This window comes from Arthrobacter sp. 49Tsu3.1M3 (genome assembly GCF_900168135.1).
Taxonomy (GTDB): domain Bacteria; phylum Actinomycetota; class Actinomycetes; order Actinomycetales; family Micrococcaceae; genus Arthrobacter.
Genome location: NZ_FUZD01000003.1, coordinates 1 through 115,343, shown reverse-complemented (window position 1 = coordinate 115,343; position 115,343 = coordinate 1). Strand labels below are relative to the sequence as shown.

Genomic DNA, 115,343 nt, shown 5'->3' with positions numbered 1-115,343 from the left:
GCCGGCCTAGCTGTGGCAGTGCGCGCCGGCGTCGCCATCGCCATGGCAACCAGAGGACTGTTGAGCGTTGGCCGGCACGTCCAGCACGGGGCTGCGGTCGAAGAAGCCCTCGGGCCGGAGCTTGAAGCCGACAGTGTCGACCGGCATGATGGGCCAGTCCTCCGGACGCGGGAAGTGGGTCAGGCCGAAGGTGTGCCACACCACGATGTCCTGGCCGTCGACGTCGCGGTCCTGGGCAATGTAGGCCGGCAGGCCCGCTCCCCCGGCGTGCTGGTTGATGAAGTCGCCCGTGGGGTACCGTTCCTCGTCCGCAAACCGGGTCACCCACAGGTCCTTCGTGGCAAAGGCGGCCCGCCGGGCAATGGAGGACTCCGGGTCCGCCAGGAGCGTGGGCTGGCCCTGGGCGTGGAGCTTGTATCCCACGGGTTCGCCGAGGCGGTTCCGTGACTGCGGGTTGGAGATGACCCAGGTCCGCCCGTTGCGGGCATCGGCCTCGCGCGCACCCTCGGATTCGCGGGCGATGAGCGTGCGCCGCCGGGAGAACGCGTTGCCGCGTTCGTTGCCCTCGCCCATTCCCTGGCGGACCACGTCCTCCTCTTCGACCCGGTTGGTGAGGCCGTCGACCGCCATGTCGAGGCGGGCGCTGAACAGGTGCTGGTGGTACGGGGCGCCCAGGCCCGGGGCCAGCTGGGAGATGTTGGCCGAGCCGCCTTCGGGGTAGGCGGAGGTGAAGACGACGCCGGTGGCTTTGGCCTCGAACTCGATGGTGCCGTCGAGGTAGAGGTACCAGTAGAAGCCGTAGTCGTAGTTGCCGATGGTGGTGAAGAAGGAGATCACCAGGCGGCGGTTGCGGCGGGTGTAGTTGATGCCCGTCCAGAGGTCGCTGTGCTTGGCCAGGATCCCCCAGTCCTCCTCGTGCATGCAGATGCCGTTGCGGATCTCGCGGGGGTTGCCGAAGGCGTCGCTGATGACGGGGCTGAGGTAGGTGATCTCGCCCAGGCAGTCGCAGCCGAGTTCCAGGGAGTTGGCGTACTGGCCCACGAGGTATTCGCCGGTGTCGAAGTAGTTCTGCCAGGACCGGATGGGCGACGGGTCCCCGTACGGGACCACCATTTCGGCGATGGATGCGCGGTTGATGACGGGACGCAGGCGGTCGCCGTCCTGGAAGGCGAGGTTGTGCAGCACCACCCCCTCGCGGACGTCGAAGCCGACGTCGAGGCTCCATTTTTCCCATTCGACGTGGTTGCCGCCGGTGACCGTGAAGCTGGGCCCGTCCGGCTGCGTGATGTTGATGGGCTTCTGCGTGGTGCGCAGCGGGCCGGTGAGCTCCGGATCGGTGTAGTTGCCGTGCTCCGCGGGAATCGGGACGGCGCCGGTGTCCAGCACCTGCGTCACTTCCTGGCTCACGACGTCGACATAGGCCACGAGCCCGTCCACCGGGTGCGCCCAGGCGCTGTCCTCGGGGAAGTCCTGCACGAAGGCCAGGCCACGCAGGATCCGGCGGCCCTTTTCCTCGGGGTACTCGAAGACGCCGGCGGACAGCGGGGCGACGCGGACCTTGCTGACGTCCAGGCCACGGCTGGCCAGGGCCTTGAGCCAGCGCTCGTCCGTGGCCAGGAGCTGTTCGACGACTTCGAATTCCTCTTCCAGGACCGGGAGCTCGCCGGTCGCCGCCGTGTCCAGCTCGACGACGGAGACCACCGTGCCGCTGGACGCCGAAACCGTCACATCGGCCGGGCGCCCTCCCGAGATGTCGTGGATGAAGACCCGGAATCGGCGGTCCTCACTTTCGGCCGGCGCGTTCCTTGCGGGATCCAGCAGACCGAGGTACGCGATGCGCCGGGTCTCGCCCAGCAGTCCCGCGGAACGCAGGATGCCCCGGACCGCGGTGATTTCGGCGCCCGTGGCCAGGCTGTACGGACTGTAAGGGCTGTATTGACTAAACGAGGTGCGGGTGTCAGTGTGTGCGGTCATCATGACGGCCTTCGTTCGGTGACCTCGGCGGGTCAGAACTTTTATTTTCTATAGTTGTAGAGAATACGGAAATGTAAGCTGTGCCACAAGAGTCCGAAGCAAGATATTTGGGGAGCTGTCCGGTGCCAAAGATTGTCGACCACGACCAGAGGCGGATTGAACTCGTCGACGCCACGTGGCGGATCATCGCCCGGCTCGGGATTGAAAGTGCCACCATGCGGGAAATTGCCCTTGAGGCAGGCTTCGCGAACGGCGCCCTCAAGCCCTACTTCCCCACCAAGGATGACCTGCTGACCTTCGCTTTCGGGCACGTCTTCAACCGCACCAACGAGCGCATCGCAGGAGTCACCGCCGGGCAGGCCGGACTGGCGGCCCTGCGGTCGTTTTGCGTCGAGGTGCTTCCGCTGGATGAGGAGCGGATCAACGAGGCCCGGATTGTCATCCCGTTCTGGCAGAAGGCCATCAATGACCCCGGCAAGGCCCGGATCCACCGGGATTCGATGGAACAGTGGCTTGCGACGATGCGGCAGTACCTTGCCGAGGCGCGGCAGGCCGGCGCCGTCACCACCGCCGTCGACGACGCCGCCCTGGCCGGGCAGCTGCTCAATCTCCTCCTCGGCGCGCAGATTACGGCGGCACTTGCCCCGGAAGGCCAGGTGGAACTCGGGCTGAACGGGCAGCTGGAGGGCTTCCTGACCCTGCTGGCCTGCTAGGCCCCAGACAATCTTTATTCGCCGAGCGTCGAAAAAAGATGACATCGGCGGGCCGCGCCGCTACCCTGAAAGGACTGTGTCCCATGACACATTCCAAGAATTACGACGGCGTCAGGATCCTCGATGACTGCAGTTGCAACCCGCCCAGTGGCCTCCCCCGCCGGACAGGATGTCCTCACCAGCACAGCAGAATCTTTCGACCACTGGAGGCACCTGGTCGCGGAGTCCTTCGTTCCCCTGGCCGCCTCGAGCGCCGATGCGGACAACTTCCGCGGCCGCATGCGGGCCCGCAGGCTGGACCGTGTGGCACTCGTCGAGGTCTCCTCCTCGAGCCATGAGGTCCACCGCACGCCGGCGCTGATCGCGCAGTCCAACCAGCGCTATTTCAAGCTCAATCTCCAGCTGCAGGGCACCGGGCTCCTCATCCAGGACAACCGCGAGGCAGTCCTGCATCCGGGCGATCTCTCCATCTATGACACCAGCCGACCTTACACGCTTGCCTTCGAGGGCGACGCCCGGCTCATGGTGATGATGTTTCCCTGGGACGCGCTGTCCCTGCCGCCGGACTGCATCGCGCAGCTTTCGGCCGTGCGGATGGCTTCTGGCGGCGGCCTCGCCGCGATCGTCGGTCCCTTCATCGCCCACCTCGCGGAGAACCTGGATGCACTCAGCGGCCCCAGCGGCTCCCGCCTCGCCACCAATGCCCTTGATCTCGTCTCCACGATGCTGCATTCGGAACTGGACATGTCCCCGGACCGCATGAGGCCCCAGGCCCTGTTGGCGGCATCCGTCCGCGAGTATATCGATGCCCACCTGGCCGATCCGCTGCTGTCGCCGGCGTCCATCGCGGCGGCCCATTTCATCTCCACTCGGCACCTGCACAACGTCTTCCATGAATCCGGGACCACCGTGGCGAGCTGGATCCGGACCCAGCGGCTGGAGGGTGCGCGCCGCGAACTGCGGGATCCGCTCCTGGCCGGAATGCCTGTGGGGGCCGTGGCCGCGCGCTGGGGCTTCCTGGATGCGGCCCATTTCAGCCGCTCCTTCCGTGATGCCTTCGGTGAGTCCCCCAGCGTCTGGCGGCGCGGCGCCTGAGCCTGGCCTTCACCCCCTGCTGAGAGCACCCGCCGTCGTCAGCACCTGCCGTCGTCGGCGCCCCGGAAACTACGGACGCAGAAGGGGCGGGGCCGGATCTGTCCGGCACCGCCCCTTCTTCTTCCAATGCTGACGCCCACCCCGGCCTCAGGCAGTGACCCCTGCGCGCGCGGCCCTGCGCTCCACGGCAATTTCCACCAGCACACCGGCGGTAAACACAATGGGTACGGTCAGCAGCAGGCCCACGGCCGTTTCGGCACTGCCGCCGATCAGAGCGGTGAAGTTGATGATGACGAGGGACAGGACCCAGCCAAGCAGCAAGGTGGCGAGCACCGGTGCCACCGTTGTCTGCCAGAGCTGGCCGGACACCCTTTCCCGCCGGAAGTACGCGACGACGGCCAGCGAGCAGAGCATGTACAGCACCAGGAGCGCGGCCACGGCCAGTCCGCTGAACCAGGAAAAGAGGGTGAGGACAGGATCCAGGGACAGCACCGCGAACGGCGCCACGAGCAGGAAGGCGACCACGGTCTGGATCCGCGCAGCGACGGCGGGCGCCTTATGCCGGTTGGTCCGGGCCACGCCGCGGGGCATCGACCCGCGCAGGGCCAGCGAATGGAGGTAGCGGTTGATGCCGTTGTGGAAGGCGATGATGCCGGCCAGCAGTGAGGTTACGAGCAGCATGCCGGTGACCGTTCCGGCCCACGGCCCGAACAGCTCCACCATCGGCGTCAGCACGAACGCGGTGGAATCGCCCGATTCGAGGGCCGCGCCCGCGGCGTCGATGACGTGCGAGGGACCGTAGTAGCTGACCAGCATCCAGGAAATGAAGGAGAAGAAGACCGCGATGACCCCTACCGAAAGGTACGTGGCCCGGGCGACGGTGCGGTGGGCGTCCTTGGCCTCGGCCGAGTAGATGGCCGTCGATTCGAAGCCGAACATGGAGGCGACGGCGAACATAATGGCAACGCCCGGGGCGCCTGCGCCGATCGCCGCGGGAGAGAAGGACGCCGCCAGGCTGATCCCCTCCGGCCCGCCGCCCCGCAACAGCACGGTGAACCCGAACATGAGCAGGATGGCGACCTCCAGGCCCACGAGCACCGCCAGGACCCGTGCCCCGAGTTCGATGTTGAGCGAGCCCAGCGCCTGCACGCCCGCCATGGTGACGACGGCCAGCAGCCACCAAGGGACCACGAGCCCGGCAGATCCGAGGAGGCCCGAGAACGCCGCGCCGTACAGCCCATACATCGCGGCCTGGACCGTGCTGTACGCGAGGAGCGCGAGCCACGCCGCTCCCGCGCCGACCTTGCGTCCGAAGGCGGCGGTGACATAGGCGTAGAAGGCGCCGTTGGCCTGGATCTTCCGGCTCATCGCGACGAAGCCGACGGCGAAGATCACGATCACAATGCCGACGACGAGGTACGCGCCGGGCGCGCCGGCGCCGTTGCCGAGGGCTGCGGCCAGCGGTGACGCCCCGACGATTCCGGTCAGCGGCGCCTGGGCTGACAAAACGAAGAAAAGAATGCCCATGACGCCGACGCTGCCGGCGCGCAGCGCGGTGGAGTGCTCCGTGCGGGGGCTGGATTCTGCGGTCCGGGAATCTGAATTTGAAATACTCATCGGATCCTTCTTAACGGTCATGAGTCTTGGAAACGGCGGTCTGGGAAATGGGGGGTGCGTTGCACCGTGAAATCCAGCATGGCAGGTGGCGCCCGTCACGCTTTTGTCGATTAGCGACCGGTTGTTGTTCCTGAGCGTAGTCAGCACCAGGCCCTGCGCCGCCGGCACGGCGGGGAGGACGCCGTCCCGTCCGTAGCCCTCAGGAAACCCTCCCGGTGTTCCGTTCGCTCCCGCACAACAGCTCTTCGCGGATAGACAAGCCCCTCGGCCCTCGCCGGAGCACGCTTGAAACAGCACCCCTTAGGCCGCACCGGCCGCGTTCTCTGACCTACTCGATGTGGAGTACCCCCATGGAAACCTACGATGCCCTTCTCGCCTCGATCACCCCGGTGTCCGGGGAAACCCGCACCATCTTTGACCCGGCCACGGGACAGCCGGTCGGCGAAGCACCGGTCCACACCGTCCAGGACCTAGAAGCCGCCATCGCCGCCGCAGCCGCCGCGCAGCCGGCCTGGGCTGCGCTGGGCCACGATGCCCGGTCCGCCGCGCTGCTCAAGGCCGCCGACGCCGTCGAACGCTCCGCCGAGGAACTCGCCCGCCTGCTCTCCCGCGAGCAGGGCAAACCGCTGAACGGGCCGAACGCCCGCTTTGAGGTCGGCGCCTGCGCCGCCTGGCTCCGCGTCGCCGCCGGGACGCCCCTGGACCCCGAAACCGTGGTGGACGACGGCGAAACCCGCGCCGAACTGCACTACCGGCCCATCGGCGTCGTCGGCGCGATCGGCCCCTGGAACTGGCCCATGATGATCACTGTCTGGCAGCTCGCCCCGGCCCTGCGCATGGGCAACGCCGTCGTCATCAAGCCGTCCGAATACACCCCGCTGTCCGTCCTTGCCCTCGTCGAAGTCCTCAACCAGGAACTCCCCGAAGGCCTCCTCACGGCGGTCTCCGGCGGCCGCGACGTCGGCGAGGCCCTGGCCGGACACCCCGCGATCGGCAAGATCATGTTCACCGGCTCCACCGCCACCGGCAAGGCCATCATCAAATCCTCCGCCGACACCGTCAAACGCCTCACCCTGGAGCTGGGCGGCAACGACGCCGGCATCGTCCTGCCCGACGCCGACCCGAAGGCGATCGCCGAGGGCTTGTTCTGGGGCGCCTTCATCAACACCGGCCAGACCTGCGCGGCGCTCAAGCGCCTCTACGTCCACGACGCGATCTACGATGCCGTCTGCGAGGAACTCGCCACCGTCGGCCGGGCCATGCCCATGGGCAACGGACTCGACGAGGCCAACGTGCTCGGCCCGCTGCAGAACCGCCAGCAGTTCGACATCGTCGCCAGGCTCGTCGAGGCAGCCCGCGACTCCGGCGCCAGGATTCTCCTCGGCGGCAACCCGGAGGCCGACCAGCCCGGGAACTTCTACCCCACCACCCTCGTCGCGGACATCGCCAACAGCAACCCGCTGGTCGCCGAGGAGCAGTTCGGCCCCGCCCTGCCGATCATCCGCTACGGCACCGTGGACGAGGCGGTCGCCATGGCCAACGCCGTGGACGTCGGACTCGGCGCCTCGGTCTGGTCCTCCGACCCCGCCGAAGCCCGCAAGGTGGCGGCCCGGCTCGAGGCCGGCACTGTCTGGATCAACAAGCACGGTGCTGTGGACCCCCGCATCCCGTTCGGCGGCGCGAAGCAGTCCGGCTACGGACTCGAATTCGGTGTCGAAGGCCTCAAGGCCCTCGGCGTTCCGCAGGTCATCAACGGCTGACGCTGCACTCAGCAGAAGCCATCAGTGCAGCGCCTGCGGCACGGGTTCGTGCCGCAGGTAGCTGCGCCGGAACCGGCCGCTGCCGGCGGTCAGGGCCCGCAACTCCACCGCGTACCGCAACAGTTCCTGGTCCGGAACCTCGGCGCTGATCTCGGTGCCGTCGGCGCCGGCGGAGGTGGTTCCGGTCAGGCGTGCCCGCCGGGAGGACAAGTCGCTCATCACGGCGCCCACGTGGTCCTCCGAAACGCTGATGGTCACGGACGAGACCGGCTCCAGGAACTGGATGCGGGTTGCCCCGGCCGCCTCCCGGAGGGCCAGCGCCCCGGCCGCCTGGAAGGCAGCATCGGAAGAATCCACGCTGTGCGTCTTGCCGCCGATCAGCGTGACCTTGATATCCACCACCGGGAACCCGGCCGAGACGCCTTTCTGCATCTGGGCCCGCACGCCCTTTTCCACCGAGGTAATGAACGGCCCGGGAATCACGCCACCGACGGTCTTGTCGACGAACTCGAACCCGGCGCCGCGGTCGAGTGGTTCCACCTCGATGTCGCACACCGCGTACTGGCCGTGGCCGCCGGATTGTTTGACGTAGCGCCCGTGCCCGGCGGCCGGCGCGGCGAACGTCTCCCGCAGCGGCGTGATGACCGGGACGCTCTGCAGGTTAACGCCCTGGTCCCGCAGCCTGCCCAGGACGACGTCGGCGTGCGCCTCGCCCATGCACCACAGGATCAGCTGGTGGGTTTCGGAGTTGCGTTCCACCCGCAGCGTCGGGTCCCCGGCCGTGACCTTCCCCAGGTTTCTGGCCAGGGCGTCCTCGTCGCCGTGCGTGGCGGCTTCGATGGCGACCGGCATGAGCGGGTCCGGCATGTCCCAGGTGGCCACCAGCAGCGGCAGCTCCTTGGCCGAAATCGTGTCGCCGGTCTCGGCGGTGCCCAGCTTGGTCAGCGCGCAGATATCCCCCGCGACGCAGAACGGCACTGGCCGCAGTCCTGATCCCAGCGGCGAGTACAGGTGGGTGACGCGCTCGTCGCTGTCGTGGTCTTCGTGGCCGCGGTCGGCCATTCCGCGGCCGCCCACATGGATGGCGGCGTCCTCCCGCACCACGCCGGAGAAGACGCGCACCAGGCAGACGCGGCCAAGGAACGGGTCGATCGTCGTTCGGACCACTTCGCCGAGCAGCGGACCGTCGGGGTCGCAGCCGAGCGCGCCGGCGGGCACCCCGTCGAGGTCGGTCGCTGCGGGGACGCCGCGCTCCGCCGGCGTCGGAAACGCACGCACCAGGACCTCGAGCAGTTCCGCCAGGCCGAGCCCGGACTCTGCCGACGCCGGCAGCACCGGGTGGAAGGACCCGCGGGCCACGGCCGTCTCCAGATCGGTGATCAGGACGTCGGGGGCGATTTCCTCGCCTCCGAGGTAGCGGTCCATGAGCGTCTCGTCTTCGCTCTCGGCAATGATCCCCTCGATCAGCGCGCCGCGTGCGGACTCCGCGGCGGCGAGTTCGACGCCGGTCGCGGCCCGCGTGGCCGGCGCCGGTTCCGCATCACTGTAGTCGGAGACCGTGCCGGTCAGCAGTCCCAGCACCCCGGTGACGGGACCGTCCGCGGGGACCGGCAGATAGAGCGGAAGGATGGAGTCGCCGAATGCCAGGCGGCAGCGGGCTACGGCGGCGTCGAAATCCGCGCGCGGATGGTCCAGGCGGCTGATGACCACGGCCCGCGGCATCCCGAGCCGCTGGCACTCGCTCCAAAGCGCCGTGGTCGCTGCGTCGACATCGTCGGTGGCCGAGACGACGAACAGCACCGCATCGGCCGCCCGGAGCCCTGCCCTCAGCTCGCCGATGAAATCCGTATAGCCCGGAGTGTCCAGCAGGTTGACCTTGATGTCCCCCACCATCACCGGCACCACCGCGAGCGCCACGGAGCGCTGCTGCGCGATGGCGGAAGGATCCGAGTCGCTCACCGTAGTGCCCTCGGCGATCGAGCCCTTCCTTGTGATGGCTCCGGTGGCGGCAAGCAGGGCCTCGGTGAGCATCGTTTTTCCGGAACCGGAATGCCCCACGAGTGCCACATTGCGGACCTTGTCCGGCTGTTCCGGCGGCGCGACGCCGTTGGCGTCTGCCCGCCGGAGGTCAGACGTACCCCGGACCGGTCCCCTTGACGGCGTTTTGGCGCCTTTCGACGGCATGAGAACCTCCCGGCGTCGCATCCACTCGTGCCCTGCAGGGCCTTGTGTTAAGGATTGGACACCCTGGGACGCCCGGACAGCAAGGTCTTTTTCAGGCCGTGGCCGGAGCAACCAGGGACCCGGAGGCTGCCCGGTTGCGGAGCCAACGGCCCAGGGCCTTGCCTTTGCCCTTCCACCAGCTGTCCTCGTCGCTGCCATGGTGCCACCGGAAGATCACGGCGACCATGACGAACACTCCGGCGGTGACCTCGGGCCAAGAGCCGGAGGCGGCATCGAGGAGCACGCTGAACGCCATGGCCAGGATGGAAGGCAGTGCAAGGGTCCGGAACCACGTGTTGGCGACGTACCGGCTGCGTGATCGCGGCACGGAGACGGCGCGGACGAAGTCGAAGCACAGGCAGACGACCACCAGAGCCTGCCCCAGGGACATCAGGATGTGCCCCGGCAGGGAGCCGGCAAACAGGACGGCCGCCTGGAGCCCCGGGCTCACGGCGCGCCCGTCAAAGCAGCTGGCCGTGAGGAATCGGCGGTGAACGGATCAAACTCGCTTGAATCATGCATGCGATGCCCCCCGGCGTCTACGCTGCTCGTGCGCTGGCTCGGCGCCCGGGCTTCCCGTGGGAGCTATGGGCGTGTCATGCCAGCCTTTTCTGACACTCCAATTCAACGCGCGGAATGGTCATGAAGTCACGCAAATGAGGTACCCGACTATCGGATGGTCGGGTACCTGATTGCGTTCCGGTGTACTCAGTTCGCTCCTGCCGCTACTTGCCCCGGCGAATTCGCGCCACAGCCTGGCGGCCGGCTGATCGAGCAAAAAGCAGACTACTTGCTCCACTGCTCCTGGCCGGACCCACTTGCCCGGCACCGGCCGGAGGCAGGTAGGTTCGCCCCATTAATTGCTCCCAGGTGCTTCCGGCCGGGTGTTTTTCGGCCGGATTCCAGAGGCTCTCCGCGCCGGAACACGAGTACTTTCCTCGCAGGCACGTAGTGCTGGAGCCAAAAGACGAGTACAACTACGCGTTGTTCCGTCCGCAGTTCGCCGCAACGATTGGGCCATCGATTCAGCGCGGCAACCGCAGGATTGGGGGAATGCGGCTCCGGCCTGATGACTCCTGTCCGGGTGCCACCCACACAAGGAGTCTCACAAATGCGCAAGCTCACCAAGAAGAGCAAGGTCATCGCCGTTGCGGCCTCAGTCGCCCTCGTGGCCGTCGGCGGCGGCACTGCCTACGCCTACTGGACCACCACCGGCGCCGGCACCGGCACCGCGGCCAACTCGGCCGGCGGCGGCACCGTGACCCTGCACGCCAGCTTCGCGGCCGGTCTGGCTCCGGGCAACTCGGTGCCTGTGACCTACACGGCGGACAACAGCACCAACACCGGCACCGTCGTCGGCGCTCTCTCCGCGACCGTGACCACGAGCGTGCCCGAATGCCTGCCGGCATGGTTCACGGTCAGCGCCAACACATCGAACACCCCCGTGGCAGCGAACAGCACGGGCACCCAGGTGGGGTCGGGAACATTGGAGTTCCTCAATAGCACCGCCAATCAGGATGCCTGCAAGTCGGCCGTCGTCACGGTCAGCGTCGGCAGCGTGTAGCTGGTGTCCCCGGGGGCCGGACGAACGGCCCCCGGGCGGCCTTCGGGCCACCGCGCAACAACGCATCAGCAACCGTCGACACCCACGATCCGAGCTAGGTTGCCGGGTCCAAGGAGGATAAGGAATGCAGCATCCACTGCGGTTCGTCCGGCTCGCCACAGAACATGCGGGCCTCGCCGGCCGCGTTCTCATCATTGGCCTGCTGGCCATTTTCCTGCCCGCGGGCACGCTCTACGCGGCGGGGCAGCAGTCTGCTCCGCAAAAGCCTGGAATCCTGGTGCAGATCACGCCGTCCAGCAGGAACGTGGACCAGGGACTGGCCACGAGCTACTCCGCTACCGTCAGTTCCACCGGCGGCTTTTCCGGCACGGTATTGCTGGCTGTCGCCGGCCTTCCGGCGGGGGCAGCGCCAGGATTCTCGCCGTCGTCCGTCAAGCTGACGGCCGGGAGCATCGCCCAGCTGAGCATGACCGTGTCGACGGCATCCAGCACTGCCGCCGGAGACTACGAGCTGACCCTGACAGGCCAGAGCGGGGCGGTCCAGTCGGCCGCCGTAAAGACCCAGTTGCGGGTCAAGGCACCCTTGCGCGTGTTCGGACTCTCGGGCGATGTGTCCGGCCTGCTCGCGCCAGGTACGAGCAGGTCCATGGATCTGGGATTCACCAACCCGGACAAGGGCATCGACGTCGGCAACCTGACGGTCTCGATCACGGGTGTGGTCCGCACGGCGAAGGCGATCGCGGCCAACCTGCCCTGCACGGCGCAGGACTATGCCGTGGTGCAATACAGCGGGACCTATCCCTTGACGGTTCCGTCCGGCAGCAGCTCGCTCTCTCACCTTGGTGTCCCGTCCGCCCAATGGCCCCGGATCGCCATGCTCGACACGCCTCGCCTGCAGGACGGCTGCAAGGGTGCAGTCCTCCAGTTGGCCTACTCGGGATCAGGGCAAGGAAACTGACATGCAATCCACACGATCCATGCTCCGCGGCACCAGAATCGCCGGCACCGCTTCCGCCGCAGCCGCCGCGCTCTGCCTGCTGGCCGGCGGGGGCACGGCCTACGCCTACTGGGCCACCGCCGGCGCAGGTTCCGGCGCCGCAGCCGCCGCCACGATGAACGCTGTCACCGTCGATGCGTTTGTAGCCGGCGACTCGAACCGGACCAGCCTGGTCCCGGGCGGCACTGCGGACGTCATCCTCCGGACCAGCAACCCTAACGCGTTCGCGGTTCAGCTGTACGCAGTGGTCTCTACCGGACCGGTCACGGCCGATGCCGCCCACGCCGGGTGCACCACCATGGGGGTGTCTTTCACGGCCCCTGCCGCACCGCTCGCACCCGCCATCATCATCCCGGCGAACTCTTCCCTGCTGGTGACCCTGCCGGGCGCGGCGAGCATGTCCACTGACTCACAGTCCGCCTGCCAGGGCGCTACCTTCAAGGTTCCCGTCACCGTGGAGGCCCGGCGATGAGCCGTCACAACACCCGCGAGGCACGCTCGCGAATCCGAAGCCGCATAGCCGTCATCGTTGCCGGCGCGGCCCTCCTCTCGTGGGCCGGTCCCGGGGCCAACGCCTTCTGGACTGCTGTCTCCAACGGTGGTGGCGCGGCCGCTGTCGCAGACGCCGTGGCCGCCGGCACAACACCGTCGACGTCGGTGTCTGCGGGAAATGTCACGCTGGCATGGACTGCCAGCACCACCCTGGCCGGCCGTCCCGTCACCGGTTACACGGTGGCTCGTTATTCCTCCGCCTCCGGAGGCACCAAAGTTCCCGCGGGGGGAACCTGCGCGGCCCAACCTATCGCCGGGCTGGGCTGCATTGACCAAGGGGTCCCGACCGGCACCTGGCACTACACGGTCACCCCGGTGCTCGGGCAGTGGCAGGGAGTTGAGAGCGTCCGGAGCGCCGGCGCCGCCGTTGACACCACACCGCCAGGCGCCCCCACAGTAGCGGCCCCGGCCTACCTCAACTCCACCACCGTCACCTCCGTGCCGGTCAGCGGCACCACCGAGGCAGGGGCATCCATCGCCCTGACTGTTACGGACGCGGGCGCTGCGCACACTGTCACCAAAACCGTGACCGCGAACGGCTCGGGAGCCTGGAACGCCGCCTTCGATCTGTCGTCCCTGAACGCCGGAACGGTCACCTACAGCGCCATCGCAACCGACACCGCGGGCAACAAGGGCACAGCGGCGGGCACGACGACCTCAACCAAGGACGTCACCGCCCCTGCGGTGACAGCGGTAGCGCTGTCCGGTGGCGGGGGCAACGGAAAAGATAACGGCAAGATCGAGCCCAAGGACAAGGTCACCCTCGCCTACTCCGAAGCCCTGGACGCCTCGACGATCTGCAGCAGCTGGGCTGCCGGTGCCAGCGGCACAGTGAACGGGAACAACCAGGTCACTGTCACCATCAGCTCCCGTAACGTCCTGACGGTCACAGTGGATAGCGCGGCCTGCCCGACGTGGAGAATCGGCACCGTCGGGCTAGGCATCGGCACCAACTACGGACCTGCGACGGGAACGGTCACGTACAAAGGCACGGGTGTTAACGCCTCCGCAGTCAGTTGGGATTCAACCACCAATAAGCTCACCGTCACACTGGGAGACGTGATCACCGGTAACCCATCCAACGGAACGGAACAGCCCGCGGCCCCGTCCTACACGCCGTCAGACGGGATCAAGGACATCGCTGGCAACTCCCTCGGCCTTACCACTTTCACCAGCACCAGCACTTCACGCTTCTAACGGCCCCCACGGCAGCCCCGCTGGACGCAACAACAGCTGTGCCCGGGACCAGTGGTCCCGGGCACAGCTGTTGTTGCTAGTCGATGAGTCCTAGCCCATGCCCCGCGGCCGCCACACCACCAGCGCCTGCGACCGCGCCTGCGGACGCTTGCCGCGGGCCAGGCTGACGACGTCGCCGGCAGTTCCTGCGGCGAAGATCCGCGAATCGGCCCCTTGGCGGCGCCGGACCAGTTCCTCAGTCAGTTCACCGACCCGGCGCTGCAGGGCGGCCACCTGGTTCTCCAGCTGCAGGATCCGCTTGATGCCCTCCAGCGAGACCCCCTCCTGGGAGAGCCGCTGGACCTCGCGGAGCATGTTCACATCCCGCTGCGAGTAACGCCGCGACTTGCCCGGGGCACGGCTGGGCGAGACGATGCCCAGCCGGTCGTACTGGCGCAGCGTCTGCGGGTGCATGTCCGCCAGTTCCGCGGCAACGGAGATGACGAAGATCGGCTGGTCGAAGTCGATGGCCATGGCTGGATCCCGTTCCTAGAGCCGGGCCTTGGCTGCCAGGCCCGCGCGGACGTCCTCATTGGCGGTGGCCGCGGCGAAGGCCTTCACGGCCTCCTCCGCTTCCTTGTTCAGCTTCCGCGGAACAGCGACGTCGATCGTCACCAGCAGATCGCCGGTGGCTTTGGCGTGCTTGACGCCGCGGCCTTTGACGCGCAGGGTCCTGCCCGAAGGCGTCCCTGCCGGAACCCTGACCTTGACCGTGTCGCCGTCGATCGTCGGAACCTCGATGTCTGCGCCCAGGGCCGCCTCCGGGAAGGAGACCGGGACGTGGATCCGGAGGTTGTCGCCGTCGCGGACGTAGAATTCGTGCGGCTTTACCGAGACGGTGACCATGAGGTCGCCGTTGCCGGCGGGGGCGTACTGCCCCTTGCCGCGGACGCGGACCTTTTGTCCGTCCTTGATGCCGGCCGGGATGCGGACGTCGATGACCTCACCGTCCGGTTCACGCAGGCCGATCGTGGTGCCGCGGATGGACCCGCCGAATGAGATCGAGGTGGACGCGGTGCGGTCCGAGCCCTTCTGCGGAGCCCGCTGGAAGGACTGGCCTCCGCCGCCGAATCCGCCGCCGCCGAAGAGATCTGCGAACTCGGGCGGAATGCCGCCGGCCGTGCTGTAGCCGCCGGAGTGGCGGCCCCCGCCGCCGGTAAAGAGCCCGCCGAAGAGGTCCTCGAAGCCCGCTCCGCCGCCGGCCCCGCCGCTGCCGCCGGGGGCAAAGCGTGCGCCGCCGCCCATGGCCCGGATCGCGTCGTACTGCTGGCGCTCATCGGGGTCCGAGAGCACGGAATAGGCCTCGGAGATGTCCTTGAACTTCTTCTCCGACGCGACGTTCCCCGCATTGGTGTCCGGGTGGTGCTGCCGGGCAAGTTTGCGGTAAGCCTTCTTGATGTCGGCGTCGGAAGCGTCCTTGGCGACACCAAGGATCTTGTAGAAGTCCTTGTCCACCCAGTCCTGGCTAGCCAATGGCGTTTCCTTTCAAAAGTCGTGCAGAGTGCGCTTCGCAGATGATGGGCCCCCAGCCCCTTCGCGTGGTGGCCTGGTCCTGACGGACCAGGCCACCACGCTCCGACAGGCCCGATGCCACTCCCGGGGCCCATCATCTGCTTCGCGCTGTTTCTCAACTCACTTTAGGCGAGCAACACGCTGGCGCGGAGGCCGGATAGGGGGCGGCGGTGTGGAGGGCACCGCGAAGCGGGCACCGCCCCCTATCCGGCGGAGCGCCAGAGGCAACCTACGCCGGTACCGCCACGATCACCTGGGCCGCGCGGAGGACGCGGTCGCCGGACTTGTAGCCCGAGCGCAGCACCTGGCTGACGGTGTCGATTTCGATATCCGTGCCGGGCTGCTGGATGAGGGCCTCGTGGATGGTCGGATCGAACTCCACGCCGGTCTCATCGATGCGGACCAGTCCGTACGTCTTCAGCGCAGCCTCCAGTTTGGCGGCGATCGCGGCGAAAGGGCCGTCCGCGAGGTCGCCGTGCTGGCGGGCGGCGTCGACGTCGTCCAGTACCGGCAGCAGCGCGTTCAGGACGCCGATGACGGCCATCTCGCCCGCCACGGCCCGGTCGCGCTCGACCCGCTTGCGGTAGTTGACGTACTCGGCCTGCAGGCGGCGGAGGTCATTCCTGAGCTCCTCCGCCTCGGCAGCGGGCGCGCCCTGGGCTACGGATTCCGCGGCGGGCACCTCAACACTGTTGAGGATGTCCTCCGCCTGGGACAGGGCGTCCCCGGAGTCTGCGGGGGCAGCTGCGTGCTCCTGGCCGGGGTGGCGGGCCTGGCCGGTCTTCGGATCAACCTTGCGGTTGTCGTGGATCACCGGCTTCTGCGGCTCGTTCTCCTGCTGTTCCGCGTCGCGCCGGCTCTCGGAAGAACCGTGCTCTTCTTCGTTACCGTGGTGCGGCATGATTACTTCTTCTCGTCTTCGTCAACGATTTCGGCGTCGACGATGTCCTCGTCGGAGCCCGCTGCCGGCTCGCCTGCGGGGGCGCCCTGCGCACCGGCGTGGCCGTCGGGGGAACCGGCCTGTGCGTAGATGGCTTCGCCGAGCTTGGTCTGGGAAGCCTGGAGCTTCTCGAACGCGGTCTTCACGGCGGCGTCATCGGTGCCTTCGAGGGCCTTCTTGAGGGCGTCGACGTCTGCCTTGACCTCGGTCTTGACCTCTTCGGGCAGCTTGTCGGCGTTGTCAGCGATCAGCTTGTCCACGGAGTAGGCGAGCTGCTCGGCCGTGTTGCGGGTGTCGGTTGCCTCGCGGCGGGCCTTGTCCTCGGCTGCGTGCTCTTCGGCGTCGTGGACCATGCGGTCGATGTCTTCCTTGGACAGCGCGGTGCCGCCGGTGATGGTCATGGACTGTTCCTTGCCGGTGCCCTTGTCCTTCGCCGAAACGTGCACGATGCCGTTGGCGTCGATGTCGAAGGTGACCTCGACCTGCGGAACGCCGCGGGGGGCCGGCGCGATGCCGGTCAGCTCGAACGTGCCCAGCGGCTTGTTGTCGCGGGTGAACTCACGCTCGCCCTGGAAGACCTGGATGGCCACGGACGGCTGGTTGTCATCCGCAGTCGTGAAGGTCTCGCTCCGCTTGGTCGGGATGGCGGTGTTGCGCTCGATCAGGTGCGTCATGATGCCGCCCTTGGTTTCGATGCCAAGCGACAACGGGGTGACGTCGATCAGCAGCACGTCCTTGCGCTCGCCCTTGAGGACACCGGCCTGCAGGGCTGCGCCGACGGCGACGACCTCATCGGGGTTGACGCCCTTGTTGGGCTCCTTGCCGCCGGCCAGTTCCTTGACGAGGTCGTAGACGGCCGGCATGCGGGTGGAGCCGCCGACGAGCACGATGTGGTCGATCTCGGAGAGCTTGATGCCGGCTTCCTTGATGACGTCCTGGAACGGCTTCTTGGTGCGGTCCAGCAGGTCCTTGGTGAGGTCCTGGAACTTGGCGCGGGTCAGCTGCTCGTCCAGGTGGACCGGGCCGTCGGGGGTGACGGACAGGTACTGGAGGGAAACGTTGGTGCTGGAGGAGGAAGAGAGTTCCTTCTTGGCCTGCTCCGCGGCTTCGCGGAGACGCTGCAGGGCGATCTTGTCCTTCGTGAGGTCGATGCCCTTGACCTTGAGCTGGTTCAGCAGGTACTCCACGACGCGCTGGTCCCAGTCGTCGCCGCCGAGGTGATTGTCACCGGCGGTGGCGCGGACCTGGATGGTGGAGAAGTTGTCCTCATCCTTGCCGACCTCCAGGAGGGAGACGTCAAAGGTTCCGCCGCCGAGGTCGAAGACCAGGATGAGCTCGTCTTCCTTGCCCTTGTCCAGGCCGTAGGCCAGGGCGGCCGCGGTGGGCTCGTTGACGATGCGCAGGACGTTCAGGCCTGCGATTTCGCCGGCCTCCTTGGTGGCCTGGCGCTGGGCGTCGTTGAAGTAGGCCGGCACGGTGACGACGGCGTCGGTGACCTTTTCACCGAGGTAGGACTCGGCGTCGTTCTTGAGCTTCATGAGGATACGGGCGGAAATTTCCTGCGCCGTGTACTTCTTGTCGTCAATGGCGACGGTCCAGTCAGTGCCCATGTGGCGCTTGACGGACGCGATGGTGCGGTCGATGTTGTTGACGGCCTGGCGCTTGGCGATCTCGCCGACCAGGACCTCGCCGGACTTGGAGAAGGCAACAACCGACGGCGTGGTGCGGCCACCCTCGGCGTTGGCAATGACGGTGGGCTCGCCACCTTCGAGAACGGAGACGACGGAGTTAGTGGTTCCGAGGTCAATACCTACTGCACGTGACATGGATTGTTTCCTTACTTCCTTGGAATCTTGCGGAGATGGCCGCGGACCCGCAGTGGCTCAAACCACAATGGCTCTCACCACAGTGGCTCTAACCGCATTGGGTCCGACCGTTATTGAGCGATCTACACTCAACTTTACCCAGAGGGGGACATAAGTCAATTCAAAGTTGAGTGAAGTCGACTCAACTTTGATTTCCCGGTCCGCCCGCGGCAGCTTCCCGCCGCCAAAATTCCCCGCAATCCTGCATTACCGGCGCGCCCCGGGCGGCGTTTCGCCCTGCGCGAACCTGCACCCGGGGCGCCGGGGCACAGCCCTGGGCGGGACTCTTTAGTTGTCGCCCTGAGCGGCGTCGCCGTCGGCAGGTTCTCCCGCTGCCGGCCGGGCGGATCCCTCGGGACGGGACGTGCCGGCGCTCCCGTAGTCGCCTTCGGGGTATTCACCTTCTTCGGCGACGCCGGCCGACTCACCGGCGACGCCGGCGGGCTCACCGGAGACCCCGCCCTCGCCGTAGTCGCCCTCGGGATAGTCGCCTTCCACGTCGCCGACGACGGCGGCTCCGGCCACGCCGGCCTCGCCGTAGTCTCCCGCCGCATACTCCCCCTCGACGGCGGTGGGCGGGACTTGGCCTGCCGTGCCGGCGGAGCCGTAGTCGCCCTCGACGTATTGCCCCTCGGGTGCCGCGGCCTCAGCCTCATCGTCCGCGGGAACGGCATCGACGTTCCGGGGCGCCGCTTTTCCGGGGACATTCTCTTCAGGCGTGTTCTCTGCAGGCCTGTTCTCTTCAGGCCTGGTCTCTTCAGACATGGATGGATCCTTCCTGGACGCATCTGGCGCGCCCGTGCGGGCGCAGGGGCAGTCTATCGATCGCCACGGCAGGGCAACAGGGGAACCTGGTTTACCGGGCAGCGCCGGCCGGAGGGAGCCCCGCGACGTCGGCAAGCACCGCGAGGTGGTGGCCGAAGAGCTCCTCCCGGGCAGTGAACGTGTCTGGGCCGTACTGGCCGAAAACCTCGAAGCTGACGGCGCCGAAGAGTGAGGTCCAGGCCAGTGCGCCGCGGGCCAGGAGGTCATCCGGCACCGCCAGGCCGAACTCGGCGCGGATTTTCGCCAGGTCCCCCGCCAGTCCGGCGGGCACGGCGGGACCCTGCCGGCCGGTCGTGGAGAGCCGTCCGGCCCGGAAGGCGCCGTCGAGGATGCGAACGAGGGCCGTAATCACCCTCGTCCCGGGACCGGTGGTCCGCTCCGCCGGGGCCCGGTAACCGGGCACCGGACTGCCAAAGAGCAGTGCGTAGCGCGATGGCTCGTGCAGCGCCCAGTCCCGCACCGCGCCGCCCAGCGCCGCGAAGCGCCCGTAGAAGTCATCCTCCGGCGCGGCCCCGACGGCGGCATCCACGGCATCGCCAAGTTCGTTGTACGCATCAATCAGCAGAAGGGTCAGCAGCTCCTCGCGGCTCTCCACGTAGCGGTAGACTGCCGAAGAAACGACCCCGAGATCACGGGCCACGGCACGGAGGGACAGCGCGGCGGCACCGTGCACCGCCAGATGCTCACGGCCCAGGCGGACAATATCGGCCACCGTCTGGGCGCGGGCACGCTCGCGCGGGGTGCGCAGCCGCACCGCCGCCGGGGCCGCACCGGCCGGGCCGGACTGGCTGGCTGCAACGCCGGCGTCTATCGCGGATTCAATCCTGGCGTCTGGCATGAGTCCAGCATTCCACATCCAAGAGCACTGTCAACAAATGTGAGCACCACTCTTGACTTGCCGGCCACCGCGTCGCATCCTAAATAGGAGAGCACTGCTCTCGTTATTTCAAAAGGAGATCGGAATGTCCCAACCTGCAGCCTCCGGGCACCAACCGTCCAGGCTCCATGTCGTCACAGGGGCCGGCCCGGTGGGCTGGACCGTCGCCGAACAGTTGGCAGCGGCGGGCCACCGGGTGCGCCTCCTGACGAGGTCCGGCAGCGGACCCGCACACCCGCTGGTGGAACGGCTGTCGCTCGACGTCTCCGAGCCCGCTCCGCTCGGCGAGGCCCTCCAGGGCGCCGCGGCCGTTTTTCACTGCATCCACGGCTCGCGGTACAACGCCGAGGTGTGGGCCAGGGAACTGCCGCCCGCCGAGCTGAATGTGCTCGCCGCGGCGGGTGCGGTGGGCGCCGTCGCGGTCTTTCCGGAAAGCCTGTACTCCTACAGCGCCCCGGACAACATCATGACCGAGGACAGCCCCCGGCAGGCGCAGGGCGGCAAGCGCGGAGTCCGGACCGCACTGCTCGCGGCCCGGGCGGCCTCCCCCACCGCCACCGTGAGCATGGTGGCCGGCGATTTCTTCGGGCCGCGGGTCCGCAACTCGCACGCCGGCGAGCGCATGGTCCGGCCCGTCGCGACCGGCAAGCCAATGCAGGTGATCGGGCGGGCGGACCAGCCGCATTCCTTCACGTACGTCCCGGACCTTGCGGCCGCCATGATTGCCGCGGCTGACAGGCCTCAGGTGTGGAACCGGGTATGGCACGCGCCCACCGGACCTGCACTGACCCAGCGCGAGATCGCGGGGGCATTCGCCAGGGCGGCCGGCGCCCGGGCACCGCGCGTCGCCGGTATTCCCGGGTGGGCAGTGAGGGCAATGGGGGTGTTTTCTCCGGATATGCGGGACCTGACCGAGACCCTGTACCAGTTCGAGCACCCCTTCGTCATGGATTCCACGGCGAGCCAGGCCGCCCTGGGGCTCACACCGACCCCGCTGCAGGAGGCAGCCGCCGCCACCGTCGCCTGGTGGCGGGACGGTGGGCGGTGACTGGGGGACGGTGACGGCGGCTGCGGTCTTCGGTTCCGCCTAGCGGACCCCGGCCGCCTCATTTTCAGCCGGGTCTGCCTTCGGATTTTCGGCAGACAGCGTGGCCCGGGCGCCGTCGCGGGCCGCGGCCCCGCTCCCGGGCCGGCCGAGCTTGCCGGGCCACCAAAGCCGCGGGCCGATGTCGTAGGCCAGCGCGGGCACCAGCAGGGAGCGGACCAGCACCGTGTCCAGCAGGACGCCGAACGCGACGATGAAGGCGAGCTGGACCAGGAACATGATCGGGATGACGCCGAGGGCCGCGAACGTGGCAGCCAGGACCACCCCGGCAGAGGTGATGACCCCGCCCGTCACTACGAGGCCGCGCAGGATGCCGGCCCGGGTGCCGTGCTTGAGGGATTCCTCCCGGACCCGGCTCATCAGGAAGATGTTGTAGTCGACGCCCAGTGCCACGAGGAAGACGAAGCCGAACAGGGGCACCGTCGCATCCGCGCCCGGGAAGCCGAAGACATTGTTGAACACGAAGGCGGAGACGCCCGTCGCGGCGGCGTAGGACAGGACCACGGAGGCGACGAGCAGGACCGGCGCGAGCACCGAGCGCAGCAGCAGCATGAGGATGACCAGGATGACGCCCAGGACCACCGGGATGATGGTGACGAGGTCGCGCTGGGCAGTGGTGTTGGTATCCAGCGCCGTGGCCGTCACACCGCCGACCAGCACACCGGCGTCAATCTTCTTCAGGTCCTGGCGAAGCGACACCACGGCGTTTTCGGCCTCGGCGGAGTCCGCGGCGTGGTTCAGCGTGGCGTTAATCAGGACCTTCCCGTCCCTGGTTGCCGGGGCAGCCGGGGCGCCCGGGGCAGCCGGGGCAGCCGGGGCACCCGGGGCAGCCGGGGCACCCGGGGCAGCCGGGGCACCCGTGATGACCGGGGCACCGCCTTCGGCCAGCAGATAGGCGTCCCCGACGCCGTCGCTGGTCTTTAGCTTCGCCAGCACGTCCTGGGCCTTTGCCTCGTCGGCCACGATCACCGCGGGGCTGCCGGACCCGGCGTCGAAGTGCCGGCCCAGGGCATCCTGCCCGTCGACGGCATTGGAGGCGGTGAGGATGACGTCGGTCTGGGCGACGCCGTTGGCTTTGAGCTGCAGGAGGCCGGTAGCGGCCACCAGGAGCAGCAGCACCGAGGCGACCCAGACCGTGCGCGGCCGGCGGGATACGAGCGAACCGGTGGCCCGCCAGAGTCCCTTCTGCCCCTCGAGGCCGGTGACCAGTTCGGGTTCCCGATCGGTTTCCGGGAGCAGTTTGGGCCGGAACGGCCAGAACGCGGCCCGGCCCAGCAGTGCCATCAGGGCCGGCAGCAGGGTCAGGGCGGCGAAGAGCGCGCAGAGGATGCCCGCCGCCGCCACCGGGCCGAGGGCCTTGTTGGAGTTGAGGTCGGAGAACAGCAGGCAGAGCAGAGCGATGATCACGGTGGCGCCGGAGGCCAGGATCGGTTCCCAGGCCGCCTTCCATGCGGTGACGGCGGCGGCCGTCCGGTTGGTGGTGTGGGTCAGGGCTTCGCGGAACCGGGCCACGTACAGCAGGGCGTAGTCGGTGGCTGCGCCGATCACCAGGATAGACAGGATGCCCTGGCTCTGGCCGTTCAACTGGATCCAGCCGGCCTTGGCCATGCCGAACACCAGCAGGATCGCGGCGCACAGCGCGAAGACCGAGGTGAACAGCACCATGACGGGCAGCAGCAGGGACCGGTAGACGATCAGCAGGATCAGGAACACGGCGCCCAGGGCCACGAGCAGCAGGATGCCGTCGATGCCGGCAAAGGCACTCACCAGGTCTGCAGTGAGTCCGGCCGGTCCGGTGACGAAGGTCTGCATTCCGGCCGGCGCGGATGCCTGGACCGCGTTGCGCAGTTCCTTGACGACCGTTTTCACTTCCGCCGAGGAATCAATGGGCACCACGAACTGGACTGCCTTGGCGTCTTCGGAGGGGATGGGACCGATCACCGTGCTCCCGGCCTGCAGGGCCTCCAGCTTGCCCTTGAGGGCCGCGGCCTCGCGGAGCTGGGCCGGGGTGAAGGCGGAGTCGCTCTCAACCACGATCACTGCCGGGATCTCCTTGGAGTCCCTGAACTTGGCCTGCCAGTCCGCGGCCTCGGTGGCCTCGGCCCCGGCGGGAAGGAACGATGCCTGGTCATTCGATGACACCTCGCTCAGGCGGCCGAATGTAGGGCCGCCGACGCCGGCGATCGCCAGCCAGGCCAGGACGAGCACTGCGGGGATCAGCCAACGCAGCCAGAACGGTACACGCGTCGCCGCGGACGAAGTGGTTTTCATGTTTCCTTCCAGGGTGCGCCTCGGAGTGGGACCAGAGATCAACTCCATAGTAGACTATCTCCATCATAGAGATAATTCAGTGAGCCGGGGCGCCGGAGGAGAATGAAGAGACAACCGGCGCCAGGCCGCTGCGCAGACCCTGCAGTAGACTCCCGAAGGCGCCGTCGACAGCGCCGGCCTGCCGCGGTCAGACCGCCGGGGCAGGATCAAGGGACGAAGGAGGTCCGCCGTGTCAGCCGAATACCCGGGCCTGTCCGAAGACGCCGGCCCGTCCGAAGACGCGGTCCCGCCCAGGAACACAGTCCCGCCCGAAGCCGCCGGTCCGCCGCCCCTCGTCCGGCTCCTGCAGGAATTCACCCTCGAAGCCAACCGCTATGTGGATTCCGCCGGCGGACGCAATGACATGCACCGCACGGACCTCAACGCCCTCGCCGTCATCATGCGGCACACGGCGCGGGACCAGATTGTCACTCCAGGGGTGCTGAGGAAAGAGCTGAACCTCAGCTCCCCGGCCACCACCGCACTGATCGACCGGCTCCACAGTTCCGGGCACGTGGTCCGTGAGCGCGAGGGCGCGGACCGCCGCCAGGTGCAGCTGCGCATGACGCCCAAGGCCTACCGGGACGGCGGCGCCATGTTCCTCCCGCTGGCCCGCCACATGGGCGCAGCCATGGCGAACTTCACGCCGGAGGAACTGGAGATCGTCACCCGGTTCATGAACTCCATGATCGACGCCACCGTCCGGGCCGGTGAGGAAGCGGCCCGCGGCCCCGGGCCGGAACAGCAGCCGGAACAGGAGCCGGGGCAGCACCCCGGCTGATTCGCAGCCCGGGCGTTAAGGGTGCGCGGCGGCCTGCGGCCGGCCACCAGGGAGCGCCTCCGCCAGTGCGGAAGGCGCCGTTTCCGGCGTCGTTTCCGGTTCTGGGGTCCCGCCAAAGCGCCTGCCGACGCCGACGGCGGCCGCAGCCAGGGCCAGCGGAACCCCCAGCGCCCAGCCGCTAAAGAGCAGGACGGCCACCATGACCCCGGCCGCCACGATCACGCCGTACCAGGCAACCGTCCGCGGCTGCAGCAGCCGGATGCCGGCCGCCAGCCCAAACGCGGTGACGGCCGTGAAACACGCCGAGGCGGCGCCGATCTGGAACTGCATGTCGGTGAGTCCGGCGACGGCCGCGGCGAAGGACAGCAAGGTCAGGACGGCCAGTGTTGCCAGGCTTCCGGCGGGCACCTGTCCGCGCCCGGCACCGCGTGCCAGGGCGGGCGGCAGCACGCCGTCGGTCGCCAGGGCGGCCCCGAGCCGGCTGGCCCCGGCCACGAAGGTGTTGATGGGGCCGAACGTCAAAACCGCCGCCGCAACCGCGGTGAGCGGGGCCGCCAATGAGCCCAACCCCTTCTCCAGCAACGCCGCGACGGGCACCGCCGTAGCGGGCAGCTCCGGGCCGAGGACGGCCACCGAGGCGGCGACAACGCCAATGTAGACCGCGCCCACCACTATCAGCGTGAGCCACGTGGCCCGCCGGAGATCGCGCCCGGGGTTCCGGAACTCTCCGGCCAGGTGCGAGACGGCTTCCCAACCGGCGAAGCAGAAGAACAGCAGGCTCGCGGCACCGCCGACCGCCCAGTAGCCGTGCGGGGCGAAGGGCTGGAAATTTTCCGCTTTGGCGTGCGGTGCCGCGAGCACGACCGCGAGCGCGAGCAGCGCCACGAGCAGCACCATGAGCGCCAGTTGCATGCGGCTGGAAACCCTGATGCCGACGGCGTTGCTCGCGAAGGCGGCCAGCAGGATCACCGCCGCCGCGAGGACTGCGGTGTCCCGGCCGCCGCCGACGGCGTGGGCGATGTAGTTGCCGCCGATCACGGCCGTGGCCGGGGCCCCGAAGGGGATCGAAAAGTAGAAGAGGTACCCGGCCACCACCGAGGCGCGGCGGCCGAAGGCACGCTTGACGAAGTGGGCGATCCCACCGGCGTCGGGCTGCTGCCGGCTCATTTCGGCGAAGCTGAAGGCAACCGGAATGCAGAACACCAGCAGGACGGCCCAGGCCAGGAGCGACGCCGGGCCGGCCTCCTTCGCGGCGATGGCGGGAAGCACCAGGACACCCGAGCCCAGGATCGCGCCGACATAGATTCCGGTGGCCCGGAACAGGCCCAGTCCGTTGCCGGCGGCGTCATTGCTGTTGTTGACTTTCACCCCTCCATTCATCCGTAGAATCGCCGGCGCCGGAAGCGGCAAAACTGACGGCCACCCGCGAAAAACTGCCTGCCGGAGCGCGCCTGCTGACCCGCAGTTGGGGATCCACCCTTTTCCGGGCGCGGGAGGGTAGCGTTCCTTTATGAGTGCGCAGCAGCCTGACGATGTGTACACGCACGGCCACCACGAGTCGGTGGTCCGTGCCCATGCCTCCCGCACGGCGGAAAACTCGGCAGCGTTCGTGCTGCCGCATCTCACGCCCGGGACCTCCGTCCTCGACGTCGGCTGCGGACCGGGAAGCATCACGTGCGACTTCGCGGAGCTGGTGGCGCCGGGCAGGGTCACGGGCCTGGACCGCTCCCCCGACATCATCGCCCAGGCCGCGGCCCTCGCCGTCGAGCGCGGCGTGGACAACGTCGGCTTTGCCGCCGGCAACATCTATGACCTCGACTTCCCGGACGAATCCTTCGACGTCGTCCACGCCCATCAGGTCCTCCAGCACCTCACCGATCCCGTTGCCGCGCTGCGGGAGATGCGGCGGGCGGCCAAGGCAGGCGGGATGGTGGCAGTGCGCGACGCCGACTTCCACGGCATGAGCTGGTACCCGGCCATCCCCGAGCTCGACGACTGGATGGAGCTCTACCAGCGGATCGCCCGACGCAATGGCGCCGAGCCCGACGCCGGCCGCCGGCTCGTGTCCTGGGCGCAGGCCGCCGGGTTCACGGACGTGGCGCCGTCCAGCAGCAACTGGCTCTACGCCACCGGGCAGCAGCGGCGCTGGCAGGCCAGGGTGTGGGGCGAGCGGGTGCTGCATTCATCCTTTGCCGACCAGGCGCTCGAGTACGGCCTGGCCAGCGAGGCGGACCTGGCCCGGATTTCCGCGGGCTGGCACCGGTGGGGCTCCACCGACGACGGCTGGTTCCTGATTCCCAACGGCGAGATCATCGCCCGGGCGTGAGCGGCGGCCGGCGGTCACAGCACCGGCACAGCCCGCCGAAAGTGCAGCCATAACTCCGCGCCTGAGGCTGGGTACAGGCCGAATCCTCGGCCGGCCCGGTAACCCGGGCCCCAGCAAAGGAGTTTCACCATGGCAAAGATCAACAAGACCACCGCGGGCATCATGCTCGCCGCGGTGATCGGCGGCGGCGCCATCGGCGCATCGGCCATCCCCGCGATGGCTGCCGATACCACCGGCAGCTCATCCTCGACCCAGGCCACCGACGGCTACGGCACCGGGGGCCAGCGCGGCCCGCACCAGGCCAACGGAAAGACGGAGGAGGTCCTCACCGGCGACACCGCCACGAAGGTCGAGGCGGCGGTAAAGGCCGCCCAGCCGGATGCGACGATCGAGCGGATGGAGACCGACGCCGACGGCGCCACCTATGAAGCCCACATCACGAAGGCGGACGGCACGCGCGCCACTGTCCTGCTGGATGCGAACTTCACGGTGACCGCAACCCAGGAAGGCCAGGGCGGCCCCGGTGGCGGCCATGGCGGCCCCGGGGACACCGCCACGGATGGCTACACGTCCAACGGCTAACCCTTAGCGGGTCTTGGGCGCGCCCCGGGCACGCCCAAGACCTGCGATCCTGGCGGCACGGCCGGCCTCCGGGGCGTGCGCCGTCGAGTTGCCGGCAGCCATTCCCTGCTTCCGGGTCTGCGGATAGGGTGCATTAGATATCTGCACTGGAGACCCACGGCAAGGAGAAACCCATGCGCAAATTGACGGCCGGCCTTTTCTGCTCTGTGGACGGCGTGGTTGAAGACCCGTTCAAGTGGCAATTCGACAGCTTCGACGAAGAACTCGGTGCCGGGATGGGCGAGATGATGGGCCGGATCGACACCGCGCTCCTTGGCCGCGTGGGCTACCAGCAATGGGCGGAATACTGGCCCAACGCCGAAAGCGACGCGGACTTTGCCGGATTCATCAATCCGCTGCCGAAATTTGTCGCGTCCCGGACCCTGACAGGCGAGCTGGAATGGCAAAATTCACGCCTGATCGAGGGCCCGCTGGAAGACTTCGTGGCGGCCCTGAAGAACAGCGACGGCGGCGAAATCGGGATCTTCAGCAGCATTTCGCTGGTCCACCAGTTGCTGTTCGCCGGGCTGCTCGACACCTTGATGCTGATCGTCCACCCCGTGATCGCCGGCAGCGGGCGGCGGCTGTTCAACGACGGCGACGCCCTCACCCGGCTGGAGCTGCAGTCGTCCCAGCAGACCAGCAAAGGCAACATGATTCTCAGCTACGGCCTCCGCCGCGACTGACTCCCGTCGGTTGTCCCGGCGTCCCGCCAGGACGGCCCCGGCCGGGGCCGTAAACTTACCTGGTGCAACCCTCCCTTTGGCTGGCCTTGGCCGGCGCCGGCGTCCTGATCAGCTTCACTCCCGGCGCGGGCGCCATCAACACCATGAGCAACTCCCTGAACTCGGGATTCCGCCGGTCCCTCTGGGGCATCCTGGGCCAGCAGGCCGCCCTCGTGGTGCACATCCTGATCGTGGCCCTCGGCGTCGGAGTGCTCGTGGCGAGCTCACCGGTTGCCTTCAACGTGATCCGCTACGCCGGCGCCGCCTACTTGGTCTATCTGGGCATCCGGCAGTTCCTGCACAAACCGGACCTGGACCAGGAGAAGGCCGCCGCCCTGCGCAACGAGCCGGGCCTGTCCATGTTCCGCCGTGGCCTCTGGGTCAATCTGCTCAACCCCAAGGCCGTGGTCTTCTTCCTGGCCTTCATGCCGCAGTTCATCCGGCCGGAGCAGCCGCTGCTGCCGCAGTACGTGGTCCTGGCCGCCACCGTGATCGTGATCGACGTCCTGGTCATGTGGTTCTTCTTCGCGGCTGCGGCCCGGTCCTTCCAGCGCTTCACCCACGACGCCCGCGGACAAAAGGTCCTAAACCGGACGTTCGGCGGGCTCTTCGTCGGCGTCGGCGTCCTCCTGGCCGCAATCCACTAAGCACCGCGTCCGCCGGCGCCCCGGCACCGGCGGAACGTTCAGCGGGCGGCGTCCGTCCGGGGGCACTTTGCGGGCAATATTCGACGCCGACACCTTTGTCGGCGGCGTGTCCGCGCCAAAGTGCCCCCGGACCGCAGCCGGGCCCCGGCCTCCTTGCGCTTCCTACGCTCGTGCCAAGAGCGTCCCCACTCCCCTGTCAGACGCGGCCAGGCGCCAGTTTCCGAAGGTCCGCTTTCCGGATCTTGCCGCTCGCGGTCCGGGGCATCTCGTCCACGAAGACGACGGATTTGGGGATCTTGTACCTCGCCAGCCGGCCCTCCAGGTGGGAGCGCAGCTGCTCTTCCGTGAGCCGGGCCCCCTTCCGCAGCAGCACCACGGCCCGCGGCACCTCGCCCCATTTCTCGTCCGGCACCCCGATCACCGCGACGCTTCCGACGGCGTCGAGTTCGGCGATCGCCTGCTCCACCTCGGCCGGGTAGATGTTCTCCCCGCCGGAGATGATCATGTCCTTGAGCCGGTCGGAAATGAACACGAAACCGTCCGGGTCTTTGTAGCCCATGTCGCCGGACTTGAACCAGCCGTCCCCTGTGTAGGAGTCCGCAGAGGCCTCGGGCCGGTTCCAGTACTGATGGATGACGTTGGGACCCTTGATCTGGATCTCCCCCACCGTTCCGGGCGCAGCGGGCCCGGACGCCGGCTCGAGGGGATCGGCCACCCGGACATCGGTGAAGAAATGCGGCAGTCCGGAGGACCCGGCCTTGTCCCTGGACCTCGCCGCCGGCAGCGTGGTGGCGCCCGGGGCCGTCTCGGTCATGCCGTAGCCGTTGGAGAAGCGCAGCCCCCTCCGCTCGTAGGCTTCCAGGACCCGCATCGGCACCGCGGACCCGCCGCAAGTCAGTTTGTTCAACGAGCTGAGGTCCGTGCCGTCCCAGTCCGGGTGCTCGCACAGCATCTGGTACGTCGTGGGCACCCCGCTGATGGTGGTTGCGTGGTGCTGCTGGATGAGTTCGAGCGTCCGGCCGGGATCGAACTTGGCCTCCAATATCACGGTGCCGCCTTTGAGGAGCGTGGGGAGGACGCCCATGCCCAGGGAGGCGACGTGGAACATCGGGGAGATCATGAGGGCCACGTCGGTGGAGGCAAAGTCGAAATCGACCAGCACGTTGATGCAGTTCCAGGTGATGTTGCCGTGGGTCAGGAGCGCGCCTTTGGGGTTTCCGGTGGTTCCAGAGGTGTAGAGGATCATGGCGCCGTCGTCCAGGCCCACGGGCTCGTCCGGCGCCAGTGCAGCACCGGAGGCGATGACGGCCTCATACGCCTCCGCAGCGGTTCCCCGGCCAGCGCCGCCTTCGGGCACTGTTTTGGCTGGCGCTGTCGACTCGTCGACGACGATCCGCGAACCCACAGCGGTCTCCACCGAGCCGCGTTCCGCGAGCACCGCGAGCGGCGCCGAGTGGACCAGTAAGACAGCGCCGCTGTCCCGGAGCTGGAACTGGATCTCGGGCGGCGCGAGCCGGGTGTTCAGCGGGACGAACACGGCACCGGCCAGGCCGGCGGCGAAGAGCGTCTCCAGGAAGGCGGGATCGTTTTCGCCGAGGTAGGCCACCCGGTCGCCCTTGGCCACCCCGCGGTCCCGGAAGGCGTTCGCGAGCCGGCTGGAACGGTCCGCGAGCTCGATGTAGCTGAGCTCCCTGTCCCCTGCGATGATTGCGGTCTTGGTGCCCGACTTGGGGCGGCGCCGTTGCAGCCACGAGCCGATGCCAAAATTCTCCACGGCAAATCCTTTCTAGTTAGACGGTAGTGCCTGCGGACCGGGTTAGGACCGGACAGCCTGCAGATCGTTGTTCTTGGGCTCGCGCGTCAGCAGGATGAAGACGATCGACACGACGGACATGATGGCCAGGTACCAGACCACGGCGGCGGTGTCCTGTCCGGAATCCTTGAAGATCTGCGCCACGATGCCCGGTGTGAATCCCGCGCCGAGGAGCGTGGCGAGCTGGTAGCCCAGCGACGCGCCGGTGTAGCGCGAGGTGGTGCCGAACTGCTCGGACACGAACGCCGCGAGCGGGCCGAACAGGGTGGAGTGGATCATGAGGCCCACGGCGAAGGCCACGAAGATCAGCCCGATGTTGTTGGAGGACAGGAGCTGGAACATCGGCGTGAGGTACAGGATGAAGAGCACCAGGCCGCCGATCATGACGGGCCGCCGTCCCAGCTTGTCGGAGAGCCGGCCGCCCATGATCACGAAGGCGATGGACACGAAGGAGGCGGCCGCGAAGGCGTAGAGAACGCCCTGCCGGTCCGCACCCTTGGACACGGCGTAGGTCACGGAGAACGTGGCCAGCACCACCTGGAGCGCAAACCCGGCCGCGCCGGCCAGCATGGTGAAGATCAGGGTCTTGGGCCGCCGCAGGACCTGCAGGAGGGGAATCTCGCGGCGCACCGGCACTCGGCCCTGCGCCGCCTGCCGCGGCTGGGTGTTGTCCCGTTCGGCCTGTTCCCGCTCGGCTTTCTCTTGTTCCAGTGCCGCCTTGAAGATGGGGCTTTCGGAGACCTTGAGCCGGACGAACATGCCGATGCCCAGCAGGACGAAGGACAGCAGGAAGGGCACGCGCCAGCCCCAGGCGAGGAACTGTTCGTTGGGCAGGGCCGCGAACGCGCCCATGACCAGGGTGCCCAGCACCGCGCCAGTGGGGGCGCCGGCGTTGACGAACGAGGCCGCGAAGCCGCGCTTGCCCGATTCCGAGTGTTCAAGCGCCATGAGGGCGGCGCCGCCCCACTCCCCTCCGACGGCAATGCCCTGGCAGACGCGAAGGATCACGAGCATCACGGCACCCCAGGCTCCGGCCACTGCGGCGCCTGGCACCAGCCCGATCAGGGTGGAGGCGATGCCCATGACCAGCATTGAGACAATCAGCATGTTCTTGCGTCCCAGCCGGTCGCCGAAGTGGCCGAAGATGATGCCGCCGAGGGGCCGCGCCACGTAGCCGGCGGCGAACGTCCCGTATGCGGCCACCACCCCCACCCATTCGTCCGCGCCGGAGAAGAACACCTTGGGAAAGACCACCGCGGCAGCTGTGGCGTAGAGCAGGAAGTCGTAGTACTCGATGGTGCTGCCGAGATAGCTGGAGGCAATGACGGTCCGTGCTTCACGGCGACGCGTACCCGCGTCCATGGCCTGCAACTGCGAAATCTGGGACATCGTTGTTCCTTATGGCAGAGGGGATGGTGAAGGGGGTGTGGCGGTTTACTTGTAGAACCGGGCGAGGAACTCGGCCACGACTGCCGGGCGTTCCTGGCCTTCGATCTCGATCGTGTTGGCCACCTTGATCTGGGCGCCGCCCTTGACCTCGGTGACTTCCGCGATGGTGGCCTGCATACGGATGCGCGAACCCACCTTGACGGGGGAGGTGAAGCGGACCTTGTCGAGGCCGTAGTTGACCTTGGTGGTGACGTCGTCGACGTCGAACAGCTCGCCCCAGAACGGGATGATGAGCGAGAGGGTGAGGAAGCCGTGGGCGATCGGGGCGCCGAAGGGGCCGTCCTTGGCCCGTTCCGGGTCCACGTGGATCCACTGGTCATCGCCGGTGGCGTCGGCGAATTTGTTGATCTGTTCCTGGGTGATTTCGCGGTAGTCGGTGACGCCGAGGTCGGTGCCGGCGAGGGTAAGTAGTTTGTCGAAGTCGACGACGAGGTTGGGCATCTTAGGCTCCTGGAGTGGTTGGGTTGGGTTGTACGACGACGGCGGCGCGCCGTAGTCAGTGGGTGAAGGCGCTGTGGCCGGTGAGGGCCCGGCCGACGATCAGGGCATTGATCTCGTGGGTGCCCTCGTAGGAATAGACGGCCTCGGCATCGGCATGGAACCGGGCGACGTCGGTCGCGAGCGTGATGCCGTTGCCGCCCACCACTTCCCGGGCCAGCGCCACAGTCTCGCGCATCAGCAGGGAGGTCTGCATCTTGGCCAGGGCCGAGTCCTGGTCCCGGTAGATGCCTTTCTCCTGCTGTTCGGTCAGCCGGACCAGCAGGGACAGCGCCGAGGTGACATTGCCGAGCATCCGGGCGAGCTTTTCCTGGACGAGCTGGAAGGACGCGAGCGGGCGGCCGAACTGCTGGCGCCCGGTGACATACTTCAACGCCGCCTCGAAGGCCCCGGCCTGGATGCCGGTGGCGATCCACGCGACGTCCGAGCGCATGGCCCGCAGCATCGCCGCCACGTCCCTGAACGAGTTCACGTTGTGGAGCCGCCTGGCCTCGGGGACGCGGACGCCGTCGAGGGTGATGTGGGCGTTCTGCATCATCCGCAGCGCGGTCTTGCCGCGGATCTTCTCCAGGGTCACTCCGGCCGCCTCGCGGTCCACGAGGAAGGCCTTGACCTGGCCGTCGGCGACGTCGCGGGCGAAGACGGCCAGGACGTCGGCCGTTGCCGCGCCGCCGATCCAGCGCTTGGCGCCGTCCAGGACCCAGGTGTCGCCGCCCGGGCCAGCCTCGCGCCCCTTTTCCCTGCGGGCAGTCGTGGCGAGTCCGCCGGCGATGTCGGAGCCGGATTCCGGCTCGGTCAGCGAGAAGACGCCCTTGAGCGAGAAGTCGATGACCTTGGGCATCCATTCGGCCTGCTGTTCCGCGGAGGCCCCGACCCGGATGGCGGTCCGGAACAGCCCGGCCTGGGCCGTGTACCAGGTGGCCAGCGAGGCGTCCGTGCGGGCGAGTTCGAAGATCCGGAAGCCCTGGTAGATGCCCCGGGCCGGTGTCCGACCCGCCCCCGGGGCGCCGGTCAGTTCCGACGGTTCCATGAGGTCCAGATCGACCAGCGGCCGGGCGAGCTGGTTCGGGAACTCGCCGCGCTCCCAGTAGTCGGCCAGGAGCGGGCGGGCCTGAGTGTCCAGGAACCCCCGCAGCCGCCCCAGCACCCTCCGCTCTGCGTCGGTGAGGAGGGACTCGGCGTCGTAGTAGTCGCAAAGGCCGTAGAGACGCTCCTGGGCCGTTTTCCGGGACGCGGTTTCAACGGGCATCTCAGCCACCGAGCCCGAGCAGGCGGACGGCGTTGCGCTTGAGGATCTTGGGGCGGACTTCGTCCTTCAGCGGCAGGTCCGCGAAGGCGCCCAACCATTTCTGCGGTGTGATGAGCGGGAAGTCGGTGCCGAACAGGACCTTGTCCTGCAGGACCGAGTTGGCCATCCGGACCAGGGACTCCGGGAAGTACTTCGGGGACCAGCCGGAGAGGTCGATGAAGACGTTGGCCTTGTGCGTGGCGATCGAGTTGGCCTCGTCCTGCCACGGCACCGAGGGGTGGGCCATGATGATTTGCAGCTCCGGGAAGTCCGCGGCCACGGCGTCGAGCAGGAGCGGGTTGGAGTAGGCCAGCTTGATGCCGTAGCCGCCGGGGAGCCCGGCCCCCATGCCGTTCTGTCCCGTGTGGAAGATGGCCGGCGAGCGCAGTTCCTGCAGGGTTTCCCAGAGCGGGTAGAACTGCTCGTTGGAGGGGTCGAAGCCCTGCAGGCTCGGGTGGAACTTGAATCCGCGCGCGCCGAGGTCGATCGCCTGGTGCTTGGCGCCGTGGATGGCCTCAGCGCCGGTACGGGGGTCCACGCTTCCGAAGGGAATCAGGACGTCGTTGTTCCGCGCCGCCCCGGCAATGAGGTCCGGGATGCTGTTGGGCTCGTGCTTGAGCTGGGTCCGGGCGTCGACGGTGAAGACGACGGCGGCCATGTTCAGTTCGCGGTAGACCTCGGCGATCCGGTCCAGTGACGGGGTCCGGTCCTCGGCCTTGAAGTACTTGGCGGAGGCCTCGGTCAGGGCCACCGGAAGGGACTCGTGGCCGTGACCGTCCACTTCGAGGTGGACGTGCATGTCGATCGCATCGAGTGAGGCGGCGTCGACGCCGAGTTCGTAGCGCTGGGCAGCCATCTCAGCGGACCTCGGCCGGTTCGGGCTGCAGTTCCGCCGGCAGCGGCAGGAAGTCCTCACCCACGCCTTGCAGCTTGTCCCCGAAGAGCGCGCCGAAGTTGTCCACAAGATCCTGGTAGCCCCAGCCGCCCTCGTGGTATTCGGTGGCGGCGGCGTCGGGGTGGGTCCAGAGTTGCAGCCGGTCACCGCCCGCTCCGATTGCCTGGCCGGTGACGCCTGCGGCAGCGTCGGAGGCCAGGAATGCCACCAGCCCGGCGACGTCGCCGGCCGTGCCAAAGCCGAGGTCGTGGCGGAAGAAGGCCGGCATCGTCTCGCCGCGCTCGTCGGCCTCGACGGCCTTCTGGAAGTACGGGACGGTCTTGGTCATGGCGGTGGCGGCCACGGGAATAACGGCATTCGCGGTGACGCCGGCTTTCTTCATTTCCAGCGCCCAGGTGCGCACCATGCCCACGATTCCGGCCTTCGCGGCGGCGTAGTTGGTCTGGCCGAAGTTGCCGCGCTGGCCCGTCGGGGAGCCGATGGTGATGATGCGGCCGGGAATGCCGTGCTCCTTGAAGTAGCCAAAAGCCGCCCGGGCGCAGGTGAAGGTGCCGCGCAGGTGGACGTTGATCACGGCGTCGAAGTCCTCGTCCGTCATCTTCAGCAGGCTCTTGTCCCGCAGGATGCCGGCGTTGGCAACCAAGATGTCCAGCCGGCCGAACTCCGTGACGGCTGCCTGCACAAGCTGCCGGGCGACGTCGGAACTGCCCACCGGTGCGACGACGGCGGCTGCGCGGCCCCCGTCGGACTGAATCGTCCGTACAGCGTCGGCGGCGACCTCGGCGTCCACGTCGTTGACGACGACGGCGGCGCCCTGACGGGCAAGTTCCCGGGCGTAGGCCAGACCGAGGCCCCGTCCGCTTCCGGTGACGATTGCTACTTTTCCTGACAGGCTCATTGCCGCTCCTTTGCTAGCTGCCTTGTACATCCGGCCCCGCGGCATGGGATGCTTTTCTGTATCCATGAAAATATGGATAGTTGAAAAAGTCAACGATTTATTTTTAGGACTATTGGAGTTGGCATGGCGACCGAAGTTGACGACGAGCCGGGCACCGAGCCGGCGGAGAAGCTCATGGCGGCAACCATCAGCCTGGACGCGGGCTTCCTGCTGGCCAAGCTGCATGCCGGCGGGTCGGTCCTGAACAATCGCGCCCTGGCCGCGTTCGATCTCAAGGAGCGCTCCTACTCGGTGCTGGCCCTGGCCAACAGCGGGCTGGAACCAACCCAGCGGGAGATGGCCGAGTTCCTTAGCCTGGACCCGAGCCAGATTGTCGCCCTGATCGACGAGCTGGAGAAGCGCGGGCTGGTGATCCGGGCGCCCGGGAAGCTGGACCGGCGTGCCAAGATTGTTTCCTCGACCCCGGAAGGGGAAGCCCTGTTCCGGCGGGCCGAGGCCGCGGCGCGGGACGCGGAATCCGCCGCCCTGGCCGGCCTCAGCGCCCCGGAGATCGCGACACTCAAGGGGTTGCTCCGCAAGGCGCTGTGGGGGCCGGCGGCCTGATGGCGGCCGCTCAAGCGCTGGAAGAATACCCTCGGGGCAGGAGGGAACCATGACAGTTCGCAGCGCCGGCCTTCTGCTGTACCGGCTAAGGAGCGCATCGCCGCCCGGCGGGGCGCGCGCATCCGGCAGCACGCCGCAGCTCGAGGTCTGGATAGCCCACATGGGCGGACCGTTCTGGGCCCGCAAGGACGCCCGCGGCTGGTCCATCCCCAAGGGTGAATACCTCGCCGACGAGGACCCGCTGGCGGCCGCGCACCGCGAGTTCGCGGAGGAAATCGGCACACCGGCTCCCGCCGCCGAGTACCACCTGCTCGGCGACTTCCGCCAGCCCTCCGGCAAGATCATCGCGGTCTTCACGGCGGAAGCGGACTTCCAGCCCGAACGCATCGTGAGCAACACCTTCGAGCTGGAGTGGCCGAGGGGATCCGGCACGATCGGCAGCTTCCCCGAGATCGACCGCGCGGAATGGAGCACCGAGCCAGCAGCCCGGTCCAGGCTGGTCAAGGGCCAGCTGCCGGTCCTCGACGCGCTGGTCAGGTACCTTGGGCTGGACCAAGCCGCACCCGGGCATGACAAGCAGTAAAAGTCAGTTGACATTTTTTGTAATACTTCGCGGGGGCCAGCTAGCCAAGCGGCCCGGGATCGTTCATGCTTAGCTATGACCTCAATGTCGAGCCAGTACCGGATCATCGCGGTCTGCACCGGGAACATCTGCCGGTCCCCGATGGCGGAACTTATGCTGGCGGAGGCATTCCGGGCCGAGCGCCTCACGGGGGCCGTGGTCGATTCCGCAGGCACCACCGCGTATGAGGCCGGCCGGCCCATCGATCCGCGGGCAGCGCGCAAACTCACGGCGCAGAACATCGCTTCGGACCGCCACGTGGCACGCGAATGGCGGCCCGAATGGTTCGCGAGCCGGGATCTGATCCTGGCCCTCGACGTCGACCACTACGGCTGGCTCCGGCAGGCAGCACCGGACCGGGACGCCCTGGCCAAGATCCGCATGCTCCGCAGCTTCGACCCCGCCGTGGCGGACAAGGACCCGCTGGAGCAGGGCATCGAGGACCCGTGGTACGGCGGCCACACCGACTTCGACACCACCTGGGACCTTATCCGGGCCTCCCTTCCGGGGATCGTGCAGCACGTACGCGCCGTGCTTGAGCGGCAGGACGGGCAACATCACGGCAGCGATCAACCCAACGCACAGCAGCCGGTACGCTCTATTTCATGAGCCCCGCACCCGTCATCATCGCAATCGACGGGCGCTCCGGCTCCGGCAAGACCACCCTGGCCATCGAACTGGCGGCGCGGCTCAGGGAGCACCACAAGGTCTCGCTCTTCCACCTCGAGGACATCTATCCCGGCTGGAACGGGCTGGCGGCGGGGATCGAACGCTACGTCACCACCGTGCTTTCGCCCTTGCGGCGCGGGGAGAACGCGGAATGGGTCAGCTGGGACTGGGAACGGCACTACGACGGCGAGGCCCGCACCACACGCCCGGCCGAAATCGTCCTGGTGGAGGGCGTCGGTGCCGCCGCGGCGGCCGCAGCGCCCCTGCTGGACGCCGTGATCTGGGCGGACTCCTCCGACGCGGACCGCCGGGCCCGGGCGCTGGCCCGGGACGGCGAGACCTACGAACCGTTTTGGGACCAGTGGGCTGCGCAGGAAGCGGAGTGGCTGGCGGCCGATGACGTCCCGGCCCGCGCGGATGTGCACGTGCTCAACCTGGCGGACGGCACCGCCCCGGACGACGTCCTGCAGGCCCTTCAGTACCTTCCCGCCGTCGCCCCCGCCCTGCTGCCCGAACTCGCCGCCCGGCGCGGGCTGCAGTTGCTGGCAGAACGGGTCGAGGCCCGGCCCGAGGCCGGGCAGCTGTTCGCGGCGCTCTTTGGCGGTTCACCCAACGCCGTGTGGCTCGACTCCTCCCTGGACCCGGCAGGATTGGCCCCGGAGGCCGCGGAGCGGAGCCGCTTCAGCATTTTGGCCGACGACGGCGGCCGCTTCGGCCAGGCCGTCCGGCACAGTTCCGGACGGACCCGCGTCAGCACGGGCCAGGCCACCGTGACCACCGATGGCCCGTTCTTCCGCTGGCTCGACGGCGTGTGGGGCCGCCGCGCGCTCCGCGCACCCGAGGCCTACCCGTGCGAGTTCACCCTGGGCTGGCTCGGCTACCTCGGCTACGAGCTCAAGCGCGAAACCGGCGGGAACGACGTCACCGCCGCCACCCCGGACGCCTGCCTGATCTTCGCCGGCCGCGCCGTGGTCCTTGACCATGCCGAAGGCGCAGCCTGGCTGCTGACCCTGGACGCACCCGACGCCGGGGACTGGCTTGAGACGGCACGCACGGCCGTCACCGCGGCCGCGTCGGCGCAAGTGGCCGAGCACGCTTCCCCGGCCCAGCGTCTCAGCGCCCCGCAACCCTCCGCCCCGCACTTCGCCGCCCGGGACGCGGAAGCCGGCTACAAGGCGAAGGTCACCGAGGCCCAGCGTGAGATCGCGGAAGGAAACACCTACGAGGTCTGCCTGACCACGGTGCTCACGGCGGCCTCGCCCGCGGGGCTTCTGGGCGTGGATCCGTGGCCGGCCTACCTGGCCCTGCGGCGCCGGAACCCGGCCCCGTTCGCCAGCTTCCTGCGGTTCGGCGGGCTCGCCGTGGCCAGCACGTCGCCGGAGCGGTTCCTGCAGATCGCCGCGGACGGCAGGATGCGGGCCGAGCCGATCAAGGGCACGCGCCGCCGTGACATAGACCCGGGGACGGATGCCGCCCTGCGCCAGGAACTGGAAACTTCGGCCAAGGACCGGGCGGAAAACATCATGATCGTGGATCTGTTGCGCAACGACTTGAGCCATTTCGCCGTCCCGGGTTCGGTGGCCGTCAGCCGGCTGTGCGCGATCGAGAGCTACGCCACCGTGCACCAAATGGTGAGCACCATCGATGCCCGGCTGCGGCCCGGGATGCCGCGGGCCGAGGCGGTCGCGGCCTGTTTCCCCGCCGGTTCGATGACCGGCGCCCCGAAGGTCAGCACCATGGCCATCCTGGACCGGCTGGAGGCCGCGCCGCGCGGCGTGTACTCCGGGGCGATCGGCTACTTCTCCCTGAACGGGGCCGCCGACCTCGCCGTGGCAATCCGGACCCTCGTGGTCAGCGCCCTTGGCGAGGGTGCCGCGGAACTGAGCCTCGGCGTCGGCGGCGCCGTCACCGCCGACTCGACCCCGCAGGAGGAGTACGAGGAAATCCGGACCAAAGCGTTCGGCGTCCTCTCGGCGCTCGGCGCCGAGTTTCCCACGGGCTGAGTCGGCTGTCCCGCCGTCCCGGCTACTGCAGGGTCGCCGTCAGCCGCGCGACGTTGTCCACGTATTTGACGCCCATCGGACGTTTCATCCAGTCCTCGAGCGTAAGTTCGCGCGAAATGCCCCGGTAGGTGTCCTCCACGGCGCTGATCCGCCGCACGATGTCCTCCCCCAGGAGCATCACCGAAACCTCCAGGTTCAGCGAGAAGGAGCGCATGTCCATGTTGCTGGAACCCAGCACGGCAACGTCGTCGTCGATCGTGAAGTGCTTGGCGTGCAGCACGAAGGGGGCCTTGTAGAGGTAGATCCGCACCCCGGCTTCCAGCAGAGCCTCATAGTAGGACTGCTGGGCGTGGTGGACCAGGAACTGGTCGCCCTTTTCCGAGACGAAGAGTTCGACGTCAACGCCGCGCTGCGCCGCCGTGGTCACCGCATACAGCAGCGAGTCATCCGGGACGAAGTACGGGCTGCAGATCGAGATCTTGCGCTGGGCCGAGTAAATCAGCGTGTTGAAGAGCCGCAGATTGTTTTCAGTGATGAAGCCGGGGCCACTCGGCACCACCTGGGCGGTGATGTTGCCGGCGTGCAGTTCGGGCCGGTGCGCGAGCTGTTCCTCAATGGATTCGTCGGTCTCGCTGAGCCAGTCGGTGGCGAAAACGACGTTGAGCGTGGTGACGATCGGTCCACGCAGGCAGGCCATCAGTTCGACCCATTCGCGGCCGATCTTGCGGTGCTTGGGGTTGTTGTAGGAGGGCTCGATCAGGTTCTGCGATCCGGTGAAGGCGATCTCGCCGTCGATCACCATGATCTTGCGGTGGTTGCGCAGGTCCGGCCGGCGCCACTGCCCCTGCAGCGGGTTGAGCGGCAGCATGGGCCGCCAGCGGATCTTGCTGGCCTTGAGCCGGGCGATCAGCTTGCGGTAGCCCTTGATGCGAAGCGTGCCAAGGTGATCGAACAGGACACGGACCTCGACCCCGCGTTCGGCGGCCTCTTCCAGCGCGGTCAGCAGATCGTCCGTGACGTGGTCCGAGCTCATGATGTAGAACTCGGCGTTGACGAAGGACTTTGCGCCGCGGACCGCCGCGGCCATCGCCTTGATCGAGTCGGGGTAGCCGGGCAGCAGCTCCACCTGGTTACCGTCCACCATCGGCAACGAGCCCAGCGTCTTGTTCAGTTCCGCGGCGGAAGCCACCCATTCGGGTCCGGCATAGCGGCTTTCCAGCATCGCCAGTTCCGAGGTCCCGGCGCGCACCCGGGTATTGACCGCGTCCTGCTGCGCGCGGCGCTTGCGGGAGAGCCGGAAGTTGCCGAACAGCAGGAACAGGAGCAGGCCGATGGTGGGCACGATGAAGATGCCCAGCAGCCACGCCATCGCGGTGGTGGGCCGCCGGTTTCCGGGGATGATGCCCAGTGCCAGCACTCGGATGGCGAAGTCGATCACGGTCAAAATCAGAATCGCCCAGGACGGTAAAGTCTCCGCCAGCGGAAATGGCCAAAACACAGGCGAACCCCTCAACGTACAAGCCACGCGGAACAGTTCCGAACGGGCAGTGACCAAATCCTATCCCGGGACCACCGAGACTAAGCTTTAGCCATGACCACTCCTGCCCCTGTTCCCGCGCCCGCGACCGTTCTGGTCTTCCTCGACCCGGCGTTCCACGGCGGCCGGGTTGCCGACGCGTCGCAGCCGCAGCTGATGGCCACGGACCTTGGCGCCACCCGCGGCGACGGTGTTTTCGAATCCCTGCTGGCCGTCGGCGGCAGGCCCCGCAAGATCCAGGCGCACCTGACCCGGCTGGCGGGCTCGGCCCGGCTGCTGGAGCTGGACATCCCCGCCGAGGACGCATGGCGGCGGGCGGTGGAAACCGCCATCCGCGAGTTCCGGGGGCAGGAACCCGCCGCGGCCGCAACGGGCGGCGCGGAGCAGGATGAGGTGGTGGTGAAGCTGATTGTCACCCGTGGGCCGGAGGGCGCGGCTGCCCCCACGTGCTGGGTCCAGGCCTCCGCCCCTGCGGCCGCGGGCCGGCGGCAGCGCGAGACCGGGATCGACGTGATCCTGCTCGACCGCGGCTACGACAGTGAAGTCGGCGAGCGCGCCCCGTGGCTCCTGCTCGGCGCCAAGACCCTTTCCTACGCCGTGAACATGGCAGCGCTGCGCTACGCCCACCGGCAGGGCGCCGACGACGTCATCTTCACGTCCGCCGACGGCCGGGTGCTGGAGGGTCCGACGTCGACCGTTCTGCTGGCGCACCTGGAAACCTCGGACGACGGCGCCGGCGGCGTCCGCACCATCCGGCGGCTCATCACGCCCCAGCTGGACAGCGGCATCCTGCCCGGCACGTCACAAGGCGCCCTTTTCACCGCCGCCAAGGCCGCCGGCTGGGAGCTGGGCTACGGCCCGCTGGAGCCGAAAGACCTGCTGGACGCCGACGCGGTCTGGCTGATCTCCAGCATCCGGCTTTTGGCCCCGGTGAACCACATCGACGGGCAGGAAATCGGCACCCCGGAACTGCGGCGCCAGCTGACGGCCGAACTCAACGCCCTCTTCGCGACCATCGAATAGTAACGCGGGCTCACCCCAGGGCGTCCGCGGGCACTGCCGGGCACCGGCGGAACGAGGCCGGGTTGAACGCCGGGAGCATGAACGTTGCCAGCACGGCGTCGAGCATTTCCGGGGCCCAGGTGCTGTTCTCCCCCAGGGTCGCGCAGACACCCAGCACCACGGGCGTTCCGTCGGTGCGGCGGCGGATCTGGACCTGGACCGGCCCGGTCAGCCCGAGCGTGCGGACGGCGGCCAGGCCCAGCTTGCGCACATCCCCGGCCTGGTTCGCCGGCACCCTGCGGCTGACCTCGTCGCTGCCGGCGCGCCCATACGGAGTCCTGGTCTTCTCCAGGACCACCGCCACCGGCGCCATCGCGTTGCGTGCCGGGGTGCCGAACACCAGGCACACGTAGTCGGCGCCCGGGATAAATTCCTGGACCAGTTGCCCCGCCGGCATGTTCTTCCAGCTAACGGAGTCGGTTCCGGCCAGCAGGTGGATACCGTGGGAGCCTTTGAAGACCCGCGGCTTGACCACCACGGGGCCGCTGAGGCCGGCGAGGGATGCCGGCGCGGCGGCGAGGTCGCCCGGAACCGCGAACCGGGGCACCGGGATGCCGGCTGCCTGCAGCGCCCAGGTGGTGAACAGGTGGTCGTTGGCGAGGGCCACCGCGGCGGGGTCGGCCACGATGATCCGCACGTCCTGGGCGAATCCGGCGCGGGCCGCGGCGAGGACCGGGAGTTCCACGGTGAGGGTCGGAATGATGACGTTGATGGCTTCGCGGTCCACCACCCGGCGCAGGTCCAGGATCATGTCCGGGTTCGTCGCCGGCAGGAGCCTGACCGCGGCGGCGGGAGCCTCCCCGCCCTGGCGGGTGTCGGCGCGGGTGTCGGCGCGGGCGTCGGAGCCGAGGTACGGGAGGCCCCGGGCTTCGAGCTGGGCCGCGACGGCCCGTCCGGCGGCGCTTGTAATCCCGGTAACGAGTATGCGCGGGCCCACGATTGCTCCATTCCGCCGTGACCGGCCGGACCGCGGCTGCGGCTCCGACCGTTCCAGCCACCGATTCTCAGACAGCCTGTTGATGGACAGACGAGTCGATTCACGGGCTGCTCGATTCACACAGTGCTCGAATCACCTGCCGTTGCGCCCGACCCGTCGGACCTAATCCCCCCAGTAGACGGCGAAACGTCCCGGCAGACACGAGTGGGCTGTACCCGAAACTGGAGCCCGCCACTACTCGCCCGGGCCGCGGCCCGGTTACGGAACATGACGACGGCGGCGGTGCGGGCCGGCGTCGCAGGTGTTACGTTTTTGGGGAGTAATGAGAACCGGTGCCAAGCCCTGACTGGCCGGTCGGCAACCCTCCCTTTCGCGGCGGGGTGCCTCAGGTGAATACTCGGCATATCGACCATTCGAGCTGCAAGCGTGAAAGAGGAGATCCGTCGTGCCCGACACGTCAATACCCACAACAGCCGCACCCGGCACCGCACCCGGCGGCGAGGAGAGGCTGGCCTACCGCCTGTTCACCGGCGCGGATGACCGCGCCTTCTGCGAGCGGGTGTCAGCCGCCCTGGCCGAAGGCTACGTGCTGCATGGAAGCCCCGCCGCCAGCTTCAACGGAAGCACCGTGATCGTGGCGCAGGCGCTGGTCCTGCCGGCCGCGATTGCCAGTGCGGACGCCGCCGTCGCCAATGCGGTTGATGAGCTCGACGCCGACGAGTTTGGCGCCGACGGGGCCTTCGCGGGCCACGCATGAGCTACGCCGGAGACCTCAGCCCGCAGGAGGCGTGGGCCAAGCTTGAGGCGGGAGCCATCCTGGTGGATGTCCGGACCGAGGGCGAATGGGCCCACATCGGCATCCCGGACACTGCGGCCGCGGGCGAAGGCGGCAACGATCCGCTCTTTATCCAGTGGAACCTTGCCGGCGGCACGCCGAACCCGCACTTCGTGGAACAGCTAAGGCAGCAGGCGCCGGCGGACACCGGCGTCGAACTGGTGTTCCTTTGCCGTTCCGGCGCCCGGTCGATCTCCGCCGCGACGGCCGCGACGGCCGCCGGCTACACCTCGTACAACGTCCTTGAGGGCTTCGAAGGCGAGACCGACCGCTTTGGCGAACGCACCGTCAATGGCTGGAAGAACCGCGGCCTGCCCACCAACCCCGGAAAGATCAAGTGACTTTCAATCCCGACGCCGCCGGCTGGGCGGCCGACACCCAGGCCGTCCGTGGCGGCCTTGACCGCACCGGCTTCCAGGAAACCACCGAGCCGATCTTCCTCAACTCAGGATTCGTCTACGAGTCCGCGGCGGCCGCCGAGCGCGCGTTCACCGGGGAGGACGAGCGCTTCGTCTACTCCCGCTACGGCAACCCCTCCGTCGCCACCTTCCAGGAGCGGCTCCGGCTGCTCGAGGGAACGGAGGCGTGTTTCGCGACCGCGTCCGGCATGTCCGCCGTGTTCACCGCCCTGGGCGCGCTGTTGGCGGCCGGCGACCGGGTGGTCGCGGCCCGCTCGCTGTTCGGCTCGTGCTTCGTGATCCTCAACGAGATCCTGCCGCGCTGGGGTGTCGAGACAGTCTTCGTGGACGGCCCGGACCTGGAACAGTGGCAATCGGCGCTGTCCGAGCCGACCACGGCGGTGTTCTTCGAGTCGCCGTCGAACCCCATGCAGGAAATCGTGGACATCGCCGCCGTGAGCAAACTGGCGCACGAAGCCGGCGCCACGGTGGTGGTAGACAACGTCTTCGCCACCCCGCTGCTCCAGCGCTGCGGCGACCTCGGCGCGGACGTGGTGGTCTACTCCGGCACCAAACACATCGACGGCCAGGGCCGCGTCCTGGGCGGGGCCATCCTGGGCACCAGGGAATTCATCGACGGGCCCGTCAAGCAGCTCATGCGGCACACCGGTCCGGCGCTTTCGGCGTTCAACGCCTGGGTGCTCACCAAGGGCCTGGAGACCATGGCGCTGCGCGTCAACCATTCCTCGGCCTCCGCGCTGCGGCTGGCCGAATGGCTCGAGGGGCAGCCTGCGGTCAGCTGGGTAAAGTACCCGCTGCTGCCGTCCCACCCCCAATACCCACTCGCAGTGCAGCAGATGAAGGCCGGCGGGACCGTGCTCACCCTGGAGCTGCAGCCCTCCCCCGGTCGCACGGCGAAGCAGGCCGCGTTCGCCCTCCTGGACGCGCTGCGGATCATCGACATCTCCAACAACCTGGGCGATGCCAAGACGCTCATCACGCACCCGGCCACCACCACGCACCGCGCGATGGGCCCGGAAGGCCGCGCGGCGATCGGGCTCAGCGACGGCGTGGTCAGGCTTTCGGTGGGCCTGGAGGACGTCGAGGACCTCATCCGCGACCTCGGCCAGGCGCTCAAGCAGGTCTAAGCGCTCAAGTAGGTCCAGGCGCTCAAGCAGGTCAGGCGCTCAAGCAGGCCCGGGGCCATGACCGCTCAGGTCCAGGCCGCTTTGAGCGCCCGCCAGGCGTCGTCGTCGAGCATGCTGGACGGTGTGACGGCGACGGCGGCCGCCCCGCCGGAGACGGACGCCTCCAGCCCGGCCGCCAGGTCCGCGGCGGAGATGCGCCCGTCCTTGGCCCACATCCCGACCGAGATGGCGAACTTCCCCGACCGCTTCGCCATGGCCGCGGCCAGTTCGGCGGAGTAGGACGGCGCGGCGTCGTTGAGCCCGAAGTAGTCCCACAAGACCAGCCGGTCCGCGGCCGCGGCGAGCAGCCCGTAGTCATGGCCGCTCTCGGGCCGGTCGCCGGCGGGATCGTGCCACGGCGCCCGGACGTCCATGTCGAGCGTGGCACCGTTGGCGTGCGCTGCCGCCGCCGCCTTGGCCACGGTGGCTGCCACCGCCTTCGACCGCCAGGCCCCTAGGCTCGGGTGTTCGACGTCGATGTCCCCGTTCGCGAGCCGCGGCCAGTCCGTCCGGCCGCTGGCCAGCATGTACGAGTCACGGTCGTCGCCGCCGTAGGTGTTGTTGTCGAACATCAGTTCCGTCAAGGCCACGGCGTCCGGCTGGTAGCGGCTGGTCACCTCGGCCACGAAGTCGACGAGCCGCTCCCCGACGGGTCCCGTGGTGAGTGCGCTGACGCTGGCGAAGTCCGTGGAGCGGGTGCCGTCGAAGTTGATGCCGGCCAGGCCCGGGTTGGTGCGGATCCAGCCGGGGATCAGCAGGTCGATGGTCAGTGTGATCCTGCGTTTCCTGCCATCACCGCCGGTCCCCAGAGCCTTGACCGCCTCGGCCACGTGGTCACGGCCCGGGACGGCCTCTACCTCGGGGTGGGCGCCCCAGGGGAACGCCGTCCAGTCCAGCCGCCCCACGCTGATGGTGACGCTGTTGGCGTTGACCTCATCGAGCCGTCTGGCCAGTTCCGGCAGCGTCGAGGCGGCGTCGACCACAGTTTCGTAGCCGACGCCGACTGTGCGCTCCGCGGCGGGCGCCGTGGGTCCCTGCGGCCCGCCGCATCCGGTGGCAGCAAGCGCCAGCACCGACAGGAGCGCAAGGGCAGGGAAGGCAGCCGGTCTGCGCCTCAAACGCTGGCCTCCGGGCGCACCGCCGGGGCGGTGACACTGACCACCCCGGTCCGCGTCAGCTTGTTCCAGTGCGCCTCCTTGCCGCGGACTTCCTGCACCAGCGCGGCCACCATGGTCAGGCTCGTAAACACGGAATAGAGCGGGATGAGCGGGAGCGCCCAGAGATGGCGCAGATCCTTCCACGCCCTGTTCATGGCCAGGGCAAACACCGTGAGCAGCAATGTGATGAACAGCCCCACCCAGCCAAGGATTGCCCAGACGTCCGCGCCGAACGGGCTGCGGCCCAGCGCCGTGAGGAAGACCAGATCCACGAGGACCAGAATCTGGAGCACCGGAAGCACCACCATGGTGATGGTGTTGAACAGCAGGTACGCGCCGAACTGTCCGTGCCGGAGGTTGCCGATCATGCGCTTGTGCACACCCATGGTCTGCAGCAGCCCGCGGGCCCAGCGGACGCGCTGGCGCCAGAGCGCCCTGACCGTTGACGGCGACTCGGCATAGACCAGCGCCCGCGGGGCGAAGACCACCCGGTAGCCTGCCTTGTGCACCCGCCAGGTGAGTTCCAGGTCCTCGCCTACCGTGTCTTCGCGGAACGGCCCGATCTCCTCCAGGATCCGGCGGGGGAACGCCCCAATGTTGCCGGAGACGATCGGGAGGCAGCCGATCATGGTCAGGGCGCGCCTGACCATCCCGGTGCCGACATGGCTGATGAAGGCCAGCATCCGGGTCTGGACCCGGTCCAGGTTTACCGGCCTGTCGTCGCCGCACACGGCCCCGGTGCGCTGGTCAGTGAAACCCTGGAGCATCCGCTTGACGGTGTTCTGGGAGAAAATCCCGTCAGCGTCGACAAACATGAGGACCTCGCCCGTGGCATGGCGGATGCCCAGGTTCAGGGCCGCCCCCTTGCCGGCATTGGCCTGGGTCAGGACCGTGATCCGGGGATCCGTCGCGGCGAGCGCGCGCATCAGCCCGGCCGTGTTGTCAGTGGAGCCGTCATCCACGAGCACCACCTCGTACCGGTCGTACAGGGTGAGCTGAATGGAGCGGACGCAGTTTTCGATGACGGTCGCCTCGTTGAAGGCCGGGACAATGATCGAGACGCTGGGCCGCTCATCCAGCAGGGTGGGCGTTGCGCGGCGGCGGCGGCGCCGCGCACGGAGTTCAAACCAGATGGACAGCGGCAGCACGAGCAGCTTCACGAGCCCGAACACCAGAATCGGCAGGCCGATGAGGAGCAGGAGGTACTCGGCGCCGGGGACGGCTGATGCGGAGGCGGAACTAAACCAGGACATGGGCGTACGCTCCTGTGCTGTGCCGGAAGGAGGCCGGGTTGAAGGAGGGAAGGGCAAACGACGCCAGCACGGCGTCGAGCAGTTCCGGGGCCTGCGCGCTGTTCGCGCCGAACCGTGCGTTCATTTCAAGGACCACCGGGGTCCCGTCGGCACGCCGGCGGACGTCGACGTCGACCGGGCCCGTGAGGCCCAGTGAGCGGACTGCCGCCATCGCCAGATTTCCGACGTCCATGGCCTCGCCGGCTTCGGCGCGGCGCGTGCTCACGGCGTTGCCCACGTTGCCCTGCGCCAGTTCGGTCTTCTCCACGACGACGACGAACGGGGCGGCCCCGTTGTGCGCCGGGGTGCCGAAAACCATCGGGCCGTATTCGGTGCCCGGGATGAACTCCTGGACAATCAGGCCTTCCGGCAGGCGGTGCCAGTCCACCTCCTCGCTGCCGTCGATGACCATCACGCCGCGGCCGCCGCGGGAGACCCGCGGTTTGAGAACTATGGGGCCGCCGAGCGCGGCCATGGCGGCGCCGGCATTCGCGAAGTCCCTGGGTACGCCGAATCTCGGCACGGCAACCCCGGCGGTCTGCAGCTGCCAGGCCGTGAAGAGCTTGTCGTTGGCGAGAGCCACCGGCCCGGGATCGCCGATGATGACCCGGACGTCGGTCCCGAAGGCGGCACGGTACCCCGCAAGCTGCGGGAGTTCCTCACTCACCGTGGGGATGACGAGGTTGATGCCCTCCTGGACGACGAGCCGGCGCAGGGCCGAGACCATGTCCGGGTCCGAGGCCGGCGGCACCGGGACGACGGTGAGGCCCGCCCCGGCGGGCAGTTCGCGGATGTCCGTGCCCAGGACGGGAACGCCACGGGACTTCAGCTGGGCCGCTACGGCGCGGCCCGCGGGGCCGCCGGCGCCGCTGACCAGCACGCGGGGCATCACAGCTTTTCCATTTCCGTGCTCAGGAGACGGACGGGTTCGTAGGCTTCGGCGACCCGGCGCCTCGCCTGCCCGCCGCGGAACGAGGCGATGCCGCGGACCCGCTCGGGTGTCATGTACGGCTTGGCGAGCTGGTCGCTGTGCATCCTCACGGCCTGGACCTTGGCGTCAAGGTAGTCGTCGATGTCAATGAAGACGCTCGGGCTGAAGTCCCGCGTTGCCGACGGGCTTTCGTAGCAGAGGATTGAGTGGTGCTGGCGGGCGGCCCGCAGCGTCGCCATGTGGACGGCCTGATGGTCCTGGTGCTGGTCGTGGTTGGAATGCGTGAGGATGATGTCGGGGTTGTAGCGGGCGATGGCGGCTTCAATGACACCCACCATTTCCTGGCTGTGCCGGACCAGGTCCGTGTCTGTGAAGTTGTAGTGGGTCATTCCGGTGAGGCCCATGAACGCCGCGCCGCGCCGCGCGTCAAGGGAGCGTGCCAGGGGATCCCCTCCACGGGTGCCATCGCTCATGACGAGCCCCTGCACCTCATGTCCGGAGTCTACGAACTTCGCCAGGGTACCGCCGCAAGCAAGTTCAAGATCGTCGGGGTGGGCGCCGATGGCCAGAACTCTGCGCGGCTGGCGGGCCGGGGCTCCCCCGGTGCGCGAGGCCGTCAAAGCAACGCCCAGGGACGCGAGCCCGCCAAGGGTGAGCGTGAGGTCGGCGGTCCGCCACAACTCGGGAGCATCGAGGAAAACGCTGGCCAGATTTGCCACCAGCAGCGTTGAGCCGGCAAGAAGACAAATTCTGCGGAGCAGTTCGGGACGGCGCAGGCGGCGGTGGAACCAGGACCGGCCAAGGGCGGCGGCGGCCACAAAAGTAATCAGGAAAACGATGAGCAAGACATAAATCGAGACCATGTGAATTCAATTCCTATGTTGAAGTTCGGCACCCCAGTGCCGGGCCGGATTAAGCGGTCTGATCTTCAGGGCCGGCCGCAAAAGCGAACCTGGCTTTGGGAAGTGAGAGGGGCCATTTTCTGAATCTGCCCGCGGCAGCCCTGACAGGGTGCCCGCATCGGCGAAAGGTGCAGCCGCTGCGGGCTGTGCGAGCAGTGCAGGACGTTGACCAGCGCATATGTGGCACAGCACAACCGCCCCCCGGCGTGTTACGTGACATTGTGAGACCTTCTGGAGACCTTCGGAAAACCTTGAACGTGCTCCTCCAGTAAAGGTGAGTGGCCTGTCAGGGCGCCCGAGTAGGCAATACCCGAACCTCAGTGAACTCAATTAATGGCGGTCACAGGTAGTACTCATATTTCTTGTTTTGACTACCCGGGCCAGGCTTTCGCGATGCGAGCGGGGGGCGTGCTGCCGTGCCCGGAACGGTTAACTGAAAAGGGCTGGGCTGCAATCATTAAACAACCGTGATTCCCTATCAGCATTCGGCAACAAATGCGGCGCCTCTTCGGCCTTTTTTCTTTGGCATCGCGCACCCGCAACTGTTGCGGGCTTCCGATCAGGCAGGGCGCAACCGGCCCAGGGCCGAACGACTGTCTGCCGGCCCCTCGCTGGCGGGCCCCTGGGTGGTCAGTTCGATGGCCCGCTCGACGACGGCGGGCAGGCCGCCGGCCCGGAACGGGCCGCGCTGCAGCTGGGAACCGGTGCCCTCGGCCAGAATCCGCTCGACGCCCTCGCGGGCCAGCTCCAGCTCGCCTTGTTCCTCAAGCACCGGGGCCACGAAGTCCACGAGCGCCCTGACCACGTCCGCGGCCGGGGCCGGGGTGAAGGTTCCGAAGTCCAGGAGTTCCCCGCGCAGTCCGCAATTGCTGGCCTGCCAGGCGGCCATCCGCAGCAGCAGTGTGGGCACCGGGGCGGGATCGACGCCGTCGTTCCATTCCCGCGCGGCCGACTCCACGAGGGCGCGCACCAGCACGGCAATCAGGGCAGCATCCTCGGCCCGCAGGCAGACATCCGCGACACGGATCTCCACGGTGGGATGCTGCCGGCACAGCCGCGCGTCGAAATACACCATCCCCTCATCCATCAGGACGCCGCTTTCGACCAGCCGGGTGACCACGCGGCGGTAGACGGGGAGGCTGCCGAAGATCATTGTGGGACCCGAGCCCGGCCAGCGGTTCCAGGCCTGCGTGCGGTAGCTTTCGAAACCGGTCTCGGCCCCGTTCCAGTAGGGGGAATTCGCGCTGAGTGCTATCAGCACGGCCAGCTTGTCGCGGATCCGGTCCATCACCGCCACGCCCTCCTCCGGGGACTCCACGAAGGTGTGGACGTGGAGGCCGCAGGTCAGCTGGTTCCGGACCGTGAGCCCGAAGCGCTGCTGCATGGTCATATAGCGCGGATTCGGCGTCAGGTGGGTGGCGGAACCTTGGGGCGACGTGGCCAGGGCCGCGACGCGCCCGCCGTGCGCCCGGGCGGCCTGGTCCGCGAGGGACCGGCCACGCCTGAGCTGCCGGAGCAGTTCCGTGTATTCCAGGCACGGATGCGTCTGGGTCTCGATCTGTTCGAGCTTGAGCTCGTAGCTGAAGTCGGCGCCTTCGTGGACCGGTTTCTGTGCCGGGAGAACCCGGGCGGCTTCCTGTTGCGGCGGCACCAGGCTCGGCAGCATGAGGTCAGCCAGGGCAAGCAGCATCCCCGATTCGGGGTCCACTATCAGCAGTTCTTCCTCCACGCCGAAGGTGCGCATGAATCTATTGTGCGTCAGGATCCGCCGAAACGCCCCACGCCAACGCGGGGTCACTTCGCGCCCGTGTCATCTCTTCGGATGGGCGCGGAGTGACCCCGTGTTGCTTGGATTCAGTCTTGGAAATACTCGATCTTCGCGCCGATGGTGTTCAGCCGCTCGGCGAGGTCCTCATAGCCGCGTTCGATGACATAGATGTTCCGCAGCTCCGAGACGCCACGGGCCGCCAGCATGGCCAGCAGCAGGCAGGCCGCGGGGCGGAGGGCAGGCGGGCAGCCCACCTCGGCCGCACGCCACTTGCTGGGCCCGTTGACGTAAATGCGGTGCGGATCGAGCAGTTGGACCTGGGCGCCGAGCTTGTTGAGCTCGGTCAGGTAGATGGCCCGGTTTTCGTAGACCCAGTCATGGATCATGGTCTGGCCGTGGGCGTTGGCGGCGATCACCGCGAAGAAGGGCAGGTTGTCGATGTTCAGCCCGGGGAAGGGCATGGGGTGGATCTTGTCCTCCGGCGCCCGCAGCTCCGACGGCTTGGTGGTGACGTCCACGAGGCGGGTGCGGCCGTTGCGGGCAAAGTACTCCCCGGAAACCTCGAGCCGCTGGCCCATCTGCTCGAGCGTGGCGAGTTCGATCTCCATGAACTCGATCGGGACGCGGCGGATGGTGACTTCCGAGTTCGTCACGATGCCGGCGGTGATGAGGCTCATCGCCTCGATGGGGTCCTCGGACGGGAAGTATTCGACGTCGGCGTCGATCGACGGGCGGCCGGTGATCTTCAGCGTGGTGGTGCCAACCCCGGCGATGTCCACGCCGAGCATCTGCAGGTAGAAGCACAGGTCCTGCACCATGTAGTTCGGGCTGGCGTTGCGGATGATGGTGGTGCCACGGCGGTGGGCTGCGGCCATGATGGCGTTCTCGGTGACGGTGTCACCGCGTTCGCTGAGCACGAAGGAGCGGTCGTGACCGTCCGACGGCGGCGCCTGCACCGCGTAGAACCCGGACTTCGCCTCCACGCTGAGGCCGAACTGGCGCAGTGCCTGCATGTGCGGCTGCACGGTGCGGGTGCCGAGGTCGCAGCCGCCGGCGTAGGGCAGCCGGTAGGTGTCGGCCTCGTCCAGCAGCGGGCCCAGGAGCATGATGACGCTGCGGGTCCGGCGGGCCGCCTCCACATCCATGGACGCCAGGTCCAGGACGGCGGGGCGGCGGATCTGGAGGTCGTTCGCGTTGAGCCAGGTGCACTCGACGCCGATGCTGGTCAGCACCTCCACGATCCGGTTGACTTCCTCGATCCGGGCAAGCCGGCGCAGCGTGGTGGTGCCGCGGTTGATGAGGCTGGCGCACAACAGCGCGACGCCGGCATTCTTGCTGCTGTTGACGTCCACCGCGCCGGCGAGGGTGCGGCCGCCCTCGACGCGCAGGTGCGTCATCTGGGGCCGGCCCACCTTGACGATGCTGTGCCCGACGATCGCCTCCAGGCGCTGGATCATCTTCAGGCTCAGGTTCTGCTTGCCCTGTTCCATCCGGGCGATGGCGCTCTGGCTGGTGCCCAGCTCGGCGGCGAGTTGCCCTTGGGTCCAGCCCTTGGCGCCGCGCGCCTCGCGGAGCAGGATGCCTACGTGTTCAGCAGTCGGTTGAGTCATGCTCCCGAAAATATCACGCATGATTTATAAACCACGGCAATTCCGGCCGGAATGGCGCCAATCTCACACGAATACCCACGCCATGCGATAAGCGGCAGGCCGCCGGACTTCCAGGGCCGCCCCGTGGGAGTTCCCGGGCTGCCCGGCCGGCGGCGCCGGTTTACTGGCGGGTGAGGAACACGAGGTTCCAGGTGCCCGCGCCGAGGGCCGCGGCGACGGCGGCAGCCGCGATGCCGAGCCCGCCCAGCAGCACCCAGGCGTCGAGTCCGCTGAACGTGGAGGGCCGGGCCCAGGTCCGGGCGGCACCGCCGAACCCGCGGGCCTCCATGGTCACCGCGAGCCGCGAGGCGCTTCGGATCGCCTGCACCAGCAGGCCGAAACTCTGGCCCAGCGTGGCCTTGACCCGCTGATAGGGGTTGCCGCTCGAGCCCACGCCGCGGGCCCGCCGGGCCATGCCGATGGTCCGCCATTGCTCGGCCATGATTCCGACGAGCCGCATGGCGGCCAGGGTGCCCAGGACGAAGCGGTGCGGCAGTTTTGCGTTCTGGGCCAGGGCGTCGGCCAGGTCCGTGGGGTCGGTGCAGCTCATCAGCAGCACCGCAGGCAATGCGATCGCGAGCCCGCGGAGCATGAAGCCGATCCCCAGCTGGAGCGAACCGGCGCTGATGGACCAGATTCCGGCATCGAGCAGGACCGGTCCGGAATCGGGCGCCAGGATGGCCGTGCTCCAGCCGCCCAGCGCCGCCGCGAGGATCAGCGGCCAGCCGCGCTGCCACAGCACGGCCGCAGTCAGGCCCGCCAGCGGCAGGAGGAGCACTTCGCAGGCGAGCGCCACCGACGCCGACACCCAGTCGATGGACAGCGCCAGGACCAGGGTGACCAGGGTGACCGCCGTGAACTTGGCGAGCGGGTTGGCTCGGGTCAGCAGCGCATGGTTGCCGCGCAGGCTCAGGGCGTCCCTCATGGCGAGGCACCTTCCGGCAGCTGAAGATCCGGGCCGGGAGCGTCCGCGGCGGCGGTTTCCCGTGGCCGGAGTTGGAGTTCGGTGCCACCGAGGACGGCGCTGAATTCGGCGTCGTGCGTCACGGACACGACGGCGGTGCCGGCGTCGAGGAGTTCGGAGAGGAACGAGGCGAGTTCGGCCCAGGTATTGGCATCCTGGCCGAAGGTGGGCTCGTCCAGAACCAGCACCTGGGGGTGCGCCGCCAGCACAGTGGCTACCGAAAGGCGCCGCTTCTCGCCGCCGGAGAGCGTGTAGGGGTTGGCGTCCACAAGCTCCGTCAGCCGCAGCCGCTCCAGCAGTTCGTCCACGCGGTCTTCGCCGTAGCCGAGGTGGCGCGGGCCGAACATGAGCTCGTCGAGGACCTTGCCGGTGACGAACTGGTGCTCGGGTTCCTGGAAGACGGTTCCGATCCTGGCGATCAGCTGCTGGGCCTTCCACCGGTAGGGATCGGGTCCGGCGCCCCTGCCTAACCGATCAGCGGAGCGACCAGTGGCGGGACTGCTCAGCGCCTCCGTGGCCGAGACCGTTCCCGCGACGGGCCGCAGGAGACCGGCCAGTGTCAGCGCCAGGGTGGACTTCCCCGTGCCGTTCTGTCCGGTGATGGTCAGCGCCTCGCCGGCGCGGACCCGGACCGAGACCCCGGACTGGACCGGACGCGGCGCGATGGTGCGGAAGCCGTCGCGCATCCCGGCCCGCCGCGGCCGCTCGCGGGACACGGCGAGCGCGTCGGCCGTGAGCAAAATCTGTCCCTCGCCCCGCGCCGGTGTCCGCATCCGCGTCGCGGGGACGTAGCCCGGCACCCAGACGCCCGCACCGATGAGCATGTCCCGCGCCTCGGCCAGGACCCGGTCCGGCGGTCCGTCGATCAAGACCGCCGAGTCCGTGGCGGACCCTGGCTGCAGCACCACGATCCTGTCCACCAGGTCTTTCCAAACTCCCACCCGGTGCTCCACGACCACCAGCGTGGCGCCCGTCTTGTCCAGGCAGCGTTCCACGGCGTCGCGGACCTCCAGGACGCCCGCGGGGTCGAGGTTGGCGGTCGGCTCGTCGAGCAGCAGCAGCCCTGGCCGCATGGCGAGGATCCCGGCGAGCGCCAGCCGTTGCTTTTGTCCGCCGGAGAGGGCCGCCGTCGGGTGGTCCAGCGGCAGCTGTCCCAGCCCGACGTCGTCGAGGGCCTCGCGCACGCGCGGCCAGATCTCCGCCGCCGGGACTGCGAGGTTCTCCGCCCCGAAGGCGACGTCGTCGCCGAGGCGGGAGAGCACCACCTGCGTTTCCGGGTCCTGCTGCACCAGCCCGGCGCGGCCGCGCTGCGCCCGGGGCGCGGCACCGTCGATCAGCAGGCTGCCGGTCTCGTCTGCATCTTCGGCGTTGCCGGCGTCGCCGGGGTCGCCGGGGTCGCCGGCCCCGCCGTCGCCCAGCACGCCGGCCAGGGCGTGGAGCAGCGTCGACTTGCCGGCGCCGGAGGGCCCCAGCAGGAGCACGCGCTCCCCCGGCCGGATGTCCAGGTCAAGGCCGCTGACCGCGGGCCGGGTCCGTCCGGCGTGCCGCCAGCCCCAGCCGCGGGCCGTGACGGCGGCCGGACGGACGCCCGGTGAAGATCTCATCGTTCTCTGCAGGATTCAGCGACGGGGCTCAGGAGAAGACGGGCTCCGTGGCGGCCTTGCGCGAGGCAAAGGAGCCCAGCACTCCGGTCTTCGCCAGGCCGCGGGTGGCGAGCCAGGCCAGTCCGCCGGCAATCACTGCGCCGGAGATCGTGGTGAAGACGATGTAGGCGAGCTTGTCGCCGGCTTCGTAGGCGATGTTCCAGCCCCACGGCAGGAAGGAATCGTTCAGGCCGCAGAAGAGGCCCGCGCCAACGCCGGCCAGCAAGGACACGGGCAGGTTGAACTTCTTGTAGAGGAACGCCGCGAAGACAAGTTCGGCGCCGAGGCCCTGCAGGATGCCGGAGATCAGCACCGTGGTGCCGTACTGCGAACCCATGATCAGCTCGCCGGTGGCAGCGACGGTTTCGCAGAAGAGCGCGGCGCCCGGCTTGCGGATGATGAGCATGCCCAGCACCGCCGGGATCATCCAGCCCCCGGCGTAGAGTCCGCTCAACGGCGGGTAGACCGCGTTGACCGGAGTCGAGATCAGGTTCGCGCCCTGGGACCAGGCCCAGAAGATGACGCCGCCGGCAACGGCGATCAACGCGGCCACCACAATGTCCACCACGCGCCAGCTGTAATTGCGCCGGGCGGCTGAACGGCTGGCCGAACCATGCTGTGCTGAAATATCTGTCATGTCGTCCTCCTGAGGAACAGGAGGGGAGGGTGCTCCGGCCGGTCTCGGCTTCCGCCGCCCTCCGCGCACCCTGAGAACTCGACTCCCTTGCGCCGGTACTAACCGGATCAGGTTCGAGGGTCTGCGGCTGTCCGCACTCTCAGCGCCCACCAAAGGTTTCCCCGGATTGTTCCGGCGATGCCCGACGGCGGCGCTCCCCTGTCGTGATTATTTTCGCCCTTGTGGGCTGGCTTAGTTTACACCCGGACGGCCGGGTTTTCAGTGCTGTGCCGTCACAATCGTGGACCGGACGGCGGCGGTCCCGGCGGCCGGGAAAACCCTCTTGGTAGAGTCGTCGTGCCGGACCCCCGGACCCGCCAGCGGGCGGCCTCGTCACCCACCGGAAAGCTGGAATATTTTGTCGCACACACCGGTCACCCAAGATCCCTCCGGGGAATACGATCCCGACTCGAGTGAGCCGCAGCCTCAGGGTTCCCTGGCGGCGCTCATCGGCCGCGTGCTGGCCGAGATGGAGGCGCTCCAGTTCGCGTCGTTCAGCAAGGATGACGCCCTGGACCTCGGGCTCCTCCTTGTCGAGCTGGGCAGGCAACGCTCGCTGCCCATCGCCGTCGACATCACCAAAGGCGAGCAGGTGCTCTTCCACGCCGCGCTGGACGGCGCCACACCGGACAATGAGCGCTGGATCAACGCCAAGAAGCGCACAGCCATGCGCTATGAGGTCCCGTCCCTGCTGGTGGGCCTCCGGGCCCGCGCTGCCGGCGGAAGGATCGAGGACAACGCCTGGTGGGATCAGTCGGAGTTCGCCGCCCACGGCGGGGCGTTCCCCATTTACGTGCGCGGCACGGGCGCCGTCGCCGTCGTCACCGTCTCCGGCCTGCCCCAGAAGGCGGATCACGAACTCGTGGTCGAGGCCCTGCGGATGGTCCTCACCCCGGAACGCTAGGCTAGGGGAAAACCGTTCCCGTCCCAAGGAGACCGAAGAATGAACATCCTCATCAAGCTGCTCGGCACCGGCGTCAGCCTCCTGGCAGGCTTTGCCGGCACCAAGCTGGTGGACACCATGTGGGAAAAGTCCACGGGCAACAAGCCCCCCAAGGGCCAGGAGGACGACGTTCCCACCACCCTGCGCTCGGCCCTGACGTTCGCCCTGATCTCCGCATCGGTCAGCGCCATCATCCAGGTGCTCGCCAACCGCGGCACCCAGCGCGCGATCACCCGCTTCGCCAAGACCCAGGACATCGTCTGACCGGAGCCGATTAGCCGCGGCGCATGCCGCGGCAGTCGAAGGCCGCGGCCGCGCCCGCCGATGTGCCGGCCGGGCCGGCCGGGCCGAGCACGGGGCTCAGCGGTCGTCGTCTTCCGTTCCCTGCGTGGCCGCCTGCCGGGCGGCCTTTTGGACTACCGCCTCGAGCTCGTCGGAGCTCAATAGCTCCGGGTGCAGGTGCTTGGTCCGGTAGCCGGCCCGGCCCACCATGTGGGCGGACACGGGGACGGTGAGCAGCTGGAAGAGCCAGGCCACCAGCAGGACGGGCCAGACCGACCAGGTGCGCATCTGCAGGCCGAGGGCCGCCAGCAGCAGGAACAGGCCGAGGACCTGCGGTTTAGTGGCCGCGTGCATCCTGCTCATGAGGTCCGGGAAGCGCAGCAGCCCGATGGCGGCCGCGAGGGACATCAGGGCTCCGGTCACCATGAACACGGCGGAGACGGCGTCGATCACTGTGTCAGGATTCACGGACGCCCTCCCGCCTGTCGGCCACGAACCGGGCCACGGTGACCGAGCCGACGAAGCCGATCAGGGAAATCGCCACGAGCAGCATCATGTTGTTCAGGTGCCGGTTGGCGGCCATGTCGATGCACAGGGCCGCGCCGAAGATGGCCAGCAGCACGTCGGCGGCCAGAACCCGGTCCAGCAGCGAGGGCCCCCGCGCGATCCGCACGATCGCCCCCGCGGCGGCCAGGGACAGTACGACGGCGGTCACCGTCAGGACGGTCTGCATCATGCGGAGGTCTCCTGTGTCAGGGCGGAAAGTTCGGCTTCGGTCCCCATGATCCGGATCAGCCCGGCCTCGGTGTCCCGGACCTCTTTGCGCAGCTTGGCCGCGTCCTCGGCATTGCGGACGTTGATGCCGTGGATGTAAAGCGTGGACGTCGACCTGTCCACCTCCACCACCAGGGACCCGGGAATCAGCGAGATCACGTGCCCGGTGGCCGTGACCAGGAGGTCCGAATGGCTTCGGAGCGGCACGGCCACGACCGCGCTGACCACGTTGGGGCCGCGAACCACGGCCAGGTACAGGACCTGGAAGCTGGCCGCGACGACTTTCCCGAGGAAGATGAGGGCGAACGGCACGGCGCGGAGCACGTTGAAGCGGCCGCCGAGTTCCACCGGGGGCAGATAGAAAATGCGCGCCACGAGCACCGCGATGAGGGCGCCGAAGAGGAGATTGCCCGGGCTGAAGTTCTGCCAGAGTGCGCCCCAGACAAAGACGAGCCATACCAGCAGGGGCAGTTCCTGGCGCAGCGAGATCCTCTTCCGGTTCATTTCCCGCCGCCCTCCCGGACCTGCACCGGATGGAACGCTGGGGGCACCGGCGGTACGGGCACGTCCTGGCCGAGCACGGCATGGATGTAGGGGGTCCGGTCCAGCATCTCCTCGGCGGACTGGTCGGCCACCCTGAACAGCGGCCCGGCAAAGACCGTCAGGGCCACGCCAAAGACCACCAGGCCCAGGGTGGAGCCCACCATGGTGCGGGGCAGCAGCGTCACATTTGTCTTGCCGGCCCGGTCACCCGTGGCGGAGTCGGCGGGCGCTGCCAGGAGCACCGGATCGGGGTGTTCGGCGTCCCCGGGCTTGCGCCAGAACGCCCGGTTCCAGACCCTCGCGATCGCCAGCAGGGTCAGCAGGCTCGTCAGCACGCCGCCGATCACCAGGGCGTAGGCCAGCGGCGTCCCCAGTTCCACGCCTGCCTGAAGCAGCCCCAGCTTGCCCAGGAAACCCGAGAACGGCGGGATTCCGGCGAGGTTCATGGCGGGAATGAAGAACAGGACCCCCAAGACCGGGGAGAGCTTGGCCAGTCCCGCCACGCGGTCCATGGACGAGCTGCCCCCACGGCGTTCAATCAGGCCGGTCACCAGGAACAGGCTGGTCTGGACAGTGATGTGGTGGGCCACGTAGAACACCGCGGCGCCCAGCCCGGCCACCGTGGACATGGCCAGGCCGAACACCATGTAGCCGATATGGCTGACCAGGGTGAAGGACAGGAGCCTCTTGATGTCACTTTGGGCCAGGGCGCCGAGGATGCCCACCACCATGGTCAGCAGCGCCGCGACCATGAGCGGGGCGTTGAGCGCATCCCCCGGGAAAAGCAGCGTTTCCGTGCGGACCATCGCATAGACGCCAACCTTGGTCAGCAGCCCGGCAAACACTGCGGTGACCGGTGCCGGGGCGGTGGGGTAGGAGTCAGGGAGCCAGAAGGACAGCGGGAAGACGGCGGCCTTGATGCCGAAGGCCACCAGCAGCATGACGTGCAGCAGCGTCCGGGTGCCCTGGTCGAGGTCGCCGAGTTTGATGGCGAGGTCCGCCATGTTGATGGTTCCGGTGGCGCCGTAGATCATGGCGATCGAGATCAGGAACAGCACCGAGGACACGACGGAGACCACCACGTAGGTCACGCCGGCCCGGATGCGTGGGCCCGTCCCGCCGAGGGTGATGAGCACGTAGCTGGCCGTCAGCAGGATCTCGAAGCCGACGTAGAGGTTGAAGAGGTCTCCGGTGAGGAAGGCGTTGGACACCCCGGCCACGAGGATCAGGTAGGTCGGGTGGAAGATCGAGACCGGTGCGTCGCGGTCGCCGTCGGCCATGCCCTGTCCCGTTGCGTAGATCAGCACCGCAAGGCTCACGGCCGAGGACACGACAAGCATGAGGGAGGAGAACTGGTCCACCACCAGCACGACGCCCCAGGGCGGCAGCCAGCCACCGATGTTCACCGCGGCCGTCCCGCCATCCCAGACGGAGGCCAGCAGCCAGCATTCCAGGAGCAGTGTCAGCGTCAGCACGGCGATGCTGACCGCGCGCTGCACCCGGGGGTGATGGATGAGAAGGAAGGTCAGGGCGGCGCCCAGGATGGGGAGTACGACGGCGAGCGGGGCAAGGCTGGTGACGTTCACTTTCCGCCTCCTTCCGGGCTGGGGTCAACGTTGAGGGAGCCGGGCTGTTCTTCGGACGCGGCCTTGTCGGCCCGCACGGGGCGGTCACCGGACATGACCGTGGCCAGCGGGAACTCCGAAGTCTCGACCGGGATCACGGAGTCGTCCTCGGCATCGAAGCTTGGCGTTTCCGCGACGCGGCGGTCCTCGGCGTCGTCCTGGATTTCATCCTGGCGGGCCAGGACCCAGGTGCGGTAGATGATGCCCAGCATGAACGCCGTGACGGCGAAGGAGATCACGATCGACGTCAGGATCAGCGCCTGCGGCAGGGGGTCGTTGTAGTCTCCCGCCGGGGTGGCCTTGTCGAAGAGCGGCGCCAGGCCGGCGTAGCCGCCGGTGGCGAGGATCAGCAGGTTCGTGGCGTTGGCCAGCAGCATGAGGCCCAGCAGGACCCGGGTGAGGCTGCGTTCGAGGAGCAGGTAGATGCCGCAGGCGTAGAGGGCGCCCATGACCGTCAGCAGGGTCAGGTTGACGCTCATGTTCTCCCCTTGGCAGTGGTTTCCGCGTCGGCGGACTCGTCGGCGGACCCGGCGGGGACTCCGCCCGGGAATCCTCCGTTGTCCTGGTCTTCGGCGGGCCCCTCTTCGGACGTCTCGGGTTGTTCTTCGAAGTGCTCGTCGATCTCCGCGCCGAGGCTGCGCAGCACGTCCAGGGCCAGTCCGACGACCACGACGTAGACACCGATGTCGAAGATGGTCGAGGTGACGAACTTGATGTCGCCGAAGACGGGCAGCCACAGTTCCACGATGGCGCTCTGGAACACTTCGCCGCCCAGCAGCAGCGGGGTCATTCCGGCGGCAGCCGCCGTGGCCAGTCCGATCCCCAGCAGGGTGCCGGCGCCGGCGGGTGTCGCTTCGCGGAGTTCGAAGCGGCCGCCGGCCAGGTAACGGATGGTCAGGGCGAGGCCGGCGGTGAGGCCGCCGGCGAAGCCGCCGCCGGGCAGGTTGTGGCCGGCGAGGAGCAGATAGATCGAGAACACGATCATCGAGTGGAAGATGAGGCGGGTGACCACCTCGAAAATGATCGAGCGGCGTTCGGGGGCTAACGTCCGGCCGGCCACGAGCCAGGCGTCGCGTGTGGCGGCGGCGAACCGCCGGTTCATTGCCAGGGCGGCGTCTTCCCGGGTGCTGCCCCTGGCCCCGGTCCGCCGGCCCACGGTCCCTTCCGCGACGCTCGCGGAGGTCCGGATGCGGTCGCCGCGGCCGCGGACGAAGATGAGGCTGGCCACGCCGGTGGCGGCCAGGGCCAGGACGGAGATCTCGCCAAAGGTGTCCCAGGCCCGGATGTCCACCAGGGTCACGTTGACGACGTTGAGGCCGCCACCGCCCTCGTAGGCCAGTTGCGGGAACTGCAGGGAGACCGGCGGCGCCACCCGGGCGCCGAGGGCGTGGATGGCCACGAAAATCATGGTGACGCCGAATGCCAGGCCGATCACCACGCGGATGACCCGGTACTTGCCGCCGGTGCGGTCCCGCAGCCCGGGCGGAAGGCTCCGCATGGCCAGCACGAACGCCACCAGGATCATGGTTTCGACCAGCATCTGGGTCAGGGCGAGGTCCGGGGCTCCCTGCAGGGCGAACATCATGGCAATCCCGTAGCCGGTGACGGACACCATCAGTACGGCCAGGAACCGTTTGTTGGCGCGCACCGCGGCCAGCGCCCCGATCACGATTCCGGCGCCCGCCACCAACTGCAGCGGCGAGCCGGGATCGATGACATAGAGGCCGGGCGGCAGCGGTTTGTTAGCCAGCAGCAGCGCCGTCAGCGGCAGGACGAAGGCCACTGTCAGGATGACGGACAGGTAGAAGAAGAGCGAACCTCGCTGGGTCCGGCCGGTGATCCATACCGCGGTGTCGTCCAGGGCGCCGATCGTTTGCTGGTAGGCGCGGTCGCTGTCGATCCAGCCCGGCACCAGCGCCTGCAGCCGGGCCACGGTATTGCGGCCGTAGAACATGACCAGGCCCAGGACGAACGTCACCGCCGTCAGGCCCAGGGCCGGGGTGATGCCGTGCCACAGCGCCAGGTGCCCGGGCGGGGCCTCGGAGCCGTGCACAAAAAGTTCCGCGTAGGGCTGGATCCAGGCGTCAACGGGGGCCGGCCACAGACCGTAAAGGATGGTGAGGAGGCTCAGGATCGCCGGTGCGGCGAGGAAGGCCGGTTTGACCGGCTTGAAGGCCGTGGGCTCAACGCCGGGCTTGAGGGCGAAGGCTCCCCACATGAACCGGGCGCTGTAGGCGAAGGTCAGGATGGAGCCCAGGACCACACCGGCCAGGAGCCAGGGCCCGGTCCCGGTCTCCGACTTGTACTGGAGGAAGGCCTCGAACACCGATTCCTTGGCGACGAAGCCGGCCAGCGGGGGCACGCCCGCCATCGAGGCCGCGCCGATCGCCGCCACGACCGCCAGTGCCCTGGCCGATCCGTAGACGCCGGAGAGCTCGCGGATGTCCCGGGTCCCGGACTGGTGGTCGATGATGCCCACCACTAGGAAGAGCGTGGCCTTGAACAGCCCGTGCGCCAGGAGCAGGGCTATTCCGGCGAGTGCCGCGTCGGGGGTGCCGAGGCCCACCACCATGGTCATGAAGCCCAGCTGGCTCACGGTGCCATAGGCGAGGATGAGCTTGATGTCTGTCTGCCGGAGGGCCCGGTAGCCGCCCACCAGCATGGTGGCCAGGCCCAGGCCGAGCACAATCGGCAGCCACGACGCGGTGTCCGCGAATCCGGGGGCCAGCCGGGCCACCAGGTAGATCCCGGCCTTCACCATGGCCGCGGCGTGCAGATAGGCGCTCACGGGGGTGGGGGCAGCCATTGCGCCGGGGAGCCAGAAGTGGAACGGCACCAGGGCGGATTTGGTGATCGCACCGACCAGGATGAGGACGACGGCGGCGTTCACGACCCCGCCTGCGGGGCCGGCGACCAGGGTGGGGGCCAGGTCCATGATGGCCTGGATCCGGTAGGTTCCGGCCGTCGAACCGAGCATGATGAGCCCCACGAGCATGGCCAGGCCGCCGGCGGTGGTCACCACGAGTGCCTGCAACGCCGAGCGCCGCGCGGACAGCCGGGTGCGGGCGTAGCCGATCAGCAGGTAGGACAGCACCGTGGTCAGTTCCCAGAAGATGAACAGCAGCAGAAGGTCATCAGCGGTAACGAGGCCGAACATCGCCCCGGCGAAGGCCAGGAGCTGGGCGCCGAAACCGCCGAGGTAGTCGTCCTTGTCCTTGAAGTAGCGGGCGCAGTAGAGAAGCACCAGCGCACCCACCCCCAGCACCAGCAGGGACATGACCCAGGCCAGGGCGTCCATCCGGAAGGCGAGGTCGAGCTGCAGCCCGGGAATCCAGGGGATGACTTCGGTAATCGCCCCGTCAGAACCTGAATAGACTGCGTCGTGCTGCAGCAGCAGCCAGATAAAGGAGGCCGCGGGGACCGCGGCCAGGGCGAAGAACGAATTCCTGCCAAACTTTCGGAACAGCAGCGGGGCCACAGCAGCCACCGCAAAGTGCACGGCAAGGACTGTGATCACTGGTATCTCCGCAACGTCAGAAAGTCGATTGTCAGCAAGTTGGAGCAGGCGGGTCATTTGTTAGGTTCGGTGCCGTCAGTTTACCAAGCGTGTACAAATTCTTTTGGCCGGGACACCGGCCGCTGAACAATTCAACGCAAATGTGAAGCCGGGGCTAAACCCTGCCTCGCAAAACCCCCTGCCGCTCCCCCTCGGAGGACGCCCGGGGCGGCTACGATTCTGGCTATGAACACTGCCGCCGCCCCAGAGGCCATGCGCCCCTCGGAACTGGAATCGGGAAGTCCCGTCCCGCACCGGGGCCGGATCCTCGCGTGGGCCTCGTGGGACTGGGGTTCGTCAGCCTTCAACGCCGTCATGACAACGTTCGTTTTCACCGTTTACCTGACCTCCAAGGCCTTCGGCGGGGAAGACAAGGCCTCGGCCGTCCTGGGCGCCGCGCTGGCCGTCGCCGGTGTGGCCGTGGCCCTCCTGGCCCCGGTCACCGGGCAGCGCTCGGACACGGGCGGCCGGCGGAAGCTGTGGCTGGGGGTCAACACGGCCGCCGTCGTCGTCCTGACCGGGCTGTGTTTCTTTGTCTTCCCGCGGCCGGACTACCTGGTCCTGGGCGTCACGCTCATAGCGCTGGGCAACGTCTTCTTCGAGTTTGCCGGGGTCAACTACAACGCCATGCTCACCCAGATCTCCACCCCGCGGAACATCGGCAAAGTGAGCGGCTTCGGCTGGGGCATGGGGTATCTCGGCGGCATCGTGGCGCTGCTGGTTGTGCTCCAGCTTTTTGTCCAGCCCAGCGTTAACTGGTTTGGCGCCTCCACCGCGGACAGCCTGAACATCCGGCTGGTGGCGGTGTTTTCGGCCCTGTGGTTCCTCGTTTTTGCCCTGCCCGTGCTGTTCACGGTCCCGGAGCTGCCGCGCTCGGACCGGGGCGCCAGCCTGGGGTTCCTCGCCTCCTACGGCCTGCTCGTCCGGCGCATCAAGGCGATCTACCGGACCAGCCCGCACACTATCTACTTCCTCCTCGCAAGCGCCATCTTCCGGGACGGGCTGGCAGCTGTCTTCACCTTCGGCGGGGTGATCGCGGCCGGCACCTTTGGCTTCGAGCTCAAGGACGTCATCTTCTTCGCGATCTTCGGAAATGTCGTGGCGGCCGCCGGCGCCATCCTCGGCGGCTTCCTGGATGACAGGATCGGGCCGAAGACCGTGATAATCGCGTCCCTCGCCGGCCTGCTCGTCGCGGGTACCGCGATCCTGGTCCTCGGCAACGGCAATTACGGGGTCTTTGGCATGGCCTGGGCCGGGACCACCACGTTCTGGGTCTTCGGCCTGCTGTTGTGCCTCTTCGTGGGGCCGGCCCAGTCCTCCTCCCGCGCCTACCTCGCCAGGCTTGCCCCGCACGGCGAATCCGGAGAGCTCTTCGGCCTCTACGCCACGACGGGCCGGGCCGTAAGCTTCCTCGCCCCCGCGCTCTTCACGCTGTGCATCACCGTCGCCGCACCCTTCGTAGCGGAGGGCGAGGCCCAGCGCTGGGGCATCCTCGGCATCATGGTGGTGCTGCTCGTGGGCCTGCTCGTGCTCCTGCCGGTCAAGGCCCCCGACCAGACCGAAATCGCGGTGGTCCCCGAGGCCTGAGGCGGCCGAATCACCGGTTCGCGCACTAGGCTGAGGGTATGAACGTGGATGAGACGGACCTCCCCGGCCTCGGCCGGCGCAAGGACTTCATGACTGCCTCCGGACGCCGGATCGGCGTTGTCGAATACCGCGAGGGCCAGACGGAACTCATCGTCTCGACCTGGGACGATCCTGACACCTGCCAGGCTTCTGTCCCGCTGACAGCGGATGAGGCCGCCGCCCTCGGCAACCTCCTAGGCGGCCAGCGCATCGCCATGCAGCTCTCGGAAGCCCACCGGGAAATCCCGGGTATTGTCACGCGCCAGTTTTCGATCAGCGCTGAGTCACCCTTCCAGAACCAGCCGATGGGGAAGGCGTGCATCCGGACCCGCAGCGGGGTCTCGATCGTGGCCATCATGCGCGAAGGCGAGGTCCTGCCCTCCCCTGGACCCGACGTCGTCCTCCACCCCGGTGACCTCCTCGTTGCGGTGGGCACGCAAGAAGGCCTGGACACAGCGGCCGGCATCCTGCGCAACGGATAAGCCGCATGGATCCGCTTGCGCTGACCCTGATCGAGCTGGGGGCCGTGGTCTTCTGCCTCGGCCTGCTGGCCAGACTGGCCGGGCGGATCGGCATGTCCCCCATCCCGCTCTATCTGGTGGGCGGGCTGTTTTTCGGGGCCGGGGGCTTGGTCAAGCTCGAAGGCATGCACGAGTTCGCGCACCTTTCCGGCGAGATCGGCGTAATTCTTCTGCTGCTTATGCTTGGGCTGGAATATACGGCGTCCGAGCTCGTCACCGGCCTGCGGCGGTCCTGGCAGGCCGGCGTCCTGGACCTGCTGCTCAATTTCCTGCCCGGTGCCGGGCTCGCGGTGATGCTCGGATGGGGCGTCGTGGGGGCCATGGTCATGGGCGGCGTCACCTACATTTCGTCCTCCGGGATCGCCGCCAAGGTCATCACGGATCTTGGCCGGATCGGCAACCGGGAAACTCCGGTGGTGCTGTCCATCCTGGTGTTCGAGGACCTCGCCATGGCCGTATACCTGCCGGTCCTGACCGCCACGCTGGCCGGCGTCAGCATCCTGCTGGGGCTGCAGACGGTGGGGATCTCCCTGGCCGTCGTCAGCCTGGTCCTGGTGGTGGCCCTGCGGCACGGACACCACGTGTCCAAGGCCGTGCACAGCGAAAACTCCGAGGTTTTCCTGCTCAACCTGCTGGGCGCGGCACTTCTGGTCGCGGGGCTCGCGGCCGCCATGCAGGTTTCTGCGGCAGTGGGCGCCTTCATGCTGGGCATCGCGATTTCCGGCGCCACGGCCCACAGCGCCACCCGCGTCCTGGAACCGCTCCGTGACCTCTTCGCGGCCATCTTCTTTGTGGTTTTTGGCCTCAACACCGACCCCCGGTCCATCCCCCCGGTCCTGGGCTGGGCCCTGCTGCTGGCCCTGGTGACGGCAGCCACCAAGATGGTCACCGGCTACTGGGCGGCCAAGCGGGCCGGGATTGGCATTCCCGGCCGCTACCGCGCGGGCGCGGCCCTGATCGCCCGCGGTGAGTTCTCGATTGTCATCGCCGGCCTGGCCGTTGCCTCCGGTGTGGTGCCCGCGGATCTGGCAGCCCTCGCCACCGCCTACGTTCTGATCATGGCGATCGTGGGGCCACTGGCCGCCCGCTTCGTGGAGCCGCTGGTCCGGCTCCTGCGCCGTCCCGCACGGCGGCCCGCATTCCGGACCTCGGGCCCGGCGTAACGCTGCCGCCCGTACGACTCAGCGCGCCGGGTGCCTGGCCAGGAGGCTGGCCTGGCTGCCGGGCGCAGCCGGCTGGCCTGGCTGCCGGGCGCAGCCGGCTTGCCTGGAGGGCAGCCGTCCCGCCTAGATGTCGGTGAGGTGGAAGTTCAGGTGGCTGCGGCTGGCCGTGGGCCCGCGCTGGCCCTGGTAACGGTTGCCGTATTCCCCCGAACCGTACGGGTGCTCCGCGGCGGAGGACAGCCGGAAGAAGCACAGCTGGCCGATCTTCATGCCGGGCCAGAGCTTGATGGGCAGCGTGGCCATGTTGGACAGTTCCAGCGTGACGTGGCCGGAGAATCCGGGATCGATGAAGCCAGCCGTCGAGTGCGTCAGCAGGCCGAGCCGGCCGAGCGAGGACTTGCCCTCGAGGCGGGCCGCGATGTCGTCCGGCAGCGTCACGGTCTCGTACGTGGAACCGAGGACGAACTCCCCCGGGTGCAGGATGAACGGCTCGCCGGACTCAACTTCCACCAGGCGGGTCAGCTCGGGCTGCTCCTCGGCCGGGTCAATGTGGGCGTATTTGTGGTTGTCGAACAGCCGGAAGAACTTGTCGATCCTGACGTCCACCGAGGACGGCTGGACCATGTCGGGGTCAAAGGGTTCGAGGACAATCCGCTGGGAGTCAATTTCGGTTCGAATGTCGCGGTCAGAGATCAGCACAGGTTCAAAAATACCGCACGGCGCCCTGCCCGGCTTCACGGACGGGTGCAGCCGCCAAGTGTTACTCCACCGGGCCGTCTATTCCGTAGCGGGCATATCTTCGAGGAGGGACTTGAGCCGCTCGAGTTGGCCGACCTCGGCCTTCATCCGCCGGCGGAAGGGGTTGGCCAGTCGGACCATGAACCCCCGGGGCTCGTAGTTCAGGGCGAATCGGACGCGGGTGCTGGGACCCTCCGTGCTCAGGTAGTAGCCGCCGTGCGGCCGGGCCGGTCCGACGATGACCTGGTACTGGATCTCCGCCCCCGTCCGGGCTTCGACGATTTCGAAGTCCGCGGCCACGGGTCGTCCGCCCGGTCCGGCGACCGTCTGCCGGTACACGGCACCTTTGGCGCCGGCGGCGCCGGAGTGTAGTTCCACGCTCCGGACCCCCTCACGCCAGAGTGGCAGGTGGCCCGGGTCCAGGAGGAAGTTGTACACGCTCATGGCGTCACGGTGGATGACGACGTCGTACTCTGCGAATGCCACGAAAATCCTTGCTTGGCGGACAACAATGGGCGTAGCCCGCTTCCCCCGAACTCCGGCTAACTCCTTCAGGATATTCAGCGGAGCGAGCAGTGACGCGCGGATTCCAAGGCCTTTACCGAAGAGTTACTGGGCCGACGCAATGGTCCCGAGCCCTCCTAGCCCAGCTTCGTCACGGCGTAATCGTCGAACCGAACGATGATCGGCGTGTTCATGGCGGTGCCCGAGACGTACGTTACGAGCCCCGCGGAACCAGGCGCCTGAAGTGCCGCGTCCGAGTCGGTAGCGGAAATCTGCCAGTTGGCCGGCTCGGCGGCGCCAACTTTCCAGACCTTGGCCCTGATCAGCGTCGGACTGGTTCCCGTGACCTGCAGCCGCACCTGCAACTGGTCGCCCACCGTATAGGCCAGGCCGGCTATCGCCGTCGACACCAGGGTCGAGGACGCTCCGCCGACCAGCCTCGTGGCGTCAAGGGTTACGGCGCCGTTGGCCGCAATCTTGACCTTGGCCGCGTACTCACCAGCAGTGCCGACGCGCCGCCCCACCACGCTGACGAACGCACCTCCGCCGCTGGCCACCTTGTTCAGTGACAGCTTGACGGCAGATTCCGCGGCGGCCGACGAGACGGTGCTCAGGTAGGCGGAGGGACCAGCCCCGGGCTTGGACAGCGTCACGTTGCCCACGCCGTTCGCCACGGAAAAGTACGAGGCCGAGCCGTTCAATGTCCAGGGGCCGCCCTGGTCGGCGCTGCCCCAGCCGGTGACAAGGGACCTTCCGAATCCGTCCTGGGCCAGAACCGGGCTGGCTGCGGCGGTCACGGAGACGGCTTGGGTGACTGAGGCGGTCGCCCCCTTGTCGTCGGTGACCGTCAGCTTGACCTGATAGGTTCCGGCTGCGGCGTAGGTGTGGGCCGGCTTGGCTCCCGAGCCGGCCGCCGTCCCGTCACCGAAGTCCCAAGCGTAGGCCGCGACGGTCCCGTCGGGATCGGACGAGCCGGACCCGTCAAACGAGGCCACCAGGTCGGCAGCCGACGACGTGAACGCTGCCGCGGGCGGCTGATTCGCAGCCGTGACCGTCACCGGCTTCGTCACCGAACCCGTCGAGCCTTTGTCGTCGGTGACCGTCAGCTTGACTTGGTAGGTGCCGGCTGCGGCATACGCGTGGAAAGGGGTCGCACCCGTGCCAGCCGCAGTCCCGTCACCGAAGTCCCAGGCATACGCAGCAACGGTTCCGTCGGGGTCGGTCGAGCCGGACCCGTCAAAGGACGCCACCAGGTCGGCGGACGACGACGTGAACGCTCCCGCGGGGGGCTGGTTGGGGGTGCCGCCGTCGCCGAGGGAAAAGTGGCGGGCCACGACGTCGGCGGCCAATTCGGTGGGGTAGACCGCCACTTCGTCAATGAGGCCAGAGAAGTACGGCTGGGGTCCCCAGGTGTTGTCGCTGCCGACCCTCCAGTACCCGTCGTACACCTGGGCCTGGTTTTGCGGGTTGGTGCCGATAAGGGTCCCATCCACATAGAGCTTCATGCCGCCAGCGGCCTGGGTCGCCACCATGTGGTGCCATGATCCGTCGTTGTAGCTGTTCGGCGAGGTGATGGTATTCGGGTTTCCGGTCCAGACGCCGAACGTCAGCCGGCCGTCCTGCTCCATGTAGACGTGGCGGTCATAGCCGCTGGAAAGGCCTGTCGGCTGGTTGCCGAATCCGATCAGCTTGCCGCCGTTCGTCGTGGTGGTGTTGAACCAGAGCTCTTCCGAATAGGTCGTCGGGTTGCTGAACTGCGCGTTGCTGGACAGGAGCCCGGACGACCCGTCGAAGCGGGCTGCGGTGTTGGCCGTGCCGGCGAGGGCACCGGCGGCGCCCAGAGTCACCCCGGTGACGTAGGTTCCGGGGTTTCCGACGGCGCCGCTGTCGGTCGCGGTTGAGCCGCTGGACTCTCCGAGCCGCCAGTAAAGGTCCGGGGCCGCCTCAAAGACCGCTTTGCCGTAGGCGTCCGCCGGGGCCAGCGGCAGGTCCAACGTCCGTCCCGAGGCGGTGAAGTGGCTCTGGACCTGTTGCAGGGTGAGCAGGCCCGGGTAGAGGGAGACGTCGTCGATGCTTCCCTGGAAGTAGTTGCTGGCGGGCCCGCTGGGCCAACCGCCCAGGTTGTCACCCCCAACGCGCCAGAATCCCGAGTACTGCTGTCCCGAGGTCACATCGGACCGGGTGCCCACCCGCTTCCCGTCAATGTAGAGGGCCATGCCGGTCGATCCGAGGCTGGCGACGATCTGGTGCCATTGACCGTCGTTGTAGGTGCCGCTGCTGCTCAGCGTTCGGGTATCTCCGGTGTAGACGCCGAACCAAACGTGGCCAGCATTGTCCATGTAGACGTGACGGTCGTAGCTTCCGGAATCCCCCGTGGCGTTGGAACCGAAGCCCAGGATTTTGCCGCCGCTGGTGGAGGTGGTGTTGATCCACGATTCCAGAGTGAAGGTGTCCGGTCCGGGAACCGCCGACTGCGTCGAGGCGAAGCCGGCGCCCGTGCCGTCGAAGTTGGACGCCTTGTCCGAATCCTGCAGGATGGCGCCGGTGGCTCCTCCGCTGATCCCGGTGCCAGCCGTGAGGTCGTTCCAGCCGGCCCAGTCGACGACGTTCATGCCGGTCGCCTGGTCCAACCGCCAGTAGTCGAGCGCCCCGTCGGCGAGAACCTTGTTTGCATAGTCACTCACTGTCCCCGATGCGGAGACCGTGACGGTCACACTGTCGGATTTGGCGACGTTCCCGAAGGGGTCGCTGGCGAAGACGCGGTACGTATGGGTCGATCCGGGCGCCAGTCCGGAGTCGATATATCCCATGCTGGGCCGCTTCCAGAAGGTTGAGTCCTGTGCGGTCGTGTAGATCGGCGTCGTCGTCTTGCCGTCGCGGATCACCTGGTAGGTCAAATGCTCGTTGTCCCGGTCCCAGTCGGCCTGCCACGAAATCCGGGCAGTCCCGGCCGCAGTGGAGATCACTGAGGGGTTGAGCCTGGACCCTGTGACCCGCGGGCCTTCCTTGTTCGGGGCGACCTCCTTAACGGCAAATCGGACAAGGCCCTGCTGCGCGGAACTGTTGACATTCCGGAACTCGCCGCCCATCACCACGTACTGGGAGTTTCCGGTGACGGCCCAGGGCCCCTGGTTCTGGCCAGTGGCTGTTCCAGTGTCAAGGTCCGGGAACCAGTTCAGGAGGGAGGGCGCCGGGTTGCCGGCAAAGTTGAAGTATCCGTACGGATCGTCCGTGACCGTCCCCGTCGCTGCCTTGCTGAATGCAAGGCCCCGGTGGAAGCCCCAGGGATCGGTCTGCGGGAAGCCGCCGATGTTGCCGCAATAGTGCGAGTGGCCGGCGGCGTACACGGCCGTGGCTGCGGGGTAGACGCCATAAGTGTCGCCGTGGCAGTCGTCCACCCACTTGATGGATCCATCGCTCCAGTTCGCTGAGAAGACACCTTCCAGGTTTCCCCCTGAGCCGAACACATAGCCCGACCCGTAGACGTTGGTGGAGTCGGAAGCCAGGCTGAGAATGGCAGCCTGGGTGCCTCCGTTGCGTATGAGGTTGTTGGCACCGAACGGGCGTAGGTCACCGTTCGCCGCATCCACGGCGCCCAACCCGTAGCCGGGGTTGGAGGAGCCGTTAAGCGTGGTGAAGGCCCCGCCGATGACCACCCGCGTCTTGTCTGGTGAGACTGCCAGGGCATTGACTTTCCCGCCAGCAGCGGCGGGGCGCCAGGGAAGCAGCGAACCGTCAGCGGGGCTCGCCGCTGCCAGGTTCTGGCGGGACACAGACCCGACTCCCCCGAACAGGCCGCCGAAGTAAACCGCGGTGTCTGTTGCCACGATGGCCCGAACCGAGGACGCGACCTTCGGCAGGAAGCTGGTGATGAGCTGGCCGGTCGTCGCGTTGAGGGCCGCGACGCGCCATACGGTGGCGCCGTTGACAGCCGTAAAGTCCCCGCCGATGTAGATGCGTGACCCGTCGGGGGACGCCGCGACGGAGAGCGCCTGGGCGTTGAGGCTGGGGGCGAAGCCCGGAATCAGGACGCCGGTGCGGATGTCGTAGGCAAGGATGTTGTTCCGGGCCACCGTGTTGGTGCCGGGGGCAGAACCCGCGGGCCGGGCAGTGGTGAATTTGCCGACCACGTAGACGGTGTTTCCAACCACCACCTGCTGCCATGCCACACCGTCGATCTGGACGGTGGGCAGGGCGTCCGCAGAAACGGTGACCGGAGTTGCCGGGCTGGCCGGATCCACGGGCGCGGTATCCGCGGTGGCCGCCGGAGCGGGAAGCACGGCGACCGCGAGCAGCATTGCCAGCGATACACCGAAAACAAACACTCTCCGGCCGACCTGCAGCACGAAGCGCAGAGTCAATTGCCGCGTTTCATTCACTTTTTTACCCCCCGGGACGTATGTATCTGCGTATGAGTGACCAAGCTGAGACCAAAACCAGTGCCGAGGCAGGTGCCGCAGAGCGGCCAGGTCCTGAAGGAAACATCAAGACGCCGTTGCCTGCCACCGTGGCGCAGTCCACCCGCCGACAACGACGGGCGAACCGCCGTCGGCTCCCGGAAATACAAAGAGCGAGACTTTCCAGCAACTGAATTGGCCGTGGTCGTCCCAGTTAAAGGGATGAACCGATGGAAGACACGAGTGGGCGCTACTCTTCATTGGCCCGCGAGCCACTCGTCAAAGGTGGGACGTCCGGCGGACTACTTGCCCGGACTACGCGTTTCTGCAACGGGACTACCGGTTCCCCCGACGCCTAGAAAAATTCGGCTCGGTCCCCCGGCCTGAACCAGCGTGTGGCTGTTCGAAGAAGGCTGCGGACTGGGGTAATGTAAATCTCGTTGTTTCGCACGGGATGATTGGCCGGATGCCGGTTGCTCCCACTGCGGCTGTAGCTCAATGGTAGAGCGCTAGCTTCCCAAGCTTGATACGCGGGTTCGATTCCCGTCAGCCGCTCCAATTGCCCCCGCTCCCGCGTTTCCGCAGCGCTGACGGCTTTACGCCACGAAGAAGGACGGCTGCGCCGCGGATCCACAGTGCCGCAGTCCGAAACCGCCGCGGCAAACCCTGCGCGCCCGGATGTTCCCCGGGCTCCCATTAGGTTGCTACCTGTATCGTCTGAAGTCAGGAACCTCTTCGGTTCCGCTACAGGAGCAATCATGGCTGACAAATCCCCCCGTCAAGCAGCATCCAAAAAATCCGGCAAATCCATCAAGGAAAAGCGCGCTGACAAGAGGGCCGCTTCAGCGCCGGCCAGCTCCCTCGATAAAGTGACCGCCGCAAAGACGGCGAGCCCCAAAAAGAAGTGACCGGTTCACCGAATTACCTCACGCTCGGCATCCTCGCCGGCACACGCAAACCGGACGAGCGGCGCCTCCCGATCCACCCCCTGCACCTGGACCGCATCGCGCCGGAGATCCGGGGCCGGTTGATCCTCGAGGAAGGCTACGGGTTGCGCTTCGGCCGGTCCGACGCCGAGCTCGCACCCCTCGTGGGGCGCATCGCGCCGCGACAGCAGCTGCTGGCGGACGCCGACGTCGTCCTCCTGCCCAAGCCGCAGCCCGAGGACCTGGCCGAACTCCGGGACGGGCAGGTCCTTTGGGGCTGGCCGCACTGCGTCCAGGACCGGGCGATTACCCAGCTGGCGATCGACAAGAAACTCACGCTGATCGCCTTCGAGGCCATGAACCACTGGGCCGGCGACGGCGGCTTCGGCCTGCATGTCTTCCACAAGAACAACGAGCTCGCCGGCTACTGTTCGGTGCTGCATGCCCTGGCGCTGACCGGTTCCACCGGAGACTACGGCCGCCGGCTGAGCGCCGTCGTGATCGGCTTCGGGGCCACCGCCCGCGGCGCCGTAACGGCGCTGAATGCCCACGGTGTCCACGACGTGCAGGTGCTGACCAACCGCGGTGTTGCCGCGGTGGGCTCGCCCATCCACTCGGTCCGGATCGCGCAGTTCGACCACGACAGCGAGGCGCCGTTCCTGAGCGAGGTCATCACCGAGCGCGGGCGCGTGCCGCTGGCGCCGTTTCTGGCCGCGAGCGACATCGTGGTCAACTGCACGCTGCAGGACCCCAACGCGCCGCTGACCTACCTGCGCACCGAGGACCTGGCCGCCTTCCGGCCCGGCAGCCTGGTCGTCGACGTGTCCTGCGACGAGGGCATGGGCTTTAGCTGGGCGAAGACCACCACCTTCGCCGAGCCGATGTTCAAGGTCGGGGAGCACATCGACTACTACGCCGTGGACCACAGCCCGTCCTATCTGTGGAATTCGGCCAGCTGGGAAATCAGCGAGGCGCTGCTGCCGTTCCTCGAGACCGTGGTGTCCGGCCCCGACGCCTGGGCGGGAAACGAGACCATCCGCCGCGCGATTGAAATCCGCGACGGCGTGGTCCTCAACCCGGATGTGCTGCAGTTCCAGCAGCGGGAGGCCGAGTTCCCGCACCGCCCCCTGGCGGTCTAGTACCGCCAACTCGCCCCCGGGTTTCCGCGCGTCTCCCGGTTCTGGGCGGCGAAAAAGGACAGCCGCTGCGTGGATCCACGCAGCGGCTGTCCTTTTCGGTGCGGAATCCGGTGTGGACTCCGGGGCGGAAGGCTACGGTGTCGCGGCTGCCTGCCCGCCCTGGGCCGGGACGATCCGCAGCAGCCGGCGCCGGTCCTTCAGGTCCACCTTGAGCATTAGTTGCCCGCGCCGGGCGAGGACGACGGCGACGGTCGCGGCGGCCAGCACCGGGACGCCGCCGGAAACGAGGACGGCGGTGTGCGGGTCCGCGTGCTCGGCCAGCCAGCCCATCATCGGGCCGCCGATCGCCTGGCCGCCGATCAGCACCATGATGTACAGGCTCATGACCCGCCCGCGGATGGCCAGGTTGGCGCTGACCTGGACCAGCTGGTTCGCGGCGGTCAGGAACATCAGGCACCAGAACCCGGCCAGCACCATGGCCACGCCGAACCAGGGCATGGACGGCGCCAGCGAAGCCAGGCACAGCATGAGCCCGTACATCCCGGCGCCCAGCACCACGGAGCGCAGCCGCAGGGCGCGCCGCCGGGCCGAGGTGATGGCGCCGGCCAGGGCCCCGAGGGCCACGAGCGTGTTGAGCAGCCCGTAGCCACCGGCACCGGCGTCGTACACGTGGTCCGCGAACGCGGCCAGCAGCACCGGCAGGCTCATCGCGAACACAGCGATGAACCCGGCCATCAGCCAGGGCCAGTAGATGGTGGGCTTGCTGAGCGCATAGTCCAGCCCCTCCCGCAGCATGCCCGGGCGTTTGGCGGCCGGGGTGCTGACGTGCAGCTGGTCCTTGCGCAGACTCAGGAGCATGGCCACCGTGAAGCAGCAGGCCACCGCATTGGCGGCAAAGGCCCAGCCGGCCCCCACGGCGGTCAGCAGGATCCCGGCGATAGCAGGACCGATCAGGCCGCCGAGCTGGAAGATCGTGGAGTTAACGCTGATCGCGTTTCGCAGATAGCCGGGGCCGACGAGCTCGTTGACGAACACCTGGCGGGCCGGCTGGTCCAGCACGGTCACCAGGCCCAGGACCAGCGCGATAGCGTAGACGTGCCCCACCTCGATCCGCTGGCTGAGCGCCAGGACGGCAAGGAACGCGGCCAAAGCGGCGGCCACCGACTGGCACAGCATGAGGATCTTCCGCTTCGCGAAGCGGTCCGCCATCATGCCGGCCCACGGGCCGAGGAACAGGGACGGCAGGAACTGCAGGGCCACGGTGATGCCGACGGTGGTAACGGAACCGGAGAGCTGGAGGACCAGCCAGTCCTGGGCGATCCGCTGCATCCAGAGCGCGATGACGGCGACGAAGTGCCCGATCGCGAAGACGCGGAAGTTGCGGACCCTGAGCGAAATGAAGGTGTGGCGCCAAGGCAGGGGCTTGTTGACGACGGCGAGTGGTTGGGTGATGGTGTCCGGCAGGGAAGCTGCGTTCGCCTCTAGCGGCGGAGGGGGTGCCACGGAAAAGTCCTCAAAAGTGCGGGTGAGTGGGATGGACTTAACGCTAGGCTGGCCCCAAGAGATTATGGAAGCCTATTCAACGCATAACTCGCATTACAAAACGCAATGCAGGGTGTGCGGCACCGAATCCGGAGACCGCCATGTTTGAACCCGCCCAGCTCCGCTCGTTCCTGGCCGTGGCCGAAACCTTGAGTTTCACCAAGGCCGCCGAGCGCCTCGGTCTGGCCCAACCCACCGTCAGCCAGCACGTCCGCAAGCTGGAGACCGCTGCCAAGCGGGTGCTGATTGCCCGGGATACCCGGGATGTACGCCTGACCGACAACGGCGATGCCATGGCCGGGTTCGCCCGCAGCATCCTCGCCGCGCATGACTCCGCAGCCCGCTATTTTTCCGGCTCCGCCATGCGCGGCCGCCTGCGCTTCGGCACGGCCGATGATCTCGCCATCACCGGGCTGCCCCGCATCCTCCGCGAGTTCCGGCAGATCTATCCGCAGATCAACCTCGAGCTGACGGTCGGGCAGAGCGACCAGCTCTACAAACGCCTGAATGCCGGGCAACTGGATCTGGTCTTTGTGAAATGGGTGGCAGGAGCCAAGGACGGGACCGTGGTCCAGCAGGACGCCTTCGCCTGGGTCGGCCTGGAGCAGACCGTGCTGGAACCGGCTGATCCTGTCCCGCTGATCGCCTACCCCTCCCCCAGCCTGAGCCGGAAGCTTGCCATCGACGCCCTGGAGGCCACCGGGCGCACCTGGCGGATCACCTGCACCACGCGCCAGATCAGCGGCGTACTGGCCGCCGTCCGGGCCGGCATCGGTGTGGCGGTGATGCCTTCCTCCCTGGTGCCGGAGGACCTGAAAATCATCACCCGCCGCTTCGATCTGCCGCCGGTGGGCGACGTCGATTTCACGCTCATCCGCAATCCTCTGGCCAATACCGAGGTGATCGACGCCCTCACGCAGGCGATCGTGGGCCGGACCCTGAAGCGACCCGCCTGACGCACGGGCGGTCCGCAGCCAGCGCTGGCCCTTGCCACGGTACCTACGGGGCGGACCACCCGGACGCGGGCAGTACTTACTTGACCATTGAACGGTGCACGTACTTCATCTATCCTGTCACTACCTAAGATCAACCGTTCGAGGTCAAGCAGTGGCCCACGACAACGATTCGAAAAAACGAACGCTGTCCGTCGCTGATGCCGTGTGGCTGGCGCCGGAGCGTTCGGGATAGGCCGCCATTGATGCCAGCCATTAATCATCCCCGATTGTCCGCCCCCGCCGCCCACGCGACAAAGCCCGCCCGTCAGGTAACCGCGCCGGCCCACCCCGCAGCGGCCATGCACCACTCGACCGCCGGGATGCAGCACGCGACCGCCCAGCACGCGGTCACCCCGGGCCAACGGGCAATCCGCCCGACTACCCTCGCAGAGTCCGATTATGTGGCCAGCCCGTACTGCGAACGCTGCGGCACGGACGAGTTCATTTACCTTGAGACCTTCGTCCCGGCCACTCACCGGAGGGACGGCTCGGTCAGCAAGCTCGGCGAGGTCACCTACTTCTGCTCGGGCTGCGACGATTTCTCCGCCCACGCGGTCCCGGCTTCCTGGGTCCCGCCGGGCTGGTACTTCGGCTAGCCCCGACTCCGTTTAGCGCCTTCGCCGTTAAACGCCGCCGCCGTGCCGCACCTCATGGTGCCTGCACGGCGGCGGCGTTTTAGGTTTCCAGCACGCCCGAGCCGGGGTTTTAGCAGCCCCGGGCTAGATCAGGGCGTCCGAGATGTGGTTGGGCGTGCCGAAGCGGTGCGCCGTGATGCTGATGGCCTGCTCGTGCAGGAACGGCAGCAGTTCCACGCGTCCGGCTTCCGTGACGGGGTGGACATACACGGCCAGGTCCGGGCGTCCGCCCGTGGCCTCGGCCAGCGCCTTGGCGTCCCCGCCAATCAGCCGGATCCGGGCGCCGGAGAGCTTGCCCGCCGCGGCGAGGGTGCCGGCGGAAGCGAGCCATTCGGCGTCGTTCTCAACAGTCGCGGCGATGCCAAGCCCGGTCAGGACGGCGCGCAGCTGGGCGGGCAGTTCCACGGCGGTGGAGACCGTCAGGACGGACCCGGCCAGGACGCCGGCGGCGACGGTCCGGACCAGGCCGGCAAGCGGTTCGCCTTCGGCGAGGCGGACCGTGACGGGCAGCGCGCGGTAGCGGAAGACGTTGCGCTCCGCGCTCAGTCCGGAGACGTCCTTCGCGGTGCCGAACTCTTCGGCCCAGGCGCGGGCGTCGGAGGCGAGCGCCCGCTGCAGCGGTGCGAGCTCCTCGGCGGTCAGGAAGCCCTTGGCCGCGTCCTCAATCCGGCGGACGCCGGCGTGGACGGGAGCAGCGGCCGGGGTGCCGGCGGCGGTGCTGGGCTTGCTGACCCATTCGCCGAGGCCGACAAGGTAGTTCGGGCCGCCGGCCTTGGTGCCGGCGCCGACGGCGGATTTCTTCCAGCCGCCGAAGGGCTGGCGCTGGACAATCGCGCCGGTGATGCCGCGGTTGATGTAGAGGTTGCCGGCCTGGATGGTGTCCAGCCAGATCCCCAGTTCCTCGCTGTTCAGCGAGTGCAGGCCCGCGGTGAGGCCGTATTCGATCTGGTTCTGGATCGCGATGGCCTCCTCGAGGGTCTCTGCCGTCATAACGCCCAGGACCGGGCCGAAGAACTCGGTGAGGTGGAAGTAGGATCCGCGGCGGACACCGGAGCGCACGCCGGGGCTCCAGAGTTTGCCCGAATCATCGAGCTTCCGCGGCTCGACGGCCCAGGTCTCGCCCTCGCCGAGGGTGGTGAGGGCGTTCAGGAGCTTGCCGTTGGCGGGCTCGATGATCGGGCCCATCTGGCTCGCCGGGTCCTGCGGGTAGCCGACCTTCAGCGAGGTGACGGCGTCGATCAGCTGGTTGTGGAAGCGCTTCGACTTCGCCACGGAGCCGACGAGGATCACCAGCGAGGCGGCGGAGCACTTCTGGCCGGCGTGGCCGAACGCGGAGTACGCGACGTCCTTGGCCGCGAGGTCCAGGTCCGCGCTCGGGGTGACGATGATGGCGTTCTTGCCGCTGGTCTCGGCCAGCAGGGGCAGGTCCTTGCGGAACGAGCGGAACAGCTCGGCGGTCTCGTAGCCGCCGGTGAGGATGACGCGGTCCACGGCCGGGTGGGAAATGAGCTGCTGGCCCAGTTCCCGCTCGCCCAACTGGACCATGGTGAGGACGTCGCGCGGAACGCCGGCCTCCCAGAGGGCCTCGATCATGACGGCGCCGCTGCGGCGGGCCTGTTTGGCGGGCTTGACCACTACGGCGGAGCCGGCGGCGAGGGCCGCGAGGGTGGAGCCGGCCGGGATGGCGACCGGGAAGTTCCACGGCGGCGTCACAACGGTGAGCTTGGCCGGGACGAAGGTGGCGCCGTCGACGTCGTCGAGCTTGCGGGCGGACTCGGCGTAGTAGTGCGCGAAGTCGACCGCCTCGCTGACCTCGGGATCACCCTGGTCGATCGTCTTGCCGGTCTCGGAGGCCATGACCTCAAGGAGGTCGGCGCGGCGGGCCTCGAGGACGTCGCCGGCGCGGTGCAGGATTTCGGCGCGCTCGGCGCCGGAGAGTGCGCCCCAGGCTTTGCCCTTCTCGACGGCGGTGTCGATCACGGCATTCAGGGTCGCGGCATCGTTGATCGTTGCGGCCTCGACGGAGGCGTTGCCCAGTGTCGACGTCGTCACGCGGCCCAGGATGGCGCGGCCCCAGTCGCGGTTCGCGGGCAGTGACGGATCCGTGTCGGCAGTGTTCTCGAACGAGTCGTGCGGCAGCGGCGCGGCCGGAAGGGCGCGGTTCTGCAGCCGGTTCGGGCCCGGGACCTCGTCGTCGAGCTTGGCCAGCGAGGCGAGGAAGCGCTGCTTCTCGCGCTCGAACAACGTTTCGTTTTCACTGAGTTCGAAAACGGCGGACATGAAGTTGTCCTGGCTGGCGCCCTCTTCGAGGCGGCGGATCAGGTAGGCGATCGCGACGTCGAACTCGGCAGGGTGGACCACGGGCGTGTAGAGCAGGAGGGAGCCGACGTCTTTCTTGACGGCTTCGGCCTGGCCCTGGGCCATGCCGAGCAGCATCTCGAATTCGATGCCCTGCTGTGCGGTATCCGCGATGCCGCGCTGCTTGGCCAGGAGCCAGGCGAAGGCGATGTCGAAGAGGTTGTGGCCGGCGACGCCGATCCGGATGTTGCGGATCCGGTCCGGGTGCAGCGAGTAGTTGATGACCCGCTTGTAGTTGGTGTCCGAGTCCTGCTTGGTGCCCCAGGTGGCGAGCGGCCAGTCATGCAGGGAGGCCTCGACCTGTTCCATCGGCAGGTTGGCGCCCTTGACGACGCGGACCTTGATGGCGGCGCCGCCGTCGGCGCGGCGGGCAGCGGCCCAGTCCTGCAGGCGGATCATGGCGGACAGCGCATCCGGGAGGTAGGCCTGGAGCACGATGCCGGCCTCGAGGTTCTTGAACTCGGGCTTGTCCAGGATCCGGGTGAAGACCGCGATGGTCATGTCCAGGTCCTTGTATTCCTCCATGTCCAGGTTGATGAACTTGGCTTTCTGGCCAGTGGACGCGTAGGAGGCGGCGCGGGCGAAGAGCGGGGTGAGCTTCTCCACGACATGCTCCACGGCTTCGTCGAAGGCCCACGCGGAGTGCGGGGCCACCGTGGAGGAGACCTTGATCGAGACGTAGTCGACGTCGGGCCGGGCCAGCAGGGTGTGCGTGCCCTCGAGCCGGCGGGAGGCCTCGTGTTCGCCGAGCACGGCCTCGCCGAGGAGGTTGACGTTGAGCTTGATGCCGTCTTTGCGGATCTTGGCGATGGCCGGGCCGAGCTTGGCGTCGGTGGCGTCGACAATGAGGTGGCCGACCATTTCACGCAGCACCCGGCGGGCAACCGGGATGACCACCTGGGGCAGGACCGGGGCCATGGTGCCGCCGAGGCGGACCGCGCTGCGCATGTACCAGGGCAGGAAGGCCGGGACCTTGGGGGCCAGGGCGGCGAGGTTGCGGGCGGCGACCTGCAGGTCTTCGGGGCGGACGACGCCGTCGACGAACCCGACCGTGAAGTCCAGGCCGTTGGGGTCCTTCAGGACCCCGGCGAGCTGCTCGGCCGAGGCGTCGACGGGCACCTTTGCGGCCTCGGTGAGCCAGTGGCGCACCAGCGCGATGGTGTCCTCGGCGAGGGCTGCGGCCTCAAGGACCGTGGAGCCTTCCGAAACGGCGGCGTGCGTGGCGTCGTTGCCTGCGGCGTTTCCGGTGGTGGCGCCGGGCTCCGTGGAGATGTTGGTCATGGCTGAAACACGTTCTTTCTCAAAATGTGGACCTCTTACGAAACAGTATGCGACCGGATTTTCATAAGATAAAGCGAAGTTTTCTGAGCAATACCGGTTAGGAAAACCGATGCTTCTGATTCCCGCCCGAACGTTCGGGAACCACCTCTGCCCCTTAAAAACCCGTTGCGCTATCACTTCCGGGCGTGAAGACCCGGAAAGACCCGGGAATGGGAGCCAGAAGTGATGGCGCAACGGGGAATGGAGTGGCTAGGTCAGGGGGCGGTGCATCTCCACGATCTCCTCGTGCCGCGGGCTGTCCGGGTTCATCAGCGAGTGCCTGCGGCCGTACGTGAAGTAGATGATCAGGCCGACAATGAGCCAGACGACGAACCGCAGCCAGGTCTCCCAGTGCAGCTGGAACATCAGGAAGAGCGAGGCAAACACGCCGAACGCCGGCACCAGGGGCATCAGCGGCAGCCGGAACGTCCGCGGGGCGTCGGGCTTCTTGTAGCGGAACACGATCACCGACACGCAGACGACGACGAACGCGGCCAGGATGCCGATGTTGGTCAGGTCTGCGACGGCCTTGATCGGGAGGATGCCGGCCAGGACGGCGGCCCCGACGCCGGCGATCCAGGTCACGCGCTGGGGCGTGCCGTGCCGGTCCGTCTTCGAGAACCAGCCGGGCAGCAGGCCGTCGCGGCTCATCGAGAACCAGACGCGGGTGACGCCGAGGAGGAAGGTCAGCATCACGGTCAGGATGGACAGGACGGCGAATACGGAGATGATCGTCGCGATCACCGGCAGGCCAACGCTGTTGAAGGCGGAGGCGAAGCCGGCCTTGGGGTCGATCTCCGTGAAGTTCTGCATGCCGGTGAGCACCAGGGTGGCGGCGGCATAGAGCAGCATGGCGATGACCAGCGAGAGGATGATCGCCTTGGGCATGTGCTTCTTGCCGTCGGTGGCCTCTTCGGCCGCGGTACTCATGGCGTCGTAGCCGAACACCGCGAAGAACACGGTGGCGGAGCCGGCCACCACGGGACCGAAACCGCTGGGGAAGAACGGGTTGTAGTTGTTGGTGTTCACGTAGAAAATGCCCAAGCCGATGATGAACAGGATCAGCAGCACCTTGATGCCGACGGCGATCAGTTCGAAGCGGCCGAAGGTCTTGGTGCCGCGGGAGAGGATCCAGGTCACGAGCAGGCAGACGAGGATCGCGGGAAGGTTGATGATGCCACCGGTGCCTTCATCCGGCGTCGCGGTCATCCAGGCGGGCATATGGATGCCGATACCGGAGAGGAATGCGTCGAAGTAGCCCGAGATGCCGATGGCCACCACGGCGACGATGGCGATGTATTCCAGCAGCAGGTCCCACCCGATGAACCAGCCGATTATCTCGCCGAGGGCGACGTAGCCGTAGGTGTAGGCCGAGCCTGCCCGCGGGATCATTCCGGCGAACTCCGCGTAGGACAGCGCCGCGGCGGCGGACGCCAGGCCGGCGATCAGGAAGGAGATGAGCACGGCCGGCCCGACTCCGGGCTCGGACTCGCTGCCGTGGGCCACTAGGCCCGCCAAGGAGAAGATACCGACGCCGATAATGCCGCCGACGCCGATGGCCGTCAACTGCCAGAGCCCCAGGCTCCTGTGCAGACCGCTGTGTTTGTTTTCTTCCTCGATGTCGTCGATGGGCTTGCGCCGCATGATCGACTGTGACAAATCCCGTGTAGCCATGGGGGCCTCCTGCTTAGGTGCGGTGCCCATCACTCCACCCTGTGATGGGGCTTATCGAGTGAGAACAGTATGCAAGCCCGATTGCATTAGATAAAGTGAATTCTCTTAATGAATAACCGTCAGGATTCACAAAGGAATAGCGATGCTCGACGTCCGGCGTTTGCGACTGTTGCGCGAACTGAAGATCCGGGGCACTTTGGCCGAAGTGGCCGAAGCGCTTCAGTACAGCCCGTCGTCAGTCTCGCAGCAACTGGCCCTCCTTGAGAAGGAGGCCGGGGTGGAGCTCCTGCGCAAGACCGGGCGCCGGGTGCAGCTGACCCCGCAGGCCGAAGTCCTGGTGGCCCACACCTCCCAGCTCCTGGAGACCCTCGAGCAGGCGGAGGCGGATCTGGCGGCGTCGCTGACCACGGTCACCGGCACCGTGCGGATCGCGGTGTTCCAGTCTGCCGCGCTGGCGCTCATGCCGGACACCCTGACCAGAATGACCGCCAGCTACCCGGAAGTCCGGGTCGAAATGACCCAGCGGGAACCGGAGACGGCCCTTCACGAGACGTGGGCCCGCGACTTCGACCTCGTAATCGCCGAGCAGTACCCGGGCCATGCCGCCCCGCACTACGCCGAACTGGACCGCGTGGCCCTGACCCGCGACGCCATCCGGCTCGCCGTTCCGCCCCCCTCGCCCGGCCGCGACCCCATCAGGACGCTGGCCGATACCGCGGGGCTGGCCTGGGTGATGGAACCCCGCGGAGCGGCCTCCCGGCACTGGGCCGAGCAGGCCTGCCGGAGCGCCGGGTTTGAGCCCGACGTCCGCTTTGAAACCGCCGACCTGCAGGCCCAGATCCGGCTGATCGAATCCGGAAATGCGGTGGCCCTGATGCCCGACCTCGTGTGGACCGGCCGCGGCACCAGCGCGCAACTCCTGGACCTGCCCGGGGATCCGCACCGTACGGTGTTCACCTCGGTGCGGCGCTCGAGCGCCAGGCGCCCCGCACTGCTGGCGGCCCGGGAAATCCTGGCGGTGACGGCGGCATCCATCGTGCCGGCGGCGGCCGCGGGCGTCCTCGGTCCGGCTCCCGTGGAGCGGCCCGCGTGACTTCCGGCATGTGTGGAACCGCGCGCGTGAGGCCCGCGGCATGTGCGGTGGGCCACAGCGCGAGCGGTGGCCCCGCGTTAGACTGATGTCGTTATGAATCGCACAATATTCAAATCCAAGATCCACCGCGCGACGGTCACGCACGCGGACCTTCACTATGTCGGATCCGTCACCGTGGACCTGGATCTGCTGGAGGCGGCCGACATCCTGCCCGGGGAGCTCGTGGCGATTGTCGACGTCACGAACGGCGCACGGCTCGAGACCTACACGATTGCCGGCGAGCGCGGTTCCGGCGTGATCGGCATCAACGGTGCCGCCGCCCACCTGATGCATGAGAACGACATCGTCATCCTCATCACCTACGCCCAGATGACCACGGAAGAGGCCAAGGCGTACAACCCCAAGGTGGTCCACGTTGACCAGGACAACAAGATTGTCCAGATCGGCAACGACCCCGCCGAGGGCATGACGCCCGGGATCATGCGTCCGCCGCACTCGCTGAACAACGCGGCGCTCAACTAGCGGCAGCGCGCCGTCGGGCGTAATAGGACGGCCCGCGGAATAAAGCTGATTACTCTGGACGGGTGACTCTTACCCGCCGCCCTCCCGCCCCGCTGCGGAGAGCCGCGTGCTAGGGGTACTGGCGGGATTCTTCGTCGTCTGGGCCATCATCCTGGTCGGCATGTTCGTGGGCCGGCGCAATATCCTGGGCGAGAACGCCCGCCCCGTCCTGAGCGCCCTGACGTTTTTTGTGGCCAGCCCCGCCCTTCTGTTCGAGACCCTCAGTAAGGCGAAACTGCACGACGTCTTTGCCGCGCCGCTTCTTGTGACGGCAGTCGGGGCCGTGACCACGGCGGTCCTGTTCTTTGGCATCGTGCGCTTCGCGCTCAAGCGGTCCCTGCCGGAAGCCCTCATCTCCTCCATGAGCTCGTCGCTGGCCAACTCGGCCAACCTCGGCATTCCCATCGCCGTCTTCGTGCTCGGTGATGCCAGCTATGTGGCACCCCTACTGATCTTCCAGCTGGCTTTCTTCACCCCCTTGTTCCTCATGGCGTTGGACGCCACCACCAGCTCGCACCGCACCACGCCCCTGAGTTTCGTGCTCATGATCCTGCGCAACCCGATGATCGTAGGCACCGGACTCGGGCTCCTGGTGGCCGCCACCGGCTGGACGGTGCCGCCGCTGATCCTGGAGCCCATTCACTTGATTGGCGGGGCGGCCATCCCGGCCATGCTGATCGCCTTCGGCATGAGCCTGAACGGTTCCAAGCCGCTGCAGGCGGCCGCCGGACGCCGGCTGGACGCCCTCCTTGCGAGCTTCTTCAAGCTCGTAGTCCACCCGCTGGTGGCCTACCTGTTTGCCCATTTTGTCCTCGGCATGCAGGAAAAGGCGCTCTTTGCCGCCGTCGTCACGGCCGCCCTGCCCACCGCCCAAAACGTGTTTGTCGCGGCCAGCCGTTACCGCACCGGCGTAACGGTAGCCCGGGACACCGTGCTGATCACTACGGTGGTAGCTGTGCCCGCCATGATCGGCGTGGCCCTGCTGCTGGCCTGACCTCGCCGGGCAGCCGGGCTCAGCTGAACGGGATCTGCGGACCGGCACCAAACCCGGAGGAGGACCCTTGAAAACAACCCTGGACACTGTGGTCATCGGCGGCGGCGCGATGGGCTCGGCCGCCGCGTGGGCGCTGGCCCGGCGCGGCCGGGAGGTGACCCTGCTGGAGCAGTTCGGGCCCGGCCACCGCAACGGCGCCTCCCACGGCACAACCCGGAACTTCAACCCCGGCTACGCGGATCCGGACTACGTCGCCATGCTGGCAGAGGCGGCCAGGCTGTGGAGCGAGCTCGAAACGGACGCCGGCGAGCGCCTGCTGGCGCGCACCGGCGTCGTGAACCACGGCCCCGATCCGCGGCTGCCCGAAATCCGGAACGCGCTGCTTGCGGCCGGGCTCAGGGCGGAGTTCCTCTCCGCCGGGGAAGCCGCCGAGCGCTGGCGGGGCATCCGTTTCGATACGCGCGTGCTGCACATGGCCGATGGCGGCCAGTTGAACCCGGACGCCGCACTGCCGGCGCTGCAGCGCCTCGCCGCCGGGCTTGGCGCCGAGATCCGCCATCATGTGAAGGTCCTCGAGCTGAATGTCCTCGACGACGGCGTCCGGCTCACGCTTGAGGCCGGCGGCCGCACCGAGGTGCTCGCCGCGAGGCAGGGCGTGGTCACCGCCGGCGGCTGGACCACGAAACTGCTCGCCGGGGTCGCGCCGCTGCCCCGGCTGAGGGTCACCCAGGAACAACCCGCACACTTCGCCATCACCGATGAGGGTGCCCAGTGGCCGGGATTCAACCACATGCCGGGCCACGGCGACGCGTACGGGTACTGGCGTTCGCCGGTCTACGGCATGCAAACACCGGGCGAGGGGATCAAGGCCGGATGGCACGGGGTGGGCCCGGTGGTGGACCCGGACCGGCGGAGTTTCGCGGCGGAGCCCGAACAGCGGGCGGCCCTGCAGCGCTACGCCCGGGACTGGCTGCCCGGGGTCGACGCCGACTCCCTCACCGACATCAGCTGCACCTATACGACCACCGTGGATGAGAACTTTGTTCTGGACCGGATCGGCCCGGTTGTCATCGGCGCCGGCTTCTCCGGGCACGGCTTCAAGTTCACGCCGGTCGTGGGCAGGATCCTGGCCGACCTCGCGACCGGCGACGGCGGAGCGCCGGCCGTCTTCTCGGCATCCCGCCCGGGGCTCCGCTGACTCCGCCAGAGCAACGGGTAGGCTGGGGCCGGTCTTAAGCGCGGGCGGATACCCGGCGCGCCAGCATGAGGTGGGGGAACATTGCTCAGCACGCGATCAGGCAGCATCCAGTCCAACGACGTCCAGTCCGGCAGCGCCCAAGGAATGGGTGCCCGCAGCCCGAGGATCGGTGCGGTCGACTGGATCGTCCGCGGGGTGGCGGGCCTGCTGCTGGTGGCGACGTCAGCGTGCGCCGGCCCGGGAACTGTTCCCCCGGCCGCCGGAACCGGCGTCAGCCCCGTCGTCACGGCTGCCCCCGCCACTGCGTCAGCAGGCACGGACAGCGCTTCGCTTGATCCGGACGCTACCCCCAGTGTTGAAGTTTCAGGCATCGAAGTTGCCGGCGCCGATGTTGCGGCCGCCGCGCCCCGGCAGCCGGCCCTTGCGGGCAAAGCCCTCGCGCTACTGGCCATCTTGCCCGTCAAGGGCCGCGCCCCTAAGACGGGCTATTCCCGCGACCAGTTCGGCCCGGCCTGGTCCGACGTTGACCACAACGGCTGCGATACCCGCAATGATGTGCTCCGCCGCGACCTCACGTCAGTCGCGCTCCGGCCCGGGACGCGGGACTGCGTGGTGCTCTCCGGCGTCCTGGCCGACCCCTACACGGCCGCCGCGATCCACTTCCTGCGCGGCAACGCCACCAGCACCGCCGTCCAGATCGACCACGTCGTGGCCCTCAGCGACGCCTGGCAGAAGGGCGCGCAGCAGCTCAGCCCGGCCCGGCGGCTGGCCTTCGCCAACGATCCGCTGAACCTGCTGGCGGTGGACGGCCCGGCCAACCAGAGCAAGAGCGACGGCGACGCCGCCACCTGGCTGCCGCCGAACAAGTCCTACCGCTGCACCTACGTCGCCCGCCAGATTTCGGTGAAATCCAATTACGGGCTCTGGGTGACCCAGGCCGAGCACGACGCCATGGCCCGGGTCCTCTCGAACTGCCCGGACGCCCTGGCCCCCGCCACCCGGCCGGCAGCCGCGCCAGCACCTGCGCCTGCCCCGCGTCCCGCGCCCGCACCTGCACCTGCGCCTGCGCCTGCCCCGGCACCGGCACCGGCGGCCGGGGTGGCTTACGCAAACTGCGCCGCGGTCCGTGCGGCCGGAGCAGCGCCCATCCACGTCGGCCAGCCGGGGTACAGCCGCAGGCTGGACCGGGACGGCGACGGCGTCGGCTGCGAATAGCGGCGGCCGGCCCGTCCGCCGCCCGGGCGGTCAGTTTTTCTGGTGCTCGTGCAGGAGCCGGGCGCAGCGGATGAAGCCCAGGTGTGAATACGCCTGGGGATGGTTGCCCAGGTGGGTTTCCGTGCCGGGGTCGTACTCCTCGGGCAGCAGCCCGGTGGGACCGAACAGGTTCACCAGCTGGTCAAAGAGGTCCCAGGCCTCCTCGATCCGGCCGACGGCGATGTAGGCCTCGATCAGCCAGGTGGTGCAGATGTGGAAGCCGCCCTCCAGGCCCGGCAGGCCGTCGTCGTACCTGTAGCGGAAAACGGTGGGCCCCACCCGCAGTTCCCGCTCCACCGCCGTGACGGTGGCCAGGAACCGGGGGTCGTTGACGTCCAGCAGGCCGGAGAGACCGATGTGCAGCACGGCTGCGTCCAGGTCCGGACTGTCGTACGCCACGGTGTAGGAGGACGCCGTCTCGTCCCAGCCCTCACGGAGGACTTCCTCCCGGATCATCGCCGCCGTGGGCTCCCAGGCCGGCAGCGGTTCCCGGCCGTGCCGGACAGCCGTGCGCAGCGCCCGGTCCAGCGCCACCCAGCACATCACCTTCGTGTAGATGTGGTGCCGCGGTGCCCGCCTGGCCTCCCAGATGCCATGGTCGGCCTCGTGCCAGCGGGCCAGCACGGCTGCGGCCATCTGGACCAGCAGGTCCCAGTGGTCGTCGGAGAGCATGCCCTGGCGGGCGCTGAGGGCGTGGATCAGCTCGGCGATCGGGCCAAACACGTCCAGCTGTACCTGGTGGTCGGCGGCGTTCCCGATCCGCACCGGGCGGGATCCCGCGTAGCCGGGCAGGCTCTCGATGATGGCCTCGGTGGACAGCGGTGCCCCGGTCACAGAGTAGAGCGGGTGGAGCCACTCCGGGCCCGGGGCGTGGGCCAGGATCCGGCCCAGCCAGGCCAGGAAGCCCTCGGCCTCCGCCGTGGAGCCCAGGTCCACGAGCGCGTTGACGGTCATGGACCCGTCACGCAGCCAGCAGTACCGGTAGTCCCAGTTGCGGGTGCCACCGATTCCCTCCGGCAGTGAGGTGGTAGGCGCGGCCAGCACAGCGCCGGTGGGTTCATGGACCAGCGCGCGGAGCACCAGCGCGGACCGGCGGACCAGCGACGGCTTCACGCCGGGCAGCTGCAGTTCGTGGACCCAGCGCCGGGAGTGATGGGCGACGGCGGCGCGGCGCCCGGTCTCATCATCCGGCACCGCGGGCTGAGGTTCCGTATCGCCGCAGCGCAGGTTGAGGACCACCGGCCCGTCCCGCAGATCGACGTCGCCCGTGGCCGTGGCGTGCCGGCCGTCGGAGGTGATGGCGAAGGCAACGCCGGGCGCCCGGAGAATGATCGGATCCGCGGTTCCCACGACGTGCAGTTCAGTTCCGCGCGCCTCCATGCTGAAGTGGGCGTTCGCGTAGTCCGGCCGCGGGGCGAAGACGATCCGGGCCGTGCCGGTGCCGGACAGCACCCGGACCAGGCTGGTGATGCCGTCCGGGGCCGGCTCCAGGTAGTCCGTCACGGTGACGTCGGCCCAGCGGGTTTCGACGATCATGGTGCTGTCCACGTAGCGCTGGCCCAGGACCTGCGAGGCCTTCGCCGGTTCCACGGAGAAGTGCCCCGCCGCATCGCCGCCGAGCAGATGGGCAAACAGCGAGCCGCTGTCCGGCAGCGGGTGGCTCATCCAGCAGATCTTCGCGTCGGGGGTGATCAGGGCGGTGGACGAGCCGTTGCCGATCATGGAGTGCCGCTCCAGCCCCACGGCATCCTCGCCGAACAGCCACGCCCGCCGCAGTTCGAACAGGATCGCCAGGACGCGGGCGAACGACTCCGGGTCCCGGAGCCTGTGGGCCGCCACGCTGGGCCCCTCCCCCACGCGCAGCGCCATGTCCGGCCCGCGCAGCGTCGCCATGGCCAGCTCGTCGCTGAAGGCATCGCCGGCGTAAAGGGCGGCGCTCACGCCGAGCATGGAGCGCAGGTGCTCCAGCGCGGAGGCCTTGGACGGTTCGACCACGGAGAGATCCAGCACCGAGCCGTCCACAACGAAGTGCAACCCGTGCGCCCGGGCGATCTCCTCCGCCTTCGTGGTGGCCAGTGCGACGACGTCGGGGGCCGCCGGGCGGGTATGCACCGACACAGCGACCGGCTTGCGCTCAATGCTGATGCCCCGGTAGGCGCCCACGGTTTCGGCGAGCGCCTGGCTGGCCTGCTGCAGCACTGATTCGGTGGCGAGGGACAGCCCGTGGGCGTAGCCCATGTCGAACTCCGCGCCGTGCGAGCCGACCAGATGCACCTCCGCGGGGAGCCGTGAGACGGCGGCCAGATCCCGCAGCGACCGCCCGGAGATGACGGCCGCGTGGGTGTTCGGGAGGGCTGCCAGCGCCCTCAGCGCGATCGCCGCGCTGCCCAGCGGCAGGGTCTCGGTGGAAATGCCTTCTGCCGCGCACAGCGTGCCGCCGTAGTTGCAGGCCACGAGCAGCCCGGGAGTGCGGGCGAGGATCTTGAGCTCAGCGAGCAGTTGCGGCGTGAGCCCGTCGTCGGCCGCGTTGGTCTGCACGAAAGCGCGGAGCAGGCCCAGCGGGAGGGATTTGGTGAGAAGCGCAGAGTCGGCCAGGGCCTGGTTGAGCGGTGTGGGCATCGGCGCGGTCCTTCGAGTAGTCCCCAATGCCTGCATGAGAATCGTCCCCGGGAGGACGCACCTCCAGTATCCTCCCGGGACGATTTCGCATAGGTGTCCCGGCAGTTGCAACTATGTAACATCCGCCGGGCCGCCCTGCCGTTGCGTGTCAGCAGCCGGCTGGCCTGTATTCGTAGGTCCCCGCATCGGCCGCGCCGCCGCCCTGGCAGTCGCCCTTCTGGTTGGCCGGCCGCCCGTCCAGATCCAGGGGGAAGGGGCTGACCCCGGCCCGGTCAATGGCCGGGCTCGCGCCGGAGAGGTGGAGGTCGGCGGGTGCGTTGACAAAGTTGGCCGGTTCGGTGGTGGAGGTGGCATTGGGAATGATGTTCGTGGGGCCGTTGAGGACGTTTTCCCGCTCGGTCCAGCCGGCGCCGTCCATCCACAACGCGTTGCGGGCGGCCACCAGGATGTTTCCCCTGACGACGGTGGAGGCCGGGCACGACGCGTGGCAGACCAGAGCCTGGGAGTCCGGGCCGTCCAGCCACACGGTGTTGTATTCGAACGTGGTGCCGTCGGTCGGGCCGAAGGAGGACGTCCTGCCGCGCGCGATCAGCCCCATGGCCTGGGAGCAGTTGGGGCCGCAGGTGGACCGGACGAGGTTGTAGCTGTACGTGTTGCCGTCGGCAGTTCCGCCCTTCCCGCGCCCCAGTTCGGAGAAGACGTTGTTATCGACGGCCACGTTGTGGTGGATTCTGTTCCGGTTGCCGTTGAATATTTCGAACGCGCTGCCGTCGTGGCCAAAGTCGTAGGACACCGCGGTGGAGCCGGTGACGGTGTTGCCGGTGAACTCGTTGTCGCTGCCGTTGATCAGGAAGCCAAAGGCGCCCGAGTCGTCATCGCACTTCAGGGACGTGGCGGTGCCGCACAGCTCCCCCGGCGTATTGACGTTCATGATGTTGTTGTCGGCAAGGGTGTTGTTGGTATAGGTGCCGAAGTCGGAGCCCTCGCTCACCTTGATGCCCGCAGCATTGTTCCTGGCGGCGGAGTTCCGCACGGAACCGTGGTCGCCGTAGATGCTAAAGCCCGCATAGCCGCACGACTCCGCCCGCAGGCCATCCACGGCGATGTAGTCGCCGTCGAGCCTGACGCACGTTCCGGCCAGTCCGCCGGTAACGACGGGCGGATCGCCGCTTCCATAGGCATTCAGCGTGACCTTGAGCCGGCTGGTGCCGCTCTGGCCGACCACAAGGCCGCCGGAGAAGATGTCTCCGCGGCGAAAGCTGACCGAGTCCCCGGGCCGCAAAGCAGTGGCATTGACCTTGTCGAGCGACGCCCAGGCCGATTGCGGCGACGTCCCGTCGTTGGCGTCGCTGCCGTCCGCGCTCACGTAATACGTGGCACCCTCGGACGACGCCGGCGCGGACGCCGACGGTCCGCCAAGCAATCCTCCCAGGAACAGCAGGACGAGCAGCGTGGCGGCGGCTGTGGACTTGATCTTCATGGGTGCACCTGGGTTTTCGCCATGTATCCGCGGTTCCGGGCGCCACCGCCAACCGGCGGACCACATCGGCACCCTGAGGGGCTTAACGCTAAGAGCGGCCCCGCCCTAAGTCAACGGACGAGTCCGGCCACGCGCACCGAATTGTTCTTTTTTGCTACTTGACGTTCCTTATTGTGCGATTATGATAGCTAATGATGTGAGCTGCTTCACTCCACCCGCGTTATTTCAAAGGAGAAATTATGACCATGCATGAAGACGCACTGCTCCGGGCCTCCAGCCAAGGCGGGTGGGACAGGAGGACGCTGCTGAAGACCTTCGGCGCCGGAGCAGTCGCGATGGCCGGCATCCCACTGCTCTCGGCCTGCACGGGCGGCAGCGCACCTGCCAGCGGCGGCGCCAAGACGGCCACGTTCGGTTCCGGGTCCTCCGACGAGGTCCCCAAGGCTGCCTACAAGGCGGTGACCGACGCGTTCCAGAAGAAGTCCGGCATCGCGGTCACCACCAACGTGGTGGCGCACAACGACTTCCAGAACAAGATCAACACCTACCTCCAGGGCAGCCCCGACGATTCGTTCACCTGGTTCGCCGGCTACCGCATGCAGTACTACGCCGGCAAGGGGCTGCTCGCCCCGATCGATGACGTCTGGGAAAAGGTCGGCGGAAACTACTCCGATGCCCTCAAAAAGGCCTCGACCGGCGCCGACGGCAAGATGTACCTGATTCCGAACTACAACTACCCCTGGGGCTTCTTCTACCGCAAGAGCCTCTGGACGGAAAAGGGGTACACCGTCCCCACGACGTTCGATGAGCTGAAGGCCCTTGCCACCAAGATGAAGGCCGACGGCCTGATCCCGATTGAATTCGCGGACAAGGACGGCTGGCCCGCCATGGGCACGTTCGACTACCTGAACATGCGTCTGAACGGCTACCAGTTCCACATGGACCTCACCGCGCACCGGGAAAGCTGGGACCAGAAGAAAGTCAGCGACGTCTTCGACACCTGGAAGGCCCTGCTCCCATTCCAGAACCCGAACGCCCTGGGCATGACCTGGCAGGACTCGGCGAAGTCCCTCGCGGACAAGAAATCCGGCATGTACCTGCTCGGCTCCTTCCTCACCCAGCAGTACACGGACAAGGCAATCGCCGACGACATCGACTTCTTCCCGTTCCCCGAGGTCGCGGTGGAAGGCCAGGACACCATCGAGGCACCCATCGACGGCCTGTTGCTCTCCAAGAAGGGCGGCCAGAACCAGGCCGCCCGGGACTTCCTGGCCTACGTCGGCACCCCGGAAGGACAGGATGTGTACGCCTCGGTCGACTCGTCCAACATCGCCACGGCCAAGGGCGCCGATACCTCCAAGTTCACTCCGCTGAACAAGAAGCTGGCCGAGGCCATCAGCGGTGCCAAGAACATCAGCCAGTTCTTCGACCGCGATGCCCTGCCCGCCATGGCCAACAACGTGATGATCCCGGCGCTTCAGTCGTTCATCAAGGACGGCAACGTCGATGTGAAGAACCTGGAAGCCCAGGCCAAGTCCCTGTACGCCGCCCAGTAGCGCCTGTCTGCCCGCGCGGGTGACCGCGCGGTCAGCACGGCCCTTTCCTCTGCATTTCTCTCTGCATTTCACTCTGCATTTCACAAGGCAAGGAATCTCCATGAGTGTCTCTACCAACCCGTCGGCGCGGGGGCGCAAAGCAGCCGCAGCCCCCGCGCGGCGGGTTCGGCGGCTGTCCGGCCGCGACAAAGTGGTGCTCGGCTTGATGGTGGGCGTCCCCACGCTGATCCAGCTCGTACTGGTCTGGATCCCCACCCTCATGTCGGTCGGACTGTCCTTTGCCCGCTGGAACGGGCTGGAGCTGACCGACATCAAGCCCGCCGGCGTCGAGAACTACCAGTTCATCGCCCAGGATTACCCGCCGTTTTGGCCGGCCATGCAGCACAACGTGCTGTGGCTGGCGTTCCTGGCACTCGTCGCCACCCCGCTGGGGCTGCTCCTGGCCGTGCTCCTGGACCAGAACATCCGCGGCACGCGGATCTACCAAAGCATTTTCTTCGCCCCGGTCATGCTCTCCCTGGCCCTGATCGGGATCATCTGGCAGCTGTTCTACAACCGGGACAGCGGCCTCCTGAACTTCCTGCTTGGCACCGCCGGCACGCCCCAGGCCGTCGACTGGTTCGGGGATTCGAGCGTCAACATCTGGGCAGCCCTCTTCGCCGCCACCTGGCGGCATGCCGGCTACGTCATGATCCTGTACCTGGCCGGGCTCAAGGGCGTCGATCCGACGCTGCGCGAGGCGGCCCAGATCGACGGCGCCAACGCGGTCCAGACCTTCTTCCGGGTGGTCTTCCCGGCCATGCGCCCGGTGAACGTCATCATCATTGTCATCACCGTCATCGAATCCCTCCGGGCGTTCGACATCGTTTACGTGATCAACCGCGGCACCAACGGTCTGGAACTGATCAGCGCCCTGGTCATCCAGAACCTGGTCGGTGAAGGGCAGGTGATCGGCATCGGCTCGGCGCTGGCCGTCATCCTGCTCGTCATCTCGCTGATCCCCATCACGTTTTACCTCTCCCGCGCGTTCGGAAAGGACAAAGAGGCATGAGCATCGCCCATCCAACCGATGCCGCCGCGGCCGGCAGCCCGGCAGCCGCCCGGCAGCGCAGCTCCGGCCCAGGCAGGACCGGACCCCGCCCCGGCCGCCCGGCCAACAACAAGCAGGGCAAGAAGCACTACGGCACCCACGTCTTCCTCATCGTCATGGCGGCGATCTGGCTCGTACCCCTGGCCTGGGCCATTTTCACTGCCCTGCGGCCCAAAGCTGACACCGACAAATACGGCTACTTCAGCACCGGCGGCGCCTTCAACTTCGACAACTTCGCCCAGGCCTGGACGCAGGGCGGCTTTTCCCAGCTGTTCTGGAACTCCGTGCTCATCACGGTCCCCTCGGTGTTCCTGATCCTCTTCTTCGCCTCCATGATGGCGTTCGCCGTGAGCCGGGTGAGCTGGAAGTTCAACATCACCCTGCTGATCATGTTCACCGCCGGAAACCTGCTGCCACCCCAGGTGCTCGCGGCGCCGCTCTTTGAAATGTTCAAGCACTTCGAGCTGCCCTACGCCGTCAGCGATTCCGGGAACCTGCTCAACACCTACATCAGCGTGATCGCGGTGGACACCGCCTTCCAGATCGGCTTCGTGACGTTCGTCCTTTCGAACTACATGAAGGCCCTGTCCCCTGAGCTGACCGAGGCGGCCCTGGTTGACGGTGCCGGCGTCTGGCGCCAGTACTGGGACATCATCCTGCCGCTGTGCCGCCCGGCCCTGGCCGCCATGGGCACGCTCGAGGTGATCTTCATTTACAACGACTTCTTCTGGCCCCTGCTCTTCATCCAAAGCGGGGACCGGCTTCCGGTCACCACCGCGATCAACAACCTCCAGGGCCAGTTCCTCTCCAACTACAATCTGATCGCCGCCGGCGCCATGATCACCGCCGTTCCGGCCCTGATCATCTACCTGCTCCTGCAGCGCCACTTCGTGGCGGGCCTGACCCTCGGCTCCAGCAAAGGATAAACGTGGACAACAGCTCCAACCACAACAACGCTATGGACTACATCACCGCCCGCCTCGGCTCCGAAGGCTCCCCAATGCTGGCATTTGGCGGAGACTACAACCCGGAGCAGTGGCCCGAGGAGACCTGGGACGAGGATGTCCGGCTGATGCGCGAGGCCGGCGTCAACCTGGTCAGCGTGGGCATCTTCAGCTGGTCCCTGCTTGAGCCGTCCGAGGGCGTCTACGAGTTCGGCTGGCTGGACCGGGTCCTGGACCTGCTGCACGCCAACGGCATCCGGGTGGACCTGGCGAACGCCACGGCGTCGCCGCCGCCCTGGTTCAGCCACAAGTACCCCGAGTCCCTGCCCGTGACGGCCGACGGCGTGCGGCACAGCTACGGTTCCCGGCAGGCCTTCGCGGCGTCGAGTGCCGACTACCGCCGGGCCGCCGCGGCCCTGACCGAGCAGATCGCCACCCGGTACAAGGACCATCCCGCCGTCGTGATGTGGCATGTCCACAACGAGTACGGCTGCCACAACCAGCCTGATTTCTCTGACGGTGCCGCCGCGGGTTTCCGGCGCTGGCTCGAACGCCGGTACGGCAGCCTGGAGGCCCTCAATGCCGCGTGGGGCACCGCCTTCTGGTCCCAGCGCTACTCGGCCTGGGATGAGATCCTGCCGCCGCGCACCTCCGGGACCTGGGTGAACCCGACCCAGCAGCTGGACTTCGCCCGCTACTCCTCCGATGAGCTGCTCGAATGCTACAAGGCCGAGGCCGCGATCATCCGCACGCACTCGGGACATCCCGTGACCACCAACTTCATGGGGTTCAATATGGGCCTGCACCAGCCCGTGGACTACTGGCGCTGGTCCGAGGAGATGGATGTGGTCTCCAACGACCACTACCTGATTGCCGAGGACCCGCGGAACTTCCAGGAACTGGCGGCAACCGCAGACCTCACCCGCGGCTGGGCCAAGGGCAAACCGTGGCTGCTCATGGAGCATTCGACCTCTGCCGTGAACTGGCAGCCGCGCAACATCGCCAAAGCGCCCGGCGAGATGCTGCGCAATTCCCTGCAGCACGTTGCCCGCGGCGCCGACGGCGCGCTCTTCTTCCAGTGGCGGGCCTCGCGGGCCGGCGCCGAGAAGTTCCATTCCGGGCTGCTTCCGCACGCCGGGACGGACACCAAGGTTTGGCGCGAAGTGGTGCAGCTGGGCCAGGCGCTGCGGAGCCTGGCCGAAGTAAGCGGCTCGGTGGTTACGGGCGCGTCCGGCCGGGTAGACGTCGCGATCCTCCATGACACTGACGCCCGCTGGGCCTCGGAACTGGACTCGCACCCGAGCGTGGACGCCTCCAACATCGCCGAAACCCGGCGCTGGCACGATGCCTTCTACCGGGCCGGCATCCCCACCGACTTCCGCCAGGGCACCGATGACCTTTCCGGCTACCGGCTCGTCGTCGCGCCGATGCAGTACCTCGTGAGCGATGCCGGGGCCGCGAATCTGGACGCGTATGTGCGCTCCGGCGGCCACCTCGTGGTGACCTATTTCTCCGGTATCGTGGACGAAAATGACCACATCAGGCTTGGCAGCTACCCCGGCGCGTTCAGCGGACTGCTGGGCGTAAAGATGGAAGAGTTTTTCCCGCTGCGCGGCGGCGAAAGCATCCGGCTCAGCAGTTTCGGGGCGGGTACCTGCTGGAATGAATTGGGGCATGCCACCACCGCCGAGGTTCTGGCGGCCGTGGAGGAGGGACCGGCCGCCGGTTCTCCCGCCGTGACCCGTAACCGTTCCGGAAGCGGCCGCTCCTACTATGTCGCCACGTCACTCGCGCCGGAGGGTCTGGGCGAACTGCTCGCCGTCGTCTGCGCCGATGCCAGGGTGGAGCCGCTCGTCCCCGGGCTGCCGAAGGATGTCGAAGTAGTCCGGCGCAGCAAGGACGGGACGGACTGGACGTTCTGCATCAACCATGGGGCCCACGACGTCCGGCTGCCGCTGGAAGGCGTGGACCTGCTCACCGGCGCCGAACTCGACGGCGGCGGGCTCGGCCTCGCGGCCGGCGGTGTCGCCGTCGTCCGTTCGGCTGCCGCCCGATTGGTCGGCACCTCCGCCGGCCTCTCAAACCTCTCAAACCTCTCAAACCTGTAAGGACTCCACATGCTAGCCGCAGCCCGCCATTCCGCCATCCTCGCGGAGGTCCAGCGTGAGCGGATCGTCCGCGTCGCGGACCTCGCCAAGATGCTCGGCGTCTCGCTGATGACCGTGCGGCGGGACATCGAGGCCCTCGACGCGGCGGGCGCCGTGGAGAAGATCCACGGCGGGGCCAAGTTGCCCGGCGGCGCCGGCACCCACGAGCCAGGCTTCGAGCTGAAGGTGACCCAGCTCAAGGACGAGAAGATGGCGATTGCGCAGGAGGCGGCCGCACAGGTGCGCGAGGGCATGGCGGTGGGGCTCAGCGCCGGCACCACCACGTGGGCGCTGGCCCAGCTGCTGTCCGCCGGCCCGCGGATCACCGTGGTCACCAATTCGGTGCGGATCGCCGACGTCTTCCACCAGAGCGCCTCCCCGTCCACCGTGATCCTGACCGGCGGCGAGCGCACACCCTCGGACGCCCTCGTCGGGCCGCTGGCCACTTCCTCGCTCAAACAGCTGCACCTGGACGTATTGTTCCTCGGCGTCCACGGCGTCGACGCCGACGCAGGCTTCACCACCCCCAACGTGCTCGAGGCCGAAACCGACCGGGCCTTCGTCACCGCGGCCCGGCGGGTGGTGGTGCTGGCGGACCACACTAAGTGGGGCACCCTCGGCATCAGCACGATCGCCGGCCTGGAGGACGCCGACGAACTCATCAGCGATGACCTTCTGGGCAGCGAGGCCCGGCGCATCCTCGGCGAGCGCGTCGGCAGGCTCCGCCTGGCCCATACCGGCGACGCCCGGAGCATCAGCGCAGCCAGCCCCGCAGCAGCCACAGGCTGACCGCTCGGCCCCCGCCCACCCAAACCACTACGTCTGGAGCTGCCGTGAACCACCCGGACCTCACCCTTGCCGCCGAGACCCGCTCCCCCGTGGGCGTCCCGCCGCTGTTGTCCTCGGATCTGGAGCCGTTGTACCTGCGCCGCTCCGGAACCTCCCTGCTGATCGACTTCAGCACGGGCGAGGCCGCCATGCTGCACTTCGGCGCCGACCTCGGTCCGGTCCTGCCGGATCTTTCGCTGCTGGGCGGGGCCGTACCGCACTCTGCCCTCGACGTCCCGGTGACGCTGGGCGTGATCCCTCAGGCGTCCTCCGGCTGGCGCGGGCGGCCCGGCCTCCGCGGCCACCGGAACGGCCAGGCGTTCTCGGCCCGGCTGCGTGTTGTCAGTGTTGAACGGTCCGGTGCTGAGCGGTCCAGTGGCGAGCGCTCCCGCGGGGCGGACTGCTCGGCCGTCATCACCCAGGCCGACCCCGAGGCCGGTGTCAGCGTCCGCACGGAGATCAGGATCAACGACGGCGGCCTGCTCCAGCTCCGGCATCGGCTCGACAACGACGGCACCGGCCCGTACAGCCTCGACGAACTCGCCGCTGTGCTTCCCGTGGGCCGCGCCGCCACAGAAATCCTGGATCTGACCGGGCGCTGGTGCCGGGAGTCCCACCCCCAGCGCCTGCCGCTGCGCCAAGGCACGTGGGTCCGCTCGGGCCGGCACGGCCGGACCGGCCACGACGCCTCGCTCCTGTTGGCGGCCGGCACCCCCGGATTCGGGAACCGCCACGGGCAGGTGTGGGCCGTGCATCTGGGCTGGAGCGGCAACCACGAGAGCTTCGTTGACGCCGCCGCGGACGGCCGGACCGTCCTCGGCGCCTCGGAACTGCTTGGCGCCGGCGAGATCAGCGTGGCCGCGAACGCCAGCTACGAGACCCCGTGGCTGTACGCTGCCTATTCCGCCGCGGGCCTTGACGGCATCAGCGATGCGTTCTACAGCTGGTTCCGCGGGCGCCCCAACCACCCCGGCGTGCGGTCCGGCAAGGCCCGTCCCGTGGTGCTCAACGTCTGGGAGGCCGTCTACTTCGACCACCGCCTCGAGCCCATGCTCGAACTCGCCGAAGCGGCCGCCGGGCTCGGCGTGGAACGCTTCGTCCTCGACGACGGCTGGTTCCGCGGCCGCCGCAACGATCACGCCGGCCTCGGCGACTGGTACGTCGACGAGGACCTCTGGCCCGAGGGCCTGACACCGCTGGTCGACGCCGTTACCGGCCACGGTATGGAATTCGGGCTCTGGGTCGAACCCGAAATGGTCAACGAAGACTCGGACCTGGCCCGCGCCCACCCGGACTGGATCGCCGGCCCGGCTCCGCGGCGCGCCGGGGGCAACCCGCCCGACGACGGCGGCCCGGCCGGCCGGCTGCCGGAACGGTGGCGGCACCAGCAGGTCCTTGACCTAGTCAATCCGGCGGCTTGGCGATACATCTTCGACAGGCTCGATGCCCTGTTGAGCGAAAACCGGATCAGTTACCTCAAATGGGACCAGAACCGGGACCTGGCCGAGATGGGCCACGCCGGCCGCCCGTCCGTGTACGCCCAGACTCAGGCCGTCTACCGGCTCCTGGACGAGCTCCGCAAGGCCCACCCTGGCGTCGAGATTGAAAGTTGCTCCTCCGGCGGGGCCCGCGTGGATCTCGGCATCCTGGAGCGCACCGACCGGATCTGGGCCTCGGACTGCAACGATGCCCTGGAACGGCAGACCATCCAGCGCTGGACCGGCGTGGTGGTGCCGCCGGAGCTTGTCGGATCGCACATTGGCCCCACCACGAGCCACACCACGGCGCGAACGCACGATCTCTCGTTCCGGGCGATCACCGCGATGTTCGGCCACTTCGGCCTCGAATGGGATGTCCGGCGCCTCGCCGATGCCGATCGTACCGAGCTTGCCCGAGCCATCGCACTGTTCAAGCAGTACCGGCCGCTCCTGCACAGCGGGCGCATGGTGCGGGCCGACGAGCCCGATCCGGCCCTCCGGCTGCACGGCGTCGTGTCCCACGACGGCGGCGAAGCCCTCTACGCCCTGGTGTCCGTGGCGACGTCGTTCGCCGAGGTCCCGGGGAGGGTCTGCCTGCCGGGGCTGCTCCCGGACACCGCGTACCGGGTGGATGCGGTCTACCCCGCGGCCGAGGACCGGCGGGCCTTCCTGCAGGCGGCGCCGCCGGCGTGGCTTGCGGGCGGCGTCGAGGCGTCGGGACGCTTCCTGGCCGAATCCGGGCTCCCCATGCCGGTCCTGAACCCGGAACATGGGCTGCTCCTGGCTGTCCGCCGCGCCCCCGCGGCCGCTTCGGCCGCCGATCCAGCCGCAACCAGCGCACACCCCGTGAGGAACCCCTAGCATGGGCCAGGTTACGAAACGCTCCTACAAGCTCTCCGACGGCCGGGACATCATCTACTTCGATGATGCCGATACCGTCCTGCCCCCGCACCGGGGCGAGGATCTCCGCGCGCCGGCGGTCCGGCCGCCCACGGCCACCATGCGCCAGGACGTCCTGACCGGAGAGTGGATCTCGATCGCGGCCGCCCGGCAGAACCGGGTGGTCCTGCCGCCCTCGCACCTGGACCCGCTGGCCCCGGCGTCGCCGGAGAATCCCTCGGAGATTCCGAGCCTCTACGACGTCGCCGTCTTCGAAAACAAGTCCCCCTCCTTCGGCCCGGACGTGGCGGGGGACGCCGCGCCGGAAGGCCTGGATGACCTCGCCCGGGTGGGGCTGGGCCGCAGCCGGCAGTCCGTGGGCCGGTGCGAAGTGGTGTGCTTCTCCCCGGAACACACCGGCTCCCTGGCCGGCCTGCCCCTGTCCCGGATGCGCACGGTGGTGGAAGCCTGGGCGGACCGGACGGCCGCGCTGTCCGCGCTGCCCGGCGTCGAACAGGTTTTTCCGTTCGAGAACCGCGGCGAAGCGATCGGCGTGACCCTGCACCACCCGCACGGACAGATCTACGCCTACCCGTACATCACGCCGCGCACGGCCCAGCTGGTCCGCACGATCGAAAGTTACGGCGGCTCGCTGTTCGAGGACATCCTCAGCTTCGAGCAGAAATCCGAACGGGTGCTGCTCCAGGGCGAGCACTGGACGGCGTTTGTCCCGTTTGCCGCGCGCTGGCCGCTGGAGGTGCACATCCTCCCGCACCGGCACGTCCCGGACCTCGCCGGCACGACGGACGAGGAACGTGATGAGTTCTCCGTGTTGTACCGCCGGCTCCTGCGTGGCGTCGATGCCCTGTACGACAGCCCCACTCCGTACATTTCGGCGTGGCACCAGGCTCCCGTCCACGCCCACCGGGACGACATCCGGCTCATGCTGCAACTGACCTCGCCCCGGCGGGAGGAGGACAAGCTCAAGTACTTGGCAGGGTCGGAAGCCGCGATGGGGGCATTCATCGCGGACATCCCGCCGGAAACGGCCGCCGCCCGGCTCCGCGACGCCATGGAAGAAGCATCGCCATCACCGCGTATGACAGGGCTCGAGCCATTACGCACAGAACTCCCCGCAACAGAACAGGAAGCAGCCCGGCCATGAACGAGGTCCTTGAACGGGAAAGTGGGTTCTTTTCCAGTGAGTTTGGGGGCGCGCCGGACGGCTTGTGGTCGGCGCCCGGGCGGGTCAACCTGATCGGTGAGCACACGGATTACAACGAGGGCTTCGCGTTTCCGATCGCGATCGACAAGCGCACCACGGTGGCGGCCCGCGTCCGCGCAGACCGTCTGCTCCGGGTCACCAGCAGCTCTTTCCCCGGCGTCATAGAGGTAAGCCTCGATCGCCTGGACCCGGATAGCCTCACCGGCTGGGCCGCATACCCCCTCGGCGTGGCCTGGGCCATGGCCCGGGCGGCAGCCAGCGGCGCCGGTTCCGGCGTCGCGTCCGGTTCAGCAGCCGGTTCCGGTGTCCCGCCGCGGATGTCCGGCCTGGACCTGGCGCTGACCTCGGATGTTCCGGCCGGCGCCGGGCTGTCCTCCTCCGCCGCAATCGAATGCGCGGTGGCCCTGGCCCTGAACGATCTCTGGGATGTGGGGCTGGGCAGGCCGGAGCTGGCAAGGATCGGCCAGCTGGCCGAGAACCGGGTGGTCGGCGCGCCCACGGGCATCATGGACCAGTCGGCCTCGCTCCTGGGCGAGTCCGATCATGGCATCCTGCTCGATTGCCAAAGCCTGATGACCGAGAGTGTTGCGCTCGGCTTCGCCGGCGCCGGGGTGGGGCTGCTCGTGATGGACACCCGCACCAGCCATTCCCATGCCGACGGCGGCTACGCCAGCCGCCGTCGTTCCTGCGAGGACGGCGCCCGCCGCCTGGGCGTCGGCAGCCTGCGGGCGTTGGGCCCAGCCGATCTGCCCCGCGCCGCAGCACAGCTCGACGGACAGACCTACCGGCGGGTCCGCCACATCATCACGGAGAACCAGCGGGTGCTCGACACCGTGACGGCGCTGCGGACCTCCGGCGCCGCCGCGATCGGGCCGTTCCTCAACGAATCGCACGTGTCCATGCGCGACGACTTCGAGATCTCCACCCCTGAGCTCGACCTGGCCGTGGCCAGCGCGCAGGGATTGGGCGCCATCGGTGCGCGCATGACCGGCGGCGGTTTCGGGGGCGCCGCCATCGCTTTGGTCCACACCGACGGCGCCGCAACGGTGGCCGCGGGCGTTGCCCGCGACTTCGCCCGGGCCGGGTACGCGGCCCCGCACATCTTCCCCGTCACCGCGTCCGAGGGCGCCCGCCGGGAACTGTAGCCCGGAAGGGCCCCGGGTCGTTACGCCCGCACGAGGCGGGCGGCGTCGGCCAGAAGTTCCACGGAACGGAGCCGGGGTTCGGTCCCGGTGCTCTGGTGCGCCACGATCAGTTCGTCGGCGTCGGCGTGCTCCGTGAACTCCTCGAGGTACGCCAGGACGGCCTCGGGGGTGCCCACCGCGGAGTACTTCATCATCTGCGCCATATGCTGGCCCTGGGGGGAGTCCAGGATCATGTCCGCTTCGTCGTCGCTGAACACGCGGCCATTGCCGAAGAACAAGGAGACCCTGGCCCGCTTGGTGGCCTGGAGCATCGCCTGCGCCTCAGCGGCGGAGTCGGCGGCGATGACATTGACTCCGGCGATCACGTGCGGGGCCTCGAGCTGCGCGGAGGGCCGGAATTCGCGGCGGTAGACCGCCACCGCGTCCTGCAGCGCGTTGGGCGCGAAGTGCGAGGCGAACGCATAGGGCAGGCCCAGCTGGGCGGCCAGCCTGGCGCCGAACAGGGAGGAACCCAGGATGTACAGCGGCACGTTGGTGCCCTTGCCCGGGGTGGCCTCCACGCCCTGGATGCGGGTGGGGCCGCTGAGGTAGCCCTGGAGCTCCAGGACGTCCTGCGGGAAGCTGTCTGCCGACATCGGATCGCGGCGCAGGGCGCGCATGGTGTTCTGGTCGCTGCCCGGCGCCCGGCCCAGGCCGAGGTCGATCCTGCCCGGGTGCAGGGTCTCCAGCGTGCCGAACTGTTCCGCGATGGTCAGCGGCGAGTGGTTGGGCAGCATCACGCCGCCGGCGCCGAGCCGGATGCTGGAGGTGTGGGCCGCGACGTGGGCGATCAGCACACTCGTGGCGGACGATGCGATCGCGGACATGTTGTGGTGCTCGGCGTACCAGATCCGCCGGTAACCCCGGTCCTCGGCGAGCTGCGCCATGGCCACGCTGCCGGCGAAGCTTTCCGCCGCCGTCTGGCCCGGGCCGATGGTAGCGAGATCAAGAATGGAAAGCGGAACAGTCACGGAAAAGCCGGCCTTTCGTAGCGGAACAGTGTGCGGGCCGGAGTTTGGACTGCGGTCCTGGGCGGCACCGGGTTTCCGGCGCGGGCACACTGGGGTCAACGACGGCGGCCCCCGGGATATTTCTGCGGGCGGCTCAGATGCAGGAGTAGTTGTAGTCCAGGCCGCCGGAGATGTACTGCGTCACGGAGACGCGGCTGCGCGGCGTGAGTCCGGTCAAGGCGCAGTTTGACTTGGCGCGGGACGCCGAGGCGGCACCAGCCAGCCAGCTCGGCAGTCCAGCCAGCGGGCTGGTCGACTTCACGGTTCCGGCGATCTGCGCCCACTGGTAACCCGTGGAGTACAGGCCCACCCGGGCGCCAATCTTCTTGAAATAGGCGGTCAGGACTGCGGGCCGGCGACGCCGCGGTTCTTGGCATCGTCGGACGCTTTCGCCCACCCGTAGATGTAGGAGCAGGCCCGCAACGACCCTGTGGCGCAGTTGCCGCAGGGGTTGGTAACGGACTGGACGGCCGCTGCGCGGGGCACCGCAGCGGCCGAGCGGGGACCGTCCGCGCGGGCGCCCGTGGAATAGTCAGCAGGCTGAGGATGTTCCCTTCCCTATGAGCCCCAACAATTCACAGCACCAGGAATCATCCGCCACGATCGCCCTGAAGGACCTGGCGACAGTCCACCGGCTGGGCTTTGGCGCCATGCGCATCGTCGGCGACGGCGTCTGGGGCGAGCCGGCCGACCGCGCCGCCGCAGTCGCCGTCGTACGCCGCGCCGTGGAGCTTGGCGTCGACTTCATCGACACCGCCGACTCGTACGGCCCCAACATCAGCGAGGAAATCCTCGCCGAGGCGCTGCACCCCTACGGGGACGGGGTCAAGATCGCCACGAAGGTCGGATTCACCCGGACCGGACCTAACGCCTGGATTCCTGTCGGCCGGCCCGAATACCTGCGCCAGCAGACGGAACTGAGCCTGCGCAAGCTCAAGGTCGATGCCCTGGACCTCCTGCAGCTGCACCGGATCGACCCCAAAGTGGACCGCGAGGAGCAGTTCACCGTGCTTCGCGATCTGCAAAAGGAAGGCAAGGTCAAAGCGCTCGGCCTGTCCCAGGTCAGCGTGGAGGAGCTGGAGGAAGCCGGGAAGTACTTCACGGTCTCCACCGTGCAAAACCGGTTCAACCTCACCGACCGCAGCTCCGAGGACGTCCTCGAGTACGCCGAGGAGAACGGCATCGGCTTCATCCCGTGGGCGCCGATCGCCGCGGGCGAGCTTGCCCGGCCCGGCGGGCCGCTGGACGCGGCCGCCAAGCGGCTGGGCGCCACCACCTCCCAGGTCGCGCTGGCCTGGTTGCTGCGCCGCTCCCCCGTCATGATGCCCATCCCCGGCACCGGTTCCATCAAGCATCTGGAAGAAAACCTTGCCGCGGCCGGTGTCGTCGTTGACGATGCCACCTTCGCCGAACTCCAAGCGGCACGCTAAACCCTCCCACCACCCGCCGGCCCTGCCGGCAGAACAGGAACAACACCATGGCTAACATCCTGATGGTCGTCTCGGCCGCAAATTCCCTCACCATGCGCGACGGCACCGAACACCCCACCGGCTACTGGGCCGAGGAACTCGTCGTCTCCCACCAGACTCTCCTAGACGCGGGTCACACCGTGCACATCGCCACCCCCGGCGGCCGGAAACCCACTGTGGACGAGGTCAGCCTCGCGGCTGAGTCCGCGGGCGGCCAGGACCGTGCCGACGGTTTCCGGAACTATCTCGAGTCGATCGACGCCGAGCTCTCCGCCCCGCTGGTGCTGGGCGGCGTCGACGTCTCCGACTATGACGCCGTCGTCATGCCGGGCGGCCACGGGCCCATGGCCGACCTGTACAAAGACGCGGACCTCGGCAGGATCCTCTCCGGCGCCAACGCCGCTGCCAAGATCATCGCGCCGTTCTGCCACGGCCCGGCCGGGCTGCTGAGCGCCACGGACGACGACGGCGCGTTCACCTTCGCCGGACGCCGCCTCACCGTCTTCACCAATGAGGAGGAGCTGGGCGGCGGCACGGGACCCAATACACCGTGGTTCGTGGAGGACGTCCTGACGGAGAGGGGCGCGGTAGTGGACAACGGCGCGGCCTGGACGTCGCATGTTGTGCGGGACGGAAACCTCATCACCGGGCAGAACCCGCAGTCCAGCGAGGACGTGGCCAAGGAGGTCCTCAAGGCCCTCGCCGAATAAGCCACTCCTAGCCGGGTCCGGGAACCCCGGACCCGGCTAAGCTAACCGCATGGCCATCAAATCCACTGCAGACAAAGTCGCCACGATCGTCCAGGGCTACACCCTGGACGGCCCGACGATCGAGCTCGGCGCGGCGATCGTCGACGGCGAACTCCACAAGGAAGCCTCCGTCCGGCTGCCGCTCGCGATGATGAACCGGCACGGCCTCGTGGCCGGGGCGACGGGCACGGGCAAGACCGTCACGCTGCACATGATGGCCGAACAGCTTTCCACCGCCGGTGTGCCCGTGTTCCTGGCCGACATCAAGGGCGACCTCTCCGGCCTGGCCACCGCCGCCACCGGCAGCGAAAAACTCCTGGCCCGCACTGAGAGCATCGGCCAGGCCTGGTCCGGCAAGACTTTTCCGGTGGAGTTCCTGGCCCTCGGCGGCGACGGCAAGGGCATACCGGTCCGCGCCACCATCACCTCCTTCGGCCCAATCCTGCTCTCCCGGATCATGGACCTGAACGAGACCCAGGAATCCAGCCTGCAGCTCGTCTTCCATTTCGCGGACAAGAAAGACCTGGAGCTGATCGACCTCAAGGACCTGCGGGCCGTGATCCAATTCCTGACCTCGGCCGAGGGCAAGGACGAACTTGAGGAACTCGGCGGCCTCTCCAAGGCAACCGCCGGCGTAATCCTGCGCGAACTGATCACGCTCGAGGCTCAGGGTATGGAGAAGTTCTTCGGCGAACCCGAGTTCGACACCGCCGAACTGCTGCGTACCGCGCCGGACGGCCGCGGTGTGGTGAGCTGCCTGGAACTTCCGACGCTGCAGACCAAGCCCATGCTCTTCTCGACCTTTCTCATGTGGCTGCTGGCCGACCTCTTCGAGGACCTGCCCGAGGCCGGGGACCTCGACAAGCCCAAGCTCGTCTTCTTCCTCGATGAGGCCCACCTGTTGTTCAACGGCGCCTCGAAAGCCTTCCTTGATGCGATCACCACCACCGTCCGGCTCATCAGGTCCAAAGGTGTCGGAATTTTCTTCGTGACGCAGACCCCCAAGGACGTCCCCGCCGACGTCCTTGGCCAGCTGGCAAACCGCGTGCAGCACGCCCTCCGCGCCTATACCCCGGAAGACGCCAAGGCCCTCAGGGCCACCGTCTCCACCTTCCCGACCAGCGACTACGACCTCGAGGAGACCCTCACGACCGCCGGCATCGGCGAGGCCGTCATCACAGTCCTGAATGAGAAGGGCGCGCCGACCCCGGTGGCGCTGACCCGGCTCCGCGCCCCGGAGTCCGTGATGGGTCCCAGCACCGACGAGCTGATCTCCGGCACCGTAGCCGCCTCCGCCCTGCTGCCCAAGTACGGCACCGCCATCGACAACATCTCGGCGTACGAGAAGATCGCCGCCGAAAGCGGTGACCACACAGGCGCTGCCCCCACCGGACCGGCGGCCGGGACCGCACACCACGGCGGCGCCCGGGACGGCGGCAGCCGGGACTCCGCCCAGGGCGGCGGTTGGGACCCCCGCGCCATCGACGCCGAAGCCCGACGGATCGAGGAGGAAATCCTTGGCCGCCCCAGCAGCCGCCCCGCGCCGGCGCCCAGGATGCCCGACGATGACAACGTGGCCGGGCGGCGGGCCCCCCGGCCGGCGCAGCCGCCAGCCGGCGGTGGCGGGGGCATCGGCGGCGAACTCGCCGGGGCCCTGGGCGGCGGCCTCCAGAGCATGGCCCGCTCGCTGGGGACCCAGCTTGGCAGGGAACTGCTCCGCGGCGTCTTCGGCACTTCCTCCAAACGCCGCCGCCGCTAGGGATCACCGCGGCGGCATCCAACCGAACCTTCCCGGCCGCTGGCCGGGCGGCCTTCAGTCATGCTCCGCGTCACAGATGCGGACTGTGACACCGGGATTCCTGTGGGGTACAGGTAACGTAAGAATGGTGCAGATGAGTCAGGCGTTGGTCAAAATCGCAGCAGTGTGGCTGCTGGGACTGATGCTTGCCGTCGCCGGGGCCATCGTGTCGATCAACCTGGTGAACGCCTCCATAGCCGGGCCCCAGCAGCCAGTCCGCGAATATTTGAGTGCCCTGCAAAAGGGCGATGGCGAAAAGGCGCTGGGCCTCTTGCGCGCCTCCGTGCCACAAAGCAACCCGGCAATGCTCGACGGCACGGCCCTGCAGACCGCGGCGGCACGGATCTCCGAGGTCAAGCTAGGCGCCGCGGAAGAGCGCGGTGCCAATCAGGTTATGGTGCCCATGGAGTACACCGTCGACGGCAACAAGCTGCGGACCGAGTTCCTGTTGGAGCGCTCCGGCACCGAGTGGCTGTTCTTCCACAAATGGTCTTTCGTCCCCTCTGAGCTGCCCGTCCTGGACGTCACCGTGGTCAACTCCAGCGAGGCCACCCTCAACGGGGTGCCGGTGAACATGCCCAACGGCCGCAACTCCTTCGCTGTCTTCTACCCGGGCGAGTACGAGGCGACCCTGAACGGCCAGTACTTCTCCGCCCCGGCCACCCGCGCCACCGTGTCGGCCGCCGACGCGCCCCCGGCCTCGCTGAACCTGCTGACCGAGGCCACAGGCGCCCTGAAGGAAGCCGTGAGCGGCAAGGTCAAGGAGTTCCTGGACTCCTGCGCGGACGAGGCCGACAAGCAGCAGAAGCTGCAGCCCAACTGCCCGTTCTACCACGCCACCAACAACCGCGTGATGGACGGAACCATCGACTGGAGCATCACGGACTACCCGAGCGTCAGCATCGAGCCGTTCGGCGGCCGCTGGGTGGTCGCTCCCCTCGACGGCAAGGCCCGGATCAAGGCCCGCCAACAGGATCTGTTCACGGGCGCCGTGTCCGACATCGACTCCGTCCACGATTTCAGCTTCACGACCCGGCTGGACATCGACGGCGACACCGTCAAACTCACGCCGCAGCTGGACTACTAGCACCCGCCCGGACTTCCGCGGCCGGAGGGCCCGACGAAAGCCAAAAGGCTGCTGGCCGTGACGCAGGGTCACGGACAGCAGCCTTCTGATCAGCCTTGGCGCAGCGGCTCAGTCCATTCCGCGCAGGTCCAGGACCAGCTCGGTGTCGCCGTCGGCCTGCAGGAGCACGGGGATTCCCCAGTCCTGCTGGTAGAGGTGGCAGGCCGCATGGTCCGGGATCTCGCCGTCGGCGTCTTCGGGCCCGTCACACGCCGCCGCGCGGGCGGTGATGTGCAGGACGCCCTCGGGGACCTCGGAGGAGAGCTCCAGTGTGCGCAGGAGCCCCACGGACGTCCCGCCGCCGGAGACCAGCAGTTCGGGGGGTGTGGACGAGATCTTCAACTGGGTGGGATCGCCCCAGCGGTCGTCCAGTTTCTGACCGGTGGGCGCCGTGAAGCGGACCGCCAGTTCGAGCGGCCCGGGCGCCACAGGGCTCTTGGGCCGGTGGGTCTGCGCCGCGCCCTCGTCCACCTGCTGCGCTTCCTTCGGGATGGGCACGTACACGAGCTGGTGCTTGTTGGCCTCGACCACCACCAGCAACGGCTCGGATCCGGCGACCTGGGTGTGGTCCACAATCACGTCCGAGGGCTCGGACAGTCCGCGGGCCAGCGTGGAGACCGTGCCCGTTGCGGGGTCGTAGCGGCGGACTGCGCCGTTGTACGTGTCCGCGATGGCCACCGAACCGTCAGGGAGCACCGTGACGCCGAGCGGGTGCTGCAGCCGCGCCTCCGCGGCGGGGCCGTCGCGGAAGCCGAAGTCGAACAGGCCCTTGCCCACCGCCGACTCGACGGTGATGCTGCCGGCGTCGTCAATGACGAGCTTGCGCAGGGCGGAGGTCTCGGAGTCAGCCACCCAGATGTTGCCGTCCGCGTCTTCGGCAAGGCCGGAAGACTGGGCGAACCAGGCTTCAGCGGCGGGGCCGTCCAGGAGCCCTTCGAGGCCGTTGCCGGCGATGATCTTTACGGCGCCGGAGCCCGGGTCGAAACTGAAGATCTGGTGCACTCCGGCCATCGCGACCACCACGGCGTTGAGCTTGGTGGACCAGACGACGTCCCACGGCGAGCTCAGGGACACCGCGAGTGGGTCCGCCTCGAGCCGGGTACCGTAGGCGGCGCCTTCCTCGTCCACGCGGGCCGGGCCGGTTTCCAGCAGCCGCTGTACACCGTTGCCGGCCAGCGTCCGGACGGTGCCGTCCGCGAGGGACAGCCCGCGGAGCCGGTGATTCACTGAGTCGGCAATGACGACGTCGTAGCCGGCGCCGGCTGCGACGTCCTCGGGCAGCAGCACCAGGCCCTGGGGTTCGTTGAACAGGGCGGTGGCGGCGTTGCCGTCGGCGTGGCCCTTTTCACCGGAGCCATACGTGGCCAGCACGGTCTCAAAGTCGGTGGAGAGTTCCACCAGCCGGTGGTGGCCGGTGTCGGTCACCAGCCACGAGCCGTAGCCGGCGCCTTCGACGCCCTCGACGCCGCGGCCGGCGGGCAGGAACAGCGCCTTGCCCGGGAAGCGCAGCGTGCCCGACGTCGGTTCCGGCGCCACATAGGGGCCGTCGCCCCGGTGCAGGGTGCCTCTGGCTTCGTGTTCGGCGATCAGCTCGGGGATCAGCACGGCGAGGCCGTCCGCGTGGCCCTCGCCGGAGAGGTGCGCCACGATGTAGCCCTCGGGATCGATGACCACCAGGGTCGGCCAGGCCCGGGCCGTATAGGCCTTCCAGGTGTCCAGCTCGGGGTCGTCGAGGACAGGGTGGCGGATCTCGTAGCGTTCGACGGCGGCCGCCAGCGCCACGGGATCGGCCTCGTGCTCGAATTTGGGCGAATGCACGCCGACCGTCACGAGGACATCCGAGTACTGCTGCTCGAGCGGGCGGAGTTCGTCCAGGACGTGCAGGCAGTTGATGCAGCAGAACGTCCAGAAGTCCAGCAGCACGATCTTGCCGCGCAGGGATTCAAGGTCCAGGGACTTGCCACCGGTGTTCAGCCAGTTGCGGCCCACCAGTTCGGAGGCCCGGACCCGGAGGTGGGTGCGTACGGATTCGGTCATGAGCGTCCTTCCAGCTTTGAATTGCGTTCGGCAAGCCGGGCGTCGCGCTCGGCCAGCTTGGCAAACATATCGTTGTAAGCGGTGAGATCGGCGTCGTTATTCCTGTCCGCCGCCCGGTCGGTGCGTTTGGACTCGCGCGCGTCGGAGCGGGACCACATTACGGCGACACCGATCGCTACCAGCAGGGTTGGCACTTCGCCGATCCCCCACGCCACGGCACCGCCCATCTGCTGGTCCAGCAGGGCCGCGGGGCCCCAGGTCCGCCCCAGGTTGCCGAAGTAGTCGGCGGCCAGCAGCCCGGTGCCGCCCATGATGGCGACGCCGAAGAACGCGTGGAAGCCCATGGTGGCCAACAGGAGCAGCAGCCGCATGGGGTACGGTGCGCGGCGCGGCAACGGATCGGTGCCGATCATGGTGAGCACGAAGATGTAGCCGGTGAGGGCGAAGTGCAGGTTCATGAGTTCGTGGCCCACGTGGTCCCGCATCGCGTAGCCGAAGGCGTCCGAGTAGTAGAAAAGCACGATCGAGCCGGCGAAGTTGGCGGCCGCGAACAGCGGGTGGGTCACCAGTTGCGAGAACTTGGAGTGGATGAAGATCATGAGCCACTCGCGCGGGCCGCGGGAGCTGTCGCGCCGGGAGGGCAGCGCCCGCAGTGCCAGCGTCACGGGGGCGCCGAGGACCAGGAAGATGGGGGCCACCATGGTCAGGGCCATGTGGTCCACCATGTGCGCCGAAAACAGCACCCGGCCATAGACCGACGGCGGCCCCGAGGTCACGTAGGTGAGGACCACGAGTCCGATCACCCAGTTGACCGTCCGGAACCAGGGCCACGAGTCGCCCCGCTTCAGCACCCTTCGTACGCCGAGGAGGTAGGACACCAGGCCAAATACGACGACGGCGATCCAGAGCCAGTCGAGCCGCCACTCCGTGAGCCATCGCTCCGGGGTCAGTTCCGGCGGCAGCTCGTAGCCGGAGAGGATGAAGGCCGGCGAAGCGTCGGGGGCGAAAGTGGTGGGCTGTGGCGGGGCGGAACGCCCCAGCGCGACCGCGATCCCGGACGTCGCTCCCATGATGAGCAGCTCCACGATCACCAACTGCCACAGCACCCGGCGCGCGGACCTGCCCATGGCGCGGTTGCCGAGCTGCGGGATGACCCAGCGGCGGTGCATGAGCCCGATGCCGCCCAACACCAGGACCGCTGCCGTCTTCGCGAGGATCAGTTGCCCGTAGGCCGAGCCGAAGAGGTCTGCCCATGTGGTGAGCCGGATGCTGGCGTTGATCACGCCTGAGGCGAAGACCAGGGCGAAGGCAAAACCGGCCAGGGATGAGAACCGGCGCAGGGTTGGCTCGGTGATGTCTGCTGTCCCCGGGGCTGCCCCTGAGGTGCGCCCGCGGGCGCCCGTCCCTTCCAGGACGCCGGAGAGGACTGCGAGCATGATGATGCCGCCCACCCAGGCCGATACGCCGACCAGGTGCAGGCCGAGCGAGTTGATGGCTCCCTCGTGGTCGCTGGAGCTGGAGGAGTGTCCGATCAGGGCAGCGGGAACCAGACCGATCAGGGAAAGGACCAGCGTCAGTGCCAGGCCGCCGCGGGAGCGCACTCCGAACAGGGCGGTGGTAACGACGGCGGCGATGATTACGACAGCCAGCCACGCGCGTCCGGTTTCGATGTCCGTCATGAAGTACACGAGGGAACGGGTGAATTCCGGATCCCCGGAGATGCCCTGCCCCGCAATGTCCGCGTAGCCCAGGACCAGCACGGTGATCGCGGACAGCGTCCAGACGGCGCCGGCGGCCGCTGCCACGGCCAGCGCCCGGGTGAAGGCCGGATGTTCCGGGGCGTCCTGCTCCTTGGACCGGGAGCCGCTCCTGTTCCGCGGCAGGATGCCGACGGCGAAGATAAGGCCGCCGATCACTGTGGCGACGGCGACGTTGTGGGTCGCTTTGCTCACCGGAAGCCCCCAGCGCACCAGCGCGCCGGGGTCTGAGACCTCACGGGCGGCTGCCGCGCCGGAGAAGATAAGTGCCGCTACCAGGCCAATAAACAACGCGCCAAGGCCTGCGATCAGCCAAGGCCGGGCAATCCCGGCGGGACCGGAGCCAGGGCCGCGTGCGTCCCCGGGGGGAACGGGCGCTGCGGTTGTGGGCGTGGGATTTACTGCGGAAGGCACACCTCCATTGTCCGCTACGCCGCCTTGCTCAGCGAATCGGCCCCGGCGGCTGCGCCTTCTGGGATCCGCCCGGCCGGCCCGGCCTTCAAAGGGCCTCGACATGGTCGGGACGGCAGACCGGCTGGCTTAAGACCGGTTAGGGGCCGGCAGGCGACTGGCCGGGGACTGACCGGGGACTGGCGGGGGACGCAAAAGGAGCGGCAACCCAAGGGTTGCCGCTCCTTTCAAGCCTGCGAAGAAGATTACTTCTTCTTGGCGACTGCAGCCTTCAGCTTGGAGCCGGCGGTCAGCTTGACGCTGTGGCCAGCGGCAATCTGGATGGTCTCGCCGGTCTGCGGGTTGCGGCCGGTGCGAGCTGCACGGTCGGTGCGCTCTACGGCGAGCCAGCCCGGGATGGTGATCTTTTCGCCCGCGGCGACGGAGGTCTCGAAGACCTCGAACAGTGCGTCGAGCACGGAGTTGACTGCTGCCTGGCTGGTGCCGGCCTTGCCTGCTACCTCTGCAACAAGTTCACTACGGTTCTTAGCCATTTATGTCCTCCTGGACGGTCACGATTTTTGGAGCCTGCACACGGCATGCGTACAAACCACTGTTCGAAAACTTACCAGCTTGGCGCCTCAGAGGTGGCAAATTCCGCGTGTTTTCGGCCTTTTTTGGGGAAAATCACTGGAATCGGGCGCCGATCGCCGTCAAATTGCGCCGAGAGCGGACGCCCCCTCGTCGGCGCCGTTTCACCGAGTTCCGCCGCGGTCCCCGCCGGCGGACTTTGCGCCGCCGGGTAGCCGGCCGGGTCGCTGCCAGTTCGGCACCGGCCCCAAGGTCCTGGCGGACCGTGAGGGGAAGCCCTGGCGGGGGCGACGCCGGCACCCGACCTGGGTGCCCACTTGGATGCCCCACCGGCTGCCCGGGGCACGAGGGGCGCTCGTGCCGGGCCCTGGGACCGCGCTGTTCTGGCAGACCGTGACCCCGGGCCTGGTTGGGGGTCATCTGGCCGGGGGATGGCCGCCGTGGGCGCCGGCCGGGGGGCTCCGGGCGGGCACTCAGCCCTAAAGGTGGGTTAAATGCGGGAGGACCCCAACCTGGTGGTTGGGGTCCTCGACCGTGAATGGTGTTCCGGCGGTGACCTACTCTCCCACACCCTCCCGGGTGCAGTACCATCGGCGCTGTGGGTCTTAGCTTCCGGGTTCGGGATGGGACCGGGCGTTTCCCCCACGCTATGACCGCCGTAACCCTTGCTCCGCCACGGACCCG

Annotated in this window: 95 protein-coding genes, 1 tRNA gene, 1 rRNA gene and 2 riboswitches; of the genes, 48 read left to right on the top strand and 49 right to left on the bottom strand. The window is 68.1% G+C overall.

The window, feature by feature from the left end:
• Positions 1 to 6 precede the first annotated feature (6 nt).
• Entirely contained in the window at positions 7 to 1,977 is a 1,971-nt protein-coding gene (locus B5X90_RS05605) for a primary-amine oxidase (protein WP_079550777.1), read from the bottom strand.
• Positions 1,978 to 2,096: 119 nt separating this feature from the next.
• Between B5X90_RS05605 and B5X90_RS05600 the strand changes: the two genes are divergently transcribed.
• Together B5X90_RS05600 and B5X90_RS05595 are read left to right on the top strand one after the other, a co-directional pair.
• Positions 2,097 to 2,687: a TetR/AcrR family transcriptional regulator gene (locus tag B5X90_RS05600; protein WP_079550774.1), complete on the top strand. Its 591-nt coding sequence runs from the start codon at positions 2,097 to 2,099 to the stop codon at positions 2,685 to 2,687.
• Positions 2,688 to 2,810: 123 nt separating this feature from the next.
• The gene (locus B5X90_RS05595) at positions 2,811 to 3,782 is read left to right on the top strand and encodes an AraC-like ligand-binding domain-containing protein (protein ID WP_079550772.1); all 972 of its coding nucleotides are present in this window, start codon (positions 2,811 to 2,813) and stop codon (positions 3,780 to 3,782) included.
• A gap of 147 nt (positions 3,783 to 3,929) precedes the next feature.
• Here B5X90_RS05595 and B5X90_RS05590 read toward each other — a convergent pair whose 3' ends face one another.
• Positions 3,930 to 5,399, bottom strand: a complete 1,470-nt coding sequence (locus B5X90_RS05590) for an APC family permease (protein WP_079550770.1) — start codon at positions 5,397 to 5,399, stop codon at positions 3,930 to 3,932.
• 350 nt (positions 5,400 to 5,749) lie between these two features.
• Here B5X90_RS05590 and B5X90_RS05585 point away from each other — a divergent pair, with 350 nt between their 5' ends.
• Complete coding sequence (locus B5X90_RS05585) at positions 5,750 to 7,159, top strand: aldehyde dehydrogenase family protein (RefSeq protein ID WP_079550768.1); 1,410 nt, start codon at positions 5,750 to 5,752, stop codon at positions 7,157 to 7,159.
• Positions 7,160 to 7,180: 21 nt separating this feature from the next.
• Here the strand turns inward: B5X90_RS05585 and B5X90_RS05580 are convergent, their stop codons facing one another.
• On the bottom strand, positions 7,181 to 9,343 hold the full coding sequence (locus B5X90_RS05580; protein ID WP_079550766.1) for an elongation factor G-like protein EF-G2: 2,163 nt from the start codon (positions 9,341 to 9,343) through the stop codon (positions 7,181 to 7,183).
• A 91-nt stretch (positions 9,344 to 9,434) separates the two neighbouring features.
• The gene (locus tag B5X90_RS05575; protein WP_179129061.1) at positions 9,435 to 9,833 is read right to left on the bottom strand and encodes a hypothetical protein; all 399 of its coding nucleotides are present in this window, start codon (positions 9,831 to 9,833) and stop codon (positions 9,435 to 9,437) included.
• A gap of 660 nt (positions 9,834 to 10,493) precedes the next feature.
• Here B5X90_RS05575 and B5X90_RS05570 point away from each other — a divergent pair.
• The 4 genes from B5X90_RS05570 (at position 10,494) to B5X90_RS05555 (ending at position 13,692) form a co-directional block, all read left to right on the top strand.
• Positions 10,494 to 10,946, top strand: a complete 453-nt coding sequence (locus tag B5X90_RS05570; RefSeq protein WP_079550764.1) for a hypothetical protein — start codon at positions 10,494 to 10,496, stop codon at positions 10,944 to 10,946.
• A gap of 124 nt (positions 10,947 to 11,070) precedes the next feature.
• Positions 11,071 to 11,904 carry a COG1470 family protein gene (locus tag B5X90_RS05565; protein WP_079550762.1) on the top strand — a complete coding sequence of 278 codons (834 nt, stop codon included), beginning with the start codon at positions 11,071 to 11,073 and terminating at the stop codon, positions 11,902 to 11,904.
• A 1-nt stretch (position 11,905) separates the two neighbouring features.
• Complete coding sequence (locus B5X90_RS05560) at positions 11,906 to 12,415, top strand: hypothetical protein (RefSeq protein ID WP_079550760.1); 510 nt, start codon at positions 11,906 to 11,908, stop codon at positions 12,413 to 12,415.
• A complete protein-coding gene (locus B5X90_RS05555; protein WP_079550758.1) occupies positions 12,412 to 13,692 on the top strand; it encodes a hypothetical protein in 1,281 nt (426 codons plus the stop codon). The genes B5X90_RS05560 and B5X90_RS05555 overlap by 4 nt, the downstream gene beginning before the upstream one ends.
• Before the next feature lie 90 nt (positions 13,693 to 13,782).
• Here the strand turns inward: B5X90_RS05555 and B5X90_RS05550 are convergent, their stop codons facing one another.
• The 6 genes from B5X90_RS05550 to B5X90_RS05525 form a co-directional block, all read right to left on the bottom strand.
• Positions 13,783 to 14,205 (bottom strand): heat shock protein transcriptional repressor HspR, encoded by a 423-nt coding sequence (locus tag B5X90_RS05550; RefSeq protein ID WP_079550756.1) that lies wholly within the window; start codon positions 14,203 to 14,205, stop codon positions 13,783 to 13,785.
• Between the two features lie 15 nt (positions 14,206 to 14,220).
• On the bottom strand, positions 14,221 to 15,204 hold the full coding sequence (locus tag B5X90_RS05545; RefSeq protein WP_179129060.1) for a DnaJ C-terminal domain-containing protein: 984 nt from the start codon (positions 15,202 to 15,204) through the stop codon (positions 14,221 to 14,223).
• Positions 15,205 to 15,472: 268 nt separating this feature from the next.
• Positions 15,473 to 16,144, bottom strand: coding sequence for a nucleotide exchange factor GrpE (locus B5X90_RS05540; protein WP_079550754.1), 672 nt, complete (start codon positions 16,142 to 16,144; stop codon positions 15,473 to 15,475).
• Between the two features lie 2 nt (positions 16,145 to 16,146).
• Positions 16,147 to 18,009 (bottom strand): molecular chaperone DnaK, encoded by a 1,863-nt coding sequence (gene dnaK / locus B5X90_RS05535; RefSeq protein ID WP_079550752.1) that lies wholly within the window; start codon positions 18,007 to 18,009, stop codon positions 16,147 to 16,149.
• A 327-nt stretch (positions 18,010 to 18,336) separates the two neighbouring features.
• Entirely contained in the window at positions 18,337 to 18,813 is a 477-nt protein-coding gene (locus tag B5X90_RS05530) for a hypothetical protein (RefSeq protein WP_079550749.1), read from the bottom strand.
• Between the two features lie 91 nt (positions 18,814 to 18,904).
• A complete protein-coding gene (locus B5X90_RS05525) occupies positions 18,905 to 19,711 on the bottom strand; it encodes a TetR/AcrR family transcriptional regulator (protein ID WP_256860069.1) in 807 nt (268 codons plus the stop codon).
• A gap of 124 nt (positions 19,712 to 19,835) precedes the next feature.
• Between B5X90_RS05525 and B5X90_RS05520 the strand changes: the two genes are divergently transcribed.
• Positions 19,836 to 20,798 carry an NAD-dependent epimerase/dehydratase family protein gene (locus B5X90_RS05520; protein WP_079550747.1) on the top strand — a complete coding sequence of 321 codons (963 nt, stop codon included), beginning with the start codon at positions 19,836 to 19,838 and terminating at the stop codon, positions 20,796 to 20,798.
• 39 nt (positions 20,799 to 20,837) lie between these two features.
• Here B5X90_RS05520 and B5X90_RS21375 read toward each other — a convergent pair whose 3' ends face one another.
• Entirely contained in the window at positions 20,838 to 23,126 is a 2,289-nt protein-coding gene (locus B5X90_RS21375) for an MMPL family transporter (protein ID WP_079550744.1), read from the bottom strand.
• Between the two features lie 229 nt (positions 23,127 to 23,355).
• Here B5X90_RS21375 and B5X90_RS05510 point away from each other — a divergent pair, with 229 nt between their 5' ends.
• Complete coding sequence (locus tag B5X90_RS05510) at positions 23,356 to 23,946, top strand: MarR family winged helix-turn-helix transcriptional regulator (RefSeq protein ID WP_372702872.1); 591 nt, start codon at positions 23,356 to 23,358, stop codon at positions 23,944 to 23,946.
• 15 nt (positions 23,947 to 23,961) lie between these two features.
• On the opposite strand, the gene B5X90_RS05505 is transcribed toward B5X90_RS05510, so the two are convergent.
• A complete protein-coding gene (locus B5X90_RS05505; RefSeq protein ID WP_256860068.1) occupies positions 23,962 to 25,314 on the bottom strand; it encodes an APC family permease in 1,353 nt (450 codons plus the stop codon).
• Positions 25,315 to 25,456: 142 nt separating this feature from the next.
• Between B5X90_RS05505 and B5X90_RS05500 the strand changes: the two genes are divergently transcribed.
• The 4 genes from B5X90_RS05500 to B5X90_RS05485 all read left to right on the top strand — a co-directional run bounded on the left by B5X90_RS05500 (position 25,457) and on the right by B5X90_RS05485 (position 28,265).
• Complete coding sequence (locus B5X90_RS05500; RefSeq protein WP_079550740.1) at positions 25,457 to 26,272, top strand: methyltransferase domain-containing protein; 816 nt, start codon at positions 25,457 to 25,459, stop codon at positions 26,270 to 26,272.
• A gap of 129 nt (positions 26,273 to 26,401) precedes the next feature.
• A complete protein-coding gene (locus B5X90_RS05495; protein WP_079550738.1) occupies positions 26,402 to 26,854 on the top strand; it encodes a hypothetical protein in 453 nt (150 codons plus the stop codon).
• A gap of 173 nt (positions 26,855 to 27,027) precedes the next feature.
• On the top strand, positions 27,028 to 27,579 hold the full coding sequence (locus B5X90_RS05490) for a dihydrofolate reductase family protein (RefSeq protein WP_079550735.1): 552 nt from the start codon (positions 27,028 to 27,030) through the stop codon (positions 27,577 to 27,579).
• 62 nt (positions 27,580 to 27,641) lie between these two features.
• Positions 27,642 to 28,265, top strand: coding sequence for a LysE family transporter (locus B5X90_RS05485; protein ID WP_079550732.1), 624 nt, complete (start codon positions 27,642 to 27,644; stop codon positions 28,263 to 28,265).
• 196 nt (positions 28,266 to 28,461) lie between these two features.
• Here B5X90_RS05485 and B5X90_RS05480 read toward each other — a convergent pair whose 3' ends face one another.
• The 6 genes from B5X90_RS05480 to B5X90_RS05455 are packed head-to-tail and all read right to left on the bottom strand — an operon-like array spanning position 28,462 to position 35,106.
• The gene (locus B5X90_RS05480) at positions 28,462 to 30,039 is read right to left on the bottom strand and encodes an acyl-CoA synthetase (RefSeq protein WP_079550730.1); all 1,578 of its coding nucleotides are present in this window, start codon (positions 30,037 to 30,039) and stop codon (positions 28,462 to 28,464) included.
• Positions 30,040 to 30,081: 42 nt separating this feature from the next.
• Positions 30,082 to 31,467: an MFS transporter gene (locus B5X90_RS05475; protein WP_079550728.1), complete on the bottom strand. Its 1,386-nt coding sequence runs from the start codon at positions 31,465 to 31,467 to the stop codon at positions 30,082 to 30,084.
• 45 nt (positions 31,468 to 31,512) lie between these two features.
• Positions 31,513 to 31,968 (bottom strand): MaoC family dehydratase, encoded by a 456-nt coding sequence (locus B5X90_RS05470; protein ID WP_079550726.1) that lies wholly within the window; start codon positions 31,966 to 31,968, stop codon positions 31,513 to 31,515.
• A gap of 55 nt (positions 31,969 to 32,023) precedes the next feature.
• Positions 32,024 to 33,274: an acyl-CoA dehydrogenase family protein gene (locus B5X90_RS05465; RefSeq protein ID WP_079550723.1), complete on the bottom strand. Its 1,251-nt coding sequence runs from the start codon at positions 33,272 to 33,274 to the stop codon at positions 32,024 to 32,026.
• Between the two features lies 1 nt (position 33,275).
• The gene (locus B5X90_RS05460) at positions 33,276 to 34,169 is read right to left on the bottom strand and encodes an amidohydrolase family protein (RefSeq protein WP_079550721.1); all 894 of its coding nucleotides are present in this window, start codon (positions 34,167 to 34,169) and stop codon (positions 33,276 to 33,278) included.
• Position 34,170: 1 nt separating this feature from the next.
• On the bottom strand, positions 34,171 to 35,106 hold the full coding sequence (locus B5X90_RS05455) for an SDR family NAD(P)-dependent oxidoreductase (RefSeq protein ID WP_079550718.1): 936 nt from the start codon (positions 35,104 to 35,106) through the stop codon (positions 34,171 to 34,173).
• Positions 35,107 to 35,229: 123 nt separating this feature from the next.
• Here B5X90_RS05455 and B5X90_RS05450 point away from each other — a divergent pair, with 123 nt between their 5' ends.
• The 4 genes from B5X90_RS05450 (at position 35,230) to pabB (ending at position 39,003) form a co-directional block, all read left to right on the top strand.
• A complete protein-coding gene (locus tag B5X90_RS05450; protein WP_079550716.1) occupies positions 35,230 to 35,709 on the top strand; it encodes a MarR family winged helix-turn-helix transcriptional regulator in 480 nt (159 codons plus the stop codon).
• Between the two features lie 49 nt (positions 35,710 to 35,758).
• Positions 35,759 to 36,292 carry an NUDIX domain-containing protein gene (locus tag B5X90_RS05445; protein ID WP_079550713.1) on the top strand — a complete coding sequence of 178 codons (534 nt, stop codon included), beginning with the start codon at positions 35,759 to 35,761 and terminating at the stop codon, positions 36,290 to 36,292.
• Positions 36,293 to 36,367: 75 nt separating this feature from the next.
• Positions 36,368 to 36,940, top strand: coding sequence for a low molecular weight protein-tyrosine-phosphatase (locus tag B5X90_RS05440; protein WP_079550711.1), 573 nt, complete (start codon positions 36,368 to 36,370; stop codon positions 36,938 to 36,940).
• Positions 36,937 to 39,003, top strand: a complete 2,067-nt coding sequence (gene pabB, locus B5X90_RS05435) for an aminodeoxychorismate synthase component I (RefSeq protein WP_079550708.1) — start codon at positions 36,937 to 36,939, stop codon at positions 39,001 to 39,003. The genes B5X90_RS05440 and pabB overlap by 4 nt, the downstream gene beginning before the upstream one ends.
• 22 nt (positions 39,004 to 39,025) lie before the next feature.
• Here pabB and cls read toward each other — a convergent pair whose 3' ends face one another.
• Positions 39,026 to 40,501, bottom strand: a complete 1,476-nt coding sequence (gene cls, locus B5X90_RS05430; RefSeq protein WP_079550706.1) for a cardiolipin synthase — start codon at positions 40,499 to 40,501, stop codon at positions 39,026 to 39,028.
• A 93-nt stretch (positions 40,502 to 40,594) separates the two neighbouring features.
• Between cls and B5X90_RS05425 the strand changes: the two genes are divergently transcribed.
• A complete protein-coding gene (locus B5X90_RS05425) occupies positions 40,595 to 41,563 on the top strand; it encodes an aminodeoxychorismate lyase (RefSeq protein ID WP_079550702.1) in 969 nt (322 codons plus the stop codon).
• Between the two features lie 10 nt (positions 41,564 to 41,573).
• Here B5X90_RS05425 and B5X90_RS05420 read toward each other — a convergent pair whose 3' ends face one another.
• On the bottom strand, positions 41,574 to 42,539 hold the full coding sequence (locus B5X90_RS05420) for an ATP-grasp domain-containing protein (protein ID WP_079550698.1): 966 nt from the start codon (positions 42,537 to 42,539) through the stop codon (positions 41,574 to 41,576).
• A gap of 318 nt (positions 42,540 to 42,857) precedes the next feature.
• Positions 42,858 to 42,972, top strand: a riboswitch (SAM riboswitch).
• Between the two features lie 12 nt (positions 42,973 to 42,984).
• Between B5X90_RS05420 and B5X90_RS05415 the strand changes: the two genes are divergently transcribed.
• The 3 genes from B5X90_RS05415 to B5X90_RS05405 are packed head-to-tail and all read left to right on the top strand — an operon-like array spanning position 42,985 to position 44,920.
• Positions 42,985 to 43,296, top strand: a complete 312-nt coding sequence (locus tag B5X90_RS05415) for a DUF1737 domain-containing protein (protein WP_256860066.1) — start codon at positions 42,985 to 42,987, stop codon at positions 43,294 to 43,296.
• Positions 43,293 to 43,715 (top strand): rhodanese-like domain-containing protein, encoded by a 423-nt coding sequence (locus tag B5X90_RS05410; protein ID WP_079550695.1) that lies wholly within the window; start codon positions 43,293 to 43,295, stop codon positions 43,713 to 43,715. The genes B5X90_RS05415 and B5X90_RS05410 overlap by 4 nt, the downstream gene beginning before the upstream one ends.
• Positions 43,712 to 44,920 (top strand): O-succinylhomoserine sulfhydrylase, encoded by a 1,209-nt coding sequence (locus tag B5X90_RS05405; RefSeq protein ID WP_079550692.1) that lies wholly within the window; start codon positions 43,712 to 43,714, stop codon positions 44,918 to 44,920. Before B5X90_RS05410 ends, B5X90_RS05405 begins: the two co-directional genes overlap by 4 nt.
• Positions 44,921 to 44,985: 65 nt before the next feature.
• Here the strand turns inward: B5X90_RS05405 and B5X90_RS05400 are convergent, their stop codons facing one another.
• From B5X90_RS05400 to B5X90_RS05360, 9 genes are all read right to left on the bottom strand, one after another.
• On the bottom strand, positions 44,986 to 46,077 hold the full coding sequence (locus B5X90_RS05400) for a hypothetical protein (RefSeq protein WP_079550690.1): 1,092 nt from the start codon (positions 46,075 to 46,077) through the stop codon (positions 44,986 to 44,988).
• A complete protein-coding gene (locus B5X90_RS05395; protein ID WP_079550687.1) occupies positions 46,074 to 47,369 on the bottom strand; it encodes a glycosyltransferase in 1,296 nt (431 codons plus the stop codon). Before B5X90_RS05395 ends, B5X90_RS05400 begins: the two co-directional genes overlap by 4 nt.
• Positions 47,356 to 48,297: an ATP-grasp domain-containing protein gene (locus tag B5X90_RS05390; RefSeq protein ID WP_079550684.1), complete on the bottom strand. Its 942-nt coding sequence runs from the start codon at positions 48,295 to 48,297 to the stop codon at positions 47,356 to 47,358. The genes B5X90_RS05395 and B5X90_RS05390 overlap by 14 nt, the downstream gene beginning before the upstream one ends.
• Positions 48,297 to 49,202, bottom strand: coding sequence for a PIG-L deacetylase family protein (locus tag B5X90_RS05385; protein ID WP_079550682.1), 906 nt, complete (start codon positions 49,200 to 49,202; stop codon positions 48,297 to 48,299). Before B5X90_RS05385 ends, B5X90_RS05390 begins: the two co-directional genes overlap by 1 nt.
• A gap of 598 nt (positions 49,203 to 49,800) precedes the next feature.
• Positions 49,801 to 50,985 carry a glutamate--cysteine ligase 2 gene (locus tag B5X90_RS05380; protein WP_079550680.1) on the bottom strand — a complete coding sequence of 395 codons (1,185 nt, stop codon included), beginning with the start codon at positions 50,983 to 50,985 and terminating at the stop codon, positions 49,801 to 49,803.
• A gap of 110 nt (positions 50,986 to 51,095) precedes the next feature.
• Entirely contained in the window at positions 51,096 to 52,619 is a 1,524-nt protein-coding gene (locus B5X90_RS05375) for a UDP-N-acetylglucosamine 1-carboxyvinyltransferase (protein WP_079551158.1), read from the bottom strand.
• 160 nt (positions 52,620 to 52,779) lie between these two features.
• The gene (locus B5X90_RS05370; protein WP_079550678.1) at positions 52,780 to 53,583 is read right to left on the bottom strand and encodes an energy-coupling factor transporter transmembrane component T family protein; all 804 of its coding nucleotides are present in this window, start codon (positions 53,581 to 53,583) and stop codon (positions 52,780 to 52,782) included.
• Entirely contained in the window at positions 53,580 to 55,226 is a 1,647-nt protein-coding gene (locus B5X90_RS05365) for an ABC transporter ATP-binding protein (RefSeq protein ID WP_079550675.1), read from the bottom strand. Before B5X90_RS05365 ends, B5X90_RS05370 begins: the two co-directional genes overlap by 4 nt.
• A 28-nt stretch (positions 55,227 to 55,254) precedes the next feature.
• The gene (locus tag B5X90_RS05360) at positions 55,255 to 55,902 is read right to left on the bottom strand and encodes an ECF transporter S component (RefSeq protein WP_079550672.1); all 648 of its coding nucleotides are present in this window, start codon (positions 55,900 to 55,902) and stop codon (positions 55,255 to 55,257) included.
• A 66-nt stretch (positions 55,903 to 55,968) separates the two neighbouring features.
• A riboswitch (TPP riboswitch) is annotated at positions 55,969 to 56,112 on the bottom strand.
• A gap of 187 nt (positions 56,113 to 56,299) precedes the next feature.
• Here B5X90_RS05360 and B5X90_RS05355 point away from each other — a divergent pair.
• Positions 56,300 to 56,845 carry a heme-degrading domain-containing protein gene (locus tag B5X90_RS05355; RefSeq protein ID WP_079550669.1) on the top strand — a complete coding sequence of 182 codons (546 nt, stop codon included), beginning with the start codon at positions 56,300 to 56,302 and terminating at the stop codon, positions 56,843 to 56,845.
• A 39-nt stretch (positions 56,846 to 56,884) separates the two neighbouring features.
• Positions 56,885 to 57,148 (top strand): DUF4235 domain-containing protein, encoded by a 264-nt coding sequence (locus B5X90_RS05350; RefSeq protein ID WP_018774045.1) that lies wholly within the window; start codon positions 56,885 to 56,887, stop codon positions 57,146 to 57,148.
• A 96-nt stretch (positions 57,149 to 57,244) separates the two neighbouring features.
• On the opposite strand, the gene mnhG is transcribed toward B5X90_RS05350, so the two are convergent.
• From mnhG to B5X90_RS05320, 6 genes are read right to left on the bottom strand one after another with little or no spacing between them, the layout of a single operon-like run.
• A complete protein-coding gene (mnhG, locus tag B5X90_RS05345; protein WP_372702873.1) occupies positions 57,245 to 57,592 on the bottom strand; it encodes a monovalent cation/H(+) antiporter subunit G in 348 nt (115 codons plus the stop codon).
• 31 nt (positions 57,593 to 57,623) lie between these two features.
• Positions 57,624 to 57,902 (bottom strand): monovalent cation/H+ antiporter complex subunit F, encoded by a 279-nt coding sequence (locus B5X90_RS05340; RefSeq protein ID WP_079550663.1) that lies wholly within the window; start codon positions 57,900 to 57,902, stop codon positions 57,624 to 57,626.
• Positions 57,899 to 58,444: a Na+/H+ antiporter subunit E gene (locus B5X90_RS05335; protein ID WP_079550659.1), complete on the bottom strand. Its 546-nt coding sequence runs from the start codon at positions 58,442 to 58,444 to the stop codon at positions 57,899 to 57,901. The genes B5X90_RS05340 and B5X90_RS05335 overlap by 4 nt, the downstream gene beginning before the upstream one ends.
• Entirely contained in the window at positions 58,441 to 60,069 is a 1,629-nt protein-coding gene (locus tag B5X90_RS05330; protein WP_079550657.1) for a Na+/H+ antiporter subunit D, read from the bottom strand. Before B5X90_RS05330 ends, B5X90_RS05335 begins: the two co-directional genes overlap by 4 nt.
• On the bottom strand, positions 60,066 to 60,587 hold the full coding sequence (locus tag B5X90_RS05325) for a Na(+)/H(+) antiporter subunit C (RefSeq protein WP_079550654.1): 522 nt from the start codon (positions 60,585 to 60,587) through the stop codon (positions 60,066 to 60,068). Before B5X90_RS05325 ends, B5X90_RS05330 begins: the two co-directional genes overlap by 4 nt.
• The gene (locus B5X90_RS05320; protein ID WP_079550651.1) at positions 60,584 to 63,625 is read right to left on the bottom strand and encodes a Na+/H+ antiporter subunit A; all 3,042 of its coding nucleotides are present in this window, start codon (positions 63,623 to 63,625) and stop codon (positions 60,584 to 60,586) included. The genes B5X90_RS05325 and B5X90_RS05320 overlap by 4 nt, the downstream gene beginning before the upstream one ends.
• 225 nt (positions 63,626 to 63,850) lie before the next feature.
• Between B5X90_RS05320 and B5X90_RS05315 the strand changes: the two genes are divergently transcribed.
• From B5X90_RS05315 to B5X90_RS05305, 3 genes are read left to right on the top strand one after another with little or no spacing between them, the layout of a single operon-like run.
• A complete protein-coding gene (locus B5X90_RS05315) occupies positions 63,851 to 65,251 on the top strand; it encodes an MFS transporter (RefSeq protein WP_079550649.1) in 1,401 nt (466 codons plus the stop codon).
• Between the two features lie 38 nt (positions 65,252 to 65,289).
• A complete protein-coding gene (locus tag B5X90_RS05310; protein ID WP_018774037.1) occupies positions 65,290 to 65,772 on the top strand; it encodes a cation:proton antiporter regulatory subunit in 483 nt (160 codons plus the stop codon).
• A gap of 5 nt (positions 65,773 to 65,777) precedes the next feature.
• On the top strand, positions 65,778 to 66,974 hold the full coding sequence (locus B5X90_RS05305) for a cation:proton antiporter (RefSeq protein ID WP_079550646.1): 1,197 nt from the start codon (positions 65,778 to 65,780) through the stop codon (positions 66,972 to 66,974).
• A gap of 123 nt (positions 66,975 to 67,097) precedes the next feature.
• On the opposite strand, the gene dcd is transcribed toward B5X90_RS05305, so the two are convergent.
• From dcd to B5X90_RS05290, 3 genes are all read right to left on the bottom strand, one after another.
• Positions 67,098 to 67,673, bottom strand: coding sequence for a dCTP deaminase (dcd, locus tag B5X90_RS05300; protein ID WP_079550644.1), 576 nt, complete (start codon positions 67,671 to 67,673; stop codon positions 67,098 to 67,100).
• Between the two features lie 78 nt (positions 67,674 to 67,751).
• On the bottom strand, positions 67,752 to 68,198 hold the full coding sequence (locus tag B5X90_RS05295) for an SRPBCC family protein (protein ID WP_079550640.1): 447 nt from the start codon (positions 68,196 to 68,198) through the stop codon (positions 67,752 to 67,754).
• Positions 68,199 to 68,353: 155 nt separating this feature from the next.
• Positions 68,354 to 72,577 (bottom strand): PKD domain-containing protein, encoded by a 4,224-nt coding sequence (locus B5X90_RS05290; RefSeq protein ID WP_143264661.1) that lies wholly within the window; start codon positions 72,575 to 72,577, stop codon positions 68,354 to 68,356.
• Between the two features lie 520 nt (positions 72,578 to 73,097).
• Between B5X90_RS05290 and B5X90_RS05285 the strand changes: the two genes are divergently transcribed.
• From B5X90_RS05285 to B5X90_RS05280, 3 genes are all read left to right on the top strand, one after another.
• A tRNA-Gly gene (locus tag B5X90_RS05285) sits at positions 73,098 to 73,171 on the top strand.
• A 200-nt stretch (positions 73,172 to 73,371) separates the two neighbouring features.
• On the top strand, positions 73,372 to 73,521 hold the full coding sequence (locus B5X90_RS21220; RefSeq protein WP_018774018.1) for a hypothetical protein: 150 nt from the start codon (positions 73,372 to 73,374) through the stop codon (positions 73,519 to 73,521).
• On the top strand, positions 73,518 to 74,678 hold the full coding sequence (locus B5X90_RS05280; protein WP_079550637.1) for a N(5)-(carboxyethyl)ornithine synthase: 1,161 nt from the start codon (positions 73,518 to 73,520) through the stop codon (positions 74,676 to 74,678). The genes B5X90_RS21220 and B5X90_RS05280 overlap by 4 nt, the downstream gene beginning before the upstream one ends.
• A gap of 132 nt (positions 74,679 to 74,810) precedes the next feature.
• Here B5X90_RS05280 and B5X90_RS05275 read toward each other — a convergent pair whose 3' ends face one another.
• Complete coding sequence (locus B5X90_RS05275; RefSeq protein ID WP_079550635.1) at positions 74,811 to 76,181, bottom strand: MFS transporter; 1,371 nt, start codon at positions 76,179 to 76,181, stop codon at positions 74,811 to 74,813.
• A 140-nt stretch (positions 76,182 to 76,321) separates the two neighbouring features.
• On the opposite strand from B5X90_RS05275, the gene B5X90_RS05270 reads away from it, so the two are divergent.
• Positions 76,322 to 77,176 (top strand): LysR substrate-binding domain-containing protein, encoded by an 855-nt coding sequence (locus B5X90_RS05270; protein ID WP_079550633.1) that lies wholly within the window; start codon positions 76,322 to 76,324, stop codon positions 77,174 to 77,176.
• A 266-nt stretch (positions 77,177 to 77,442) separates the two neighbouring features.
• The gene (locus B5X90_RS05265) at positions 77,443 to 77,811 is read left to right on the top strand and encodes a hypothetical protein (protein WP_256860064.1); all 369 of its coding nucleotides are present in this window, start codon (positions 77,443 to 77,445) and stop codon (positions 77,809 to 77,811) included.
• A 123-nt stretch (positions 77,812 to 77,934) separates the two neighbouring features.
• On the opposite strand, the gene B5X90_RS05260 is transcribed toward B5X90_RS05265, so the two are convergent.
• Together B5X90_RS05260 and B5X90_RS05255 are read right to left on the bottom strand one after the other, a co-directional pair.
• Positions 77,935 to 81,489 carry a bifunctional proline dehydrogenase/L-glutamate gamma-semialdehyde dehydrogenase gene (locus B5X90_RS05260; RefSeq protein ID WP_079550626.1) on the bottom strand — a complete coding sequence of 1,185 codons (3,555 nt, stop codon included), beginning with the start codon at positions 81,487 to 81,489 and terminating at the stop codon, positions 77,935 to 77,937.
• Between the two features lie 249 nt (positions 81,490 to 81,738).
• Positions 81,739 to 83,202 carry an amino acid permease gene (locus tag B5X90_RS05255; protein WP_079550623.1) on the bottom strand — a complete coding sequence of 488 codons (1,464 nt, stop codon included), beginning with the start codon at positions 83,200 to 83,202 and terminating at the stop codon, positions 81,739 to 81,741.
• Positions 83,203 to 83,344: 142 nt separating this feature from the next.
• Here B5X90_RS05255 and B5X90_RS05250 point away from each other — a divergent pair, with 142 nt between their 5' ends.
• From B5X90_RS05250 to B5X90_RS05230, 5 genes are all read left to right on the top strand, one after another.
• A complete protein-coding gene (locus tag B5X90_RS05250; protein WP_079550621.1) occupies positions 83,345 to 84,295 on the top strand; it encodes a LysR family transcriptional regulator in 951 nt (316 codons plus the stop codon).
• A gap of 93 nt (positions 84,296 to 84,388) precedes the next feature.
• A complete protein-coding gene (gene panD, locus B5X90_RS05245) occupies positions 84,389 to 84,817 on the top strand; it encodes an aspartate 1-decarboxylase (protein ID WP_179129059.1) in 429 nt (142 codons plus the stop codon).
• A 106-nt stretch (positions 84,818 to 84,923) separates the two neighbouring features.
• Positions 84,924 to 85,850: an AEC family transporter gene (locus B5X90_RS05240; RefSeq protein WP_079550618.1), complete on the top strand. Its 927-nt coding sequence runs from the start codon at positions 84,924 to 84,926 to the stop codon at positions 85,848 to 85,850.
• A gap of 67 nt (positions 85,851 to 85,917) precedes the next feature.
• Positions 85,918 to 87,048 carry an FAD-dependent oxidoreductase gene (locus B5X90_RS05235; protein ID WP_079550616.1) on the top strand — a complete coding sequence of 377 codons (1,131 nt, stop codon included), beginning with the start codon at positions 85,918 to 85,920 and terminating at the stop codon, positions 87,046 to 87,048.
• A gap of 81 nt (positions 87,049 to 87,129) precedes the next feature.
• Entirely contained in the window at positions 87,130 to 88,263 is a 1,134-nt protein-coding gene (locus tag B5X90_RS05230) for a GmrSD restriction endonuclease domain-containing protein (RefSeq protein ID WP_143264660.1), read from the top strand.
• Between the two features lie 30 nt (positions 88,264 to 88,293).
• Here B5X90_RS05230 and B5X90_RS05225 read toward each other — a convergent pair whose 3' ends face one another.
• Together B5X90_RS05225 and B5X90_RS05220 are read right to left on the bottom strand one after the other, a co-directional pair.
• Complete coding sequence (locus B5X90_RS05225) at positions 88,294 to 90,921, bottom strand: trehalase-like domain-containing protein (protein WP_079550614.1); 2,628 nt, start codon at positions 90,919 to 90,921, stop codon at positions 88,294 to 88,296.
• 148 nt (positions 90,922 to 91,069) lie between these two features.
• Entirely contained in the window at positions 91,070 to 92,401 is a 1,332-nt protein-coding gene (locus B5X90_RS05220) for a hypothetical protein (RefSeq protein WP_079550611.1), read from the bottom strand.
• A gap of 239 nt (positions 92,402 to 92,640) precedes the next feature.
• On the opposite strand from B5X90_RS05220, the gene B5X90_RS05215 reads away from it, so the two are divergent.
• The 8 genes from B5X90_RS05215 to galK all read left to right on the top strand — a co-directional run bounded on the left by B5X90_RS05215 (position 92,641) and on the right by galK (position 103,693).
• Positions 92,641 to 93,957: an ABC transporter substrate-binding protein gene (locus tag B5X90_RS05215; RefSeq protein ID WP_079550609.1), complete on the top strand. Its 1,317-nt coding sequence runs from the start codon at positions 92,641 to 92,643 to the stop codon at positions 93,955 to 93,957.
• Between the two features lie 100 nt (positions 93,958 to 94,057).
• Positions 94,058 to 95,008 carry a carbohydrate ABC transporter permease gene (locus B5X90_RS05210; protein WP_079550606.1) on the top strand — a complete coding sequence of 317 codons (951 nt, stop codon included), beginning with the start codon at positions 94,058 to 94,060 and terminating at the stop codon, positions 95,006 to 95,008.
• Positions 95,005 to 95,973, top strand: a complete 969-nt coding sequence (locus B5X90_RS05205) for a carbohydrate ABC transporter permease (RefSeq protein WP_079550603.1) — start codon at positions 95,005 to 95,007, stop codon at positions 95,971 to 95,973. Before B5X90_RS05210 ends, B5X90_RS05205 begins: the two co-directional genes overlap by 4 nt.
• A gap of 2 nt (positions 95,974 to 95,975) precedes the next feature.
• Positions 95,976 to 98,099, top strand: coding sequence for a beta-galactosidase (locus B5X90_RS05200; RefSeq protein WP_218670178.1), 2,124 nt, complete (start codon positions 95,976 to 95,978; stop codon positions 98,097 to 98,099).
• Between the two features lie 9 nt (positions 98,100 to 98,108).
• Complete coding sequence (locus tag B5X90_RS05195) at positions 98,109 to 98,927, top strand: DeoR/GlpR family DNA-binding transcription regulator (protein ID WP_079550600.1); 819 nt, start codon at positions 98,109 to 98,111, stop codon at positions 98,925 to 98,927.
• A 119-nt stretch (positions 98,928 to 99,046) separates the two neighbouring features.
• Positions 99,047 to 101,305 (top strand): alpha-galactosidase, encoded by a 2,259-nt coding sequence (locus B5X90_RS05190; RefSeq protein ID WP_079551148.1) that lies wholly within the window; start codon positions 99,047 to 99,049, stop codon positions 101,303 to 101,305.
• Position 101,306: 1 nt separating this feature from the next.
• Complete coding sequence (gene galT / locus B5X90_RS05185; RefSeq protein ID WP_079550598.1) at positions 101,307 to 102,488, top strand: galactose-1-phosphate uridylyltransferase; 1,182 nt, start codon at positions 101,307 to 101,309, stop codon at positions 102,486 to 102,488.
• Positions 102,485 to 103,693 (top strand): galactokinase, encoded by a 1,209-nt coding sequence (galK, locus tag B5X90_RS05180; RefSeq protein ID WP_079550596.1) that lies wholly within the window; start codon positions 102,485 to 102,487, stop codon positions 103,691 to 103,693. The genes galT and galK overlap by 4 nt, the downstream gene beginning before the upstream one ends.
• A 20-nt stretch (positions 103,694 to 103,713) precedes the next feature.
• Here galK and B5X90_RS05175 read toward each other — a convergent pair whose 3' ends face one another.
• On the bottom strand, positions 103,714 to 104,703 hold the full coding sequence (locus B5X90_RS05175; protein ID WP_079550594.1) for an LLM class flavin-dependent oxidoreductase: 990 nt from the start codon (positions 104,701 to 104,703) through the stop codon (positions 103,714 to 103,716).
• A 133-nt stretch (positions 104,704 to 104,836) separates the two neighbouring features.
• Positions 104,837 to 105,139, bottom strand: a complete 303-nt coding sequence (locus tag B5X90_RS05170; protein ID WP_179129058.1) for a hypothetical protein — start codon at positions 105,137 to 105,139, stop codon at positions 104,837 to 104,839.
• 163 nt (positions 105,140 to 105,302) lie between these two features.
• Here B5X90_RS05170 and B5X90_RS05165 point away from each other — a divergent pair, with 163 nt between their 5' ends.
• From B5X90_RS05165 to B5X90_RS05150, 4 genes are all read left to right on the top strand, one after another.
• The gene (locus B5X90_RS05165) at positions 105,303 to 106,172 is read left to right on the top strand and encodes an aldo/keto reductase (RefSeq protein ID WP_079550592.1); all 870 of its coding nucleotides are present in this window, start codon (positions 105,303 to 105,305) and stop codon (positions 106,170 to 106,172) included.
• A gap of 47 nt (positions 106,173 to 106,219) precedes the next feature.
• Positions 106,220 to 106,921 carry a type 1 glutamine amidotransferase domain-containing protein gene (locus tag B5X90_RS05160; protein ID WP_079550590.1) on the top strand — a complete coding sequence of 234 codons (702 nt, stop codon included), beginning with the start codon at positions 106,220 to 106,222 and terminating at the stop codon, positions 106,919 to 106,921.
• A gap of 49 nt (positions 106,922 to 106,970) precedes the next feature.
• Positions 106,971 to 108,719: a helicase HerA-like domain-containing protein gene (locus tag B5X90_RS05155; protein ID WP_079550588.1), complete on the top strand. Its 1,749-nt coding sequence runs from the start codon at positions 106,971 to 106,973 to the stop codon at positions 108,717 to 108,719.
• 133 nt (positions 108,720 to 108,852) lie between these two features.
• Positions 108,853 to 109,845, top strand: coding sequence for a hypothetical protein (locus tag B5X90_RS05150; protein ID WP_079550586.1), 993 nt, complete (start codon positions 108,853 to 108,855; stop codon positions 109,843 to 109,845).
• A gap of 108 nt (positions 109,846 to 109,953) precedes the next feature.
• Here B5X90_RS05150 and B5X90_RS05145 read toward each other — a convergent pair whose 3' ends face one another.
• The 4 genes from B5X90_RS05145 to rrf all read right to left on the bottom strand — a co-directional run bounded on the left by B5X90_RS05145 (position 109,954) and on the right by rrf (position 115,320).
• Complete coding sequence (locus B5X90_RS05145) at positions 109,954 to 111,921, bottom strand: NHL domain-containing thioredoxin family protein (RefSeq protein ID WP_079550583.1); 1,968 nt, start codon at positions 111,919 to 111,921, stop codon at positions 109,954 to 109,956.
• The gene (locus B5X90_RS05140; protein WP_372702871.1) at positions 111,918 to 114,092 is read right to left on the bottom strand and encodes a cytochrome c oxidase assembly protein; all 2,175 of its coding nucleotides are present in this window, start codon (positions 114,090 to 114,092) and stop codon (positions 111,918 to 111,920) included. The genes B5X90_RS05145 and B5X90_RS05140 overlap by 4 nt, the downstream gene beginning before the upstream one ends.
• Before the next feature lie 242 nt (positions 114,093 to 114,334).
• Entirely contained in the window at positions 114,335 to 114,622 is a 288-nt protein-coding gene (locus B5X90_RS05135; protein ID WP_011776355.1) for an HU family DNA-binding protein, read from the bottom strand.
• A gap of 581 nt (positions 114,623 to 115,203) precedes the next feature.
• Positions 115,204 to 115,320 (bottom strand): 5S ribosomal RNA (gene rrf, locus B5X90_RS05130).
• Positions 115,321 to 115,343: the final 23 nt, after the last annotated feature.

What these genes read in the sequence shown, in the direction of transcription:
- B5X90_RS05605 (WP_079550777.1), bottom strand. Translation starts at nt 1,977, where the DNA reads ATGATGACCGCACACACTGACACCCGCACCTCGTTTAGTCAATACAGC.
- B5X90_RS05595 (WP_079550772.1), top strand. Translation starts at nt 2,811, where the DNA reads ATGACTGCAGTTGCAACCCGCCCAGTGGCCTCCCCCGCCGGACAGGAT.
- B5X90_RS05590 (WP_079550770.1), bottom strand. Translation starts at nt 5,399, where the DNA reads ATGAGTATTTCAAATTCAGATTCCCGGACCGCAGAATCCAGCCCCCGC.
- B5X90_RS05585 (WP_079550768.1), top strand. Translation starts at nt 5,750, where the DNA reads ATGGAAACCTACGATGCCCTTCTCGCCTCGATCACCCCGGTGTCCGGG.
- B5X90_RS05580 (WP_079550766.1), bottom strand. Translation starts at nt 9,343, where the DNA reads ATGCCGTCGAAAGGCGCCAAAACGCCGTCAAGGGGACCGGTCCGGGGT.
- B5X90_RS05570 (WP_079550764.1), top strand. Translation starts at nt 10,494, where the DNA reads ATGCGCAAGCTCACCAAGAAGAGCAAGGTCATCGCCGTTGCGGCCTCA.
- B5X90_RS05565 (WP_079550762.1), top strand. Translation starts at nt 11,071, where the DNA reads ATGCAGCATCCACTGCGGTTCGTCCGGCTCGCCACAGAACATGCGGGC.
- B5X90_RS05560 (WP_079550760.1), top strand. Translation starts at nt 11,906, where the DNA reads ATGCAATCCACACGATCCATGCTCCGCGGCACCAGAATCGCCGGCACC.
- B5X90_RS05555 (WP_079550758.1), top strand. Translation starts at nt 12,412, where the DNA reads ATGAGCCGTCACAACACCCGCGAGGCACGCTCGCGAATCCGAAGCCGC.
- B5X90_RS05550 (WP_079550756.1), bottom strand. Translation starts at nt 14,205, where the DNA reads ATGGCCATCGACTTCGACCAGCCGATCTTCGTCATCTCCGTTGCCGCG.
- B5X90_RS05540 (WP_079550754.1), bottom strand. Translation starts at nt 16,144, where the DNA reads ATGCCGCACCACGGTAACGAAGAAGAGCACGGTTCTTCCGAGAGCCGG.
- dnaK (WP_079550752.1), bottom strand. Translation starts at nt 18,009, where the DNA reads ATGTCACGTGCAGTAGGTATTGACCTCGGAACCACTAACTCCGTCGTC.
- B5X90_RS05530 (WP_079550749.1), bottom strand. Translation starts at nt 18,813, where the DNA reads ATGTCTGAAGAGACCAGGCCTGAAGAGAACAGGCCTGCAGAGAACACG.
- B5X90_RS05525 (WP_256860069.1), bottom strand. Translation starts at nt 19,711, where the DNA reads ATGCCAGACGCCAGGATTGAATCCGCGATAGACGCCGGCGTTGCAGCC.
- B5X90_RS05520 (WP_079550747.1), top strand. Translation starts at nt 19,836, where the DNA reads ATGTCCCAACCTGCAGCCTCCGGGCACCAACCGTCCAGGCTCCATGTC.
- B5X90_RS21375 (WP_079550744.1), bottom strand. Translation starts at nt 23,126, where the DNA reads ATGAAAACCACTTCGTCCGCGGCGACGCGTGTACCGTTCTGGCTGCGT.
- B5X90_RS05500 (WP_079550740.1), top strand. Translation starts at nt 25,457, where the DNA reads ATGAGTGCGCAGCAGCCTGACGATGTGTACACGCACGGCCACCACGAG.
- B5X90_RS05495 (WP_079550738.1), top strand. Translation starts at nt 26,402, where the DNA reads ATGGCAAAGATCAACAAGACCACCGCGGGCATCATGCTCGCCGCGGTG.
- B5X90_RS05490 (WP_079550735.1), top strand. Translation starts at nt 27,028, where the DNA reads ATGCGCAAATTGACGGCCGGCCTTTTCTGCTCTGTGGACGGCGTGGTT.
- B5X90_RS05475 (WP_079550728.1), bottom strand. Translation starts at nt 31,467, where the DNA reads ATGTCCCAGATTTCGCAGTTGCAGGCCATGGACGCGGGTACGCGTCGC.
- B5X90_RS05470 (WP_079550726.1), bottom strand. Translation starts at nt 31,968, where the DNA reads ATGCCCAACCTCGTCGTCGACTTCGACAAACTACTTACCCTCGCCGGC.
- B5X90_RS05465 (WP_079550723.1), bottom strand. Translation starts at nt 33,274, where the DNA reads ATGCCCGTTGAAACCGCGTCCCGGAAAACGGCCCAGGAGCGTCTCTAC.
- B5X90_RS05460 (WP_079550721.1), bottom strand. Translation starts at nt 34,169, where the DNA reads ATGGCTGCCCAGCGCTACGAACTCGGCGTCGACGCCGCCTCACTCGAT.
- B5X90_RS05455 (WP_079550718.1), bottom strand. Translation starts at nt 35,106, where the DNA reads ATGAGCCTGTCAGGAAAAGTAGCAATCGTCACCGGAAGCGGACGGGGC.
- B5X90_RS05450 (WP_079550716.1), top strand. Translation starts at nt 35,230, where the DNA reads ATGGCGACCGAAGTTGACGACGAGCCGGGCACCGAGCCGGCGGAGAAG.
- B5X90_RS05445 (WP_079550713.1), top strand. Translation starts at nt 35,759, where the DNA reads ATGACAGTTCGCAGCGCCGGCCTTCTGCTGTACCGGCTAAGGAGCGCA.
- B5X90_RS05440 (WP_079550711.1), top strand. Translation starts at nt 36,368, where the DNA reads ATGACCTCAATGTCGAGCCAGTACCGGATCATCGCGGTCTGCACCGGG.
- pabB (WP_079550708.1), top strand. Translation starts at nt 36,937, where the DNA reads ATGAGCCCCGCACCCGTCATCATCGCAATCGACGGGCGCTCCGGCTCC.
- B5X90_RS05425 (WP_079550702.1), top strand. Translation starts at nt 40,595, where the DNA reads ATGACCACTCCTGCCCCTGTTCCCGCGCCCGCGACCGTTCTGGTCTTC.
- B5X90_RS05410 (WP_079550695.1), top strand. Translation starts at nt 43,293, where the DNA reads ATGAGCTACGCCGGAGACCTCAGCCCGCAGGAGGCGTGGGCCAAGCTT.
- B5X90_RS05395 (WP_079550687.1), bottom strand. Translation starts at nt 47,369, where the DNA reads ATGTCCTGGTTTAGTTCCGCCTCCGCATCAGCCGTCCCCGGCGCCGAG.
- B5X90_RS05390 (WP_079550684.1), bottom strand. Translation starts at nt 48,297, where the DNA reads ATGCCCCGCGTGCTGGTCAGCGGCGCCGGCGGCCCCGCGGGCCGCGCC.
- B5X90_RS05385 (WP_079550682.1), bottom strand. Translation starts at nt 49,202, where the DNA reads ATGGTCTCGATTTATGTCTTGCTCATCGTTTTCCTGATTACTTTTGTG.
- B5X90_RS05380 (WP_079550680.1), bottom strand. Translation starts at nt 50,985, where the DNA reads ATGCGCACCTTCGGCGTGGAGGAAGAACTGCTGATAGTGGACCCCGAA.
- B5X90_RS05375 (WP_079551158.1), bottom strand. Translation starts at nt 52,619, where the DNA reads ATGACTCAACCGACTGCTGAACACGTAGGCATCCTGCTCCGCGAGGCG.
- B5X90_RS05370 (WP_079550678.1), bottom strand. Translation starts at nt 53,583, where the DNA reads ATGAGGGACGCCCTGAGCCTGCGCGGCAACCATGCGCTGCTGACCCGA.
- B5X90_RS05365 (WP_079550675.1), bottom strand. Translation starts at nt 55,226, where the DNA reads ATGAGATCTTCACCGGGCGTCCGTCCGGCCGCCGTCACGGCCCGCGGC.
- B5X90_RS05360 (WP_079550672.1), bottom strand. Translation starts at nt 55,902, where the DNA reads ATGACAGATATTTCAGCACAGCATGGTTCGGCCAGCCGTTCAGCCGCC.
- B5X90_RS05350 (WP_018774045.1), top strand. Translation starts at nt 56,885, where the DNA reads ATGAACATCCTCATCAAGCTGCTCGGCACCGGCGTCAGCCTCCTGGCA.
- mnhG (WP_372702873.1), bottom strand. Translation starts at nt 57,592, where the DNA reads ATGGTGACCGGAGCCCTGATGTCCCTCGCGGCCGCCATCGGGCTGCTG.
- B5X90_RS05340 (WP_079550663.1), bottom strand. Translation starts at nt 57,902, where the DNA reads ATGATGCAGACCGTCCTGACGGTGACCGCCGTCGTACTGTCCCTGGCC.
- B5X90_RS05335 (WP_079550659.1), bottom strand. Translation starts at nt 58,444, where the DNA reads ATGAACCGGAAGAGGATCTCGCTGCGCCAGGAACTGCCCCTGCTGGTA.
- B5X90_RS05325 (WP_079550654.1), bottom strand. Translation starts at nt 60,587, where the DNA reads ATGAGCGTCAACCTGACCCTGCTGACGGTCATGGGCGCCCTCTACGCC.
- B5X90_RS05315 (WP_079550649.1), top strand. Translation starts at nt 63,851, where the DNA reads ATGAACACTGCCGCCGCCCCAGAGGCCATGCGCCCCTCGGAACTGGAA.
- B5X90_RS05310 (WP_018774037.1), top strand. Translation starts at nt 65,290, where the DNA reads ATGAACGTGGATGAGACGGACCTCCCCGGCCTCGGCCGGCGCAAGGAC.
- B5X90_RS05305 (WP_079550646.1), top strand. Translation starts at nt 65,778, where the DNA reads ATGGATCCGCTTGCGCTGACCCTGATCGAGCTGGGGGCCGTGGTCTTC.
- B5X90_RS21220 (WP_018774018.1), top strand. Translation starts at nt 73,372, where the DNA reads ATGGCTGACAAATCCCCCCGTCAAGCAGCATCCAAAAAATCCGGCAAA.
- B5X90_RS05270 (WP_079550633.1), top strand. Translation starts at nt 76,322, where the DNA reads ATGTTTGAACCCGCCCAGCTCCGCTCGTTCCTGGCCGTGGCCGAAACC.
- B5X90_RS05260 (WP_079550626.1), bottom strand. Translation starts at nt 81,489, where the DNA reads ATGACCAACATCTCCACGGAGCCCGGCGCCACCACCGGAAACGCCGCA.
- B5X90_RS05255 (WP_079550623.1), bottom strand. Translation starts at nt 83,202, where the DNA reads ATGGCTACACGGGATTTGTCACAGTCGATCATGCGGCGCAAGCCCATC.
- B5X90_RS05250 (WP_079550621.1), top strand. Translation starts at nt 83,345, where the DNA reads ATGCTCGACGTCCGGCGTTTGCGACTGTTGCGCGAACTGAAGATCCGG.
- panD (WP_179129059.1), top strand. Translation starts at nt 84,389, where the DNA reads ATGAATCGCACAATATTCAAATCCAAGATCCACCGCGCGACGGTCACG.
- B5X90_RS05225 (WP_079550614.1), bottom strand. Translation starts at nt 90,921, where the DNA reads ATGCCCACACCGCTCAACCAGGCCCTGGCCGACTCTGCGCTTCTCACC.
- B5X90_RS05220 (WP_079550611.1), bottom strand. Translation starts at nt 92,401, where the DNA reads ATGAAGATCAAGTCCACAGCCGCCGCCACGCTGCTCGTCCTGCTGTTC.
- B5X90_RS05215 (WP_079550609.1), top strand. Translation starts at nt 92,641, where the DNA reads ATGACCATGCATGAAGACGCACTGCTCCGGGCCTCCAGCCAAGGCGGG.
- B5X90_RS05210 (WP_079550606.1), top strand. Translation starts at nt 94,058, where the DNA reads ATGAGTGTCTCTACCAACCCGTCGGCGCGGGGGCGCAAAGCAGCCGCA.
- B5X90_RS05205 (WP_079550603.1), top strand. Translation starts at nt 95,005, where the DNA reads ATGAGCATCGCCCATCCAACCGATGCCGCCGCGGCCGGCAGCCCGGCA.
- B5X90_RS05195 (WP_079550600.1), top strand. Translation starts at nt 98,109, where the DNA reads ATGCTAGCCGCAGCCCGCCATTCCGCCATCCTCGCGGAGGTCCAGCGT.
- galT (WP_079550598.1), top strand. Translation starts at nt 101,307, where the DNA reads ATGGGCCAGGTTACGAAACGCTCCTACAAGCTCTCCGACGGCCGGGAC.
- galK (WP_079550596.1), top strand. Translation starts at nt 102,485, where the DNA reads ATGAACGAGGTCCTTGAACGGGAAAGTGGGTTCTTTTCCAGTGAGTTT.
- B5X90_RS05165 (WP_079550592.1), top strand. Translation starts at nt 105,303, where the DNA reads ATGAGCCCCAACAATTCACAGCACCAGGAATCATCCGCCACGATCGCC.
- B5X90_RS05160 (WP_079550590.1), top strand. Translation starts at nt 106,220, where the DNA reads ATGGCTAACATCCTGATGGTCGTCTCGGCCGCAAATTCCCTCACCATG.
- B5X90_RS05155 (WP_079550588.1), top strand. Translation starts at nt 106,971, where the DNA reads ATGGCCATCAAATCCACTGCAGACAAAGTCGCCACGATCGTCCAGGGC.
- B5X90_RS05150 (WP_079550586.1), top strand. Translation starts at nt 108,853, where the DNA reads ATGAGTCAGGCGTTGGTCAAAATCGCAGCAGTGTGGCTGCTGGGACTG.
- B5X90_RS05145 (WP_079550583.1), bottom strand. Translation starts at nt 111,921, where the DNA reads ATGACCGAATCCGTACGCACCCACCTCCGGGTCCGGGCCTCCGAACTG.
- B5X90_RS05135 (WP_011776355.1), bottom strand. Translation starts at nt 114,622, where the DNA reads ATGGCTAAGAACCGTAGTGAACTTGTTGCAGAGGTAGCAGGCAAGGCC.